Source organism: Pantoea sp. EKM103V (assembly GCF_011800365.1).
In the GTDB taxonomy this organism is placed as follows: Bacteria; Pseudomonadota; Gammaproteobacteria; order Enterobacterales; family Enterobacteriaceae; genus Pantoea; species Pantoea anthophila.
This window is the reverse complement of the sequence record NZ_JAALFQ010000001.1, coordinates 497551-612893: the sequence shown is the minus strand read 5'-3', so window position 1 is coordinate 612893 and position 115343 is coordinate 497551. Positions and strand designations below refer to the sequence as shown.

Annotated in this window: 108 protein-coding genes and 5 tRNA genes (2 of these 113 only partly in view); 44 read left to right on the top strand and 69 right to left on the bottom strand. The window is 56.5% G+C overall.

Annotation, left to right across the window (positions count from 1 at the left end):
- The 16 genes from HFD97_RS03035 to HFD97_RS02960 form a co-directional block, all read right to left on the bottom strand.
- Positions 1–446, bottom strand: the 5' end (the start) of a protein-coding gene (locus HFD97_RS03035) for an MMPL family transporter (protein ID WP_150029686.1). The gene continues 1861 nt to the left of window position 1, outside the view; the window shows 446 of its 2307 coding nt (coding positions 1–446); it begins with the start codon at positions 444–446; its stop codon lies beyond the left edge, outside the window.
- Complete coding sequence (locus tag HFD97_RS03030; protein ID WP_150043746.1) at positions 433–1041, bottom strand: outer membrane lipoprotein carrier protein LolA; 609 nt, start codon at positions 1039–1041, stop codon at positions 433–435. The genes HFD97_RS03035 and HFD97_RS03030 overlap by 14 nt, the downstream gene beginning before the upstream one ends.
- Positions 1035–1448 (bottom strand): thioesterase family protein, encoded by a 414-nt coding sequence (locus tag HFD97_RS03025; protein ID WP_009090934.1) that lies wholly within the window; start codon positions 1446–1448, stop codon positions 1035–1037. The genes HFD97_RS03030 and HFD97_RS03025 overlap by 7 nt, the downstream gene beginning before the upstream one ends.
- Positions 1441–3150 (bottom strand): glycosyltransferase, encoded by a 1710-nt coding sequence (locus tag HFD97_RS03020; RefSeq protein WP_058957990.1) that lies wholly within the window; start codon positions 3148–3150, stop codon positions 1441–1443. The genes HFD97_RS03025 and HFD97_RS03020 overlap by 8 nt, the downstream gene beginning before the upstream one ends.
- Positions 3144–3491 (bottom strand): 3-hydroxyacyl-ACP dehydratase FabZ family protein, encoded by a 348-nt coding sequence (locus HFD97_RS03015; protein ID WP_009090938.1) that lies wholly within the window; start codon positions 3489–3491, stop codon positions 3144–3146. Before HFD97_RS03015 ends, HFD97_RS03020 begins: the two co-directional genes overlap by 7 nt.
- On the bottom strand, positions 3478–4797 hold the full coding sequence (locus tag HFD97_RS03010) for an AMP-binding protein (protein ID WP_150029688.1): 1320 nt from the start codon (positions 4795–4797) through the stop codon (positions 3478–3480). The genes HFD97_RS03015 and HFD97_RS03010 overlap by 14 nt, the downstream gene beginning before the upstream one ends.
- Positions 4794–5357, bottom strand: a complete 564-nt coding sequence (locus tag HFD97_RS03005) for a hypothetical protein (RefSeq protein ID WP_046101575.1) — start codon at positions 5355–5357, stop codon at positions 4794–4796. The genes HFD97_RS03010 and HFD97_RS03005 overlap by 4 nt, the downstream gene beginning before the upstream one ends.
- A 7-nt stretch (positions 5358–5364) precedes the next feature.
- Positions 5365–5619 (bottom strand): acyl carrier protein, encoded by a 255-nt coding sequence (locus HFD97_RS03000; RefSeq protein WP_009090944.1) that lies wholly within the window; start codon positions 5617–5619, stop codon positions 5365–5367.
- Positions 5620–5635: 16 nt separating this feature from the next.
- The gene (locus HFD97_RS02995) at positions 5636–5893 is read right to left on the bottom strand and encodes a phosphopantetheine-binding protein (RefSeq protein WP_009090946.1); all 258 of its coding nucleotides are present in this window, start codon (positions 5891–5893) and stop codon (positions 5636–5638) included.
- 13 nt (positions 5894–5906) lie between these two features.
- Complete coding sequence (locus tag HFD97_RS02990; RefSeq protein WP_009090948.1) at positions 5907–6707, bottom strand: 1-acyl-sn-glycerol-3-phosphate acyltransferase; 801 nt, start codon at positions 6705–6707, stop codon at positions 5907–5909.
- A complete protein-coding gene (locus HFD97_RS02985) occupies positions 6700–7431 on the bottom strand; it encodes a beta-ketoacyl synthase chain length factor (protein WP_167431021.1) in 732 nt (243 codons plus the stop codon). The genes HFD97_RS02990 and HFD97_RS02985 overlap by 8 nt, the downstream gene beginning before the upstream one ends.
- Before the next feature lie 228 nt (positions 7432–7659).
- Entirely contained in the window at positions 7660–8046 is a 387-nt protein-coding gene (locus HFD97_RS02980) for a hypothetical protein (RefSeq protein WP_009090952.1), read from the bottom strand.
- Between the two features lie 266 nt (positions 8047–8312).
- Positions 8313–9695, bottom strand: coding sequence for an efflux transporter outer membrane subunit (locus HFD97_RS02975; RefSeq protein ID WP_167431022.1), 1383 nt, complete (start codon positions 9693–9695; stop codon positions 8313–8315).
- Positions 9692–10786: an HlyD family secretion protein gene (locus tag HFD97_RS02970; RefSeq protein ID WP_150029693.1), complete on the bottom strand. Its 1095-nt coding sequence runs from the start codon at positions 10784–10786 to the stop codon at positions 9692–9694. The genes HFD97_RS02975 and HFD97_RS02970 overlap by 4 nt, the downstream gene beginning before the upstream one ends.
- Positions 10783–12468 carry an MFS transporter gene (locus tag HFD97_RS02965; RefSeq protein WP_033736341.1) on the bottom strand — a complete coding sequence of 562 codons (1686 nt, stop codon included), beginning with the start codon at positions 12466–12468 and terminating at the stop codon, positions 10783–10785. The genes HFD97_RS02970 and HFD97_RS02965 overlap by 4 nt, the downstream gene beginning before the upstream one ends.
- 2 nt (positions 12469–12470) lie before the next feature.
- Entirely contained in the window at positions 12471–12902 is a 432-nt protein-coding gene (locus HFD97_RS02960) for a MarR family winged helix-turn-helix transcriptional regulator (protein WP_009090959.1), read from the bottom strand.
- A 145-nt stretch (positions 12903–13047) separates the two neighbouring features.
- On the opposite strand from HFD97_RS02960, the gene HFD97_RS02955 reads away from it, so the two are divergent.
- From HFD97_RS02955 to HFD97_RS02940, 4 genes are all read left to right on the top strand, one after another.
- Positions 13048–13896: an AraC family transcriptional regulator gene (locus HFD97_RS02955; RefSeq protein ID WP_150029694.1), complete on the top strand. Its 849-nt coding sequence runs from the start codon at positions 13048–13050 to the stop codon at positions 13894–13896.
- A 41-nt stretch (positions 13897–13937) separates the two neighbouring features.
- On the top strand, positions 13938–14345 hold the full coding sequence (locus HFD97_RS02950; protein ID WP_167431023.1) for a DUF2000 domain-containing protein: 408 nt from the start codon (positions 13938–13940) through the stop codon (positions 14343–14345).
- 390 nt (positions 14346–14735) lie between these two features.
- A complete protein-coding gene (locus HFD97_RS02945; protein ID WP_033736573.1) occupies positions 14736–14990 on the top strand; it encodes a biofilm/acid-resistance regulator YmgB/AriR in 255 nt (84 codons plus the stop codon).
- Positions 14991–15135: 145 nt separating this feature from the next.
- Positions 15136–16641, top strand: a complete 1506-nt coding sequence (locus HFD97_RS02940; protein WP_167431024.1) for a SulP family inorganic anion transporter — start codon at positions 15136–15138, stop codon at positions 16639–16641.
- 38 nt (positions 16642–16679) lie between these two features.
- Here the strand turns inward: HFD97_RS02940 and HFD97_RS02935 are convergent, their stop codons facing one another.
- Entirely contained in the window at positions 16680–16877 is a 198-nt protein-coding gene (locus HFD97_RS02935) for a DUF6404 family protein (protein ID WP_150029696.1), read from the bottom strand.
- A gap of 181 nt (positions 16878–17058) precedes the next feature.
- Between HFD97_RS02935 and HFD97_RS02930 the strand changes: the two genes are divergently transcribed.
- Both HFD97_RS02930 and HFD97_RS02925 read left to right on the top strand, forming a co-directional pair.
- Entirely contained in the window at positions 17059–17256 is a 198-nt protein-coding gene (locus tag HFD97_RS02930) for a hypothetical protein (protein ID WP_009090971.1), read from the top strand.
- Between the two features lie 257 nt (positions 17257–17513).
- The gene (locus HFD97_RS02925) at positions 17514–17750 is read left to right on the top strand and encodes a hypothetical protein (RefSeq protein ID WP_223812746.1); all 237 of its coding nucleotides are present in this window, start codon (positions 17514–17516) and stop codon (positions 17748–17750) included.
- Between the two features lie 111 nt (positions 17751–17861).
- Here HFD97_RS02925 and HFD97_RS02920 read toward each other — a convergent pair.
- The 6 genes from HFD97_RS02920 to uvrY all read right to left on the bottom strand — a co-directional run bounded on the left by HFD97_RS02920 (position 17862) and on the right by uvrY (position 21403).
- A tRNA-Leu gene (locus HFD97_RS02920) sits at positions 17862–17948 on the bottom strand.
- Positions 17949–17958: 10 nt separating this feature from the next.
- Positions 17959–18032 (bottom strand) — tRNA-Cys (locus HFD97_RS02915).
- Between the two features lie 40 nt (positions 18033–18072).
- Positions 18073–18148 (bottom strand) — tRNA-Gly (locus tag HFD97_RS02910).
- A gap of 152 nt (positions 18149–18300) precedes the next feature.
- The gene (pgsA, locus tag HFD97_RS02905; RefSeq protein ID WP_009090977.1) at positions 18301–18849 is read right to left on the bottom strand and encodes a CDP-diacylglycerol--glycerol-3-phosphate 3-phosphatidyltransferase; all 549 of its coding nucleotides are present in this window, start codon (positions 18847–18849) and stop codon (positions 18301–18303) included.
- 69 nt (positions 18850–18918) lie between these two features.
- A complete protein-coding gene (uvrC, locus tag HFD97_RS02900; RefSeq protein ID WP_111208065.1) occupies positions 18919–20751 on the bottom strand; it encodes an excinuclease ABC subunit UvrC in 1833 nt (610 codons plus the stop codon).
- On the bottom strand, positions 20744–21403 hold the full coding sequence (gene uvrY, locus HFD97_RS02895) for a UvrY/SirA/GacA family response regulator transcription factor (protein WP_009090981.1): 660 nt from the start codon (positions 21401–21403) through the stop codon (positions 20744–20746). Before uvrY ends, uvrC begins: the two co-directional genes overlap by 8 nt.
- A gap of 430 nt (positions 21404–21833) precedes the next feature.
- On the opposite strand from uvrY, the gene HFD97_RS02890 reads away from it, so the two are divergent.
- Entirely contained in the window at positions 21834–22058 is a 225-nt protein-coding gene (locus HFD97_RS02890; protein WP_003849983.1) for a DUF2594 family protein, read from the top strand.
- A 37-nt stretch (positions 22059–22095) separates the two neighbouring features.
- Here the strand turns inward: HFD97_RS02890 and HFD97_RS02885 are convergent, their stop codons facing one another.
- The 3 genes from HFD97_RS02885 to HFD97_RS02875 form a co-directional block, all read right to left on the bottom strand.
- Positions 22096–22707: an acyl-homoserine-lactone synthase gene (locus HFD97_RS02885; protein WP_033736343.1), complete on the bottom strand. Its 612-nt coding sequence runs from the start codon at positions 22705–22707 to the stop codon at positions 22096–22098.
- Positions 22708–22826: 119 nt separating this feature from the next.
- Positions 22827–23549 carry a transcriptional regulator SdiA gene (sdiA, locus tag HFD97_RS02880; RefSeq protein WP_009090985.1) on the bottom strand — a complete coding sequence of 241 codons (723 nt, stop codon included), beginning with the start codon at positions 23547–23549 and terminating at the stop codon, positions 22827–22829.
- Positions 23550–24715: 1166 nt separating this feature from the next.
- The gene (locus tag HFD97_RS02875) at positions 24716–25411 is read right to left on the bottom strand and encodes an extensin family protein (RefSeq protein WP_154927877.1); all 696 of its coding nucleotides are present in this window, start codon (positions 25409–25411) and stop codon (positions 24716–24718) included.
- Positions 25412–25698: 287 nt separating this feature from the next.
- Between HFD97_RS02875 and cycA the strand changes: the two genes are divergently transcribed.
- On the top strand, positions 25699–27099 hold the full coding sequence (gene cycA / locus HFD97_RS02870) for a D-serine/D-alanine/glycine transporter (RefSeq protein ID WP_046101562.1): 1401 nt from the start codon (positions 25699–25701) through the stop codon (positions 27097–27099).
- A gap of 44 nt (positions 27100–27143) precedes the next feature.
- On the opposite strand, the gene HFD97_RS02865 is transcribed toward cycA, so the two are convergent.
- Both HFD97_RS02865 and rutR read right to left on the bottom strand, forming a co-directional pair.
- A complete protein-coding gene (locus HFD97_RS02865; protein ID WP_167431025.1) occupies positions 27144–28118 on the bottom strand; it encodes a metal-dependent hydrolase in 975 nt (324 codons plus the stop codon).
- Between the two features lie 38 nt (positions 28119–28156).
- Entirely contained in the window at positions 28157–28792 is a 636-nt protein-coding gene (gene rutR, locus HFD97_RS02860; protein WP_009090993.1) for an HTH-type transcriptional regulator RutR, read from the bottom strand.
- A 306-nt stretch (positions 28793–29098) separates the two neighbouring features.
- Between rutR and rutA the strand changes: the two genes are divergently transcribed.
- Genes rutA through rutG form a run of 6 tightly spaced genes read left to right on the top strand, consistent with a single transcriptional unit; the run spans position 29099 to position 34028 of the window.
- Complete coding sequence (rutA, locus tag HFD97_RS02855) at positions 29099–30190, top strand: pyrimidine utilization protein A (RefSeq protein WP_167431026.1); 1092 nt, start codon at positions 29099–29101, stop codon at positions 30188–30190.
- Entirely contained in the window at positions 30190–30903 is a 714-nt protein-coding gene (rutB, locus tag HFD97_RS02850; protein WP_167431229.1) for a pyrimidine utilization protein B, read from the top strand. The genes rutA and rutB overlap by 1 nt, the downstream gene beginning before the upstream one ends.
- Positions 30904–30920: 17 nt before the next feature.
- Complete coding sequence (rutC, locus tag HFD97_RS02845) at positions 30921–31316, top strand: pyrimidine utilization protein C (RefSeq protein WP_009090999.1); 396 nt, start codon at positions 30921–30923, stop codon at positions 31314–31316.
- Entirely contained in the window at positions 31316–32122 is an 807-nt protein-coding gene (gene rutD, locus HFD97_RS02840) for a pyrimidine utilization protein D (RefSeq protein WP_167431027.1), read from the top strand. Before rutC ends, rutD begins: the two co-directional genes overlap by 1 nt.
- A gap of 18 nt (positions 32123–32140) precedes the next feature.
- Positions 32141–32653: an NADH-dependent FMN reductase RutF gene (gene rutF / locus HFD97_RS02835; protein WP_167431028.1), complete on the top strand. Its 513-nt coding sequence runs from the start codon at positions 32141–32143 to the stop codon at positions 32651–32653.
- A 49-nt stretch (positions 32654–32702) separates the two neighbouring features.
- Entirely contained in the window at positions 32703–34028 is a 1326-nt protein-coding gene (gene rutG / locus HFD97_RS02830; protein WP_058958004.1) for a pyrimidine utilization transport protein G, read from the top strand.
- Here rutG and HFD97_RS02825 read toward each other — a convergent pair whose 3' ends face one another.
- Together HFD97_RS02825 and HFD97_RS02820 are read right to left on the bottom strand one after the other, a co-directional pair.
- Positions 34029–34943: a DMT family transporter gene (locus tag HFD97_RS02825; protein WP_167431029.1), complete on the bottom strand. Its 915-nt coding sequence runs from the start codon at positions 34941–34943 to the stop codon at positions 34029–34031.
- Between the two features lie 98 nt (positions 34944–35041).
- On the bottom strand, positions 35042–35215 hold the full coding sequence (locus tag HFD97_RS02820; protein WP_009091008.1) for a general stress protein: 174 nt from the start codon (positions 35213–35215) through the stop codon (positions 35042–35044).
- Between the two features lie 301 nt (positions 35216–35516).
- On the opposite strand from HFD97_RS02820, the gene wrbA reads away from it, so the two are divergent.
- From wrbA to HFD97_RS02805, 3 genes are read left to right on the top strand one after another with little or no spacing between them, the layout of a single operon-like run.
- Complete coding sequence (gene wrbA / locus HFD97_RS02815; RefSeq protein WP_167431030.1) at positions 35517–36116, top strand: NAD(P)H:quinone oxidoreductase; 600 nt, start codon at positions 35517–35519, stop codon at positions 36114–36116.
- Between the two features lie 20 nt (positions 36117–36136).
- Positions 36137–36367 carry a YccJ family protein gene (locus HFD97_RS02810; protein WP_009091011.1) on the top strand — a complete coding sequence of 77 codons (231 nt, stop codon included), beginning with the start codon at positions 36137–36139 and terminating at the stop codon, positions 36365–36367.
- Positions 36368–36421: 54 nt separating this feature from the next.
- The gene (locus HFD97_RS02805; RefSeq protein ID WP_167431031.1) at positions 36422–37795 is read left to right on the top strand and encodes an NAD-dependent succinate-semialdehyde dehydrogenase; all 1374 of its coding nucleotides are present in this window, start codon (positions 36422–36424) and stop codon (positions 37793–37795) included.
- Positions 37796–37859: 64 nt separating this feature from the next.
- Here the strand turns inward: HFD97_RS02805 and agp are convergent, their stop codons facing one another.
- The 3 genes from agp to HFD97_RS02790 form a co-directional block, all read right to left on the bottom strand.
- Positions 37860–39590, bottom strand: a complete 1731-nt coding sequence (agp, locus tag HFD97_RS02800; RefSeq protein ID WP_150029705.1) for a bifunctional glucose-1-phosphatase/inositol phosphatase — start codon at positions 39588–39590, stop codon at positions 37860–37862.
- Between the two features lie 265 nt (positions 39591–39855).
- Positions 39856–39943 (bottom strand) — tRNA-Ser (locus tag HFD97_RS02795).
- A gap of 73 nt (positions 39944–40016) precedes the next feature.
- Positions 40017–40104 (bottom strand) — tRNA-Ser (locus HFD97_RS02790).
- A gap of 220 nt (positions 40105–40324) precedes the next feature.
- On the opposite strand from HFD97_RS02790, the gene yccA reads away from it, so the two are divergent.
- A complete protein-coding gene (yccA, locus tag HFD97_RS02785; protein WP_009091017.1) occupies positions 40325–40978 on the top strand; it encodes an FtsH protease modulator YccA in 654 nt (217 codons plus the stop codon).
- Between the two features lie 104 nt (positions 40979–41082).
- On the top strand, positions 41083–41409 hold the full coding sequence (locus tag HFD97_RS02780) for a TusE/DsrC/DsvC family sulfur relay protein (protein WP_009091019.1): 327 nt from the start codon (positions 41083–41085) through the stop codon (positions 41407–41409).
- On the opposite strand, the gene yccX is transcribed toward HFD97_RS02780, so the two are convergent.
- Complete coding sequence (gene yccX / locus HFD97_RS02775) at positions 41410–41688, bottom strand: acylphosphatase (RefSeq protein WP_167431032.1); 279 nt, start codon at positions 41686–41688, stop codon at positions 41410–41412.
- Between the two features lie 85 nt (positions 41689–41773).
- Between yccX and rlmI the strand changes: the two genes are divergently transcribed.
- Complete coding sequence (gene rlmI, locus HFD97_RS02770; protein WP_009091023.1) at positions 41774–42964, top strand: 23S rRNA (cytosine(1962)-C(5))-methyltransferase RlmI; 1191 nt, start codon at positions 41774–41776, stop codon at positions 42962–42964.
- A gap of 58 nt (positions 42965–43022) precedes the next feature.
- Positions 43023–43340 carry a heat shock protein HspQ gene (gene hspQ / locus HFD97_RS02765; protein WP_009091024.1) on the top strand — a complete coding sequence of 106 codons (318 nt, stop codon included), beginning with the start codon at positions 43023–43025 and terminating at the stop codon, positions 43338–43340.
- Positions 43341–43376: 36 nt separating this feature from the next.
- Here the strand turns inward: hspQ and HFD97_RS02760 are convergent, their stop codons facing one another.
- Positions 43377–43790, bottom strand: a complete 414-nt coding sequence (locus tag HFD97_RS02760; protein WP_009091026.1) for a CoA-binding protein — start codon at positions 43788–43790, stop codon at positions 43377–43379.
- 176 nt (positions 43791–43966) lie between these two features.
- Between HFD97_RS02760 and HFD97_RS02755 the strand changes: the two genes are divergently transcribed.
- Complete coding sequence (locus tag HFD97_RS02755) at positions 43967–44608, top strand: DUF2057 family protein (RefSeq protein WP_167431033.1); 642 nt, start codon at positions 43967–43969, stop codon at positions 44606–44608.
- 68 nt (positions 44609–44676) lie between these two features.
- Entirely contained in the window at positions 44677–45135 is a 459-nt protein-coding gene (mgsA, locus tag HFD97_RS02750) for a methylglyoxal synthase (protein WP_009091029.1), read from the top strand.
- A gap of 1 nt (position 45136) precedes the next feature.
- On the opposite strand, the gene helD is transcribed toward mgsA, so the two are convergent.
- Complete coding sequence (gene helD / locus HFD97_RS02745; RefSeq protein WP_167431034.1) at positions 45137–47191, bottom strand: DNA helicase IV; 2055 nt, start codon at positions 47189–47191, stop codon at positions 45137–45139.
- Positions 47192–47314: 123 nt separating this feature from the next.
- On the opposite strand from helD, the gene HFD97_RS02740 reads away from it, so the two are divergent.
- Positions 47315–47755, top strand: a complete 441-nt coding sequence (locus tag HFD97_RS02740; protein WP_009091033.1) for a YccF domain-containing protein — start codon at positions 47315–47317, stop codon at positions 47753–47755.
- A gap of 1 nt (position 47756) precedes the next feature.
- The gene (gene yccS, locus HFD97_RS02735; RefSeq protein WP_370528393.1) at positions 47757–49898 is read left to right on the top strand and encodes a YccS family putative transporter; all 2142 of its coding nucleotides are present in this window, start codon (positions 47757–47759) and stop codon (positions 49896–49898) included.
- Here the strand turns inward: yccS and HFD97_RS02730 are convergent.
- The gene (locus tag HFD97_RS02730) at positions 49895–50524 is read right to left on the bottom strand and encodes a TfoX/Sxy family DNA transformation protein (protein WP_167431035.1); all 630 of its coding nucleotides are present in this window, start codon (positions 50522–50524) and stop codon (positions 49895–49897) included. The two genes, yccS and HFD97_RS02730, sit on opposite strands and share 4 nt — an antisense overlap.
- A gap of 210 nt (positions 50525–50734) precedes the next feature.
- Here HFD97_RS02730 and sulA point away from each other — a divergent pair, with 210 nt between their 5' ends.
- Complete coding sequence (gene sulA, locus HFD97_RS02725; protein WP_167431036.1) at positions 50735–51226, top strand: SOS-induced cell division inhibitor SulA; 492 nt, start codon at positions 50735–50737, stop codon at positions 51224–51226.
- A 351-nt stretch (positions 51227–51577) separates the two neighbouring features.
- Positions 51578–52648: a porin OmpA gene (gene ompA, locus HFD97_RS02720; RefSeq protein WP_046101549.1), complete on the top strand. Its 1071-nt coding sequence runs from the start codon at positions 51578–51580 to the stop codon at positions 52646–52648.
- Positions 52649–52743: 95 nt separating this feature from the next.
- On the opposite strand, the gene matP is transcribed toward ompA, so the two are convergent.
- Entirely contained in the window at positions 52744–53211 is a 468-nt protein-coding gene (gene matP, locus HFD97_RS02715) for a macrodomain Ter protein MatP (protein ID WP_009091043.1), read from the bottom strand.
- Positions 53212–53264: 53 nt separating this feature from the next.
- On the opposite strand from matP, the gene HFD97_RS02710 reads away from it, so the two are divergent.
- Together HFD97_RS02710 and fabA are read left to right on the top strand one after the other, a co-directional pair.
- Positions 53265–55133 (top strand): Lon protease family protein, encoded by a 1869-nt coding sequence (locus tag HFD97_RS02710; protein ID WP_167431037.1) that lies wholly within the window; start codon positions 53265–53267, stop codon positions 55131–55133.
- 68 nt (positions 55134–55201) lie between these two features.
- Positions 55202–55720: a bifunctional 3-hydroxydecanoyl-ACP dehydratase/trans-2-decenoyl-ACP isomerase gene (gene fabA / locus HFD97_RS02705; RefSeq protein ID WP_009091047.1), complete on the top strand. Its 519-nt coding sequence runs from the start codon at positions 55202–55204 to the stop codon at positions 55718–55720.
- Between the two features lie 68 nt (positions 55721–55788).
- Here fabA and rmf read toward each other — a convergent pair whose 3' ends face one another.
- From rmf to rlmKL, 6 genes are all read right to left on the bottom strand, one after another.
- Positions 55789–55956 (bottom strand): ribosome modulation factor, encoded by a 168-nt coding sequence (gene rmf / locus HFD97_RS02700; protein ID WP_008925875.1) that lies wholly within the window; start codon positions 55954–55956, stop codon positions 55789–55791.
- 278 nt (positions 55957–56234) lie between these two features.
- Complete coding sequence (pqiC, locus tag HFD97_RS02695) at positions 56235–56804, bottom strand: membrane integrity-associated transporter subunit PqiC (RefSeq protein ID WP_167431038.1); 570 nt, start codon at positions 56802–56804, stop codon at positions 56235–56237.
- Positions 56801–58444, bottom strand: coding sequence for an intermembrane transport protein PqiB (gene pqiB, locus HFD97_RS02690; RefSeq protein ID WP_009091050.1), 1644 nt, complete (start codon positions 58442–58444; stop codon positions 56801–56803). The genes pqiC and pqiB overlap by 4 nt, the downstream gene beginning before the upstream one ends.
- Positions 58431–59699, bottom strand: a complete 1269-nt coding sequence (gene pqiA / locus HFD97_RS02685; RefSeq protein ID WP_167431039.1) for a membrane integrity-associated transporter subunit PqiA — start codon at positions 59697–59699, stop codon at positions 58431–58433. Before pqiA ends, pqiB begins: the two co-directional genes overlap by 14 nt.
- A 14-nt stretch (positions 59700–59713) precedes the next feature.
- Positions 59714–61630 (bottom strand): ABC transporter ATP-binding protein, encoded by a 1917-nt coding sequence (locus tag HFD97_RS02680; RefSeq protein ID WP_058957434.1) that lies wholly within the window; start codon positions 61628–61630, stop codon positions 59714–59716.
- 6 nt (positions 61631–61636) lie between these two features.
- Positions 61637–63751, bottom strand: coding sequence for a bifunctional 23S rRNA (guanine(2069)-N(7))-methyltransferase RlmK/23S rRNA (guanine(2445)-N(2))-methyltransferase RlmL (rlmKL, locus tag HFD97_RS02675; protein ID WP_009091055.1), 2115 nt, complete (start codon positions 63749–63751; stop codon positions 61637–61639).
- A 111-nt stretch (positions 63752–63862) separates the two neighbouring features.
- On the opposite strand from rlmKL, the gene HFD97_RS02670 reads away from it, so the two are divergent.
- Positions 63863–64972 (top strand): YcbX family protein, encoded by a 1110-nt coding sequence (locus HFD97_RS02670; RefSeq protein WP_167431040.1) that lies wholly within the window; start codon positions 63863–63865, stop codon positions 64970–64972.
- Here HFD97_RS02670 and HFD97_RS02665 read toward each other — a convergent pair whose 3' ends face one another.
- The 4 genes from HFD97_RS02665 to HFD97_RS02650 all read right to left on the bottom strand — a co-directional run bounded on the left by HFD97_RS02665 (position 64973) and on the right by HFD97_RS02650 (position 69198).
- Positions 64973–65515 (bottom strand): cell division protein ZapC, encoded by a 543-nt coding sequence (locus HFD97_RS02665; protein ID WP_009091060.1) that lies wholly within the window; start codon positions 65513–65515, stop codon positions 64973–64975. It abuts the gene before it with no gap.
- Positions 65516–65668: 153 nt separating this feature from the next.
- On the bottom strand, positions 65669–66679 hold the full coding sequence (gene pyrD, locus HFD97_RS02660) for a quinone-dependent dihydroorotate dehydrogenase (protein WP_111208088.1): 1011 nt from the start codon (positions 66677–66679) through the stop codon (positions 65669–65671).
- 134 nt (positions 66680–66813) lie between these two features.
- Positions 66814–68115: a flippase gene (locus HFD97_RS02655; RefSeq protein WP_167431041.1), complete on the bottom strand. Its 1302-nt coding sequence runs from the start codon at positions 68113–68115 to the stop codon at positions 66814–66816.
- A 102-nt stretch (positions 68116–68217) separates the two neighbouring features.
- On the bottom strand, positions 68218–69198 hold the full coding sequence (locus HFD97_RS02650) for a glycosyltransferase family 2 protein (protein ID WP_140028306.1): 981 nt from the start codon (positions 69196–69198) through the stop codon (positions 68218–68220).
- A 738-nt stretch (positions 69199–69936) separates the two neighbouring features.
- Here HFD97_RS02650 and ssuE point away from each other — a divergent pair.
- From ssuE to ssuB, 5 genes are read left to right on the top strand one after another with little or no spacing between them, the layout of a single operon-like run.
- Positions 69937–70488: an NADPH-dependent FMN reductase gene (gene ssuE / locus HFD97_RS02645; RefSeq protein WP_167431231.1), complete on the top strand. Its 552-nt coding sequence runs from the start codon at positions 69937–69939 to the stop codon at positions 70486–70488.
- Between the two features lie 10 nt (positions 70489–70498).
- Entirely contained in the window at positions 70499–71452 is a 954-nt protein-coding gene (locus HFD97_RS02640; RefSeq protein ID WP_009091067.1) for a sulfonate ABC transporter substrate-binding protein, read from the top strand.
- A gap of 9 nt (positions 71453–71461) precedes the next feature.
- A complete protein-coding gene (ssuD, locus tag HFD97_RS02635; RefSeq protein WP_111209024.1) occupies positions 71462–72610 on the top strand; it encodes an FMNH2-dependent alkanesulfonate monooxygenase in 1149 nt (382 codons plus the stop codon).
- Between the two features lie 10 nt (positions 72611–72620).
- Positions 72621–73412, top strand: coding sequence for an aliphatic sulfonate ABC transporter permease SsuC (gene ssuC, locus HFD97_RS02630; protein WP_058957440.1), 792 nt, complete (start codon positions 72621–72623; stop codon positions 73410–73412).
- The gene (gene ssuB / locus HFD97_RS02625; protein WP_167431042.1) at positions 73409–74197 is read left to right on the top strand and encodes an aliphatic sulfonates ABC transporter ATP-binding protein; all 789 of its coding nucleotides are present in this window, start codon (positions 73409–73411) and stop codon (positions 74195–74197) included. Before ssuC ends, ssuB begins: the two co-directional genes overlap by 4 nt.
- Before the next feature lie 41 nt (positions 74198–74238).
- Here ssuB and pepN read toward each other — a convergent pair whose 3' ends face one another.
- Entirely contained in the window at positions 74239–76854 is a 2616-nt protein-coding gene (pepN, locus tag HFD97_RS02620) for an aminopeptidase N (protein WP_167431043.1), read from the bottom strand.
- A 243-nt stretch (positions 76855–77097) separates the two neighbouring features.
- Between pepN and pncB the strand changes: the two genes are divergently transcribed.
- The 4 genes from pncB to HFD97_RS02600 all read left to right on the top strand — a co-directional run bounded on the left by pncB (position 77098) and on the right by HFD97_RS02600 (position 82763).
- The gene (gene pncB, locus HFD97_RS02615) at positions 77098–78303 is read left to right on the top strand and encodes a nicotinate phosphoribosyltransferase (protein WP_167431044.1); all 1206 of its coding nucleotides are present in this window, start codon (positions 77098–77100) and stop codon (positions 78301–78303) included.
- Between the two features lie 158 nt (positions 78304–78461).
- Positions 78462–79862 carry an asparagine--tRNA ligase gene (gene asnS / locus HFD97_RS02610; protein ID WP_009091079.1) on the top strand — a complete coding sequence of 467 codons (1401 nt, stop codon included), beginning with the start codon at positions 78462–78464 and terminating at the stop codon, positions 79860–79862.
- Positions 79863–80162: 300 nt separating this feature from the next.
- Complete coding sequence (gene ompC / locus HFD97_RS02605; protein ID WP_280116905.1) at positions 80163–81338, top strand: porin OmpC; 1176 nt, start codon at positions 80163–80165, stop codon at positions 81336–81338.
- A 234-nt stretch (positions 81339–81572) separates the two neighbouring features.
- Entirely contained in the window at positions 81573–82763 is a 1191-nt protein-coding gene (locus HFD97_RS02600; RefSeq protein WP_167431045.1) for an amino acid aminotransferase, read from the top strand.
- A 61-nt stretch (positions 82764–82824) separates the two neighbouring features.
- On the opposite strand, the gene HFD97_RS02595 is transcribed toward HFD97_RS02600, so the two are convergent.
- From HFD97_RS02595 to cmoM, 7 genes are all read right to left on the bottom strand, one after another.
- Positions 82825–83454 (bottom strand): MBL fold metallo-hydrolase, encoded by a 630-nt coding sequence (locus HFD97_RS02595; RefSeq protein ID WP_167431046.1) that lies wholly within the window; start codon positions 83452–83454, stop codon positions 82825–82827.
- A 39-nt stretch (positions 83455–83493) separates the two neighbouring features.
- Positions 83494–84042 (bottom strand): YcbK family protein, encoded by a 549-nt coding sequence (locus tag HFD97_RS02590; protein WP_009091085.1) that lies wholly within the window; start codon positions 84040–84042, stop codon positions 83494–83496.
- A gap of 185 nt (positions 84043–84227) precedes the next feature.
- On the bottom strand, positions 84228–86039 hold the full coding sequence (gene ldtD / locus HFD97_RS02585) for a L,D-transpeptidase (RefSeq protein WP_154927899.1): 1812 nt from the start codon (positions 86037–86039) through the stop codon (positions 84228–84230).
- A gap of 149 nt (positions 86040–86188) precedes the next feature.
- On the bottom strand, positions 86189–90676 hold the full coding sequence (gene mukB, locus HFD97_RS02580; RefSeq protein ID WP_009091089.1) for a chromosome partition protein MukB: 4488 nt from the start codon (positions 90674–90676) through the stop codon (positions 86189–86191).
- Entirely contained in the window at positions 90673–91398 is a 726-nt protein-coding gene (gene mukE, locus HFD97_RS02575; protein ID WP_009091092.1) for a chromosome partition protein MukE, read from the bottom strand. The genes mukB and mukE overlap by 4 nt, the downstream gene beginning before the upstream one ends.
- A complete protein-coding gene (gene mukF / locus HFD97_RS02570) occupies positions 91379–92701 on the bottom strand; it encodes a chromosome partition protein MukF (protein WP_167431047.1) in 1323 nt (440 codons plus the stop codon). The genes mukE and mukF overlap by 20 nt, the downstream gene beginning before the upstream one ends.
- Positions 92698–93483 (bottom strand): tRNA uridine 5-oxyacetic acid(34) methyltransferase CmoM, encoded by a 786-nt coding sequence (cmoM, locus tag HFD97_RS02565; RefSeq protein ID WP_058957450.1) that lies wholly within the window; start codon positions 93481–93483, stop codon positions 92698–92700. Before cmoM ends, mukF begins: the two co-directional genes overlap by 4 nt.
- A 125-nt stretch (positions 93484–93608) precedes the next feature.
- Between cmoM and elyC the strand changes: the two genes are divergently transcribed.
- Entirely contained in the window at positions 93609–94394 is a 786-nt protein-coding gene (gene elyC / locus HFD97_RS02560) for an envelope biogenesis factor ElyC (protein ID WP_167431233.1), read from the top strand.
- Here the strand turns inward: elyC and HFD97_RS02555 are convergent.
- From HFD97_RS02555 to serC, 12 genes are all read right to left on the bottom strand, one after another.
- The gene (locus tag HFD97_RS02555; protein ID WP_167431048.1) at positions 94374–95267 is read right to left on the bottom strand and encodes a phosphotransferase; all 894 of its coding nucleotides are present in this window, start codon (positions 95265–95267) and stop codon (positions 94374–94376) included. The genes elyC and HFD97_RS02555 overlap by 21 nt on opposite strands.
- A 111-nt stretch (positions 95268–95378) precedes the next feature.
- Positions 95379–96128: a 3-deoxy-manno-octulosonate cytidylyltransferase gene (gene kdsB, locus HFD97_RS02550; protein WP_167431049.1), complete on the bottom strand. Its 750-nt coding sequence runs from the start codon at positions 96126–96128 to the stop codon at positions 95379–95381.
- A complete protein-coding gene (locus HFD97_RS02545; protein WP_009091101.1) occupies positions 96125–96307 on the bottom strand; it encodes a Trm112 family protein in 183 nt (60 codons plus the stop codon). Before HFD97_RS02545 ends, kdsB begins: the two co-directional genes overlap by 4 nt.
- 104 nt (positions 96308–96411) lie before the next feature.
- Positions 96412–97626: a winged helix-turn-helix domain-containing protein gene (locus HFD97_RS02540; protein ID WP_167431050.1), complete on the bottom strand. Its 1215-nt coding sequence runs from the start codon at positions 97624–97626 to the stop codon at positions 96412–96414.
- A gap of 41 nt (positions 97627–97667) precedes the next feature.
- Entirely contained in the window at positions 97668–98654 is a 987-nt protein-coding gene (gene lpxK, locus HFD97_RS02535) for a tetraacyldisaccharide 4'-kinase (RefSeq protein WP_167431051.1), read from the bottom strand.
- Entirely contained in the window at positions 98651–100399 is a 1749-nt protein-coding gene (gene msbA / locus HFD97_RS02530; RefSeq protein WP_046101523.1) for a lipid A ABC transporter ATP-binding protein/permease MsbA, read from the bottom strand. The genes lpxK and msbA overlap by 4 nt, the downstream gene beginning before the upstream one ends.
- A 34-nt stretch (positions 100400–100433) precedes the next feature.
- Positions 100434–102689: a DNA internalization-related competence protein ComEC/Rec2 gene (locus HFD97_RS02525; protein WP_167431052.1), complete on the bottom strand. Its 2256-nt coding sequence runs from the start codon at positions 102687–102689 to the stop codon at positions 100434–100436.
- 204 nt (positions 102690–102893) lie between these two features.
- Positions 102894–103178, bottom strand: coding sequence for an integration host factor subunit beta (ihfB, locus tag HFD97_RS02520; RefSeq protein ID WP_003849360.1), 285 nt, complete (start codon positions 103176–103178; stop codon positions 102894–102896).
- Positions 103179–103260: 82 nt separating this feature from the next.
- Complete coding sequence (gene rpsA / locus HFD97_RS02515) at positions 103261–104934, bottom strand: 30S ribosomal protein S1 (RefSeq protein WP_009091109.1); 1674 nt, start codon at positions 104932–104934, stop codon at positions 103261–103263.
- Between the two features lie 108 nt (positions 104935–105042).
- A complete protein-coding gene (gene cmk / locus HFD97_RS02510) occupies positions 105043–105729 on the bottom strand; it encodes a (d)CMP kinase (protein WP_009091111.1) in 687 nt (228 codons plus the stop codon).
- Between the two features lie 198 nt (positions 105730–105927).
- Positions 105928–107214, bottom strand: coding sequence for a 3-phosphoshikimate 1-carboxyvinyltransferase (aroA, locus tag HFD97_RS02505; RefSeq protein ID WP_167431053.1), 1287 nt, complete (start codon positions 107212–107214; stop codon positions 105928–105930).
- Between the two features lie 82 nt (positions 107215–107296).
- The gene (gene serC, locus HFD97_RS02500) at positions 107297–108382 is read right to left on the bottom strand and encodes a 3-phosphoserine/phosphohydroxythreonine transaminase (protein ID WP_009091114.1); all 1086 of its coding nucleotides are present in this window, start codon (positions 108380–108382) and stop codon (positions 107297–107299) included.
- A 314-nt stretch (positions 108383–108696) separates the two neighbouring features.
- On the opposite strand from serC, the gene ycaO reads away from it, so the two are divergent.
- The 4 genes from ycaO to pflA all read left to right on the top strand — a co-directional run bounded on the left by ycaO (position 108697) and on the right by pflA (position 114953).
- Entirely contained in the window at positions 108697–110460 is a 1764-nt protein-coding gene (gene ycaO / locus HFD97_RS02495; RefSeq protein WP_009091116.1) for a 30S ribosomal protein S12 methylthiotransferase accessory factor YcaO, read from the top strand.
- A gap of 372 nt (positions 110461–110832) precedes the next feature.
- Positions 110833–111693, top strand: a complete 861-nt coding sequence (focA, locus tag HFD97_RS02490; RefSeq protein ID WP_167431054.1) for a formate transporter FocA — start codon at positions 110833–110835, stop codon at positions 111691–111693.
- 72 nt (positions 111694–111765) lie between these two features.
- Positions 111766–114048, top strand: a complete 2283-nt coding sequence (pflB, locus tag HFD97_RS02485; RefSeq protein ID WP_009091120.1) for a formate C-acetyltransferase — start codon at positions 111766–111768, stop codon at positions 114046–114048.
- A gap of 164 nt (positions 114049–114212) precedes the next feature.
- Positions 114213–114953, top strand: coding sequence for a pyruvate formate lyase 1-activating protein (gene pflA / locus HFD97_RS02480; protein WP_009091122.1), 741 nt, complete (start codon positions 114213–114215; stop codon positions 114951–114953).
- A gap of 53 nt (positions 114954–115006) precedes the next feature.
- On the opposite strand, the gene HFD97_RS02475 is transcribed toward pflA, so the two are convergent.
- Positions 115007–115343, bottom strand: partial view of an MFS transporter gene (locus HFD97_RS02475; protein ID WP_058957478.1) — the 3' end only. The gene runs 815 nt beyond the window's last position; 337 of the gene's 1152 nt are visible here — the last part of the coding sequence; the start codon falls outside the window, past its right edge; the stop codon is at positions 115007–115009.

Genomic DNA, 115343 nt, shown 5'->3' with positions numbered 1-115343 from the left:
CCCGAAAATGCCGAGAAGAGCTGCGCCAGCAGCCACTCCGCCTGCGCCCCGCCGCCGTTCTGCAAGCGGCTGCGCGTCGCCTCGTCGATCAGGCCATTACGGTGTTGCCAGGCAAACCGGCCCCACGCCTCCTGCTGACCGGCATCGAGATCGCCCTGCACCTGCCTGAGGTCAGGCAGCGCGCGCAGCTGCGCCTGCCACCAGGCCGCGATGCCAGGATCGTCCTCTTCACCGGGTGAAACCAGCCACACCAGCTGGCGATCCAGCCGCTGCATAAAGGCCTGCTGCAGCGCGGGCGGCGCAGCCCCCAGATTCTGCTGCGGCAGCAGTGCCAGTACGCTGCTGTTGAGCTGGCTGCGCGGCAGCAGAAAAGAGAGCGCCGCCGCCAGCAGCAGGCAGATGGCGAGCCAGAGGATGGCAAGCCGTCGATCGTTACGGCCCGGCAAAACGCGCCTGCTCCTCGTCGCTCAGCTGCGGCGGTTCAGTACGGGTATTGCTGAGCTGAATCAGCGTTTTATCACCCTGCTTATCGTCCAGCCGGATGCTGTCCAGAAACGCATTGCCCGCCAGCGAGATACGGTTAAAGATTTTGTTAAGCGGCGCCGCTTTCGGGGTCAGCTCCAGCGCCCAGGCACCGTTGCCGCGATCGCTGAAGGCCACCGTGAAGTTCTGATTCAGCACCTTCTGATCGGCCTGGAACAGCGCCCGCAGCAGATGGTTGAACTGGAACATCTGCGGGTTACTGTCGGCAGTGATCACCTGCGGCTTCTGCCCGCTCAGGCTCTGCACCATGCGCTTATCATCCAGCAGCAGCGTCATCACAAAGGGGGTCTGCTGATGCCACCACAGTCCCTGCTGACGCGCGATCAGCATCTGCCCGTGTGACACCAGCGGCTGGCGCATCCCGGCAATGGTGCGCGTCTGGGTAAAGTCTGCCCGGATCACCGGCTGGCTGGCAAAACGCTGCTGCAGCTGATCCAGCGTGACCGCGCTGGCGGCACTGGCCCACAGCAGCAGGCCGGTTAGCATGATTTTCAGCATCCTTTCACTCCTAAACGTTCCAGTAAGATATCGGGTGAAACAAAGCACATGGCCTGACTCTCCTGCTCCACCGCCACCTGCAGGGTGTGTGCCTTAGTGGTGATCTGACCGGCGGCGTTTCGCACCTCATAGTCGATGCGCAGGCGGTTCTCAAACTCCGTGATTCGGGCGCTGACGCGAATCGTCTCTTCACAGCGCAGCGGATGACGGTATTTGACCCGGGTGTCGACCACCGGCCAGACGTAGCCGCTGGCCGCCATTTCGGCATAGCTGTAGTTGATGCTGCGCAGCAGGGCTTCGCGCGCGACTTCAAAGAAGCGGAAGTAGTTGCCGTGCCAGACCACCCCCATGGGATCGCAGTCGTGAAACGAGACGGTCAGGACGACGTCAGCCTGATGTTCAGTCATGGTCAGACTCCTTGTGGTGCGCCTGCGGATCAGGCAGCGTCCAGAAATCGAAAAAGTTAAACCAGTCGAGCGGTGCCAGCAGCGCGTAATGGGCCAGCCGCGCCGCATAGCGATCCACCGCCTCCTGCAGCGCCTGCTGACGTTGCGCACGCGGCAACAGCAGCGGATCGGCGAAGCGCTCACAGTGAATGCGCAGTTTACCCTGTTGCTGCAGGGCAAACATCAGCAGCACCGGACAGCGCAGCGCGGCCGCCAGCACAAAGGGCCCCTGCGGAAAGGGGGCGGGACGGCCGAGAAAGTCGCTCCAGATCACCCGTCGCTCGCCGCCACGCTGCGGATTGACCGCTGTGCGATCCCCGACGATCGCGACCCATTCGCCCGCATCCAGTTTCTGTTGCAGCAGGATCGCCGTCTCCGGCCCGATGTCGCTGACCGGCATCAGATTCACCCCGGCCTGCGGGGCAATGGTCTCCAGCACCGCGCGGAAACGGCGGGCGTTGTCGGTAAAGACCAGCGCGTTAATCACCAGACCGCTGACCTGCTGCGCCATGGCGCGGCAGGCTTCGATATCCCCCAGGTGGGAGGCCAGAATCAGCTTCCCCTGCGGTGCGGGCGTGCGGATCACCGCTTCCGCACCCGGGGCAAAATCGATATCACGCCCCCAGCGCAGATCGCCACGCCAGCTGGCCACTTTATCCAGCATCGCGCCGCCAAACCGCAGGAAATGGCGATAGCTGTTAAGCCGGGCCGGCAGCGCAATCTGCCGCTGCTGCGCGGCGTGGCTGACCTGCGCCAGCCACTGCCTGGAGGCGCTGCGCGCACGCTGGCCACTCAGCCAGTAAACCGCCACCACCGGCCAGAGCAGCAGGGTAAAAGGCAGGCGTCCACCGTAGCGATAGACGGCCAGCATAAAGCGCAATCCCCACTGCCCGCGCCGTTCCGTTTCCACAGACCAGTGCGTCTGCGGTCTGCGCATCGCCAGCAGGCGGGGGATGCGCGGCAGCATGCCGAAAAAGAGCCGGGTGTGCATCCAGGAGATGCGCAGGTTGTCATAGAGGGCATCGAAGTGCGACAGCCCGCTGACCGGATAGGTGACGCGGGTCGGGATAAAGCGACTGCGGGTGCCCTGCCAGTAGAGCCGCACCATGATTTCAGTGTCGAAATCCATGCGCTGTCCGACAGGCCGGCGGTCACACAGTGCCAGCGTGGCGGCCAGCGGATAGACGCGGAAGCCGCACATGCTGTCGCGGATCGACAGCGACAGCGTCTCAATCCAGACCCAGAAATGGGTAATGTAGCGGCCATACAGGCGCGATTTGGGGATGGAGTCATCGTAGAGCGGCTGACCGGAGATCAGCGCATCGGGATAACGCGCCGCTTCCGCCAGCATTAACGGCAGATCTTCCGCCTGATGCTGACCGTCCGCGTCGAGCTGAACCGCGTGGGTGAAACCGCGCGCCGCCGCGGCCCGCAGGCCGTGGATCACCGCCGCCCCTTTGCCCTGATTGGTATCGAGCCTTAGCAGGCTGAGCTGCGGGGCGTGCAGCGTCGCCAGCTGCAGCTGGGTCGCCGCATCGCTGCCATCATCCACTACGATGATCGGCAGGTTAAAGGGTGCCAGCCGCGCCAGCACCGACGCCATCATCGCGCCGTGGTTGTAGCAGGGGATCACCACGCAGGGTGAGAACGCAGTCGTTAACACAGCGCGATCTTCCCGCTGCTGGCACTCTGCTCGCCTGCTTCACTCAGCAGGCTGTAGCGAAAACTCAGGCGCGATTTTTCGGCGTGCCACTCAAGGTGCAGCTGCAACAGCGCGCCGGGGGGCACCGGCTGCTGGAATTTGATGTTATCGATGGCCGCAAACTGCCTGCCGGGAGCAAGCAGCAGCAGACCATAGTGCATCACCCAATCCAGCTGTGCCACGCCGGGCAGAATGGGCAGGGTCGGGAAGTGACCCTGAAACCAGAACAGTTCCGGCTCTACCTCTAACGTCAGCGTGACACTGTTCGCCTGTAACGTTCGGCTGCGTTCAATCGGCAACATGAAAAAGTTCCTCTATTTGCGGCCAGGCGCGTTTGCTCTGGGCGGTGACCGGAATGGTGGCCACAACCCGCCAGTAGCGTGGCATGGCCAGCGGCTCCAGCCAGCGTTGCAGCTGCTGTTTCCACTGCTGACGGCGCTGATGCAGCGCCGCCTCATCCAGCGGTCGGGTGGGCGAAAGCACGACGCCTATCGCCTGCCGTTCATGGCGGGTCACCACCAGTGCCACGGCATCCTCTATCTCCGGCAGATCCCGCAGACGGCGCTCAATCTCACTGAGAGAGATGCGCTTGTCCGCGATTTTGACAATGCGGTCATGGCGGCCTGCCAGCTGAAAACCGCCATCCGGCTGTTTGTGCAGGCGATCGTCCAGCGGGATGCCGTCCGCTGCGGCAATCAGCGGCGACCAGACCTGCCAGCGATCGGGCCTCACCTCCTCCAGCCGGACGCCGGGGAAACAGCGCCACGCCTCCCCGGGCCGCTCCCACTGACGCCAGGCCAGGGTGCCGGTTTCGGTGCTGCCATAGATCTCACTGACCCGACAGCCAAAGCGCTGCCAGACCTGCTCAGCATCCGATGCGCGCAGCGCGCCACCGGCGGAGACAATCAGTTCACAGGCGGGCGTCTGCAGCGACCTGTCAAGCCGCGATAAAAAAGCGGGACTGCTGATAAAGGCATAGCGCCAGTGGCGCGGAAGCTGAGCCAGCTGTTCGCCGTAAAACAGCGGCTGGGCGGCGAACGGGCGCGCCAGCGTCATCGGCAGGAAGATCCGGAACGATAAACCGTACAGGTGCTGATGGCTGACCGAAGCAATCACCCGGCACGCCCGAAGCTGTTCACCCCACAGGGCGCAGAGCCAGCGGCTCTCCTGCTCCATCACCGCCAGGGACTTTACCACCTGACGTGGCGTGCCGGTTGAACCCGATGTGAACAGCACCAGCTCAGCCCTCTCCGGCAGCGGCGGCAGCGCGCCCTGCGCTTCGGCCTCATCCCACGCCAGCCGAGGCAGGCTGACCGCCAGCGGCATGTCGCACAGCACGCCATCCAGCCGATCCTGCATCTCATCGAGCAGTGCGGCGCGGGTATGACCCGGCATCACCGGCGTTTTGCCGGCATACCAGCTCGCCAGCAGCGCCACGCAGAAGCGGTAGCTGTCGTCAAAACAGAGCGCCCAGTGTGTGCCCGCCTCTGCCGCTAAGCGCTGGCTGAGCGCCAGCACCTGACGGCGCATGGTGCTGAGCATCAGCGTCTGATCGCCCCGCCAGGCGACTTCCCGGTCGGCGCCCGTCAGCCAGTCGGCCACCCTCATGCTTTGCGCCTCACGCGCTGACGGACGCACCACTCCGCGCCCATCAGCGCGGCGATAAGCAGATAGCTGATCGCGCCGTTCCACAATGTCCAGAGTCGCAGATTCCCCAGCAGGCAGGTGAAGAGCGCCATGCTGCCATTGCCGATAAAGAACAGGCACCAGATTTGGGTGACGCGGCGGGTGTAGCGCACCGCAGCAGGCGGAAGCACGGGCTCACGCAGTCGGGCAATACGTTCCACCAGCGGCATCGCGCTCCAGAGCGAGGCGCCAAACAGCAGCAGCATCGCCAGATTGACCGCCACCGGATACCACAGCAGCAGATGCTGCGAGCGCAGCAGCTGGCTGCTGATACAGAGCAGCGCGCCGAGCAGGGCCAGCCAGCCCATCACAGCCCCCATGGCCGTATGCTGACGACGCAGCTGGAGCCAGCGCAGCCCAAACAGCAGCGCCAGCAGCCAGAAAAGTCCCTGCCAGCGCGGCTGGGTGAGCGCCAGCCAGACCAGCAACGGCCAGGCCAGCAGCGTCAGCAGATTGAGCAGGCGAAGAGTGGCAGCAGGCACGGCGGGATCAGGCGTCTTCGCGCATCAGTTGTTCGACCGCATCGACCACGTCCTGCACGGTTCGCACCGCGCGGAAGGTTTCCGGTTTGATTTTACGACCGGTGCGTTTCTGCAGGTGAACCACCATATCGACGGCATCGATGCTGTCGAGTTCGAGATCTTCATACAGGCGGGCCTCAGGATGGATATCCTCCGGCGCAATTTCAAACAGGCTGGTCAGCAGGGCCGACACTTCCTGATAAATCTCTTCTTTGTTCATCATAAAATGGTCTCCGCGTTCAGCTGCGCTGTTGGTTGACGAACGCTGCCAGCGTCGCAACAGAGAAGAAGTGGGCACGCAGGGTTTCACTCTCCGCAGAGAGCGTTACGCCATAGCGATTTTTCACCGCCAGGCCAAGCTCCAGCGCGTCAATTGAGTCCAGGCCGAGGCCGTCGCCAAACAGCGCATCTTCGGTCTCAATATCCTCGGGGCTGAGATCTTCAAGGTTCAGCGTGTCGATAATCATCTGTTTGATATCGTTGATTAATACATCCATACCGGTTTTCGTCTTACCTGTTCTGGGGGACCAGCGCCTGTTGTAAATGGCGGGTCAGGCGACGCGCGGCCAGCGGCTGCGCATCGGGATTGCTTTCACAAAACGACTGACTGTCGATTCGCGGTTGTACACGCACAGTAAACAGCGGTTTAACTGGCGGAATCTGATACCAGCGGCTCTGCTTATCGAGCATGCGCTGGCTGCAGGTGATGTGGACGACGCGCAGATCGCAGCCGGCGCGCACGGCGATATTGGCGGCGCCCCGCTGCAGGGAGAGCGGCTGACCGTAGCGGGTGCGGGTGCCTTCCGGAAAGATCAGAATATTGTCGCCGCGCGCCAGGCGCTGCTGACTGTCGGGCAGCAGCGTCTCCGCTTCACTGTTGATCAGATAGTCGGCCGCGCGGATCACCCCACGCATAAAAGGATTTTTCTGCAGATCGGCTTTCACCAGACAATCCATCTCCGGCAGCACCGAGGCGATCATCACGTAATCGATCAGCGAGGGATGGTTGGCCACGATCAGGCAGCCGCGATCCTGCTGCAGCAGCTCAGCGCCTTCGATACGGTAGTCGTAGACCCCGGTCAGCCGGCAGAACCGCAGAAAGCAGCGGAAGCTGAACGCGATAGCGCGTCGGGCCAGCAGACGGCGGCGCAGCGAATCACGCTGAACCAGCAGCAGCAGATTAAAGCCCACCAGCGACAGCAGCAGTCCACCCAGGCCAAACAGCGTGAAACTCAGCGCGGTCATCACCAGACGCCAGCAGTAGTTCAGGCGGCTGCCCGCGCAGAGTGCCGGTTGTGAACAGTCAGCCATGTTCTCTCTCCCAGTGCCATGTCAGGCGTTCACCCGGCAGGCTGAACGCGGGCGACGCCGCCAGCCACTGCTGCAGAAAACGCAGGCTCTGCGGCCACAGCGGCGCGTGGGTCTGCGCCGGTTCAGGGCGACCGCTGCAGCGCAATGCCTCGCCTTTACCCAGCAGCAGCGCCACCGCATAAGGCACATTCATGCCCTGCTCCGGCAGCCAGTGTTGATAATAATCGGGCACGCAGCCGTCGAAATCGACCAGCAGCACCTGCTGATAACCCGCCTGATGCAGGGCGCTGACTTCAATCAATCCCTGCTGGAAAGAGTCGATGCCGGCGGCGATGGAGGTGGAGACCAGCGGCGCTTTGGCCGCAATAGTCAGGCTGCCCACCGCCGAGTTGTGAACCGACATGGCAAAATCAGTGGGTGACATCATCTGCTGATCGGCCAGCGTGGTGAGGATGCGCAGGTTACGCTCCAGTTCGCCGTGACGGCTGGTGAAGACGATCGCGTCCACCCGCTGCCGGGCCAGCAGTGCCAGCCCGCACTCAACCGCCGCACGACTGCCGCCGCTCAGACGACGCGCGGTCATCATCGGTAAAAACTGCGGTTTCGCCATCTCTCCTGCGGGATCGATAGCGGTGCCCTGTCGCGCCCAGTTCTGCCAGGCCTCGTGCCCCTGTAATCCTGGAGCCATGGCCTGCCAGTCGAGCAGTGAGTAAGCGAGTCTCATCTCAACATTCTTTCGTCAAACGTGTGGTGTCAGCAATTATCAGGACGTTACGCCTGCCCGGTGCAGAAAAGTGCATTGCTGAACGCCTCTGCCGATCGCGCCAGGGGCGTTCACGGTAGAGGTTTAGGCTGAGGTTCAGCAATAGCAGCTCATCTGATTTGTCGGCCGGGTGGAGCCAATCTTTATACTCAGGTCCTCTGACGGGACGTTATTACGACGGGAGACGCCTTATTGCGCCGCCAGCGCCGACAGGCGTAACTGAATGTCCTGATCCAGATTGGCGATCCAGCGGTTGTAGTTACTGTGGATCTGCCCCTGCCCTGCTTTCAGGTTTTCACTGCTGACATAATCAATGCGGTAGTTCTGGCTGGTGTAGGTGATGCGAATGGTCGCCGCGAAACCACGCTGGGCCAGGCGGCCAGTGATCACGCCTGGCGAAACGGGGGTCATCACCCATTTACGGCCAATGCCGGCTTCAATGATCGCCGTTTTCATCTGGTTATCGCTGTAGCGTTGCGTCAGGCTCTGATTCACATTGTGAATCGGTGCGGTGCGGGCACAACCGGTCAATAACGCAGCAACCACGGCCAGCGTGAAAATCGTCTTCTTATTCATCAGGAATCCCTTCTTTTATGATATTTATCAGTAATATAAACGGATAATTCGCCGTGCGCAGCCTGCGCTTTTCGTGCGCTTTTCCGTCTGGCTGGTGTAAAACCCGCGCATGATACCATCGAATGTAAAGACAGGTAAGCAGAAGTATGCATGGCTTTATAGCGGATATTCGGGGGATTGCGGCGGAGGAAACAGGCTCTCCTGCTGTCGTCAGGGGGCCGATCCGCGCCGTAAAACTCTGGCGACGGCTGGATCGGCCAGGACGATTATGGCGTTGCGGCGGGCGTCCAGCCTCCCCCCAGCGCACGATAGAGATCGATCTGCGCCAGCAGGAGGTTATTTTTGACGGTGACCCGATTAAGCTGGGTGGAAAACAGGGTGCGCTGCGCATCCAGCTCATCCAGATAAGAGGCATAACCGTTCTGATAGCGGTTGCGGGCAATGCGCAGCGCCTCGGTCACGTAGGCCTCCTGCTTTTGCAGTTCCTGAAGCTGGGCCTCTCGCTGCCTGATGGCGTCAACCGCATCGTTGACTTCCGAGAAGGCGTTGCGCACCACTTTTTCATAGCTGTAAAGCGCCTGGTTCCGCGTGGCCATTGAAACATCGACCTGCGCCGTCAGCGCTTCACGGTTCAGCAAGGGCGCCAGAATGCTGCCGCCCACGCTCCAGAGCCGGAACGGATTATCCGCTAACTGATGCAGCACCGAACTCTGCAGGGTGCCGCTGGCGGTGAGGTTAAGCGACGGCAGCAGCTTCGCCTGTGACGACGCCAGGCTGGCATCGGCCGCCAGCAGCTGACGCTGCGCCTGCACGATGTCGGGACGGCGGTTGAGTAGCGCAGAAGGCAGCAGCGACGGCATCTGCTGCGGCAGAATCTGGTCAAACTGCTGACGCCGGGCAAGGGTACGCGGGTTCATTCCCACCAGAATGCTCAGCGCATTCTCCTGCTGGGCGATCTGATGCTGCAGCTGCGGTATCTGCGCTTTGGCCGACTGATATTCTGAGGCCGCCTGCATCCACTCCAGCCGGGAGGTGTAGCCGGTTTCAAACTGACGCCGGGCCAGCTTCAGCGAATTATTGCGGGTGGCCAGCGTCGCCTCGGTGACCCGCAGTTGCTCATCCAGCGCACACAGGTTGAGGTAACCCGACGCGACCGAGCTGGCGATGGTCAGCTCAGCGGCAGACGCCGCCGCCTGCTGCGCCGCTAAGGTCGCCTGCGCTGCCGTGATGCTGCTGCTGCGCGCGCCCCACAGATCAACCTCGTAGCTGCCCTGTAACAGTCCCTGAAACACATCGGTCTCATAAGGCTGCCCCGTCACTGACGAGAGCGTGCGTTCACGGGTCGCGGCCACACCGGCGCTGACGGTGGGGAAGTTATCACCCTGCGTGGCGCGCAGCTGGGCGCGATACTGATCGACCCGGGATCGCGCCGTAAGAATATCGGGATTGTTGCGCAGCGCCTGGCTGACCAGCCGGTTGAGATACTCATCATGAAAGGCACGCCACCACTCGGCCTCCGGCGCGGCGCCGGGGCCGACACTCTCCCGCCAGGCCGCCGGGATCGGCAGCGAGGCCGGTGCCTTTTCAACCTGTGTGGCGCAGCCTGACAGCAGCAGTGACAGGGCAGCGATCGCTACGCGGCCCCTCATGGCGCAGCCTCACCGGCGGGCCGGGCGGCCGTATCGATGCTGACCTCCACGGACATGCCGGGACGCAGCTGTGCCATATCCTGCTCCTTCAGGCGGATGCGAACCGGAATGCGCTGTGCGATTTTGACAAAGTTGCCGGTGGCGTTGTCGGGTGAAATGGCACTGAACTCTGAGCCTGCAGCCGGGGAGATAAACTCCACCTCGCCGTTAAAGCGCTTGCCGTCCAGCGCATCGACCCGAATCGTCACCGGCAGGCCGGGACGAATATGGGCCAGCTGGGTCTCTTTCAGATTGGCGATAATCCATTTGTGATTGGGCACCACCGACGTCAGGCGGGTTCCGGCAGTGACATAGGCGCCGGTGCGGACCGACAGCTGACCGAGCTGGCCGTCATCCGGTGCGGTAATCCGGGTATTCGCCAGGTCGATCTCCGCCAGTTCCAGAGCGGCACGCGCGCTGGCGACATCCCCCTCCAGCGCATCACGGTTTACAATGACCGTTTGCAGATTCTGCTGTGCCACGGCAATCTGTGCCGCCGCCTGACGCACCTGCGCCTGCGCCTGGGCGCTGGCGGCACGGGCGGCATCACGCTCACGTACCGACAGCGATCCATCCGCCGCAAGGTTCTCAACCCGCTTCAGATCGAAGCCGCTTTTTAACGCCTGGGCTTTGGCATTCTCCAGTGCCGCTTTGTTGCTCTGAATCGTCGCTTCTGCGCTGCGACGCTGCTGCAGGTTATTGTTCAGCGCCGCCTGCTTCATCTCCAGCTGCGCCTGCGCCTGATGCACCCGCTGACGATAGATCCGATCGTCAATCGTCATCAGTAACTGCCCTTTTTTCACCGGCTGCAGATCGATCACCTCCACCGAGGTGAGATAGCCACTGACCTGCGGGCTGATAAAGGTCACCTGACCGCGCACATAGGCATTTTCGGTGCTCTGCACCGCGCTGGTAAAGGGCCAGAGTTGCCAGGCGTAGAGAATAACCAGCACGCCCAGCACCACAATGCCGCTACCCACGGCGACAGAAAGAATACGGCGGCGATTAACACGTTCGCGTTCTGCAGCCTGAAGCTCATCCTGCTGACTCATTGTTTCTCCCTTAAATCCTGTAATGCGGCCAGCTGTTGCTGCTCACGCAGGTTAAATCGCGCCTGACGCCACTCCAGATAACGGCGACGGGTTAAACGCCAGATTACCCACATCAGCGTCGCCAGCGCCAGCGCGGCGGTGAGCAGATAGGTGTCGTTATAGGCGAGCACGTTCGCCTGCAGTGTGGCGACCGTCTGAAGCTGGCTGGTGCTCTGCGCACCGCGCAGCACGCTGTCACCCACCAGCGGGTTAAACAGCGCATTATACTGGCTGAGCCGCTCGGTGACATTGGGATCGAGCAGGGAAAGCTGATCGCCCAGCAGGCTGGAGTGATATTTTTCGCGCCAGACCTGAAAGGTGCCCAGAATGGCAGAACCGATCAGACCGCCGAGGTTCTGGCTCATGCCAAACAGCACCACAAAACTGACCAGATTCTTCGGCTGGGTCACGACGCTGCCAATCCCCATCAGCATGGCGGGCGCCATAAAAAAAGCGCTGCTGAAACCCAGCAGGAACTGGCTGAAATACATTTCGGGACCCCGGGTCAGCGGGCTGGATTGCGAATCCATCAGTGAAGCGATAATCATCACCACCAGCGAGGCGACAATAGGCCAGTTCAGATGAGTGGGTTTAATGGTCAGCGCGCTGGCAGCAATGCCGACAATGACCCCGGCGATAATGGCCAGCGCCAGACCACGCATCTGATCGTTCTGAAGGCCAAGCTGCTGTAAGAAGCCGACCGCGCCGGTGTTCTGTTCGGCCAGGACGATACGGATCATGATCATCACGATGCCCAGCCGCACCATGTTGCCGCTGCTGAGCCAGCGGGTATTGATCAGCGGATTGCGCCGGTTATGTTCGATCACCATCGCCGCGACAATCAGCGTCAGCGCTATCGCGGTACAGATACCGAGCCAGGGCGTGGTGAACCACCACTCAATCCGCCCCAGCGACAGCACGCCGCACAGCAGCGCCATGCCGGGTGCCAACAGAATGAAAGTAACGAAATCCATTTTCTCAAAAGTTTTGATGCGGTCACCCGGCGGCAGTTTCACCATCAGCACCCCGCCCAGCGCAATCATCGCCAGACCGAGTTCAAACAGATAGAGACCGCGCCACTCGTTGAGCTGCAGCAGTTCAGAGGAGAAGAGTCGGGCCAGCGGAATGGCGAGCTGCGACACCGTCAGGCCGATAACCAGCGCTTTCAGGCGATGTTTTGCGGGCCAGGCCTGCACCTGATAGTAGATGCCGAGTGAGCTGAGGGCGGCCGCCACCATGCCGTGCGCGGTGCGCACAATAATTGCGGAACTGAGGTCGTTGGCAAACAGATGAAAGAACGCCACCAGCACATAGAGCACCAGGAACGCCTCGGTAAAGACCCGCAGTCCAAACTGCTGGCGGAACTTCACCAGCAGCAGGTTGATCGAGATATTGCCCATCACATAGACCGCAGGCAGCCAGGCAATTTCATTCGACCAGGCACCAAAGGTGCCCTGCAGATTGACCAGATTTGCTGTGACCAGCGCGTTACTCAGCGCACCGGTCAGGGAAATTAGCAGACCGATCAGGCCAAACGCCAGGCGTTTGGGCATCGGGTGCAGCGGGGTCGAGGGCGAGCCCGGCAGCATGGGTTTTTCGTGCGGTAACCACTCGCGTGCAGCGTAGGGATTTCGCTTTGCCACTGCTACATACTTCCCATACGACTCAACAGTTGTTGCAGCACACGTTCGGTGACGGCCAGATCCTGCGGGTCGATGTCAGCCAGCATCTCGGTGCGCAACGCATCGGCCTCGGTTTTCACGCGGGCAAACGCCTCGTTGCCTTTTTCGGTCAGCACCAGGTGGCGCTTGCGGCGATCTTCCGGCGGCTGCACCCGCGTCAGCAGTGACTGTTTGACCAGCCGATCCACCAGCGGAACCATGCTGGCATCTTCCAGCCCCAGCAATTGCGCCAGTTCGGTTTGCGTCATGCGTTCCGGTTCGCTGGCGATGAGGCCAATAGCCATCCAGCTGCTCATACTTAAGCCGCTGTCTCTGAGATGACGATCTACCGCCAGGCGCCAGGCATGTGCGGTCAGGTGCAGTAAATGGGTGAAGGTACGGGTATGCTGAGACAAATGTTAGCAGCCTAATGGTTAGGATTCTGATTAAATAGAAGGGTTATTATACGCAAAGCAAAACGGGATTGAAAAGCGCCCGTTCTGTTAAAAACTAGTGGATCGCGGCAGAATGTCCAGAGTCCGCTATCGGGAGCCCGATAATATGAAACAGCCAGCAGCAAACTGGGTGGATCTCCGCCGTGACGCCATCAGCGGTATTGAGGCGCTGCGCGCTCATTTTACCGGTCACGCCTATGATCCGCACTGGCATGACAGCTATCTGATCGGTGTGACTGAGCAGGGAGTACAGCAGTTTCACTCGCGGCGCAGACAGCACCGGAGCCGACCCGGCACGGTGTTTATGCTGGAACCGGAAGAGCTGCATGATGGAGATGCCATCAACGAACAGGGTTTCACCTACCGTATGCTCTACCTTTCTCCACAACAGATTGCACAGCACCTCAACCCGGCCGGGCGTGACGCGCCGCCCTCCCCCGCATTACAGTTTGCTGCAACGCTGCGCGACGATCGGTCGCTGGCCTATGCCGTCTGGCATGCGTTCGAGGCGCTGTGGCACAACCATCCCGCCCTGATCAAAGAGGCGGTTCTGGATCGGCTATTCTCTCAGCTTACGCCGCACCAGCAGATCTTCCTGCCCGATCGCCACCCGGATAAAGATACGGTGCTGGCATTGCAGGCGCGTGACTGGCTGATCGCCCATCATGCGGAAAATCCTGGCCTGGCGCAGATGGCACAGCAGCTGCAGGTGGACCGCTTCCGGTTATCACGCCTGTTTCAGGCGCACTGGGGCCTGCCGCCTCACGCCTGGCTGGTGCAGTGGCGGCTGAGCCAGGCGCGCCGGCAGCTGGCGCAGGGCCAGCCGGTTGCCGACGTGGCCGCCGCGCTGGGTTTTGCCGATCAAAGTCATCTGGGGCGCTGGTTTAAACGCGCCTGCCAGCTCACGCCGTCACGCTATCAACACGCCTGCACAAATCTTCCAGACCCGAACTGACACCGTTGCCACAATGCGTTTTTTGAGTGAGGAGAAACGCAATGCAGGACTTACGATGTGTGATGATACTGAATGCCGCGCTGCCAGCCGGTAAAGCCACCAACGCCGCTGCCGTGCTGGCATTAACGCTGGGGCAGCGTCATCCGGAGCTGGTTGGCGACGCGCTGGAAGATGCGGAGCGCCATCCCTCCCCCGGTCTGATCAGCACCGGTATTCCCGTGCTGGCGGCCACCGATGAGCAGCTTCGGGCACTCCTGCTGCAGGCCGAAGAGGCCGGATACGATCGGGTGCTGTTTCCCGAAGAGGGACAGACCACCACCGATTATCAGGCGCTCAGCATCGCCCTGCGCCAGCAATCGCGGCGGCAGTGGCGGCTGCTGGGTCTCGCCATCGTCGGTGATAAAAAAGCGCTGCGTAAGCTGACGGCAAAGCTGGTGTTATTCAGCTAATCATCCGGTAACAGGCAGATTTTGGTGCTGCGCGTCTTCTGGCCCGCTTTAATAGCGACTTGTTGTATAGGTTATTTGTACAGATTTTTGTTCAGAATAATCCTTATAACGCTTTGATAAGGCGTAAATAGCACGTTTAATCAAAGAATACCATTGTACAAGTTGATCTTTATTGTATAACTTTATCGCCACGAGTTGTCATGCGACTCTGTAACGAATGATGCACTTGCGTCGCCTCTGAAGGTGTCAGTGGATTTCCACCTTCAGAGGTTATTTTTTATCTGCGTTATGTTCACGCTGGCACCATCGCATCTGTCCATGCGATGGTTTTTTTGATTGATTTTGTCCTGACATCCGAACCGGAATCGGGCTGTTATGAAGGGCTTACACATGCAAAATACACTTCCCCGGACTGACCAGGAAATTGCCGACTATTTCAATCCTGCAGCGAATAAACCCGCCAGCGAGATGGAAATGCTGGGTGTCCTGATCGCAGAAATCCTGCAATCGGGTATGCCTGTCAGTAATAAGGCCATTATTTCAAAGCTGATCCACCGACTGGAACTGGAAAGCGACAGGGATTCGCTGGATATCTACCGTCAGCTGCTTGACCTGGTGGTCCACAAAACCCCGGATGACTTTTAACTGTAGTCGCGATTCCAGGGAGGGAATCCACCGCCTTTTTCTGGTATCTTCGTCGATCCCCCGGTAGTATCTGCCTCTCACTGTTTATCCCATTCTTTCCGCCTTCCGCGCGGGAGCAAAATAACTAAAGAGCCTGCAATCCTTTATGACCCAGACTAATGATGTTACCGCAACTGACGTTGTGGCGGGCGATATCAGCACGGGGCGCGTACTGCGTTCGCCTGCGCTGCTGACCCGCGAATGCCTGGCCGGTGTGATTACCGCGCTGGCCCTGATCCCCGAAGTGATCTCCTTTTCCGTGATTGCCGGTGTCGACCCGAAAGTCAGCCTGGTGGCTTCGGTGGTACTCTGTCTGACCCTGTCGATTCTGGGCGGTCGCCCGGCAATGGTCACAGCTGCCGCCGGTTCCGTGGCGCTGGTCATCGGGCCGATGGTGCATCTGCATGGCGTGGAATATATTCTGCCCGCCGTTGTGCTGGGCGGCATCATCCAGATTCTGTTTGGCCTGGCCGGTCTGGCGCGCATGATGCGTTACATTCCCCGCTCGGTAATGCTGGGGTTCGTGAATGCGCTTGGGGTCCTGATTTTCTTTGCGCAGGTGCCGCACGTCTGGGGTCAGTCACCCCTGGTGTGGATCTTCTTTGCCGTCACCCTGGCTATTGTGCTGCTGCTGCCGCGCCTGATAAAAAGTGTGCCCTCCCCGCTGGTCGCCATCGTGGTGGTGACGGCGGTGGCACTGCTGATGGGCTATCGCATGCCGAACGTGGGTGACGAGGGGCCGATGAGCCCTGGCCTGCCCGGGTTGAATACGCTGCTGGTGCCCCTGAACCTGCAGACGCTGCAGATTATCTGGCCCACGGCACTGAGTATCGCGTTTGTCGGGCTGATGGAGTCGCTGCTGACCGCCAAACTGGTCGATGATCTGACGGATACCCCCTCCAGTAAGCGCCGTGAATCCTGGGGCCTGGGCGTGGCGAACATTCTGGCGGGCTTCTATGGCGGTATTGCGGGCTGTGCGATGATCGGTCAGACCATCGTCAATGTGGAACTGGGTCGGGCACGCAGCCGGGTCTCTACCGTCGCGGCCGGCCTGGTGCTGCTGTTACTGGTGACCGGACTGAGCCAGATTATGGCGCAGATCCCGATGGTGGTTCTGGCGGGCATCATGATGGTCGTCGCGGTGAAAACCGTTAACTGGCATAGCCTGCAGCCCGCCACCCTGAAGCGTATGCCGTGGTCAGAAACGCTGATTATGGTGCTGACGGTGGCGGTCACGGTCTGGACGGGCAATCTGGCGCTGGGTGTGCTTGCGGGGGTGATCCTTGCCATGCTGCTCTTTGCCCGCCGCATTGCGCATGTTATCCATGCAGAGCGTCACCTGAGCGATGATGGTCAGTCTGTGCGCTATGTCGTGCGCGGCCCGCTCTTCTTCGCCAGCAGCAACGACATGTTTGAGCATTTCGATTACGCTCACGATCCCAAAAAGGTCACGATCGATTTAACCCACGCGCAGATCTGGGATGCGTCCAGCGTCGCGGCGCTGGATGGCATTGAGTATCGCTATCAAAGATATGGTGCCGAAGTGACGATTGAGGGGCTGGATTCACGCAGTACCGACTTCCATCAACGTCTGACCGGTAACTTCGGTTAAGGTGCGCGGTTCTGCTGCCTCTGCGGCAGCAGAACCTGTTATGCCTGCTGACGCCGCGAACGGTAGCGGCCGACCATCGTCATGAGAGCCTGATAGATTAATCCCGCATAGAGACTCATCAGAATTGCCAGACCCGGCGCTTTGCCCTGCTCCTGCCATGACATAAACCACATGAACACGCCCCACAAGAGAGAAAAGACCAGCCAGCCGCGGACGAACTTCATTATGCCATTCATAACCACTCCTCTTAATTGATGCGCTACCTTAGCGATCTCTGGTCTGAAACGCATGGTTACCGTGCACAAGTTGCGAAGCATCTCAAATAATCGACAATAACATTGCCGTCTGCTTCACGTCAGGCGTTTTGACGGCGCTTATCTATACTTAACGCTCCGCTTAACCGATCAGGGAATTACGATGAAACGTACTGCTTATCTGTTATCGACGCTGACCATCCTTGCTACGCTGACCGCCTGCGCACCGACCCCACCGCCCCGACATGCCCCGCCTCCTCCGCCGCCAGGCAAAGATGCCCCGCCACCGCCGCCGCCGGGTGGACAGGCACCGGTGGGCGCACCCGGTGGCGTCGGTCCGGCAGGTCAGCCTCAGGCCTGATATTAATCAGCCATTCTGCCGGGAGGCAGCGACGCTATTCCCCCATCCTGCTCCTGTTCACGCTCATTACCCGACGACTGACCCGGCAGCGAAAGCGTTACCTGCTGTCAGCCAGGGTCGCAGAGAGCAAAAACCGTCAAGCCGGACTTTCGGGACAGGGTTATTCAGCTACCCTTAAGTTTCAGGCAGCCTGTTCCGGCGGCACGTAATGGTCAGATTATGCAGAGGTCAACACTATGCCTTCAGGACAATTCTACGTGGTTGATCAACCCGAGCTGAGTTTTACGGCGAATTATCATCTTGATACGGTCAATGACCAACCCTTTCCCTCACGGCTGGTGCTGGAGATCCAGAAGTCGGTTCAGCCCACCGACGCCTTTGCGACTTTCAGCATCGGACATGAAGTGACGTTTGTGTCATCCAGTGGTGAGGCACAACGGATGGTGCTGATCAGTGACACGCCGGATGAACTGGTGTTCAGCTCGCGTGGCTGAGGGGATGCAGGCAGAAAACAGAATTTGTGCGGTATCACAGGTACAAAAAAACCGCCCTTATGAGGCGGTCATACGACACTGCTTATCATTGATTTTATTGGTAAATCGATATGGTGCCCGGGGCGGGACTTGAACCCGCACGACCTTACGATCGAGGGATTTTAAATCCCTTGTGTCTACCGATTTCACCACCCGGGCAGGGTGTAACTGGAGGCGCGTCCCGGAGTCGAACCGAGGTACACGGATTTGCAATCCGCTGCATAGCCACTCTGCCAACGCGCCTTAAACTGATGTGCCGCCAGGTTAACCTGACCTGCGAATCTGGAGCGGGAAACGAGACTCGAACTCGCGACCCCGACCTTGGCAAGGTCGTGCTCTACCAACTGAGCTATTCCCGCAATTTTCAGCAATTTCGTCGAACCTGCTGATTTTACTTATCTTCTGACAGACACGCTGCCTTTCGATGCGTTGCATTCTACTGACCTGACGCGATGAGTCAATAAAATTATCCTCACCGCCTGTCCGTTTGCTGCTTTTTAAATCGTATCGATCACGGTTCGAGCAGATCGCCGCGCGCCGCGCTTAAATACTGGAACATTGACCAGAAAGTCAGCACCGCAGCCACATACAACGCGACGACACCCACCGCCACAATGGTGGCATCCGGACGCCACAGCAAGGCAAACAGTGAGAACATCTGAGCCGTGGTTTTGACTTTACCAATCCAGGACACAGATACGCTGCTGCGTTTGCCAATCTCTGCCATCCACTCACGCAGCGCAGAGATGATGATCTCGCGCGCAATCATGGTTGCGGCAGGAAGAGTAATCCACCAGGCGTGGAAATATTCTGCGACCAGCACCAGCGCAATCGCGACCATGACTTTGTCCGCCACCGGATCGAGAAAAGCCCCGAAACGCGTCGTCTGCTTCCAGCGGCGCGCCAGGAAGCCATCAAACCAGTCGGTGATGGCTGCAAAGACAAAAATCAATGCGGTAGCAAGCGGTGCCCAGGTGAACGGCAGATAGAAAGCCAGCACAAAGAACGGGATGAGCACGACTCGAAACAGGGTGAGACACGTCGGAATGTTTAATTGCATATGCCGGTAACTGTCTGGATATAGGTAGAATTTAGCCTATGTTCCTACATTGCCCCCCCCGTTTCAATGCTAGTGTTTCAGTGAGTAGTATATTTTTTCTGCCAGCGCATGAGAGATACCCGGCACATTGGCGATCTCCTCCACCGACGCATTCATCAGCGGTTGCAGGCCCCCCATGTACTTGAGCAGTTGCTGACGTCGTTTTGGCCCCACCCCTTCGATGCTCTCCAGTGCACTGGTGTTCTTTACTTTCGCCCGTTTTTTACGGTGGCCCGAAATCGCATGATTGTGAGCGTCGTCACGAATGTGCTGGATCACATGCAGCGCGGGCGAATCAGGCGGCAGCGAAACGCCCTCACCTTCTGCCTCAAAGAAGAGCGTCTCCAGTCCGGCTTTACGATCGCTGCCTTTAGCCACGCCGAGCAGAATCGGCCGCGTCTTATCCCAAGGCACGTCCAGTTCCGCAAAGACCTGTATCGCCTGCGCCAGCTGCCCCTTGCCGCCATCAATCAGAATGACATCCGGGATCTTCTCTTCTTCAATGGCTTTGCCATAGCGGCGACGCAGCACCTGGTTCATGGCGGCGTAGTCATCACCCGGCGTAATGCCACTGATGTTGTAGCGACGATAATCGGCCCGAAGCGGACCGTTCTGGTCAAAGACCACGCAGGAGGCGATGGTCTGCTCCCCCATGGTGTGACTGATATCGAAACACTCCATGCGCGTGATCCGGTCAAGCTCAAGGAACTCCGCCAGTGCCATCAGGCGTTGATGAATGGTGGAGTGCTGAGAAAGACGCGTGGTTAACGCGGTCGCGGCATTGGTGCGCGCCAGCTTCAGGTAACGGGCGCGATCGCCGCGCGGCTTGCTCTGAATGTTAACCCGGCGTCCTGCCAGTTCACTCAGAGACTCAGCCAGCAGCTCGCGCTCTGGCAGGGTAAAGTCCAGCAGGATGTCACCTGGCAGGGTGCGAGCCTCGCTGCCCTGCAGATAGAACTGCCCGACAAAGGTCTGCACCACCTCGGCCAGATCGGTATCCACCGGGACTTTCGGGAAGTAGCTGCGGCTACCCAACACTTTACCCTGCCGAATAAAGAGCACGTGAAGACAGGCCATACCGGCGTCGTAGGCCACGCCCATGACATCGAGGTCATCACCCTGATTTGAGACAAACTGCTTTTCAGTAATCCGCCGCACGGCCTGAATCTGGTCGCGCAGTCGTGCAGCCTCTTCAAAACGCAACCCGGTACTCGCCTCTTCCATGCGTCTGACCAGCTGATTGAGCACCTGATCGTCTTTACCGGCCAGGAACAGGCGCACATAGTCGGTCTGCTGCGCATACTCCTCTTCACTGACCAGCCCGGCCACACAGGGACCCAGGCAGCGGCCTATCTGATATTGCAGACAGGGCCGGGAGCGATTGCGGTAGACGCTGTTTTCGCACTGGCGGATAGGGAACACTTTTTGCAGCAGGCCCAGGGTTTCACGCACCGCGTAGCCATTCGGAAACGGGCCGAAGTATTCGCCTTTGGCATGTTTTGCGCCACGGTGCATCGCCAGACGTGGATGAGTATCGCTGCTGAGGAATATGTAGGGATACGATTTATCATCGCGCAGCAGGACGTTATAGCGCGGCTGATAGAGCTTGATGTAGTTATGCTCAAGCAGCAGCGCTTCGGTTTCGGTATGGGTTACGGTGACATCGATGTGCTGGATATTGCTGACCAGCGCTTCGGTTTTGCGGCTGCCGACCTGCGTGCGGAAGTAGCTGGTCAAACGCTTCTTCAGGTCTTTGGCTTTGCCCACATAGATGACGGTGCCTGAGGCGTCATACATGCGGTAAACACCGGGCTTGCTGGTTACCGTACTCAGAAAAGCTCTGGAATCAAAAACGTCATTCACTACTGATTAACGGCTCCGCATTGTAGAGGCCATGTCGAATGGCCAGATGCGTTAACTCGACGTCGCCACTGATATTCAGTTTGCTGAACATCCGATAGCGGTAACTGTTAACGGTTTTAGGACTGAGATTTAACTGCTCGGAAATTTCCGTCACCTTTTGTCCTCGGGTGATCATCAGCATAATCTGCAATTCCCTTTCCGACAAACAGCTGAAGGGAGATTCCGCTTTTTGTGGTTCAATCTGGCTCAGAGCCATCTGCTGGGCGATGTCTGACGCGATGTAGCGCTGGCCGGCATTGACCGAACGAATCGCGTTGATAACTTCCTGCGGCGCGGCCCCTTTACTGAGGTAACCCGCAGCCCCCGCCTGCATGACTTTGGCAGGCAGCGGATTTTCGGTATGGATAGTCAGCATGATAATTTTGATATCAGGGTTGTAGCGCACGATTTTTCGCGTCGCTTCCAGCCCGCCAATACCCGGCATATTCATGTCCATCAGAATGACATCCACCTGATTGGACCGGCACCATTTGGCCGCATCCTCGCCGCAGTTAACCTCTCCGACCACGGCCAGCCCTTTAACATCCTCCAGGATACGACGGATCCCGGCACGGACAAGTTCATGGTCATCAACAAGAAGCACACTGATCAACGGGGAAACTCCAGAGGCTAAAAAGAGGAAGCAATCAGGTAATGTGAGCGGTAATCATACCCGCTTTTGCCCCAAAAGCACATCAACAAAGCAAAACAGTGGACGCATTGCATCATTACCCTCAGCCGGGCGTGGCGCGTCGCATCAGACTTTTCTGCTCATCATCAGCATCGTTGCATATTGATTAAATGCTCTGTATTTCAGAAGATTAACAACCGCGTTCGGTAATCCTGTCTACAACGCATTGCTGTCCGCTCCGGGCCAGTCAATCGTGTGATTACTTTCAGCGATTGATTAGTTGTGCTGGACGAAACAGCCTTTAAAGGCAAAGCGGACCGGCACCATCAGCAACTTACCTCCCCTGTGGTATACTCACGCACTGCTGTACGGACAGATTGCCGACACATTGTCATTCACCAAGGAGAAACTCATGAGCGATGAAGATTTTGCAACTTCCCAGGAAGCCCGGAAATTAGCGGATGAAATCGCGGGGCTGAAGATGATGATCACCCTGATTCTGAAAGGGATGGGTCAGGCTGATGCGGGAAAAGTGATTATTAACATGGAACGCTATGTACAGACGCTGGGCGACAAACCGCAGGCGGAAGTGTTCAGCAATACCATCAAGCAGATTAAAACCGCCTACCGTCAGTAAGCGTGTTGTGTTGCCCCCAGCCGCGGGGGCAATTGACCTAATTATGCGACTGCCAGTTGACCGACACACCCAGCGTCGGCAGCACCTCTTCCGGGCTGAAGCGTCGGGTGCCCCGATACTTCTCTGCCAGCGCAGGCTGAGTCACCGGAATACGGATCGCAAACAGATTATCTTCTGACAGAATCAGGCCGGGTGTGAGCGGCTCATAGACCACCTGATGCTGCTCAAACATCTTCTCCAGCATTGGCGTTGCCGAACTGATGATGTACTCCATGCCGTGCAGTTCCGCCAGCTGTACCGCGTGCCAGAGTATGTTCAGCGGCAGTTCAGCATCCACATCCAGGCGTGCAGAGAAGCGCGACATTTCCCAGACTTTCTCATGGCTGAAGGGCAGCACGATGCCTTCACTCTGCTCAGGCTCAAACCAGGGCATCAGGCGGGCACAGCCGCAGATCCCTGCACGGGCATTCCATGCGATCAGCCAGGTCACATCTGAACGATCGTAGCGATCATACTCCTGTCCTGGCGTGCTCAGGCGCGGCGGAATAGACCACCCTTCGCCGCGCGCAAAGACGCTGTAACGGTAGCTGCCCAGTTCAGCGAGCAAAGAGGATGGCATATCCTTTAACTGCGTTTGCACTATTTTCATCATGCGCCTCTGACATCCCCATGTTGCAATGATTTTTTGCGCCAGCCTGGCAAAGTTCCGGCGCAGGGTAGACAACTGACCCGTACAAAGAAACTGCCAAAGGTGGCAGTTGTTGATGTTCAAATCAGTCCGATTGCGGCTGCATAACAGGCAATCTGCGTTTTATTGGAAACATTGAAACGCTTTTGCATATTTTTTTGATGAAAGTTAACGGTATGTTCAGAGATGGATAAAATAAGTGAAATCTCGACCGCCGTTTTTCCTTCGGCTGTCCATTTCAGAATTTCCAGCTCGCGCTGACTTAACGCATTTTTCAGTACCATCATCGCATCATCGCTAAAGCGTTCCAGCGTATCCAGGCTTAGTTCCGCTAAAAGGTGGAGTTTCACCTCCAGCTCAGCATGGCAGAGCTGGACAGAAATGGGCTGTTGGGACGATATAGATAATATACCAATGACGCGATTTGGTGCCATTGCAGAGCAAGAAAAACCGCTCTGAAGCCCATATTCCCGCGACTCCCGCCACAGGTTGCCTGCGTCAGCAAACTGCGCCTCCGTCCATGCCATCCCCCTCCCTGGTCGCTGACACAAGCTGAGCACCGGGTCTACCGCGTAATAATTCTGCTTCTCATAGCGCTTAACCCATAATGTGGGATAGGTGCTGTATAAATGAATGCGCGGTCGGGTAAATGGCACCGGGTGCTGAATCAAAAAAGCAAAATAATCGAAGCCTAATGATTCCGTAAAATGTTGCAATAACGCCTTCAATTCAGATGAGGTCGTTAATGCCTGAAATTGTTCTTTCACACTGCTTCGCCAGGCGAAATAATTTTCACTACTCATATTGCCTCAGCATTATTTTCACCCGCCCTTCCGATGCTATTCAATCAGACTCATCAGAGAGTTTAAATTTTTCAGAAAAAATGAATATATCGTCAGAGATGAATCCGTTGCCTGATGAAGCGCCTTTTACCTTTCATCGTCATGGCGGAGTGAAAACGTGTCCCTGCCCGGGCAATGTGAGGTTGGTCACGCCATTTTCAATCACACCCTAAGAATAAGATTTTTCTTATAGGATTTCAATGCCTGTCACCTGGTGACACTTTATCGCAAATTTGCAAATGAAGCGGAAATAATAAATAGCGCTACTGCTTATTGAGTAAATAATGAGTAAACAAGACGTTAATTCAATTCGATTAACGCTGCCTCCCCAAGAACCGCCAACATATTTCTCATCAGGAAATAAGATCTCCGTTTTTAAACCTCTCCGGCATGCAGCTGGCTGCCGGATCATCCAGCCGCCGGGAAACGCGGCGAGGCAGGCGGAGAGGCTCGCTGGCCTACCGCTGCGGGCTCAGGAGCGCAAATGTTGTGCTGCGTTTTTCTGCAGACCTGCGCCGGTTCTGTTGCTTAAGTTAACCCGTGGCCCCTGACCACCCTCTATTTTTCTTCTGCCATCCGGCGGCTTTTTGCTGTTTATCATCCTGACAGCCTGCAAAAGAAAAGGTCAGGCAAAAACCGCTTCCTGATAAGCCTCACTTATCTCTTCAGCCTGATTTCGATCCCGTTAAAAGCGAAGCGGCTGCTTCAATAGCAGGCTCGCCCTTTATCGTAGTTTAGTCAGCAGAATGACATTAAAGGTAGTCACCGGGTTAAACTATCTGAAAAATAATCCTGCCTGTAAAAAAACAGAGATAACGCCCCAGCGCATTTGTTAATTTTCCCTTCTCATTTCACTTAATTCGGCTGTCTGCATGGTGAAATATTTTCATTCTGCCGCTCAGTGACGAGAATTTGATGAGAGAAGAGAAAAAAGGGAACAGCGCATTTATTCGACGGACAGTTTTACTCTTTAAATAGATGGCACTAAAATCAAATGCCTTAATGTTGTTCTGTCAGCGAATGAATGATTTCCGGCTGATGCCAGATTCCAGCAGATAACTGGACTGAATTTTTACAGATAGCTGATCAATTATTAATCAAAGATGGTATTAGTCCTGACTGATGATTTACCGGCAATAGCCCGCGCCCCGCATCCCCAGATGAAAATGTGAAGCGTGTGCCGTGTTGTAATCCGGGCCCAGCGCATTGCCAAACACCTCACATCCCCCCCGCCACAAGGTATGCAGCATGGCCGCTTTTTGCCCGGGCTGCTGCCAGTGACGACTGACCTCAAGCCGCTGACCATCTGCCAGCTGGAAGCCGGTCACATCCCAGGCATCGGCGGTGGCATGTTCACTCAATCGCCCCTGCGCGCGATGATAAATGTTACGGCAGGCGTAGCTGCCAACATGCGTAATCCGTACCAGTGGACTCTGCATATCCCTGGCGGTCTGTTGGCGACTGCGCAGGGCATACATCGTACTGGCAACCGCCATCGGACAGCTCGCCAGAAAGCTGCTGCTGAGGCTCACCGGACCAAATCGCTGAATGCGCAGCGGGTCGCTGAGGGGACAGTTGCCCGTCACTGCCGGTCGTTCGCTGAACGTCACCCACCCGGCCTGCTGAGCGCGGCGCATCACGGCGAGGCAGGCGTCAGGATCGCTGGCCAGCCGTTTCATCTTAAGCTGCGTCATCCAGCCCGGAGGATCGGTAACGGCGAGCGGGGTAAAGGGATTAAACTGCGGTGGCAGATGCTGCTTCAGCCATGGCAGACTCATCCAGCCCAGCGCGATTAACAGCAAAAACAGGATAAGCGTGCGCATAACCCCTCTCGCAGCATGATGATTAGCAAACAAAAAGTGTAGAAGCCAGATTCACGCTGCGCTGTGCAACTGACATAACGTGATGAATCCTTACCCTGGCTGACGCAGGATTAACCAGAATGCGCAACGATTGCTCTGGCTGACCATGGCCGGTGTCACATCAGGTAAAAAACTGTTACCGGCTTTGGGGTGACTTCCTCTATCTTATGCCGACCAGCCCTTCGGGTAAGGCTATTCATTATCAGCCAGCAGAGCTGACACAACATCAAGACAGGAAAGAGTATTCTATGGTCGATCAATCTAAAGATGCCCCCTTGACGCAGGAAGGCCCCGACAAGCTACGGCGCAACCTGCACAACCGACACATTCAGCTGATCGCCATCGGCGGCGCGATCGGAACCGGCCTGTTTATGGGCTCAGGTAAAACCATCAGCCTGGCCGGCCCCTCGATCATTTTCGTCTATATGATCATCGGCTTTATGCTGTTCTTTGTCATGCGCGCGATGGGAGAACTGCTGCTCTCCAATCTGGAGTATAAATCGTTCAGCGACTTTGCCGCGGATCTGCTCGGCCCCTGGGCAGGCTACTTTACCGGCTGGACCTACTGGTTCTGTTGGGTGGTCACCGGCATCGCTGACGTGGTGGCCATCAGCGCCTATTTCCAGCTCTGGTTTCCGGGCTTCTCGATCTGGATGAGCGCCCTGCTCTGCGTGGTGGTCTTTCTGGCGCTTAACATTGCGACCGTCAAGCTGTTCGGCGAGATGGAGTTCTGGTTTGCAATTATTAAAATCGTCGCCATTGTCGCGCTGATCGTGACGGGCATTGTGCTGGTCTCCATCCACTACCCCTCTCCGGGCGGCGGTACGGCGGCACTGAGCAACATCTGGGATCATGGCGGACTGTTCCCGAAAGGGCTCAGCGGCTTCTTTGCCGGATTCCAGATTGCGGTGTTCGCCTTTGTCGGGATTGAACTGGTTGGCACGGCGGCGGCAGAGACTCACGATCCGCATAAAGTCCTGCCACGCGCGATTAATGCCATCCCGCTGCGGGTCATTATGTTTTATGTGCTGGCGCTGATGGTCATTATGGCGGTGACGCCATGGACCCAGGTGATGGCCGATCGCAGCCCGTTTGTTGAGATGTTTGTCCTGATTGGCCTGCCCGCTGCCGCGAGTATCGTCAACTTTGTGGTGCTGACCTCAGCTGCCTCCTCTGCGAACAGCGGCATCTTCTCCACCAGCCGGATGCTCTATGGTCTGTCACAGCAGGGGGTTGCCAGCCGCGCCTTTGGCCGTCTCTCAGCCCGCGCCGTCCCGACCACCGGTCTGTTTTTCTCCTGCTTCTGCCTGCTGGCGGGCGTGGCGTTAATCTACCTCATCCCGGATGTGATGACGGTCTTCACCCTGGTAACCACCGTCTCGGCGATTCTGTTTATGTTTGTCTGGACCATTATCCTGTGCAGCTATCTGGCCTATCGCAAAAAGCATCCGCAGCGTCATGCGGAATCCGGCTTTAAGATGCCGCTGGGCAAGCTGATGTGCTGGGTCTGCATGGCCTTCTTTGCCTTTGTGCTGGTGCTGCTGACCCTGCAGGATGATACGCGTCAGGCGCTGATGGTGACGCCACTCTGGTTCGCCCTGCTGGGGGTGGGCTGGTGGCTGCGTCATCGCGGCTCACGCAGTCGCTAATTCTGCCTGTCAGAGAGGAAGCCCGGTCGGATGACCGGGCTTTTTTACAGGCGTTCGCCCAGCGCAGAAAAGCTGGCGGACAACGACGGCCGTTCAGAAGGTAAGCGCTGCGGCCGGGGATCGGGCTGCTGAGGCGTGCCGAGACCAAAGGTAAAGGTATAGTTTTCCCCTTCGCCCATACGCAGGTCAGCTATCGTCGTCTGCCCATCCTGCTCACGCAGGGCATAAAAACCGTGGCTGAACCAGGCGACGCGTTCTGCATACCAGCTGCCACGAAACCCTTTGTAAAGTTCGGGATGACGCGGATACCACGTCACCTGTAGCGGACGCGAAGGCGACAGTAACGACCAGTAAGCTTCGCCATAGCGGTCGCCGGTCAGGATCACGCTGCGCCAGACCAGCGTATTGAACGCCGTTGGCGTCACCAGTACCTTATCGGTCGGAATCCCCTGCCCGGTCAGCGACTGCCGGATCTGCCAGCCTGCCATGCCCTGAATCACCACGCTCCAGACCAGATAAAGCGAGCTCAGCGTTAATCCCAGCCAGTTGCCGCGCAGTCCCCGTTCGCCGCCACGCCAGAGCGCCACAGCCAGCCCCACCAGCAGCGGTAGCGTATAGAGGGGATCGATAATGTAGATGCTGCCAATCGCATAGGGAAAGTCAGTGAGCGGCAGGCCAAGCTGGGTGCCATACACCGTCATCAGGTCGAGCAGCGGGTGCGTGATCAGTGCCAGCCAGATGGCAGGCCACCACGCCCGCCATGCCACCCGTTGACGACACAGCCCCGCCACCAGCCAGGCAACCAGCGGGGAGATCAGCGTGAGCCAGAGCAGCGCATGACTTTCGGTGCGATGCAGCGTCATGTTGCGTATTGCATCACCATGATCGATAAAGACATCCAGGTCGGGCAGGGTGCCGCAGACACCCCCAACCAGTGCCGCCTGCCAGATCGGAACCCGACGCCCCATCACCGCGACGCTGACGGAGGCGCCCAGTACCCACTGCGAAACAGAATCCATAGATTAACTCCGTTACCGAACCGTGAATCTGCGCGGAATCAGCGTACGCGGATGCCTTCAATGATCATGCGCTGAACGTTCTCAACAGTCTGCTCAAAGAACGCGGCGTCGCTGAGGGTCTGTCCGGTCACCGCCTCCACCTGCGTGGCGAAATCGGCATAGTGCTGCGTAGTGGCCCAGAGCATAAAGATCAGATGCTGCGGCTGGACGCCAGCCAGACGCCCTTCATCAATCCAGCGCTCAATTATCGCCGCCTTATCATCCACCAGTTGCTTGAGGTCGCCCGCCAGCTCCCCTTTCAGCAGCGGTGCGCCCTGCAGCATCTCCAGGCAGAACAGCCGGGAGGCCTGAGGATGATCGCGCGACACCTCCAGCTTCAGCCGGATATAGCGCCGGATGGCCATCAGCGGATCCTGATCGTGTGCCAGCGCGCGCAGCGGCGCCAGCCAGACATCCAGAATCTGTTTCAGCACCGCCACATAGAGCGCCTCTTTCGAGGGGAAATAGTAGAGCAGATTGGTTTTGGAAACGTCTGCCAGCTCGGCCACCTTATCGAGGCTGGTGCCATGAATACCAAACTGCGAGAACAGGGTCAGCGCCGCATCCAGTATCGCCGCTCGCTTTGCCGCCACCGCGCGTGAACGACGCGTTGGCTTTTTTTCATCGGTTTTCACTGCCTTACCTCATCCGTCAGGTGTCATCGCATCATAGCAAAGGGATCTCTGGCTGCCTAACCAGCGTGCTGCACCTTTTTTGCTCAGCCTGCATGGAAAACGTGCAGCGAATTTTGACCAAACGGTCTGAAATGGACCATCCACTCCACTTTTATTTTTGCTCTTCATTTTAACCCATTGTTATATAAACAATTAAAAATTGTGGCACAGGGTTTGCAGAATTGTGACTGAGCGCAGCCCACAGGGATGAGGCAGGATGCAGTGCCGCGCGTGAAACACCTTTCCCCCATCGCAACGAGGTTTCACATGAAGATAGGCGTCTTTATTCCGATTGGTAACAATGGCTGGCTGATCTCCTCCAATGCACCGCAGTACATGCCAACCTTCGAACTCAACAAGGCAATCGTACTGAAAGCAGAGCATTACCATTTCGACTTTGCGCTTTCGATGATCAAACTGCGCGGCTTCGGCGGAAAAACAGAATTCTGGGATCATAACCTGGAGTCATTCACCCTGATGGCTGGTCTGGCGGCCGTCACCTCACGTATTGAAATTTATGCCACTGCCGCCACCCTGACGCTACCACCCGCCATTGTGGCGCGCATGGCGTCCACCATTGACTCCATCTCTGGCGGTCGTTTCGGCGTCAACCTGGTCACCGGCTGGCAGAAACCGGAATATGAACAGATGGGCATGTGGCCAGGCGATGAGTACTTCAGCAGCCGCTACGCCTATCTGACCGAATACGTTACCGTGCTGCGCGACCTGTGGGGCACCGGAAAATCGGACTTTAAAGGTGAATTCTTCACCATGAACGACTGTCGCGTCAGTCCGCAGCCGCAGCGCCCGATGAAGGTCATCTGCGCCGGTCAGAGCGACGCCGGTATGGCCTTCTCCGCACAGTATGCCGATTACAACTTCTGCTTTGGCAAAGGGGTAAACACCCCTGCCGCGTTCAGCTCAACCTCGATTCGCATGAAACAGGCGGCGGAGAAAGCCGGTCGCGACGTCGGCTCCTACGTCCTGTTCATGATCATTGCCGCGGAAACCGATGAGGAAGCGCGGACGAAGTGGGAACACTACAAAGCCGGTGCCGATGAAGAGGCGCTCTCCTGGCTGACCACCCAGAGTCAGCAGGATACCAAATCGGGCAGCGACACCAACGTGCGCCAGATGGCCGACCCCACCTCTGCCGTTAACATCAACATGGGTACCCTGGTCGGCTCCTGGGCCAGCGTGGCGCGGATGCTGGATGAAGTGGCTCAGGTTGAAGGCACCCACGGCGTGCTGCTGACCTTTGATGATTTCCTGGAAGGGATCGAGAACTTCGGACAGCACATCCAGCCGCTGATGCGCTGTCGCAGCGCACTGCTGGATGCCCGGAAGGAGGTGGCATGATGAATACCGTTTACTGCGCTCACACGCCTGAGGTGACTCAGGTCGAACTGCCAGCCCGGCCGGAGCCGATTGCTTTTCCCCCCGCTCAGAGTGCGCTGATCGTGGTCGATATGCAGAACGCCTACGCCACTGAAGGGGGTTATCTTGACCTGGCGGGCTTTGATGTTTCCGCCACGCAACCGGTGATAGCGAAGATTCATCAGGCAGTGACGGCGGCGCGTGCCGCAGGCGTGCAGATTATCTGGTTCCAGAACGGCTGGGACAGTGACTATGTTGAAGCCGGTGATGCCGGCTCGCCCAACTTCCACAAATCAAATGCGCTGAAAACCATGCGCAAACGACCTGAACTGCAGGGCACGCTGCTTTCCAAAGGCGGCTGGGATTACGCACTGGTGGATGAACTGGTGCCGCAGCCCGGGGACATTGTGCTGCCCAAATCGCGCTACAGCGGCTTCTATAACACGCCGCTCGACAGCATGCTGCGCAGTCGCGGCATTCGTCACCTGATCTTTACCGGCATTGCCACCAACGTCTGTGTGGAATCGACGCTGCGCGACGGCTTCTTTCTGGAGTACTTCGGCGTGGTGCTGGAAGACGCAACCTACCAGGCAGGCCCGCCATTTGCCCAGCAGGCGGCGCTGTTCAATATCGAAACCTTTTTTGGCTGGGTATCGGATGTCGATACCTTCTGCGAAAGCCTGAAAGCCCCCTGATCATTGAGGATGACGCTATGCCAAAAAGTATCATTGTTCCACCGGGCACCACGACGCCCATCGCCCCGTTTGTCCCTGGCACGCTGGCAGATGGCGTGGTCTATGTTTCGGGCACGCTGCCGTTTGATGCTGACAACAATGTGGTGCACGTCGGGGATGCCGCCGCGCAGACCCGCCACGTGCTGGAAACCATTAAAAAGGTGATTGAAACCGCGGGTGGCACGATGGCGGATGTCACCTTCAACTCTATTTTTATCACCGACTGGGCAAACTATGGTGCGGTGAACCAGGTCTACGCCGACTACTTTCCCGGCGATAAACCCGCCCGATTCTGTATTCAGTGCGGGCTGGTCAAACCGGATGCGCTGATTGAGATCGCCAGCGTGGCCCACATTGGCAAGCCGGAGGTCTGATGCAGCTGGATATTCTGGGCCTGCAAAATCCCGATGCACCGACGCTGGTGCTCTCCTCCGGGCTGGGCGGCGTAGCCGGTTTCTGGCAGCCACAGCTGGCAGCGCTGACGACACGCTATCGGGTGGTCTGTTATGACCAGCGCGGCACCGGACGCAGCGCTGACACGCTGCCGGAGGGCTACAGCATGGCGATGATGGCGGCGGAGCTGGCCGATGCGCTGGCGCAGCACGGCATCCTGCGCTTCAGCCTGATTGGTCATGCGCTGGGTGGCCTGCTGGGGATGCAGCTGGCACTGGATTACCCGGAGCGAATCGAGCGGATCGTGGTCATTAACGGCTGGCTGTCGCTGCATCCCCATACCCGCCGCTGCTTTCAGGTGCGCCAGGATCTGCTGCTGAACGTCGGCGTGGAGGCCTTTGTCCGTGCTCAGCCGCTGTTTCTCTATCCGGCAGAATGGATGGCGCAGCATCAGACGCGGCTTGAGCAGGAGGACAGTCATCATGTCGCCCATTTTCAGGGCATGGAAAACCTGATGCGCCGGCTGCACGCCCTGATGAGCGCAGATTTCAGCGCCCGGGCAGCCGCGATCCCGCAACCGGTGCTGGTGATCGCCAGTGAAGATGACCTGCTGGTGCCGTGGAGCTGCTCATCCGTGCTGGCTGCCGCACTGCCCAACGCCACGGAGCAGAGAATGGCCTGGGGCGGACACGCCATGAGCGTCACCGACGCCGAAACCTTTAATGCCCGGCTGCTGCAGTGGCTGGATCAGACTGATGACGTGCAGCCCCTGCAGCGCGTCGTCTAAGCTTTTGCGGAGAAGATTATGAGCCTGAATACCCTTACCCCTGCCGTTGACAAAACGGCCTTTCGTCATGCGATGTCGCGCCTGGGCGCGGCGGTCAACATCATTACCACGGAAGGTCCTGCCGGACGCGCAGGCTTCACCGCCTCTGCGGTGTGCAGTGTCACGGATGCGCCCCCTACACTGCTGGTCTGCCTGAACCGTTCGGCCTCGGTTTATCCGGTGTTCCGCGAAAACATGCAGCTCTGCGTCAACACCCTGGCAGCGGGCCATGAAACGCTCTCCACGCTGTTTGGTGGTAAAACCCCGATGGCTGAGCGGTTTGTGGCTGCAGAGTGGTCGACGGCCGTTACCGGCTCGCCGGTGCTGAGCGGCGCGGTCGCCTCCTTTGACTGCCGGATCACTCAGATTGTCAGCGTCGGCACCCATGACACCCTGTTCTGTGAAGTCCTGGCCGTGGTGCGCAACGACGATTCTCACGGCCTGGCCTGGTTTGACCGGGGATACCATCCCCTGATGCGGCAGGAAGCCTGATAACCCTTCCCTGAAACCCACCGGCATTCATAACGCTCTGGAGTAGACGATGGCACGATCCTGGTTTCCGCAATGGCAAAAGAAGTCGGCTTTAACAGAAAACGGTATTATCGCCCCGGATGAGACACTGCCTGCGGGGCAGACGCTGGTGCTGGGTTTACAGCACGCGGTGGCGATGTTTGGCGCAACGGTGCTGATGCCGCTGCTGATGGGACTGGATCCCAATCTGGCGATTCTGGTCTCCGGGATAGGGACCCTGCTGTTCTTCTTTATTACCGGCGGTCGCGTGCCCAGCTATCTCGGGTCAAGCGCCGCGTTTGTGGGCGTTGTGATTGCGGTGACCGGTTTCAGCGGTCAGGGACTGAACCCTAACCTCAGTGTGGCGCTGGGTGGCGTCATCGCCTGCGGCCTGCTCTATACGCTGATAGGCGTGGTGGTAATGAAATCCGGCACCCGCTGGATTGAGAATCTGATGCCGCCCGTGGTGACCGGAGCCGTGGTGATGGCTATCGGGCTGAATCTGGCACCGATTGCGGTGCACAGCGTCTCTGCCTCCGCCTTCGACAGCTGGATCGCGGTGATGACCGTGTTATGTATTGGCCTAGTGGCCGTCTTTACCCGCGGAATGGTTCAGCGCCTGCTGATTCTGGTGGGGCTGATTCTGGCGTGGGCGATCTATGCCCTGCTGACTAACGTTCTGGGACTGGGCAAGCCGGTGGATTTTACGGCGCTGTCACAGGCGGCGTGGTTTGGTCTGCCGCATACCACCTCGCCGACCTTTGATCTGCATGCGATGGTATTAATCGCCCCCGTCGCCATTATCCTGGTGGCGGAGAACCTCGGCCACCTGAAAGCGGTAGCGGGCATGACCGGACGCAACCTCGACCCGTATATGGGACGCGCCTTTGTGGGCGATGGTCTTGCCACGATGCTCTCCGGTTCAATCGGCGGCAGCGGGGTGACCACCTATGCGGAAAACATCGGGGTGATGGCGGTGACCAAGGTCTACTCGACGCTGGCATTTGTTGCTGCGGCGGTCATCGCGATCCTGGCCGGTTTCTCGCCGAAGTTCGGTGCGCTGATCCACACCATTCCGGCGCCGGTGATCGGCGGTGCCTCGATTGTGGTCTTCGGACTGATTGCGGTAGCGGGCGCGCGCATCTGGGTTCAGAATCAGGTCGATTTAGGCCAGAACAGTAACCTGATCATGGTGGCGACGACGCTGGTCCTTGGCGCAGGTGACTTTGCGCTTAAAATCGGTTCATTCACGCTGGGCGGCATCGGCACGGCGACCTTTGGGGCGATTATCCTCAATGCCATTCTGCGCCGTAACCGCGCCATGCAGCAGGATAAGCTGGCGCGTCAGCAGGGTTAACTACTCCAGCGGTGTGGCAGCAGGCTGCACCGCTTTCTTTCGTTTCAGCCGTAGTTCACTGACAATCACGCCACAGACAATCAGGGCCCCACCCACCAGCGCCAGTGCAGGCAGCCGCTCACCGGCGATACGTCCGACCACGCCCGCCCAGACCGGCTCACCGGCGTAAATAACCGTGGCACGCGTGGGTGACACGCTGCGCTGCGCCCAGTTCATCGTGACCTGAATCAGCGCGCTGGCGGCGCCCAGTCCCAGCGCACTGAACAGCAGCGGCATGGAAATCACGGGCACCGTCTCCCCATTGGGGATCATCAGCGCAAAGGCGCACAGCGACGCCACCCCGAGCTGGATCAGCGTCACGCGACGCACATCGACCCGACTGGCAAAGCGGCTGATTAAGATAATCTCAGCGGCAATCGCCAGCGTACTGAACAGGGTGGCTATCTCCCCTGCATTCAGGCTGATACGGCCATCCTGCGGCCCGGCCACCAGCAGCAGACCGGTAAAGGCCAGCAGAATCCCCAGCCACGACATGATGCCCGGCGGACGACGTAAAAACAGCCATTGCAGCAGCGGCACCACCGGCACGTAGAGCGCAGTGAGAAACGCGGACTGACTGCTGGAGATGGTCTGCATTCCCCAGGTCTGCAGACCGTAACCGCCGGCAATCGACAGGCCAATCAGCGTCCCGGCTTTCACTTCCAGCCAGGTTATTCCTTTGAGATAGCGCCGGAAAAAGAGCGCCAGCAGCAGTGCGGCGGTGGCAAAACGCAGACCGACGAAAAAGAACGGTCCCGAGTGCTGCATCGCCCGATGCACCACCAGAAAGGTCCCGCCCCAGATCATAGTTATAAAGATTAACACCAGCTCCTGCCGCGTCAGGCGCAGGGATAAGCCGCGGAGAGTGTCCGACATAATTCACCTGATAAAAGATTCGGACAACATTGTGGAGGAGAGCGAGGGGGAAAAGCAACGACGTTAACCGCCGGATCTTACCGGCGGCTATCAGGGGGTTAAGCGTCCGTTTTCTTCGGACTGCTGCGTCCGCCCTTCTCGCCGGCACGCGCGGCACGCTGCGGATCGTTTTTAAAATTACCGCCGCTGTTTTTGCCCCCTTTACGTCCCGCCTCTGCGGCACGTTCACGGTTTTCAGCAAAATTACCTGAACCGCCACGATGTGTTGTCATGATGTCCTCCTGTCGCGTAGTGCGATAAATAAGAATGAGAAAGTTGAGAGCTGACGGCCCGGGGCCTGGATTCAACCCATGGTTAAAGAATAGCCAGATTCTGCTTTCATCCCCCGCACAGTCACATTTAGCAACAGACTATTCACCACCGATTTGAGTAAATAACGAACATTCCTCTGGCCTACAATCGATTAGCTACGGAATTATTACACAGCTAAACCCGCCCATTCCTTCCCTCCCCTGCGTAAAACGAAAGCTCTTCTATACTTTTTCTGGACGTCTAAACCACCTGGAGAGATCAATGGCTAAGATTCTGGTGCTTTATTACTCAATGTACGGACATATCGAAACGATGGCGAACGCGGTCGCTGAAGGCGCTCGTCGGGTTCCCGGCGCGGAAGTGGATATCCTGCGGGTGCCAGAAACGATGGAGGCCAGTCGCTTTGCGGAGGTGGGCGGCAAAACCGATCAGCTGGCGGCAGAGGCGACGCCGGATGTGCTGCCGCAGTATGACGCCATTATCGTCGGTACCCCGACTCGCTTCGGCAACATGTCCGGTCAGATGCGCACCTTCTGGGATCGCACCGGCGGCCTGTGGGCATCAGGTGCCCTGTTTGGCAAGGTCGCCAGCGTCTTCACCTCAACCGGCACCGGCGGCGGTCAGGAACAGACCATTACCTCGGTCTGGACCACCCTGGCGCATCACGGCATGGTGATCGTGCCCATCGGCTATGGCACCAAAGAGTTGTTTGATATCTCTCAGGTGCGCGGCGGAACACCTTATGGTGCGACAACCCTGGCAGGCGGGGATGGCTCCCGTCAGCCCTCGGAAGCGGAGCTGAACATCGCCCGTTTTCAGGGCGAACATGTTGCCAGCCTGACCACTAAACTGCAGGACTGATTTAATCAAAGGAGAAAAGTATGTCTACTGAACAATCAAAAGCACATCACGTTGGCGAATGGGCCAGTCTGCGTCATACCTCCCCTGAAATTGCTGAGGCCATTTTCGAAGTGGCTGATTACGATGAGAGACTGGCAGAAGAGATCTGGCGTCAGCAGGGCAGTGACGATGTACTGATTCGCGCCTTTGAAAAAACCGATAAAGATCTCCTGACCTGGGATGACAAACCCGTAGAACGTAAAAACGTCTGATTCAGGGGCGGGATCTTCCCGCCCTCAATTTTTTCGCTCACCAAGGAGAACGCTATGTCTTCCTATCAAAGCATTAATCCCGCCAACAACCAGTTGCTGAAGAGCTGGCCATCCCATGATGATGCCGCCGTCAGCCATGCCCTGGAGGTCGCTGACCAGCTGTTCCACTCCTCCTGGAGCAAAGGGGATATTCAGCCGCGCCTGCAGGTACTGAAAAAGCTGGCTGACCTGATTGATAGCCGTGCGGAAGAACTCGCTACCATCGCCAGTAAAGAGATGGGTAAACTGATTGGTCAGAGCCGGGGCGAAGTCAAAATCTGCTCGCAGATTGCCCGCTACTACGCTGAGAATGCTGAGCGCATCCTGCAGCCGCACACCTACCCCAGTGAGCTGGGCGAAGCCTGGGTTGAGTATCACCCGATTGGTGTTCTGGTGGCCGTTGAGCCGTGGAACTTCCCCTACTATCAGCTGATGCGCGTGCTGGCGCCTAACCTCGCGCTGGGTAACCCGGTGCTGGCAAAACATGCCAATATCGTGCCGCACTGTGCCGATGTCTTTGAAAAACTGGTTCGCGAAGCAGGTGCGCCTGAAGGAGCCTGGACGAACCTGTTTATCTCTACGGAACAGGTCGCGGATCTGATTGCTGACGATCGGGTTCAGGGGGTTGCCCTGACCGGTTCCGAGCGTGCCGGTAGTGCCGTGGCCGAACAGGCCGGTAAGCACCTTAAGAAATCGACGCTGGAGCTGGGCGGCAACGACGTCTTTGTCGTGCTGGATGATGCCGATCTTGATGAAGCCGTGCGTCAGGGTGTGCAGGCGCGCCTGAGCAACTGCGGTCAGGTCTGTACGGCGGCAAAACGGTTTATTCTGCATGAGAAAATTGCCGATCGCTTTATCAGCCAGTTCAGCGCGGCGCTGAGCGCGGCGAAGCTGGGCGATCCGCTGGATGAGAAGACCACGCTGGGTCCGCTTTCCTCGGCAGATGCGCGCGACCGTCTGGTTAAACAGGTTGATGAAGCTGTCGCCAGCGGCGCAAAACTGCTGACCGGCGGTAAAGCCGTTGAAGGCGTGGGCTGCTATTACCAGCCCACGATTCTGACCGGCATCACACCCGATAATCCGGCTTACTATCAGGAGTTCTTTGGCCCGGTGGCACAGGTCTATGTGGTGGCAGACGACCAGGCCGCGGTGGCGCTGGCCAACGACTCTCACTATGGTCTTGGCGGCTCCGTCTGGACGCGGGATATTGCCCGTGGCCGCAGGCTCGCTTCTGCCATTGAAACCGGCATGGTGTTTATCAACTTGCAGAGCGACACCTCCGCAGAGCTGCCTTTCGGCGGCGTGAAACGTTCCGGCTATGGTCGTGAACTTTCCGATCTGGGTATCAAAGAGTTTGCTAACCAGAAACTGGTTGTTGTGGCGGGATAGGCTGCCGCAGGTATAAAAAAACCCCGTCTCGACGGGGTTTTTTATTGTCAGCAGGATGGGGAAATTACGGTGTCGCTTCAGCCGCTGACTTTGTTTTATCGTTCTGCGCGCTGGCAGACGGTGTTGCAGTATCAGCCTTATCAGCCGGGGCGTTGTCACTGGCTGATTTCGCCGCTGCGTTATCCGCTTTGGCAGCAGCCGCGTTCTCCGCTTTGGCCTTCTCAGCCGCCGCTTTATCAGCGGCAGCTTTTTCCGCTTTAGCCTTCTCCGCTGCGGCTTTGTCAGCGGCAGCTTTCTCCGCTCGGGCCTTCTCTGCTGCGGCTTTATCGGCGGCAGCTTTCTCCGCTCTGGCCTTCTCCGCTGCGGCTTTGTCGACGGCGGCTTTATCTGCAGCAGTCTTATCCGCATCCGACTGCGCTTTGTCTGCGGTCGCCTTATCGGCTTCGGCTTTATCAGCGGCAGCATCCTGCGTCGCAGCAGCTTTCGCACTGTCGTCATCAGACGGCGTCGCGGCGGCTGGCTGTGGTGCAGCGGCTGGCTGCATTGGCGTGCCCTGCAGCGCCGCGTTCAGCGCCTGAGAGAACTGATCCCAGCTGCAATAGCCGTTAGCATCCGTCGGGCAGCCCGCCAGTTGCAGCGTCACACGTTTTGGCGGGTTTTTCAGACTCAGCACGTCCGCATTGCGCAGCTGATCGGCGCTCTGATAGACATATTCGACTTTGAGCAGGTCTTTGTCATTCTTTGCGTCGTGCCAGCGTTCAAAGACAACCTGACCGCCAATCGGCGTTTTTTCCCAGGTATCAGGCAGCTCATACGGCTTCACCTGCAACGCGCTCAGCAGCGAGGCAATGTTTGAATCGTGCCCCACCATCAGCGTAATAGCTGGTGCACTGGCTTTATCCTGATCGACCAGCTGACTGCGGATGTAATCCACCAGCGGGGCCGCCACTTCGCGCGAGATATCCGGACTGGTAAACAGCGCGTCCTGATACCCATTTTTAATGGCCGACAGCTCTTTCCACTGTTCAGGCGTCTTGATCTGTCCCCACGCCACCTGCTCCAGCGGGAAACCTTCATAATATTGCAGGGTGAACGCATCCATCAGCGAGTTACCCACTTTCAGCGGGCCACTGACATTCGGCTCTTTGCCATTTTCCGCGCTGAAGGTGTTCTGACCGCTGCTCAGATCGCACTGCTTTTTATTGTTACAGGCAGGCGAAGATTTATAGTCAACAATCTTCTCAAGACGCTGGAAAGCAGGCTTCAGCGAGAGTTTTTCATTTTCGGCAGCCATCGCGGCCAGCGCTTTCTTGTTGAAGGCTTCGCTGCCATCCGTGATGACCGGATTAAAGATAGGATCCATGGTGCCCATCGCATCCTGATGCGTGACCGCGATGTCACAGCCCGGGAAGGCGCCATTGACAAAGAACTGGGCGGTCGCAACGGTACGCTGCAGGCTGTTGGCATAGACAAAGACATTATGGCTGTCAGGACAGCTGCCGTTCTTCGCCAGCCCCTGCTGGGCCAGCCACTGACGGGTATAGTTACCCATGTAGATTTCCAGCACGCCACCTTTGGTGGTCAGCTGACCGCCAGGAACGTCCCACTGCGGCCAGCTTTTTTTAGTGGACTGCTCCAGCACGCTGCCGTTATCGGCCAGCGGCGCACGCAGATTGTGACGGCTTAGCATCAGGACCTGCTGCAGCTGCATATCACCTTCAGCCGCCAGCGCGACGGTTCCGACCGGCAATGCTGCGAGCACTGACAATGCGCAAAGACTCAGTTTCTTGATCATTGTGCCTATTCCATTCATTCAGTAAAGAAACACTCTGGCTATCAACCGATTAGCTCGCCTCAGAGCGACGTAATCCCTAGTGTAACTCAGCTCGCCTCAGAAAAGCGCCAGATGTTTGCAAAAACGGTGAGTAGACTATAGCAGAGAGGATAAAGAGAGATGAATGCAAAGCCGGATGCGGCTCAGTGCGCCTTTTCGGCATGGCAGAAGAACAGAGGAATGCAGAAACGAAACAGGCCAGCACTGAGTGCTGGCCTGTAAAATCTGGCGGAGGAGGAGAGATTCGAACTCTCGGATGGTTTCCCATCGGCGGTTTTCAAGACCGCTGCCTTAAGCCACTCGGCCACCCCTCCGTTTTGAAACAGTACTGCATTGGCAAAATAATCAGCTGACATTTTGCCACTTTATTGCCCGAGGCAGATAAAGTGGCGGAGGAGGAGAGATTCGAACTCTCGGATGGTTTCCCATCGGCGGTTTTCAAGACCGCTGCCTTAAGCCGCTCGGCCACCCCTCCGCAATGACGCGCACTATAAACATCCCGATTATCGATGTAAAGCCTGTATCTGACTGTTCGCATGAAAAACAGCCATTTCCTGTTTTTTCGCTGTCAAAATCACCACTCTGCTCAAACAATTAGCAGATTAGCGCGTAAAGAAGGGTAAAACGGCTTTTCCCTCTTTAATGGCCTGCGTATTCTCGGCTCATATTTAGTGTTCTGCTTAAAGGAGCGCAACATGGAAAGAATTGTCACCTCATCGCAGTCCTCACTGCTCTCAACGCACAAAGTTCTGCGCAATACCTATTTTCTGCTGGGATTAACCCTGGCTTTCTCAGCCGTGACGGCCACGGCCAGCACCCTGCTGGCGTTACCCGCTCCCGGTCTGATCCTGATGCTGGTCGGCTTCTATGGTCTGATGTTTTTAACCTACCGTCTGGCTAACAGCCCGATGGGCATCCTGGCCGCCTTTGCCTTCACCGGCTTCCTGGGTTACTGCCTGGGTCCGATCCTGAGCTCTTTCCTGACCGCAGGGATGGGGGATGTAATCGCACTGGCGCTGGGTGGAACGGCGCTGGTCTTCTTCTGCTGTTCCGCGTATGTGCTGACGACCCGCCGTGATATGTCCTTCCTTGGCGGAATGATGATGGCAGGCTTTGTGGTGCTGCTGGTCGCGGTAGTGGCCAATCTCTTCCTGCAGTTACCTGCTCTGCATCTGGCTATCAGCGCCCTGTTCATTCTGTTTTCAGCCGGCGCGATTTTGTGGGAAACCAGCAATATCATCCACGGCGGAGAAACAAACTATATCCGGGCCACGGTCAGCCTCTATGTTTCACTCTATAACATCTTTGTCAGCCTGCTGAGCCTGCTCGGTTTTGCCCGCAGCAACTGACAGACACGTGCATCAGCGTTGAAAACCCCGCTCCGGCGGGGTTTTTGCTTTTACTGTTACGCCAGTTTGCTACACTGCGCCGTCATTTACAGAGAGGAAGTCACGTGAATTTTAACGGTAACGAAATCGCCGTCGATGCCGAAGGCTATCTGAAAAATCCCAGCGACTGGAGTGCAGCGCTGGCTGAACATATTGCCGCGCAGGAAGGCCTTACGCTGACCGACGCCCACTGGGAGGTCGTCCATTTTGTACGCGCCTTCTATCTGGAATTTAACACTTCCCCCGCCGTACGAATGCTGGTGAAGGCGATGGCGAAGAAGTATGGAGAAGAGAAAGGCAACAGCCGCTATCTGTTTCGTCTTTTCCCTGACGGGCCGGCTAAGCAGGCGACGAAAATCGCAGGCCTGCCCAAACCGGCCAAATGTCTCTGACTATCCGGTCGTAAAGCCGCGTGGGGGCGATGACGGCTGCTGCGGCTCCACCCGTACACTGTCCACCCGCGCGCTGCGTGGCCCGCCCGCTTTAAGCCAGGCGATGAGGGCCTCGACCTTTTCCGCCTCGCCCCAGGCCAGCACTTCGACACTGCCATCCTCCAGGTTACGCGCATAGCCCAGCACATCCAGCGCGCGGGCTTCAGCCCGGGTGCTGTAACGGAATCCGACGCCCTGCACGCGGCCATAAACCCATGCTTTAAAACAGGCTGCTGACATACTGCCCTCCTGCTGCTGTTCGTTGCAATTTCCCGTTATCCACCGGACAATGGCACCTCATTTTTTCAGGTAAGCATAGCAAACTATGACAGTCAGATTGATTCTCGCAAAGGGACGTGAAAAGTCCCTGCTCCGTCGCCATCCCTGGGTCTTTTCAGGCGCTGTCGCGCGTCTGGAAGGTAAAGCGCAACTGGGTGAAACCATTGACGTGTGTGACAGTAACGGCAAATGGCTGGCGCGCGCCGCCTATTCTCCTCAGTCACAGATTCGCGCCCGTGTCTGGAGCTGGCAGGCCGATGAATCCATCGATATCGCCTTCTTTGTGCGCCGTTTTGAGCAGGCGCAGCAGTGGCGCACATGGCTGGCAGCGCGCGACGGTCTGGACAGCTATCGTCTGATCGCCGGTGAATCTGATGGTTTACCGGGCGTCACCATTGACCGCTTTGGCAATTTTTTTGTTCTGCAGCTGCTCTCCGCTGGAGCCGAATACCAGCGTGCGGCGATCATTACTGCCCTGCAGCAATGTTTCCCCGGCTGTGCTGTCTATGACCGCTCCGACGTCGCCGTGCGGAAGAAAGAGGGTCTGGAACTGACGCAGGGCACGATTACCGGCGAACTGCCGCCGCCTCTGCTGCCGATTACTGAGCATGGCATGAAGCTGCTGGTTGATATCCAGGGCGGCCATAAAACCGGCTACTACCTCGATCAGCGAGACAGCCGTCTCGCCACCCGCCGTTACGCTCAGGATGCCCGGGTACTTAACTGCTTCTCCTATACCGGTGGATTCGCCGTCTCGGCATTGATGGGCGGCTGTAAAGAGGTGATCAGCGTTGATACTTCGCAGGAAGCGCTGGATGTGGCACGTCAGAACGTCGAACTGAATGAACTCGACCTCTCCCGCGCGCGCTTTGAGCGTGATGATGTCTTCAAACTGCTGCGTCGCTATCGTGACAGTGGGGAGAAATTTGATCTGATCATTATGGATCCGCCGAAGTTCGTCGAAAACAAAAGTCAGCTGATGGGCGCCTGTCGCGGCTATAAAGATATCAACATGCTCGCCATTCAGTTGCTGAATCCCGGTGGCGTTCTGCTGACCTTCTCCTGTTCCGGTCTGATGGCCACCGAACTGTTCCAGAAGATCATTGCCGATGCCGCACTGGATGCCGGCCGCGAGGTGCAGTTTATTGAACAGTTCCGTCAGGCAGCGGATCATCCGGTGATCGCCAGTTACCCGGAGGGACTCTACCTGAAAGGTTTCGCCTGCCGCGTCATGTGACTTGAAAAATTGGCTCCTGCCCCCATATTGGAAAGAGAGCTTTTTTTCGGAGGTCACTATGATTGCCAGTAAATTTGGTATTGGTCAGCAGGTTCGTCATCGTTTGTCCGGCGTACTGGGCGTTATTGTCGATGTCGATCCTGAGTACTCGTTAGATGAGCCTAAAATTGAAGAGGTTGGCGCGGAAGAGAAGATGCGTTCGGCACCCTGGTATCATGTCGTGATGGAAGATGAAGAAGGCGATCAGGTGCATACCTATGTTGCTGAGATTCAGCTTTCGGGCGAAACCAGCGTTGAACACCCTGAGCAGCCCTCAATGGATGAACTGGCGGCCTCAGTGCGTCAGCAGCTTCAGGCGCCTCATCTGCGACATTAATCTGTGGCGGCACCCTCTGCCGCCACACATCTCTTCTCAGCGCGTGATCCCCAGCCGCGGAATTTCAATCTTCGGACAGCGATCCATAATCACCGTCATACCCGCATCCTGTGCCAGCACGGCCGCCTGCTCATTAATCACACCCAGCTGCAGCCACAGGGTTTTTGCGCCCACTGCAATCGCCTCCTGGGCGACGCCCCACGCGGCTTCAGAATTGCGAAATACATCCACCATATCAATATGGCCCGGAACATCTGCCAGGCTGGCATACGCCTGCTGCCCCAGCAGCGTCTTGCCCGCCAGCTTCGGGCTGACCGGAATCACGTCATACCCCTGATCAAGCAAATATTTCATCACGCCGTAGCTGGGACGCTCAGGGCGATCGCTTGCCCCGACTAAGGCGATGCGTTGGGTGCGGGTCAGCACCTCGCGAATTGTCTGGTCGTTCATCGTTATCTCCTTTCAGGCAAGAGTTGAGTGTAGATGGGCACACCCCCGAACGGTTAAGTCAGTGACGTAATTAATTGAGCCAGCGCACGATTAAATATGTTTAAATGTAAACTCACTGCCATAATGTAAGAATTTGCTACACATAATCCTGTGTGTCATCAGTTACCGGAGTTGAAATGAAGCTGTCGCTGGCTGTAATGGGGTGGGTCGCTCTCCTCGTTTCGGCGTCCTGTTCTGCCATCACGTTAAAGCTCGATCCGCAAATCGATCTGCTGGTGCTGGATGGCCGTAAGATTTCAGGCTCGCTCCTCAAGGGCGCAGACAGTTTAGAGCTGGACCGGGGTCAGCATCAGTTTCTGTTTCGGGTAGAGCAGCAACGAAAAGGTCAGAAAGATAGCACCCTCGCCTATCAATCGGTGCCGATGATCGTCACCTTCACTGCCGTGGCTAAAACCATTACCATCCGGCTGCCTGCGCTGGAGACAAAACGCGAGCGCTATCACTTCGATCGCAGCCTGAATTTTCTGCTGGTGGATGAGAAAGGGAACGAAATCACCAGCCTGCGCGATCGTCTGCCTGCCGCGCCCGCAGTCGACATGGAAAAAGCGATGGTGAACTACAATCGCACCGGTCAGATCGCCTCTGTGCCTCGTTTTGCCCATTCGGCCTCTGAGACGCCTTCTGCGGTCAGTCTTACCGCCGATCTCGACTGGACGATTGAGGCGGAGCATCCCTCACTTCACCGCTGGTTTCAGCGCTTTGACGAAGCGACGCGTCAGCAGTTTCTGACGCTGGTCAAAATGCTGCGCACCAGTTGATAGCGCTGAAAGCGCAGAGGTAAACTCGCACTATCGCTTTTTCCGCATGACCCTGAATGGAGACGTTTGTGGAGCAGACTACCCGTACCCTTGGCAAACAAAAACATATCGCACTGGTCGCCCATGACCATTGCAAAGCCGCTCTGCTTGAGTGGGTTAAACAGAATCAGCCTGCACTGGAATCCCATATCCTCTATGCGACCGGCACCACCGGGAATCTGATCAACCGTGACACCGGCCTGAATGTCACGGCCATGCTGAGCGGCCCAATGGGCGGCGACCAGCAGGTAGGCGCGCTGATTTCAGAAGGAAAGATAGATGCGCTGATCTTTTTCTGGGACCCGCTCAATGCGGTACCTCACGATCCCGATGTCAAAGCGCTGCTGCGTCTGGCAACCGTATGGAATATCCCGGTCGCCACCAATCGCTCCACCGCAGATTTTATTATTCAGTCGCCGCTGTTTGCACAAAGCAGCGAGATCATGATCCCTGACTATGCGCGCTATCTGGCTGGACGGCTGAAGTAACTCAGGCTTTACGCAACACCGGTACACCCAGCTCACGGAAGTGCCCGACAAAAGGTGACGGCGCGCTTTTATCAAACAGCAGAAAAACCTGCTGGCGCGCCCGTGTCAGGGCGACGTAGGCCAGGCGGCGCTCTTCTGCATCCGGGAACGCTTCCGGCTGCGGTAACAGGCCCTGTTCGATAATCGATTCGCGCACGTTCGCCGGAAAGCCCTCTTTGCCCTGCTGCAACCCCAGCAGAATGACGTAGTCCGCCTGCTGGCCTTTACTGGCATGGATGGTCATAAATTCCAGATTGAGTTTCGGCCAGCGGGTTCTGGCTTTGTCCAGCACATCCGGTCGCAGGTAGTGATAGCGCGCCAGCAGCAGGATGCGCTCATCAGGCTTTACATAGCCGCTGAGTTTATTCAGCAACGGTTCCAGCTGATCGTCCGCCAGCAGTGAAATCGACTTTTTATTCCCTTTGGTGATGCTGTTAAGCGGCTTCGCCAGCTGCTGCGGATTCTGCTGGATAAAACGGTTCGCGATGTCGCCGATGCGATCGTTAAAGCGGTAAGTGGTATCCAGCACACAACGGTCACCCTCACCAAAGTAGTGATGAAACGCCGTCGTCAGCGTCATCTCTGCACCGCTGAAGCGGTAGATGGCCTGCCAGTCATCGCCAACGGCAAACAGGGCGGTGCGCCTGTTCTGCTGGCGTAAAGCGCTGAGCAAGGCGGCGCGCTGCGGTGAGATATCCTGAAACTCATCCACGAGAATGTGTTTCCAGGGGCTGATAAAGCGCCCTTTTTCCAGCAGAGCAATCGCCTGATGAATCAGCCCCGAAAAATCGACCGCGCCCTCCTCTTTTAATGCACTCTTCCACGCTTTCAGCAGGGGAGCCATCAGCCTGATACGTTTGCTGAACAGATCGCGCACCTCTTCAGGCACCTCTGCGATCATCGCGGCCTGCGCGCCGCCATGCATACGCATCAGCCCCAGCCAGCGTTCGAGCCGGGACGCCAGGCGCTTAGCCAGTTTGTCATCCTCCCAGAATGGCCCCTCCGGCACCTCCCACTCCAGCTCGTCACGCAGCCATTGGCGCCAGCCGTTGGCCTGGGCCTTTTTTTCATGACACTGCTGCCGCCATTCCTGAATCAGCAGTGCACGACGCGCATCGGCATCGCTCTCCAGCTTGCTGATGACCGGCTGCTTGTTGCTGCCTTCACGAATAATATGCAGGGCCAGAGAATGGAAGGTTCGCGCCTGAATATCACTGGCTGACAGCCGCGACTGGATACGGGCGTTCATCTCTTCTGCAGCCTGTCGGCCAAAGGCCAGCAGCAGAATTTGATCGGCGCTGGCGAGATTGCGCTGCATTAACCAGCCCGCACGCGCCACCAGCACGGAGGTTTTACCGCTCCCGGCGCCCGCCAGTACCAGCAGTGAATCTTCGCCGTTGACTACCGCCTCGCATTGCGATTGATTGAGAGGCGTACTCTCAACCGTGTCGAAGAATGCCCGGTAGCGGGTCAGCATTGCGGCGGTCCAGTCACGGTTTCGCTGCCGCAGGGCCGCCTCGCCCTGCTCCAGCCAGCGCTGACAGAAAGCCTGGTTTTCACGACAGTCAGCAAAATCCTTCAGGCGGGAGAGCGGCAGCGGCAACGCATCGAACTGCTGAATAATGGTGTTTTTCAGCGCCTGCAGTTCATGCCGGTTCAGCCAGCGATCCTGCGCACTGAATGCCTCAATGTCATCACGCAGGGTCTGCAGCACGTCGCGGCATACCGCACTCATCTCCAGGCTCCAGCTCTGCCAGGCCTGCAGCAGGTAGTGATAAAAGCGCTGCGTTTCCTGCCATTCCGTGCCATGCAGCCGCACCACTTTTTCATCAGCCAGCAAAAATTCCAGTTCGCCCCACACCACGCCGCGTTTGCAGGCGATATCCAGCAACTGATTAAAAGGGATCAGGTACTCATGCTTATCGCCACTGACTTCGACGCCCGCTGCCATCAGACGGACACGATTATAGGGATGCCGGGCAAGTCGTTTGCCCATCGAAGTTGCTTTCAGTTCCACGCCGACACTCACGTCAGAGAATAGGATTCGGGGAAGTTTACCTGTCAGACCCTTGGCGCTCCAGCCTTAAAACAGGCTAAACTTGGCGTCACATCTTGCGGAATGCAAAAGGAAAAGAAGATTATGCGCACCGTCTTAAACGTTCTTAATTTTGTCCTGGGCGGTTTTTTCACCACCCTGAGCTGGCTCTTTGCCACCCTGATCAGCATCGTACTGATTTTTACCCTGCCGCTGACCCGCTCCTGCTGGGAAATTACCAAACTCTCGCTGCTGCCATTTGGTAACGAGGCGGTGCATGTGGATGTGCTTCGCCCTGAAAACAAAAGCCACATCATGAACACCGGCGGAACCTTTCTGAATATCTTCTGGCTGATTTTCTTCGGCTGGTGGCTCTGCCTTTCCCATATCTCTGTCGGGATTGTGCAGTGCATCAGCATCATCGGCATTCCGGTCGGGCTGGCTAACTTCAAGATCGCCGCGATAGCACTCTGGCCGGTCGGACGCCGGGTGGTGTCAGTGGAAGAGGCGCAGGCTGCGCGCGAAGCCAATGCCCGCCGCTATTAATATGATGTCAGCTACGCTGCCGGGCTGGCGCAAATATCTGTTTAACAGCGCCTGGCGCTATCTGCTGCGCATCCTGTTTGCGCTGAGCGGATGCGCCGCCATTCCCTGGTGGCTGCACCAGATTGAGTGGACCATCCCGCTGACGCTGGGTGTGGTAGCGGCGGCGCTGGCCGATCTCGATGATCGTCTGGCGGGCCGCCTGAAGAATCTGCTGATTACCCTGCTCTGCTTCTGCATCGCCTCGGTTTCCGTCGAGTTACTGTTTCCCTGGCCTCTGGCCTTTATCACTGGCCTCGCGATCTCAACCTGGGGTTTTATTCTGCTGGGTGCGCTGGGTCAGCGTTACGCGACGATCGCCTTTGGCGCGCTGCTGATTGCGGTCTACACCATGCTTGGCATCGGGCTGTTCAGTCAGTGGTATATGCAGCCGATCCTGCTGCTGGTCGGCGCGCTCTGGTACAACCTGCTGACACTGCTGGGTCACCTGATGTTCCCGGTGCGACCGGTGCAGGAGCAGCTGGCCGGCAGTTTTTCACAACTGGCGCGTTATCTGGATGCGAAAGCGAATCTGTTCGACCCGGATGCGGGTGAACAGGATGATGCCGCCTTTGTGGAGGCGGCAATGGTCAACAGCCAGTTAGTGGCCCAGCTCAACCTGACCAAAACCACGCTGCAGAGTCGTCTGCGCGGCGATCGCGGCTCACGCGGAACCCGCCGCAGCCTCCACTACTACTTTGTGGCGCAGGACATTCATGAACGGGCCAGCTCATCTCACCTGCAATATCACCTGCTGCGGGGTGACTGGCGCTATAACGAAATTCTGTTTCGCTTCCAGCGACTGCTGAATATGCAGGCTCAGGCGTGTCGGCAGCTGGCGCATTGCATCCTGATGCGCGAAAGATGGGTGCATGACAGCCGGTTTGAGCGCGCGTTTGAACGTCTGCAGAAAGCCATAGAGCGTCTGGAGCAGCGTGAACCGGAAGCCGCCCATACGCGTGCGCTCTTCTGGCTGCTGCGTAATCTGCGCGCCATCGACGCTCAACTCGCCTCGATTGAATCTGAACAGACCCTGTCAGGCGAAGACACTCAGCACAGCGACAATCTGCTGTCGCGAGAAGGGCTGAGTGGCTGGAGTGATATCCGGCTGCGCTTCAGCCGACATCTCACGCCCGCGTCGGCGCTGTTCCGGCATGCTGTCCGGATGTCTGTGGTGCTCTGTATCGGCTACGGTTTTATTCAGGTGACCGGACTGGAACGCGGTTACTGGATTCTGCTGACCAGTCTGTTTGTCTGTCAGCCTAACTACAATGCAACGCAGCGACGCCTGGCGTTGCGTATCGGCGGGACGCTGGCCGGTATTGCGATTGGACTGCCCGTTTTATGGCTGGTGCCCTCCATAGAAGGTCAGTTAATCCTGATCGTTATCTCCGGCGTGCTCTTTTTTGCCTTCAGACAGGTCCAGTATGCGCAGGCCACGCTGTTTATTACGCTGCTGGTGCTGCTCTGTTTTAACCTGTTAGGTGAAGGATTTGAGGTCGCCCTGCCACGGGTGGTGGATACCTTACTGGGCTGTGGGCTGGCCTGGCTGGCTGTGGCCTTTATCTGGCCTGACTGGCGGTTCCGTCAGTTACCGGCCGTGGCAGAACGGACTCTGCAGGCGAACTGTCGTTATCTTGACGCCATCATGGAGCAGTATCATCAGGGCAAAGACAACCGACTCGCCTATCGCATTGCGCGTCGTGATGCGCACAATGCCGATGCCGAGCTGGCGTCGGTGGTGTCAAATATGAGCAGTGAAAGTCGCACCAGCCAGAAACTGCGTGAATCCGCTTTTCAGCTGCTCTGTTCTAACCACTCGTTTCTGAGCTACATCTCAGCACTGGGTGCCCACCGCGATAAGATCAGCGATCCGGCACTGCTGACGCTGCTGGATGACACCGTCTGCTATGTGGAAGATGTGCTGCAGACGGAGGTGGTCAGTGATGAACAGGCAGAGGCGATGCGCCAGCCGTTAGCTCAGCGCATCAGCCAGCTGGCCGCGGATGCAGACACGCGTGCGCCACTGGTGCTCCAGCAACTTGGTCTGCTGGTGGCATTAATGCCTGAAATGGCTCGCCTGCGCCGCACGCTACTCGCCGACTAACCTTTGCTCCTTCCGGACGCTGTGTCAGACAACAGCATGCGCTGAAACCAGGCGTTCAGCTCGGCCCGGGTTGCCTGCGGCAGTGCAGCAGCATGATGACCGGTGATTGCGCCCTGCAGCGCCAGCAATGTCTGAAATCCGACGTGCTGGTTGATGGCTTTCAGCTTCAGCCAGCACTGTTTGGCCCCCATCTGGTAAAGATGGTTGACGCTCATGATACCCGCGTCATACAACATCATCTCCAGACGGACACTGAGGTTGGGCAGATCTTTGAGTCGCGGTGAACCCTGCCTGTCCTGCAGCTCCAGCTGCGCCGTTTCCAGTGAGGCGGCGGAGAGCGCCAGCAGGTGCTCAGGATCGTGCCATAACGTCTCATCGACGCGGTAGTAATTGAGACTGACCAGCTTCCCCCGCTTGCGAAACACCAGCGGCTGCAGAGGCCGCTCGGTGATGTACGCCTGCAGGGGTTCACTGGCGCGCAGGTAGAGCTCACCCTGATTAATTAACGCGAAAACCACACTCTCTACCGCCAGTGCATACCCGCCGAACTGGGTACGGGACTCAATGGCTCCCAGTGGGGCCAGATGCGCTCTGGAGCGCTCTACAACCGGATTCACCTTTTTCATTGCACCACCTCCATGTCAGAAACAGACCGTAAATTGCCTTGGGTATCAGGCAATTAGAAGATAGGAAAAAGCGTAAGCGGGTTCAACGAATAAATAGGGGTTCGCCTAATCTTGTCGCGTTTTTGCGAGGCGTTTTCAGAAATTTGGGTTGATCTTTATCCAGGATGACAGTACTGTATATTCATACAGTCAACTGCTGGTGATTAACTTATGCGAACCCAACATCCTGATAATGCACGCTATGCTCATCGTTATGCGGCCTCTTCTGTTCCGGCGGCTCAGCCTGGTGGAATTACAGAGTTACGTTACAGTGAGCAGCCCGGAATGATGCAGATGTTACTGCTACCGTTATTGCAGCAATTGAGTCAGCAGTCACGCTGGCAGCTGTGGTTAACCCCCGCGCATAAGCTGAATCGCGCCTGGCTACAGGAATCGGGATTACCGCTGAATAAAAGCATGCACATCGCCGATTCAGAACGACTGAATGCGGTTGAGGCGATGGTCAGGGCGTTACGCACAGGCAATTACAGCGTGGTACTGGCATGGATCCCCTACGAGCTGGATGAAGATGAGCGTCGTCAACTGGAAAATGCGGCAGCAGAGGGTGAAGCGCTGGGGCTGATTTTGCGTTCAGGCGGGACATCGGAAGCGCCTCTCAGACCACAAAACCCCATAAAAATTCAGTCGGATTTGTTTCATTAAGTAAAAATAAGAAGTTTCTCAAGCTATTTTTCTTATCTGTCGTCGCTAAACCACTGATTCTGTTAGTTCGAGCATTGACAATGGTTTAGCAGGTTTTTCAGGCTTGCTGCCGCGACAATACTACCAGGCTAATTGTTAGAAATTGTGTATAAATCGCTGTTTTTTTACAGAAGCGCCTCACATCATACTTGTAAGTTTCCAATCTCGTTGTAGACTTTATCTCGCCAGGGTGCTCAATAACCTCCGTTTTTTTGCGGTAGAGTCATAAGCGAGCGTTTTGACCCGGCGAAGGATTTAAACCAAGAGCAACCTTTTTGCTCATTGCCTATTTGGATGATAACGAGGCGCAAAATGAAAAAGACAGCTATCGCAATTGCAGTGGCACTGGCTGGCTTCGCTACCGTAGCGCAGGCCGCTCCTAAAGATGACACCTGGTACACCGGTGCTAAACTGGGCTGGTCTCAGTATCACGACACTGGTTACTACGGTAACGGTTATGAGAACAACAACGGTCCAACTCATGAAAGCCAGCTGGGCGCAGGTGCGTTCGTTGGTTATCAGGCAAACCCATACCTGGGTTTCGAGCTGGGCTATGACTGGCTGGGTCGCATGCCTAACAAAGGCACCGTGACTAACGGCGCATTCAAAGCACAGGGCGTTCAGCTGGCAGCTAAACTGAGCTACCCAATCTATGACGATCTGGACGTGTACACCCGTCTGGGTGGCATGGTATGGCGTGCAGATGCTACGCAGACTAACCCAACTACTGGCCGCATCAGCGACCACGACACCGGCGTATCTCCGCTGGCTGCTGTAGGTGTTGAATACGCACTGACCAAAAACTGGGCTACCCGCCTGGACTACCAGTGGGTTAACAACATCGGTGATGCACAGACCGTTGGTGCACGTCCAGACAACGGCATGCTGAGCGTAGGCGTTTCTTACCGCTTCGGTCAGGATGACGTCGCTGCACCAGCTCCGGCTCCGGCCCCAGCTCCAGCACCAGTTGTTGAAACCAAGCGTTTCACTCTGAAGTCTGACGTTCTGTTCACCTTCAACAAAGCGACCCTGAAGCCAGAAGGCCAGCAGGCTCTGGATCAGCTGTACAGCCAGCTGAGCTCAATGGATCCTAAAGATGGTTCCGTTGTCGTACTGGGCTTCACTGACCGTATCGGTTCAGAGCAGTACAACCAGAAACTGTCTGAGAAACGTGCTCAGTCAGTCGTAGATTACCTGGTTTCTAAAGGTATCCCTTCTAACAAGATCTCTGCACGTGGCATGGGTGAATCTAACCCAGTTACCGGCAACACCTGTGACAGCGTGAAAGGCCGTAACGCCCTGATCGACTGCCTGGCGCCGGACCGTCGCGTAGAAATCGACGTTAAAGGCATCAAAGACGTTGTAACTCAGCCACAGGCTTAAGTTAACACGTAATAAAAAACCCCGCTCAGGCGGGGTTTTTTATGCCAGTAATAAAGGGATGTTCGGAGCTGGCCACCCTGCTCCACCTGCCACGGCTAGTCGTTTTCTGAACCTGATTTACCCAGAATCGCCTGCAGGTCCTGCTTCAGACTCGACATCTGCGTAGCATATTTCTCTTTGCGTTCCGCATCCTCGATCAGCTGAACAATGGTCTCAGAGAGGGTACAGCCGCGCCGCTGTGCCAGTCCGGCCAGTCGCTGCCAGACCAGATACTCCAGGTCGATCGATTTTTTTCGGGTATGCTGATGTTCTGCATTAAAATGGCGTTTCCGCCGTGCGCGGATGGTCTGTTTCAGCCGGTTATCAAGATCGGCATGGATATGTTCAGCAATCCATTCATTCACCGTCACCGGATTATTTTCCATCGCCAGCAGTTTATCGACTGCCGCCTGCGCCGCACTCAATTCAAGGTGACGCGTGATCAGTTCACCTTCCCGATGTTTTTTCACCAGGTATTTCCACTTCCATCCACTTTCAAGATTTTCGAGTTGCTGGTATTTCATCGGAATCTCATCGTGATCACGTAACGAGCTAAGAATAACAGCTTTTTTCCCGGATGCAGCAACGAAAAACATGCTGTCAGCTTCACAACTTCACCAGGAAGTCTGCAGTGCTTAACCAGGGTGAATCCTGTATAATCTCGCTTTTCTTAAAACAGATAAATGCGATTATTTTGACCAGCACCCAACTTACGTGGCAGACCTTACAGCCGGATAGCGCACCATACCAATCCGTTTTCTCCCGAATTGCTGATGAAGAAACTGATGCTCTGGCAACGGTACAGCCCCGGTTGCTGAATGCGCTGGCGCATTTACATCATCAATCGCAGGGATTCCCGTTACTGCTGGTTCGAAGCCAGGAGAATCGCGATTATCTGACCTTCATTGCCCAGGCCGCGCAGCGGGTGATGCCCGACAGTACCACGCTGTACGGCGGTGATTACCATATCATGGGTGACACTATCACGCTCCTGCCGCCCTCCGATCCTCAGCGCCCGTTCACCAGTCAGGGTGGCATTCATTTTGCTGAATGGGTTGAAATGGAGCAGCTGTTTGGCTGCGTACGCCAGTATAAAGATCGCCTCCAGCCTGAACCGGGCCTGATCCATCGCGCCAATGGCGGTACGCTGGTGCTCTCACTGCGAAGCCTGATGACCCAGCCGATCCTCTGGTTGCGCCTGAAAAAAGCGATTGAGCAGGGCTACGTGGAGTGGACTTCCCAGGACGAGCGCCGGCCCCTGCCCGTCTCTGTTCCGCCTGTGCCGCTCAGGCTGAATCTGGTGCTGTGCGGAGATCGCGAGGTGCTGGCCGATTTTCAGGAGCTCGATCCTGAAGCGCATGAAATGGCGATTTATACCGAATTTGAAGAGAACATTCAGATTCTGGATGAAGATGACATGCTGGCCTGGTGTCGCTGGAACGAAGAGCTGGCGCGTCAGGCGGGTCTGCCGGTTCCGGAAGCGGACTTCTGGCCGGAACTGATTAAAGAGGGTGTCCGCTATAGCGGTGACCAGGAGACATTGCCTCTCTGTCCGCGCTGGCTGCAGCGCCAGATGCGCGAGTCAGCCCTGATGGGTGACACGCTCAATGCCGAAGCGCTTCGCGACGCACTGGAAGCCCGCTTATGGCGTGAGAACTATCTCAATGAGCGGATGCGGGATGAAATCCTGCTGCGACAGATTCTGATTGAAACCGAAGGCGAAGTGGTCGGTCAGATCAACGGCCTCTCGGTCGTTGAATATCCTGGCCATCCCCGCGCCTGGGGCGATCCGACACGGATTACCTGCGTCGTTCACCCCGGTGATGGGGAGTTCATGGATATTGAGCGTAAGGCGGAGCTAGGCGGCAATATCCACGCTAAGGGCATGATGATCATGCAGGCTTACCTGATTGCAGAGCTGGAGCTCGATCAGCAACTGCCCTTTTCAGCGTCAATGGTATTTGAGCAGTCATACTCTGAAGTTGATGGCGACAGCGCCTCTCTGGCCGAGCTCTGTGCATTGATCAGCGCGCTGGCTAACCAGCCAATCAATCAGCAGATTGCCGTCACCGGATCGGTTGATCAGTTCGGCAACGTCCAGCCGGTAGGCGGCCTGAATGAGAAGATTGAAGGTTTCTTCGAGATCTGCCATCAGCGTGAACTGACCGGCCAGCAGGGCGTCATTATCCCGGCCTGTAATGTGCGTCATCTCAGCCTCAGCCAGGCAGTGGTCAGCGCGGTAGAACAGGGCCGTTTCCACATCTGGGCTGTAGAACGTGCTGATGAGGCCCTGCCACTGCTGACCGGTAAAATATGGCGTACGGAGGATGGCGAGGGCGATTGCCTGCTGCACACCATCCAGGAACGCATCAGCCTGTTCAACCAGCCGGATGTCCCGCAACGTCCCTGGGCGCTGCGCTGGCTTAACTGGTTCAACCAGCGTTAATCCGATTTGCTCAGCGTACAACTGTTCGCTAATATTCGTGATTCACTAAAACAAGGCTTATTGAAAACATGGTAGATAAACGCGAATCCTATACCAAAGAAGATCTGATTCTGTCAGGTCGTGGTGAACTGTTTGGCGAAAATGGTCCGCCGCTTCCTTCCGGCAACATGCTGATGATGGACCGCGTGGTCAAAATGACCGAAGACGGCGGCAAATATGACAAAGGCTTTGTTGAAGCAGAACTGGATATCAATCCCGATCTCTGGTTCTTCGGCTGCCACTTTATCGGCGATCCGGTGATGCCAGGTTGCCTGGGTCTGGATGCCATGTGGCAGCTGGTAGGTTTCTATCTGGGCTGGCTGGGCGGCGAAGGTAAAGGTCGTGCGCTGGGCGTGGGTGAAGTGAAATTCACTGGACAGGTCCTGCCGGACGCGAAGAAAGTCACCTACCGCATTCACTTCAAACGCGTGATCAACCGCAAGCTGGTGATGGGCGTGGCAGATGGCGAAGTGCTGGTTGACGGTAACCTGATCTACACCGCCAGCGATCTCAAAGTGGGTCTGTTTAAAGACACCGCGGCATTCTGAGCATTCTGCACAGAAACAAAAACCTCCGCGCCAGGCGGAGGTTATTTTCCTTTTTCAGTGACATCCGGTTATGCTGCTACCGACCTGTCCTCCATGGCTTGTCGCCAACCTCCCAACCAGTGAGACTTAGCGTCAATCAACTGATACGGACACATCTCTTTTGAGCGTCCAGTAATGCCTGCCTGATAACCACGTGAATGGGCGCGTTCGAGGCGGTCTCGTTTCTGTCTCTTCATACTCCGTGTCCCTCATGTAAGGTCTGTGGAATCTGGTGGAAAGAAAAGTGGTGAATTAATGTTCAACCACTCTTACGTTCTACCCCCTGCGCACCTAAAGATCAATGCGCAATCTTCATGCCACTGTCATAAATGTGACCTTAATCGGAAAAGAAAGCGCGGTTTTGTGATGGAGACGGCAACACTATCGCCCTGATTGAGCTAATAAAAAGCCCCTGAATCATGCCGTTATATCGCGACATTTCATCAGGGGCTTAGCTTATTTATTCATAATATTCTTAATTTAGCGCAACCAGACTATTGGCGATCTGCTGCGCCGTCTGCTGCCAGCCGGTGGCCAGCGTTCTGACCATGGCATCGTAGCCATCTTCAGTCTGCGGCAGGACAATATTAAATGCCTGTTTGGTCAGACGGCCCTGATGCTCCAGCGTCCATTCACCGCTGATAATCGCCTTGCCGTCGTAGCGCCCCTGAAAGCCTGTAATAGTCACATTCAGCGTGTCGTGCTGCGCGCCCAGCGGCGATCCGGCTACCAGCCGCCCAGGCAGCGCCTTGCTCAGATTGGTGATCAGCGTCTGCTGCAGCTGCTGATCAAGCGGACTGGCCCAGAGGTTGTTGGCGGCAATGACATATTTGACGTCACTGGTCTGGTAGACCAGCCCGTTACCGGCCAGATAATCCGGCACCGTCACCTGCTGCACCCACAGCATCGGCTGAGCTTCGTTCATCTGGCTGCTGCTGACCTGCATGGAAGCCGCCCCGGAGGGCAGCTGATACCAGGTATTGTCAACGCTGCTGCTGCATGCGCTCATCACCAGCGCGGCACAAAGTATCAATCCTTTTTTCACTGTTTCGCCCTCTTCGGCTGGGGATCCTGTCCCGGTTTCGCCTCAAATACCAGCGCATTGCTCTTGGTGTTGAGTGTCCTCAGTACCGGCTGAAGTTCACGCAGCACCTGATCCAGTCGTTGCATATCCCCGACCAGCTTACTGTAAGCAGGCGAACCGGGCTGCAGTCCTTTCATGCTGCGATTCAGCTCACGCAGCGTCTGCTGCAGATCTTCCGGCAGGGTCTTCATTGCCGGACTGGCGGTCACTTTGTTGATATTGTCGATAGTGCGCTGCAGATCGCGCATCGTCTTCTGACTCTCTTTCAGCGTACCGGTCGCTTCATTGACCATGCCGTTCAGAGGCAGGCTGTTGATCTTATCCAGGGCCGCCATCAGTTTCTGCTGAATCTGGCTCAGTCCGCCGCTGACGGTTGGGATCACTTCATAGCCTGAGACTTTCTGCGGGCCTTTGTAGGCTGGCGCATTGTCATAGAAGTCGAGATCGACATAGAGCGCACCCGACAGCAGGTTGCCGGTTTTCAGCGTGGCACGCAGGCCACGTTTCTTCCCATCCTGCAGATGCTGCTCCAGATCGAAATTCTCGCCCAGTCGGCTGATAAAGCGATCCGGCTCAATGCGAATCAGCACCGGAACGCGGTAATCGTTGTTCAGTGCCTGATCCAGACCCGCTTTCATCAGCGGTGCCTGTGACACGGTACCGAGGCGAATGCCGCGGAATTCAACCGGTGCACCAGCCTGCAGACCGCGAATGGAGTCTGAGAAGAAGAGCACATAGTCGACGTGATTGGTGTAGAGCGAATCCTGAATGCTGCGCTGATCGTCAAACAGATGATAGTCGGCATGATTTGTCGCCGCTTCACCCAGATCCCAGCCATCCGGCACATCGAAACTGACGCCGCCACTGAACAGCGTGGTCAGCGATCCCATTTCGACCCGCATGCCTGACGCGGACATATCCACGGCGATGCCGCTGTCTTTCCAGAAACGCACGTTGGTGGTCACCAGGCGGTCGTAAGGCGCGGCAATAAACAACTGATAGGTCATCATGCGTTTATCGGTGTCAAACGAACTGGTTTCCACTGTACCGACCCGGTAGCCGCGGAACAGAACCGGATCGCCCGGATTAAGCTGACCGGCTTTTTTGCTGTCCAGTATGATGCGGATCCCTTTGGCATCCGGTGGCGCCAGCGGCGGAGCATCCAGCAGCTTGTACTGCTCAGGTGCCTGGTTTTTCGTGCCGGGCTGCAGTTCGATGTAGGCGCCTGACAACAGCGTGCCAAGGCCGCTGATACCTTCACGGCCCACCTGCGGTTTCACGACCCAGAACACGCTATCGCTGTGCAGCAGCTTGTCCATGCCCGCGTTGAGGCGCGCTTTAATTTCCACATGATGGAGATCGTCGCTTAGCACCGCGCTTTCCACCACACCGACATCCACGCTGCGGCTTTTAATGGTGGTTTTACCTGCCACAATGCCCTCAGCGTTTTCGGTAATTAATGTCACTTCCGGCCCCTGATGGCTGAAGTGATAGAAGAGGATCCATCCGCCGATAAGCAGCGTGACGATGGGGACAATCCAGACCGGCGACCAGCGCTTAATCTGTTCCACCTTTGCATGGCCGTGGTTAGTTTCCGTCAAGGCGCGACTCCTTCATTGTGTTTTCACGTGCACGATCCCAGAGTAATCGCGGGTCAAAGGTCATGGCAGCGATCATGGTGATGATCACCACCATCGCAAACAGAACTGCCCCCCACGCGGGATACACATTCATTAATTGCCCCATACGCACCAGCGCAGAGAGCACGGCAATCACAAACACGTCGATCATCGACCAGCGGCCAACAAACTCGACCACTTCATAAATCTTATGCATTTTGTGGCTGTCCCGTCGCCCGCGTCCGCTGGCATCCCAGCAGAGCCAGCCAATTGCCAGCATTTTCAGCGTCGGCACCATGATGCTGGCGATAAAGATCACCAGCGCCACCGGATAGGAGCCATCAGCCCACAGCACAATCACTCCCGCCATGATATTGGAGGGATAGGCGCTGCCCAGCGTCTCCGTGACCATAATCGGCATCAGGTTAGCCGGAATGTAGAGCAGCACTGAGGTGAGCAGCAGCGCCAGCGTCCATTGCAGGCTGTGCTTACGCCGGGCCTGTGCCTGGACGCCACAACGCGGACAGACGGGCTCATCCGCAGGCAGAATGGCGGTGCAGCAGGGACAGGATCGCAGGCCCTGTGCCAGGCCACTGACGCCCACCTCGGGCGCATGCGGCAGTGCGGGTCGGGGTGAGAGGCGATCCCACAGCGCACGCCGATCGACGCACTGAAAGGCACGCAACTGCAGCAGACAGAACAGAACCCAGGGCCAGAAGCTGGTTTCCAGTCCGATTTCACCATAGGCCATCAGCTTGACGAAGCTGACCAGCACGCCAGCCATGAAGATTTCTGACATGCCCCAGTTGCGCAGATGAAACAGGATTCGGGCGAGACCCACCCTGAGCGATGTGGGTAACGATATCGGATTGACCAGCAGAAGGATGGTTATCATGCAGAAGGCGGGAACCGCCTGCACGAACAGCAGAAACAAAGTGGCGAGGCTGCTGTAATCTTCCGACACCATCACTCTGGGTATCTGCATCAGAGTGATCTGACTGGTCAGCCCGGCCACCTTCATGGAGACGAATGGAAACAGGTTCGCCAGCACCAGCATAAACAGCGCTGCCAGCGCATAGCCCGTTGGTCGTTTACGCGGTTCATGCCAGTTCGCCGTCAGAGCAGTGTGGCAGCGCGGGCATGATGCCCGGCTGCCAACGGGAATGTCCGGCAGCCTGATCGTTAAATCGCACTGTGGACAGAGCATCCACGCGTTACTTTTCACTGCTGAACACATCCGCTAGCCCTGCCCTACGCGCCGTTTTTCAGTGACTCAAGCTCTTCCCAGCGCGCAAACGCGGTTTCCAGCTCCTGCTCGGCCTGAGCAAGATTATCCAGCACCGGTTGCGTCTGATCGTGTGGCTGACTGAAGAAGTCCGGATGACTCATCTTCGCCTGCAGTTCACCGATGCGCGCTTCAAGCTGCTCCAGTTTTTGCGGCAATTGTTCCAGCTCACGCGCCAGATTATAGCTGAGTTTATTCACGTTACGCTTCGCCTCGCTCTTCTCTGCGGCGGGCTTCGCGGTGCTGGTTGCCGCTCTGGCTGGGGCTGAGGCCTTATGCTGCCGGTAGGCTGCACGCTGCTGTTGTGCATCGTGGTAGCCGCCAACAAACGTGCCAATCTCGCCATTCCCTTCGAAAATCCAGCACTCGGTCACGGTATTATCGACGAACTGACGATCGTGGCTGACCAGCAGTACCGTGCCCTGATAGCCATCAATCAGCTCTTCCAGCAGTTCCAGCGTTTCGACGTCGAGGTCGTTAGTCGGTTCATCGAGAATCATCAGGTTGCTGGGACGCAGGAACAGACGCGCCAGCAGCAGGCGGTTACGTTCACCACCAGAGAGCGCGCGCACCGGGGTCATGGCCCGTTTCGGGTGGAACAGGAAGTCCTGCAGATAACCCAGAACGTGGCGCGGTTTGCCGTTAACCAGGACTTCCTGCTTGCCTTCGGCCAGGTTGTCCATCACGGTGCGATCCGGGTCCAGCTCCGCACGGTGCTGGTCAAAGTAGGCCACTTCCAGCTTGGTGCCAGAATGCACGCGGCCATGATCGGCCTTAAGCTGTTGCAGCATCAGGCGCAGCAGTGTGGTTTTACCGCAGCCGTTTGGCCCGATTAAAGCAATCTTATCGCCACGCTGTACCTGGGAAGAGAAGTCCTTCACCAGCACTTTGCCATCGACCGCGTAATCGACATTTTCCAGTTCAAAGACAATTTTGCCCGAGCGGGAGGCTTCGCCCACCTGCATGTTCGCTTTACCCATTACTTCACGGCGTTCAGAACGCTCGCGACGCAGGGCTTTCAGCGCACGCACGCGACCTTCATTGCGGGTACGACGGGCTTTGATGCCCTGACGGATCCACACCTCTTCCTGCGCCAGCTTGCGGTCAAACTCCGCGTTCTGCATCTCTTCGACGCGCAGCGCTTCCTCTTTACCCGCCAGATACTGATCGTAGTTGCCCGGCCAGGAGACCAGTTTGCCGCGGTCAAGGTCGACGATCCGCGTCGCCATGTTGCGGATAAACGAACGGTCATGGGAGATAAAGACGATGCTGCCGCTGAAATTCTTCAGGAAGGTTTCCAGCCAGTCGATGGTTTCAATATCTAGGTGGTTCGTCGGTTCATCTAGCATCAGAACGCGCGGATTGCTCACCAGCGCACGGCCCAGCGCCGCTTTACGCAGCCAGCCACCTGAAAGCGATGAAAGCTCGGTATCGGGCTTCAGGCCAATCTGCTCCAGCACATCATGGATGCGGCTTTCCAGCTGCCACAGATTCTGATGGTCGAGAATGCTCTGCAGACGCGCCATCTCATTGAGGTTTTTATCGCTTGGATCGTCCATTACCAGATGGGAAATGGCGTGATAGGCTTTCAGATGCTCTGCCTGCTCTTCAACGCCTTCAGCCACGAAGTCATAAACCGAACCGGTAATATTGCGTGGGGGGTCCTGTTGCAGACGCGCCACGACCAGGTCGGTTTCATAGATAATGCGACCATCATCCAGGGGCTGTTCACCATTGATGATCTTCATCAGGGTGGATTTACCTGCACCGTTACGGCCGACCAGACAGACGCGCTCGTTCTCTTCGATATGCAGTTCGGTGTTGTCTAACAGCGGCGCATCGCTGAAGGAGAGATAGGCGCCGTGGATACTGATTAATGACATGTAATCTTATTCCTTACCGGCGTGTGTGATCAGCCAGCAGTTGTGAATGTGTCGGTTGCGTGCAAAATCCTGCGACTGCGTTTTCTGGGTAATATCCTGCGCCTGCAGGCCCAGAGATTTCAGGCCATCCATGTCCATTTTGAAACCGCGTTTGTTGTTGGAGAACATGATGGTGCCGCCGCGACGCAGCAGGCGCTTCAGGTTACGCATCAGCATCATATGATCGCGCTGAACGTCGAAGCTCTCTTCCATACGCTTGGAGTTGGAGAAAGTTGGCGGATCGATAAAGATCAGGTCAAAATTCTCATCACTCTCATGCAGCCAGCTCAGGCAGTCCGCCTGCATCAGACGGTGCTGACGACCGGTCAGCCCGTTGAGACGCAGGTTACGTTCCGCCCACTCCAGATAGGTGCGTGACATATCGACCGTGGTGGTCGAGCGTGCGCCGCCCAGACCGGCATGCACACTGGCGGTGCCGGTGTAAGCAAAAAGATTCAGGAAATCTTTACCCTTGCTCATATTACCGAGCATTTTGCGGGCAATGCGGTGGTCGAGGAACAGACCGGTATCGAGATAGTCGGTCAGGTTCACCAGGAAACGCGCATTAAACTCTTTAACTTCGAAATAGTCGCCCTTCTCACTCAGCTTCTGATACTGCGCTTTGCCCTTCTGGCGTTCGCGGGTTTTCATAATCAGACGGTCTGCAGGCAACGCCAGTACGGTGAGCGTCGCACTGATCACATCGAACAGGCGCTGACGCGCTTTATTGGGATCGATGGTTTTCGGTGGCGCATACTCCTGGATAATCACCCAGTCAGCGTAGCGATCAACAGCCACGTTGTAGTCTGGCAGATCGGCATCGTAAATGCGGTAGCATTCAATGCCTTCCTGACGCGCCCACTTCTCCAGCTTCTTCACGTTTTTACGCAGACGGTTTGCGTAATCTTCCGCAATCTGCCCGGCGCTTTCGCTGCTGTTCACCGCGAGCTGATAGTTTTTCTGCACGCAATCCAGCGGGCCGTTTTTGGCTTTAAACTGACGGTCGGCGCGCAACTGCAGGCAGCTCAGCAGCTCCGGTGAGGCGCTGAACAGAGAAAGCTTCCAGCCGCCAAAATGCTGTTTCATCAGGCGTCCAAGCTGACTGTGCAGCGCGATCAGCGCCGGTTCGCTCTCCAGGCGCTCACCGTAAGGGGGGTTGCTCAGCACCGTGCCGTGAACCGCCGCATCCACCGGATTGGTCAGCTTCAGCAGATCCTGCTGTGCAAAGGTAAAGAGCTCTTCCACACCCGCACGGCGGGCATTCGCCTGCGCCCACTCCAGCACCCGGCCGTTCGTGTCATAGCCAAAGAAGCGCGCCTGCGTATTCTCCGTGCCGGTGCGGGCACGATTATGCGCCTCGTTTTTCACGTCCTGCCACAGCGCAGCATTAAACTGGCTCCAGGCCATAAAGCCCCAGTGGCGGCGCAGCAGGCCAGGCGCACGATCGCAGGCGATCAGCGCAGCTTCAATCAGCAGCGTACCTGAACCGCACATCGGATCGATCAGCGGGGTGGATGGCTCCCAGCCAGAACGCAGCACAATCGCCGCCGCCAGATTCTCTTTTAACGGTGCCTGACCGGTCTGCTGGCGATAGCCACGCTGATGCAATGAACTGCCGCTCAGATCCAGCGCGATGCTGGCGCGATCGTCATTCAGCCAGACGTTGATACGGATATCCGCCTGCTCACGATCGACATTGGGACGCTCCAGATTCTTACGGGTAAAGCTGTCCACAATGGCGTCTTTGACTTTCAGCGCACCAAACTGGCTGTTGCGAATCGAGTCATTGGTGCCGCTGAAATGGACGACAAAGGTTTTGTCGCTGCCGAACATGGACGGCCAGTCCACGCCCTGCACACCCAGATAGAGATCGAGGTCGCTGTAGACGCCAAACTCTCCCAGCGGCAACAGGATGCGTGATGCTAAACGGCTCCACATCAGGCTTTGGTACATGACGCGATCGTCGGCTTCGTAGTGAACGCCTCCCTGCACCACTTGCAAATCCTGCGCGCCCAGCGCGTCCAGCTCACTTTTTAACAGCTCTTCGAGCCCACGCGCCGTGCTGGCAAACAGAGAATTCATATCGTCACTTTTTAACTCTTGAGAAAATTGTCGCGCATTATAGCGAATCACAGACCTATGTCATAAAGTTAGCTTCTTTTGTCTTGCGCGTCGGGTTTCAAGGAGAACACCATGATCACGCTTTCCCGCTTATTTATTCATCCTGTGAAGTCGATGCGGGGGCTGGCGCTGTCACACGCCCGGGTTTCTGGCAGCGGGCTGGCTTTTGATCGTCTGTTTATGGTGACGGAACCTGACGGCACCTTTATTACCGCCCGGCAGCATCCGGAGATGGTGCGCTTTACACCCGCTATTTTACCTGAGGGGCTGTTACTGGAAGCGCCGGACGGCAGTCACATGCTTATCCGCTTCAGTGATTTCGGGGAACAGGAACACCCGACCGAGGTCTGGGGCAATCGCTTCAGCGCACGCATCGCCCCGCCCGCCATGAATCAGTGGCTGAGCCAGTTCTTTCCCCGTGACGTCCAGCTGCGCTGGGTCGGACCTGAACCCCGTCGCCGGGTCAAAGCATTTGACCATGTCCCGCTGAGTTTTGCCGATGGCTATCCGTTTTTGCTGGTGAACAGCGCCTCGCTGCATGACCTGCAACAGCGCTGCCCGGCCAGCGTACGTGCCGAACAGTTTCGTCCTAATCTGGTCGTGAGCGGCGCGGCTGCATGGGATGAAGACAGCTGGGCGGAGATCCAGATAGGTGAAGTCATCTTTGAAGTGCCGAAACCCTGCAGTCGCTGCGTGCTGACCACGGTCAGCCCCGAAACCGGACGCAAACATCCTGCCGGTCATCCGCTCGCCACTCTGCAGACGTTCCGCAGCGCCCAGGATGGCAGCGGGGATATCGATTTTGGCCTGAATCTGGTGGCCCGTAATCAGGGTATGGTACGTGCCGGTGACGAAATGGTGATCCTGAAGCGCCATGCTCCGCGCCTCTACGGTGCCGGAGAGGTCATTGAGACGCTGAAACCGCAGCCACAGGCCCCTGATGATGTGGCTATCACCTTTCAGGGACAGACCTTCCGCGGGGATAATCAGCAGGTGTTACTGGATCAGCTGGAAATGCAGGGATTTCGTATCCCCTACTCCTGTCGTGCGGGACTGTGCGGCAGCTGTAAGCTGAATCTGGTGTCGGGCGAAGTTAAAGCGCTGAAAAAAGGCGCCGTGCGTCAGGACGGAACGCTGCTGAGCTGCAGCTGTATTCCGGCAGGCGATGTCGAACTGAAGTAGTCAGACCGCGCGGGCATAGCGCGGCGCGACATCCTGATACCAGGGCTGCAGGCGGTCGTTCATCACCTTGATGGCATCGCCGAGCACCATATTTTTGCCGGCCAGCGTCAATGCAGGCTGAGCCAGCAGGCAGAGCGCCGCGTTACTGCCGCTTTCAACCACCAGCAGACGCGCCTGCGTTCCCTCTTCTGCCAGCGTAACCTGCACCATCTCACCGGGCCGCGGCTGCATAGCCGGGGCATACGCGGTGAAGTGCCAGCTTTTCGGCATCAGCGGTTTCAGGAAGCGCGCGGCGACCAGGGCATTCAGCACCAGTTCAGCGCGATGGCTGCCACTGAGTTTGCACTGACGGCAGGTCTCTTCAAAGGTGTAATAGAGGGCGGCATCATCAACACAGAAACCCGACTCTGAGAACGCATCGGGCGTGAGCATTTTGCGGGAATAGCGGGAGCGAAAAAGCATACCGTCTGCCAGGTCGAGCATCATTCGGTCGTGGCTGTTGTCAAAATACCAACGCCAGTTATCGTCGGGTTTAATGTTCATCGTCTGCCCTGTCTTTTACCGCTGCGCCATACGTCACGCAGAATTCAGCGAAAATAGAATATAAGGAAAAGCTGAAAAATCGTGCAACAGGACAAAATATAAACGAGCCGAGGGGATAAATAAACCCCCCGGCGAAGCATTGTGAGAATTGTCTTAGAGATGTGTGACGATATCTTTAATTAATCCTGGCCCCTGATAAATAAAGCCTGAATAGATCTGAACCAGCGTAGCCCCTGCCGCAATCTTTTCACGCGCAGCGGTCAGAGAATCAATGCCGCCTGCGCCGATAATCGGCAGGCGTCCCTGCAGTTCCTGTGAGAGGCGCTGAATGACCGCCGTGCTGCGCGACTGGACAGGCCGTCCGCTTAAGCCACCGGCTTCCTCAGCATGCTTAAGCCCCGTTACCAGGGAGCGATCGAGCGTGGTATTCGTCGCAATCACGCCATCAATCTGGTGACGTACTAAACTGTCCGCTACCTGAATTAACTCCTCTTCAGAGAGGTCCGGAGCAATTTTTACGGCCAGCGGAACATATTTGAGATGACGCTGTTCCAGCGCTTTTTGTTTCTGTTTAATGGCGGAAAGCAGATCATCCAGAGCCTCACCATATTGCAGTGAGCGCAGACCGGGAGTGTTAGGTGAGGAAATATTGATGGCGATATAACCGGCGTGGGCATACACCTTTTCCATGCAGATCAGGTAATCCTCTTTTCCCTGCTCAACCGGCGTATCTTTATTTTTGCCGATATTAATCCCCAGTACGCCGTTAAAACGCGCTTTTTTCACGTTTTCGACCAGGTGATCGACCCCCAGATTATTGAATCCCATGCGATTGATAATCCCGCCCGCTTCAACCAGTCGGAACATGCGCGGCTTATCATTGCCTGCCTGAGCGCGCGGCGTGACGGTGCCAACTTCAACAAACCCGAAGCCCATCGCCGCAAAGGCGTCAATGCACTCCGCGTTTTTATCCAGGCCCGCGGCCAGGCCAAGGGCATTTTTAAAGGTCAGTCCCATACAGGTGACCGGACGCGACGGCAGATTCTGGCGATAAAACCGTTCCAGCGGGGTGCCATTCATAAAGCGCAGTTGCTGAAAGGTGAGTTCGTGCGCGCGTTCGGGGTCGAGCTTAAACAGCGCCGGTCGGACGATAGGATAAAACATGCACTCTCCTGAAGGACGGAAGCAATCGTGAAAGTCGGTGCACGGGAAATTGTGCGCCAGAATGGTAAAGTGCTCTGGCGCAAAAGTAAATCGAAGGGCGGAAAGGCGGAAAATTAAGTGAGTTTGCTTTGATCTTACGCAGCGGAATCGTTTACGGGGCGATTTTCCACCTGAGAGGGAAAGAGATATTCCCGCAGGATACCGTGACGATGCATGATGCCAAAAATGCCGAGACAGACAAACGCTTCCGCACCCACCATCGACCATGCCGCGCCGATTGCGCCAAACTTCCAGGCCAGGAAACAGCAGAGCGGTACGTTAATCACCCCCGCCGCCATCATGACCCACATACGCTGGCGCGCCAGACCGTGTGGGATCAGGATCTGTAATCCGGCCGGATAGGCGATGTTGCCAAACAGGAAGCAGAGTACGAAGACGCGCAGCACATCCGCCGACGGAATAAAGTCTTTACCCAGTAAAATCGAGACGACCAGGTCAGCAAAAAACCAGGTAAAGATGACAATCGACAGACTCAGAGAGAATGAGAGCAGCAGACTTTTGCGTGTTGCGGCAATCGCGGCGCGTTTATCCCGGCCAAACAGGTGGCTGACGCGCGGAAAGAAGGCGCTCCCGATCTGCTCCGGCACGGAGTTTGCCGCTTTACGCAGGCGATCGGCACCGTTATAGATCCCCACTATATAGGTAGAGGTAAAGGTTGCCAGGATCACCACGTTGACGCTGTTAAACAGGTTGGCCCCGGCAATGGCAATAAAGACATCCATGCTGTCGGTGATGCGCTGTTTAATTTCACGCGGTTCAAAGCGGTAATGGCCAATGACTTTCATCTCCAGCACAAACTTCAGCGTTATCGCCGCACTGATCATGGAGACGACGCCAGGGATCAGCGCAGCCAGCCAGGTGTCCTGCGGAGATTTCACCAGCAAAAAGGTCAGCGGAATGGCGCAGAAGTTACCGAAGGTGGCGATAACTGCGGTTTTGCCCAGCTTCTCAAAGCCCTGCATCAGCCAGCCAAAGGAAAACAGCGAGCCAACCAGCGTCGTGCAGTTCGCCAGCACAATAAAGAACAGTGAGTGCCAGGCGGGATTAAACCAGGTGGCGGTGAGCAGCGTGCCACTGGTCAGCAGCAGCAGCATCAGCTTGGCGTTAAAAGTGGACCAGAAGAGCTGACTGACACGCTCCTTGTCGTCACGATGGTGAGCAATATCTTTAGTGGTAAAGACATTGAATCCCCAGTCGGAGATGGTACTGCAATAGAGCACGCAGGCGATCGCCAGCGCCAGCGTACCCATCTGTTCTACCCCCAGAACACGGGCCAGATAGGGCAGCGTAGCCAGCGGAAACAGAAACGACGCGCCGCGATACGCCAGCAGCGAAAAAATATTAATAATCAGACTTTTATCGAGTACTTTTGCCATGACGCAACAACCTTATACACATTGCATGTCTCACCTTCTCATTTCGCTAAGGCATAAACAATATCGCTTCAAATTTTTCAGAATCCGGCTGCTTTTGCAGGATCAGGCGGCACGACTGAGCTCTTTTTTAACCTTGTAATGCTGTAACGCAATAAAGAGTTCAGGGCGATTGAACAGTAGCCACTCCTTGACGTTTTCTGTTTTGACATTACGGCCCAGGAAGCGGATGGCATTCAGGACATATTCCGGCACGGGGGTGCCATTATAGAGTGACAGGTAGATCATCAGGCGAAACGAATGAACTAAATAGGCTTTCTCCAGCGAACTGCGCCAGGCGGATTTCGTGATCGAGCTGTTTAACGTACTGTAGGCGTGCATAAAAGCGTTATAACGCTGATAGAAAAACTCATTACTTTTGGTACTGTTGGTCAGCGAGCCATTACGGATACGCTGTTTATAATAAACCTGACGGCTGACCCAGGCCTGCTGGCTTTTTACAAACACGGAGAGCGTGAAGTTGTGATCTTCATGAACGCGTCCAACAAAGCGTAATTTATGCTGCTCAACAATTCGCTTACTGACGATATAACTCCAGGCCGCCGAGGTATATCTGCCGTTTCGCAGCAGATGCAAAAAGACCTCCTGCGATTTCTGCTGGCCAAAAATTTCGTGTCTGACTTTAGGTGAGGTGACATCAATCTGCCCATCCCGAAAAACGCAGGAGTTGAAACAGAACAGGTCGGTTTCCGGGTGCTGTTCCGCGACCGTCGCAAGTTCCGCCACCAGCCCATCAACCACGACATCATCCGGGTCGCAGAAAAAGAGGAACTGGCCTCTGGCCTGCTCAATGCCCACATCGCGAGCACGACCGGCGCCGCCGTTTTCCGTGGTAATTATTTTCACCTGGGAAAGATGCGCATAATTCTGTTCAAGTAAGGCCAGCGTTCCGTCGGTGGAGCCATCATTCACAATGAGAATTTCATTGGGAGATTTAACCTGGCGCAATAAGGAATCAACGCACTCGACAATATATTTCTCAACGTTGTAGGTTGGAATAATTACGGATAACAGGATGTCAGACATAGGTAATTCTCAGCTGTTAAAAATAACAAAACGATTCACCTGCCTGATGCAGGTCCTGACCAGAGGCGAAGCGATGAAAAGAGTGAGAGGCTGATATTCTGTTTCTTTGATTCAGCCCGATTATCTTAAACCGGCTTCGTAAAAAAAGACCAGTCGTAAAAAATATCTTAACGTTTCACAGGACTATCACTGTTAAAAGACGTGCATCAATATCCTGCTGCAATGTTAAAACCGTTGAGGATTGATTTAAAAATAGGTGATAAAGCAGACGTAACCAGATTCAGGAATCTGTAAGCGAACGTCTGAATCCGTGAAAAACGTCACCATTCCTTCATTTTTATTACACTCTGCCTTATGGCATAAATCCTAATAGCAGACGAAGGAAGCCCACCACCAGTCAGTTTCCGTGCTGCTTCTGACCCGGCCGCTGCGCTTAATGAGGTTATTGGTCACAATCAGAATGTTCAGGCAATCAGACGAGAGCGATTTTTTTCGGGCATCCCGCCTGTTTTTGCGATCTCGCATCACCCTCCTTAATGAATCGTTTCTCTGTTTGCCCTGAAATTAAGAATATTCGGAACGCTTACGGATGCGCGCCGGTTTCCGCCGCTTCTATTTGCAGTTTTTACGCTTACTTTGCCGGATAAATCATTTAAGCCCACTGCCCTGCTCTGACAGTATGAAGGCATAAGTTCTCAACATTTGATAATCAATAACTTTTAGTTATAAGGAGTGATGATGCGAGTTATTACGCTGGCAGGCAGCCCACGGTTCCCCTCCCGCTCAACTTCCCTGCTGACGTTGTGTCAGCACAAGCTGGAGGCGCGTGGCGTTGAAGTCATTCCCTGGAATATTCACAACTTTCAGCCTGACGATCTGATCAATGCGCGCTTTGATGCGCCTGCCCTGCTGGCATTACGCGAGGACCTGGCCTCAGCGGATGGGCTGATTGTGGCGACCCCGATCTATAAAGCCTCATTTTCGGGGGCGCTGAAGACCCTGCTTGACCTGCTGCCGGAACGCGCGCTGGAACATAAAGTGGTGCTGCCACTGGCCAGCGGCGGCAGTGCCGGTCATATGCTGGCGCTCGACTACGCCCTGAAGCCGGTTCTCAATGCCCTGAAGGCGCAGGAGATTCTGCACGGCGTTTATGCCGAGGATCATCAGGTGGTTCATTATGACCGGCAGCCTGAATTACAGGCCTCTCTGGCAGAGCGTCTGGATGAAGCGGTTTCCGCCTTCTGGCTGGCGCTGACCCGTCCCCACCACCCCGTTGCGCAAGCGGTTTAAGGAAAGAGCAATGAAGCAGAGATTAGGAAAGTGGCTGGTTGCGGGACTTCTGCTGGCGGGCCTTCAGGTTCAGGCCGCCGAATCCGATCCGGCTGAGATTCGTATCGGTTATCAGAAAGGCTCAGTCAGCATGGTGCTGGCAAAGTCGCATCAGTTACTGGAGAAGCGTTTTCCCCATACGCATATTAAGTGGGTCGAGTTCCCGGCGGGCCCTCAGATGCTGGAAGCGCTGAATGTGAACAGCATCGATCTCGGCAGCACCGGCGACCTTCCGCCACTGTTTGCGCAGGCCGCGGGCGCTGATCTGCTCTATGTAGGTTCTGAACCGCCGAAACCGAAATCAGAAGTGATTCTGGTGCCGAAAAACAGCCCCCTGAAACAGGTGGCGGATCTGAAAGGGAAAAAAGTCGCCTTCCAGAAAGGCTCCAGCTCGCACAATCTGCTGCTGCGCGCGCTGCAGCAGGCGGGACTCTCCTTTAACGATATTACGCCGGTCTATCTGACGCCCGCCGATGCCCGCGCCGCTTTCCAGCAGGGCAACGTTGATGCCTGGGCTATCTGGGACCCCTACTACTCCTCCGTGCTCCAGCAGGGTAACTCGCGCCTGCTGATCGACGGCAGCTCGCTCAACCTGACCGGCTCGTTCTATTTAGCGACCCGCAGCTATGCCGAAGCCCATGGCGCCTTTATTCAGCAGGTGCTCGACACGTTCAGTGCGGCCGATGCGCTCACCATCAGCCAGCGGCAGCAGAGTACAACCCTGCTGGCTCAGGCGATGGGCCTGCCCGAACCGGTTATCGCCAGCTATCTGGATCACCGGCCGCCGACCCGCATTTCACCGGTCAGTGCCGAAACGGCCGCCGCGCAGCAGCGCACCGCCGATCTCTTTTATGCCAATCATCTGTTGCCAGTCAAAGTGACGATTCAGGATCGTCTCTGGCATCCCCACACCGTCACGCAATAAGGAGCAACAATGAGCGTATCTGTTTTCTGGTTCCTGCCAACCCATGGCGACGGACACTATCTTGGCACGGCTGAAGGGGCGCGACCGGTTGATCATGCCTATCTGCAGCAGGTGGCGCAGGCCGCTGACCGTCTGGGCTTTGGCGGCGTCCTTATCCCGACCGGCCGCTCCTGTGAAGATGCCTGGCTGGTGGCCGCCTCGCTGATTCCGGTCACTCAGCGTCTGCGTTTTCTGGTGGCGCTGCGGCCGGGTGTGATTTCACCGACGCAGGCCGCCCGTCAGGCCGCCACCCTGGATCGCCTCTCTAACGGGCGGGCGCTGTTCAACCTGGTGACCGGCGGCGATCCGGAAGAGCTGGCGGGCGACGGGGTGTTCCTCGATCACCGCGAGCGTTACGCGGAGTCCGCCGAGTTTACCCGCGTCTGGCGTCGGGTCCTTGAGGGGGAAACCGTCGACTATGAAGGCAGGCATGTGCACGTTCGCGGGGCGCGACTGATGTTTAAACCGGTCCAGCAGCCTCGTCCGCCGCTCTGGTTTGGCGGCTCCTCAGAACCGGCGCAGGAGCTGGCCGCGGAGCAGGTTGATGTCTACCTCACCTGGGGCGAGCCGCCTGCGCAGGTCAAAGAGAAGATTGAGCAGGTGCGCGCGAAAGCGGCCGCTCAGGGCCGGACCGTGCGGTTCGGTATTCGTCTGCATGTGATTGTGCGAGAAACTAATGAAGAGGCCTGGCAGGCGGCTGACCGGCTGATTGCCAATGTGGATGACGCCACCATCGCCAAAGCGCAGGCGGCATTCCAGCGCGCCGATTCTGTCGGGCAGCGTCGCATGGCCGCGCTCCACGGGGGTCGCCGCGACAAGCTCGAAATCAGCCCGAACCTCTGGGCAGGTGTCGGTCTGGTGCGCAGCGGTGCCGGAACCGCGCTGGTGGGTGATGGCCCGACCGTTGCCGCCCGGATCAAAGAGTATGAAGCGCTGGGTATCGAGACCTTTATTCTGTCAGGCTACCCGCATCTGGAAGAGGCTTATCGCGTCGGGGAACTCCTGTTCCCGCATCTCGACCTGCAGGTGCCGCTGGTCCCGCAGCCTCGCGTCGTTCAGGCGCACGGTGAAGCGGTAGCCAACGATTTTACCCCTGAGAAAAAAGTCGCCCGGGGCTGAGGAGAGCAGAATGGCCAGAACCCGAAAACGTCTTGCCGATACGCTGGTGCCATGGCTGCTGCCTCTCCTGCTGATCGTGGTGTGGCAGATTGCCTCGCAAACCGGCTGGTTATCAACCCGCATTCTGCCCGCGCCGGAGAAAATCGTGACCACCTTCTGGCAGCTGACGGTCAGCGGCGAACTGTGGCAGCACCTGGCGATCAGCAGCTGGCGGGCGCTGGTCGGTTTCGCTATCGGCGGCTCCATCGGTCTGATACTTGGACTGATTACCGGCACCTCAAAAACCGGTGAGCGTCTGCTCGATACCTCGGTTCAGATGCTGCGCAACGTGCCGCATCTGGCCCTGATCCCGCTGGTGATCCTCTGGTTCGGTATTGATGAGTCGGCCAAGATTTTCCTGGTGGCGCTGGGCACGCTCTTCCCTATCTACCTCAACACCTATCACGGCATCCGCAATATTGACCGCGGGCTGGTTGAGATGGCCCGCAGCTACGGCCTCTCCGGCTGGAGTCTGTTTATCCAGGTGATCCTGCCCGGCGCGCTGCCGAATATCATGGTCGGCGTGCGTTTCGCCCTCGGCCTGATGTGGCTGACGCTGATCGTCGCGGAGACCATTTCCGCCAACGCCGGCATCGGCTATCTGGCGATGAATGCACGGGAATTTCTGCAGACGGATGTGGTGGTGGTCGCCATCATTCTCTACGCCCTGCTCGGTAAGCTGGCGGATGTCGCCGCGCTGCTGCTGGAGCGTGTCTGGCTGCGCTGGCATCCCGCTTATCAATTAAAGGAGGAGAACGCATGAGTTCGATTCTCTCACCGGCACGCCTCAACACCGGCACCCCGGTTGGCGTCAACGGCGTCAGCAAACAGTATGGCAACCGCACCATTCTCAATAAAATTGACCTGCATATCCCTTCCGGTCAGTTTGTGGCGGTCGTGGGCCGCAGCGGCTGTGGCAAAAGTACCCTGCTGCGCCTGCTGGCTGGACTGGAGCACTGCTCCAGCGGTGAGCTGCTGGCGGGCAATGCACCGTTGCAGTCGGCGCGCGACGATACCCGTCTGATGTTCCAGGATGCGCGACTGCTGCCGTGGAAAAAAGTGATCGATAACGTCGGCCTGGGGCTGCGCGGACGCGAATGGCGCAGCGCGGCGCGGGATGCGCTGGCGGCAGTCGGACTGGCCGATCGTGCTGATGAATGGCCTGCCGCGCTGTCGGGAGGCCAGAAACAGCGGGTTGCGCTGGCCCGGGCGCTGATCCATCGTCCCGGTCTGTTGCTGCTGGATGAGCCACTGGGGGCGCTGGATGCCCTGACCCGCATCGAAATGCAGGGACTGATTGAGTCGCTGTGGCAGCAGCATCACTTTACCGTGCTGCTGGTCACGCACGATGTCAGTGAGGCGGTTGTGATGGCGGATCGGGTGCTGTTGATTGAGGAGGGAGAGATCGGGCTGGATCTTCAGGTCGATTTGCCCAGGCCGCGACGCCGGGGATCGGCACGACTCGCCGAGCTGGAAGCGGAGGTGCTGGATCGGGTGATGCAGCGTACAGAGCGCACTCCACCGGTGCGACTGGCGCAGCAGCGCTAAAAAAAGGCGGAGGCCGTCTCAGACGCTCCGCCTTTTTATTATCAGGCGTTCAGCGCCCGGGTGATTTTCTCGTAGAGATCGCCAGAGAGTTTATCCAGCGTCAGCAGTTCTTCCAGCGCCTCGCGCATCATCGTCTGACGCGTTTCGTCATAGCGTTTCAGGCGAATCAGCGGCTCCACCATCCGTGCCGCCACCTGCGGATTACGGGTGTTGAGGTCAGTCAGCATCTCGACCAGAAACTTATAGCCGCTGCCATCTTTTGCATGGAAAGCAGCAGGGTTCGCGGAGGCAAAGGCACCCACCAGCGAGCGAACGCGGTTCGGGTTACTCATCGTGAAGGAGCGATGCGTCAGAAGCTGACGCACGTTGCGCATCACGTTGGCAGCCGGACTGGTCGCCTGCAGCACAAACCATTTGTCCATGACCAGACCATCCTGATGCCAGCGCTCATCATACGCCGCCAGCAGCGCATCGCGGCACGGCAGCTGCGCCGCCACAGCGGCAGAAAGAGCGGCCAGCGCATCAGTCATGTTGGTCGCCTGCTGATACTGCGCCTGCACCAGTTTGTCCGCCAGCTGCGCATCGCTGAAGGCGAGATAGGTCAGGCAGATATTTTTCAGGCTGCGCTGACCAATCGCCTCATGCTCCACGCGATACTCTGGCTGCTGATTGGCGTTGTAAATTGCAAAGAATTCATCGGCCAGTTCGCGCGCCAGCGTACGTTGCAACGCATCCCGCACCAGTGAGATGGCCTGCGGATCGATAACGTCAAACAGCTCGGCAATCTCATTTTCTGACGGCAGCGTCATGATCAGCGCGGTCAGTGCCGGGTCGCAGTCGGTATCAAGCAGCACTGCGCGGAATGCGTCGGCGACGTGCAGCGGCAGCGACAGATGCTGACCCTGCTGATAGCGGGCGACATTGAGGCGGATATAGGTAGCCAGCAGGCTCTGAGCCGCATCCCAGCGGGAGAAGTCGTTGCGGGCATGGCGCATCAGGAAGGTAAGCTGCGCGTCACTCCACTTATAGTCGAGCTTCACCGGCGCAGAGAATTCACGCAGCAGCGACGGCACTGGCTGGAAGTAGACGTTGTCGAAAATAAAGGTCTGGAACTCCTCGGTAACATTCAGCACATGATGTACCGGCTGACCATTATGCTGCAGCGGGATCACCTTGCCTTCACCATCATAGAGTTCGATATCCAGCGGAATGTGCAGCGGCAGCTTCTCTTTCTGGTCGGCGGTGGCTGGCGTGTGCTGGGTAACATGCAGAGTGTACTGTTCCAGCTCCGGATTATAGTCGTCACGGACCGTCAGGACCGGTGTACCCGACTGGCTGTACCAGCGGCGGAACTGCGACAGGTCGACGTTTGAAGCATCTTCCATCGCCTGAACAAAATCATCACAGGTTGCCGCGCTGCCGTCGTGGCGCTCAAAATAGAGCTGCATGCCTTTCTGGAAATTCTCCTCACCCAGCAGCGTGTGCATCATGCGGATCACTTCCGATCCCTTTTCATACACGGTCAGGGTGTAGAAGTTGTTCATTTCGATCACCTGATCCGGGCGGATCGGGTGCGCCATCGGGCTGGCATCTTCGGCGAACTGTGCACCACGAACGATGCGCACATTATCGATGCGGTTCACCGCGCGCGAGCCCAGATCGGAGCTGAACTCCTGATCGCGGAAGACCGTCAGCCCCTCTTTCAGGCTGAGCTGGAACCAGTCGCGGCAGGTCACACGGTTACCGGTCCAGTTATGGAAATATTCATGACCAATCACGGCTTCGATACCGAGATAATCTTTGTCGGTCGCGGTTTCAGCTTTGGCCAGCACATATTTGGCGTTAAAGACGTTGAGGCCTTTGTTTTCCATCGCCCCCATATTAAAGAAGTCCACTGCCACGATCATAAAGATGTCGAGGTCATACTCCAGACCGAAACGCTCCTCATCCCACTTCATACTGTTTTTCAGCGAGGTCATTGCCCAGTCAGCGCGGTCGAGATTGCCGCGGTCGACGAAGATCTCCAGCGCCACATCACGGCCTGAGCGGGTGGTAAAGCTGTCGCGCAGCACGTCGAAGTCGCCCGCCACCAGCGCAAAGAGATAGCAGGGTTTCGGGAACGGGTCCTGCCACTTCACCCAGTTGCGCCCCTGATCGTCCTGGCCGCCGTCGATCCGGTTACCGTTGGAGAGCAGGTAGGGATAGCGATTGCCGTCGGCATAAATGGTGGTAGTAAAACGCGCCAGCACATCCGGGCGATCGAGATACCAGGTAATATGACGGAAGCCTTCAGCTTCGCACTGGGTGCAGAGCGCCTCACCCGATTTGTACAGTCCTTCCAGCGCGGTGTTCTGATCCGGATGAATATCGTTGATGATTTTCAGGGTGAAGCTTTCCGGCAGCTGACTGATGACCAGCGCCCCCTCTTCTTCACGGAACGCCGTCCAGGGCTGCCCGTTGATTTCCAGCGCAATCAGCGTTAACGCCTCTCCGTCCAGGCGCAGCTCAGCCTGGCTGTCGCCCAGCCGTTTGACCTGGCTGATGGCCGTTACGCGGGTGGTCGACGCATCCAGTTCAAAGGTTAAATCGATGTCGGTGATGGTGTAATCAGGCGCACGATAGTCGTGGCGATACTTGATTTGGGGCTGTTGCGTCATATTCCGTCTCGCGTTGTTATAAGTTTACCGGCAAAGTCTAAGCTTGTTACAACAAGCTTGCCACGCACAATGCAGCTAAAGGGTGAAATGTCTACAGTTTGTTAACAAAGGCACAGATTGGCCTCGACCCGCCGGACTGAAATATGCTGTGATCGGCGTCAGATAGTGAATTATACTTTTGCGTCTTTATGACTGTGTACAACACCGGGCTCTGCGCCACCGAACAGGATGCTGAAACGCGCCATGACAGGACATGCTTCCCCGATACTGACCTCGCTGCTGGATACGGACGCCTATAAGCTCCATATGCAGCAGGCCGTTTTCCACCGCTACCACGACGTAACGGTGACGGCGGAGTTTCGCTGCCGCGGCGACGAACTGCTGGGTCTCTACGCTGACGAAATTCGTGACGCGATAACCGCAATGCAAAATCTGGCGCTGACTGAAGATGAAGCGACCTGGTTGTCTCATCTTCCCTTCTTTCGCGAAGATTACCTGAGCTGGCTTCGCCAGTTCCGCTACAAACCGGAGCAGGTTGAGGTGCGCAATCACCACGGCAAGCTGGACCTTCGTATTCAGGGGCCGTGGCGTGAAGTGATACTGTGGGAGGTGCCGCTGCTGGCGCTGATCAGCGAGATTGTGCATCGTAATCGCACACCGCAGGTCACCACTCTGCAGGCGATTGACCACCTGCATCATAAGCTCAGCGACTTTAACGCGCAGGTGGCCGACCTCGACATGTCACGCTTCCGCCTGATGGATTTCGGCACCCGCCGTCGCTATTCACAGGATGTGCAGCAGTCGATTGTCGCAACGCTGAAACAGGATTTCCCCTGGCTGATTGGTACCAGTAACTATGACCTGGCGCGCCGCCTGTCACTCACGCCAGTGGGAACCCAGGCGCACGAGTGGTTTCAGGCGTTCCAGCAGATTAGTCCCGTTCTGGCGAACAGCCAGCGGGCAGCACTTCAGGCGTGGCTGGATGAGTATGACGACCAGCTGGGTATTGCGCTGACCGACTGTATCGCCATGGATGCGTTCCTGCGCGACTTTGGCCCGGTGTTCGCCCGCCGTTATCAGGGTCTGCGCCACGATTCCGGCGATCCGGTTGAGTGGGGTGAGAAAGCGCTCGCCCACTATCAGAAGCTGGGTATCGATCCCTTAAGCAAAAATCTGGTCTTTTCTGACAATCTGAATCTCGACAAGGCGCTGGCGCTTTACCGCCATTTTGGTCAGCGAACGAATGTGGTTTTCGGTATCGGGACCCGCCTGACCTGCGATATTCCGGGCGTCACGCCACTGAATATCGTCATCAAACTGGTGCAGTGCAACGGTAAACCGGTGGCGAAACTCTCCGACAGCCCGGGTAAAACGATCTGTCAGGACAAAGCTTTTGTCAGAGCGCTGCGTAAAGCCTTTGACCTGCCGCTGGTGAAAAAAGCGAGTTAAATCCCCTCTTATCGGGGCGTCAATACGCCCCGCCTCTGCTGTAATAAATCTGTTTTCAGCCTGAATTTTGCTTGTTTCCTGAAGACTCGCAAGTAACATAGCAAAACCCCGGATGGGGCAACTTTTTTTACTCACTTCTTCTATATAGAGAGATATTTATGAGCGTAGTGCCTGTAGCGGACGTACTGCACGGTCGCGTCGCGGTTGACAGTGAAGTCACCGTACGTGGTTGGGTGCGTACCCGAAGAGATTCCAAAGCCGGTCTTTCCTTCATCGCCGTGTATGACGGCTCCTGCTTTAATCCCGTTCAGGCTGTCGTCAATAATTCTCTGAATAATTATCAGGATGAAGTGCTGCGTCTGACCACGGGCTGTTCGGTTATCGTCACCGGTAAAGTGGTGGCTTCGCCGGGCCAGGGCCAGGCGTTTGAGATTCAGGCGACCCATCTGGAAGTGGTGGGTTGGGTGGAAGATCCGGACAGCTACCCGATGGCGGCTAAGCGCCACAGCATTGAGTATCTGCGTGAAGTGGCTCACCTGCGTCCGCGCACCAACCTGATTGGCGCGGTTGCCCGCGTCCGCCATACTCTGGCGCAGGCGCTGCACCGTTTCTTCCATGAAAATGGCTATTTCTGGGTCTCCACCCCGCTGATCACGGCGTCAGACACCGAAGGCGCAGGCGAGATGTTCCGCGTTTCGACGCTGGATCTGGAAAACCTGCCGCGTGACGATCAGGGCAAAGTCGATTTCGCTGAAGATTTCTTTGGCAAAGAGGCGTTCCTGACCGTATCAGGTCAGCTGAACGGTGAAACCTATGCCAGCGCCCTGTCGAAGATTTACACCTTTGGTCCGACCTTCCGCGCCGAAAACTCTAACACCAGCCGTCACCTGGCGGAATTCTGGATGCTGGAGCCGGAAATTGCGTTTGCTTCGCTGGATGATGCCGCAGCACTGGCCGAAGCCATGCTGAAATATGTCTTTAACGCGGTGCTGGAAGAGCGCGCTGACGACATGGCCTTCTTTGCTGAGCGTGTCGATAAAGAGGCTGTTGAGCGCCTGCAGCGTTTCATCACCACCGATTTTGCTCAGGTCGACTACACCGATGCGATTGAAATCCTGAAGAACTGCGGTCAGACCTTCGAGAACCCGGTGTCCTGGGGTATCGACCTCTCCTCTGAACACGAGCGTTATCTGGCAGAGAAACACTTCAAAGCGCCAGTGGTCGTGAAAAACTATCCGAAAGATATTAAGGCGTTCTATATGCGCCTGAATGAAGATGGTAAAACCGTGGCGGCGATGGACGTTCTGGCGCCGGGCATTGGTGAGATCATCGGCGGTTCACAGCGTGAAGAGCGTCTGGATGTACTTGATGCGCGTCTGGAAGAGATGGGGCTGAATAAAGAGGATTACTGGTGGTATCGTGACCTGCGTCGCTATGGCACCGTTCCGCATTCTGGCTTTGGTCTTGGCTTTGAACGTTTAATCGCCTATGTCACCGGCGTACAAAATGTCAGGGACGTTATCCCCTTCCCACGCACCCCACGTAATGCGAGTTTCTGACATTCGGCATTAAATATAAGAAAATCATATATATAAAGAGGTCGGCACTGCCGGCCTTTTTTTATTTTTGTAAATTTTGAGTTCTCTCACAAAGTTCCGTCTTTTTTACATTTTGTAATACATATTTTCCTTTAGAAACCAGATTACGAGTTTAGTAGCATTTTCGCGCTAGAATTACGGCGGGGGGGATGGAAAGATGCGTGCAGACACAGGAAGACACCAAACTTCGTTGAGGGTTCTGTAAAGATTTCCTTACGGCAGTGGCAGGTGTACAAATAACTCCAATGAGGGTAATGAATAATGATGAAGCGCAATATTCTGGCAGTGGTTATCCCTGCTCTGTTAGCCGCCGGCGCAGCCAATGCTGCAGAAATCTATAACAAAGACGGCAACAAACTGGACCTGTACGGTAAAGCTGTTGGCCTGCATTACTTCTCTGATAATGATGCACCAAATGGCGATGGCAATAACGGCGACAAATCTTACGTTCGTTTTGGCTTTAAGGGCGAAACTCAGATTAATGACCAGCTGACCGGTTACGGCCAGTGGGAATACAACATTCAGGCGAACAACTCTGAAGGTTCTGACGCACAGAATGGCAACAAAACCCGTCTGGGCTTTGCTGGTCTGAAATTCGGCGATGCGGGTTCAATCGACTACGGCCGTAACTACGGTGTGGTTTATGATGCAATTGGCTGGACCGATATGCTGCCAGAATTCGGTGGCGACTCAGGATACTCAGATAACTTCATGAATGGTCGTAGCACCGGTCTGCTGACTTACCGCAACACCAACTTCTTTGGCCTGGTAGATGGCTGGGACTTCGCTGTTCAGTATCAGGGCAAAAACGAACGTGACTCAATTCGTCGTTCTAACGGCGACGGCTACGGTGTGTCAACCTCTTATACCTCACCAATCGGTCTGGGTATCGTTGGTGCATATAGCAGCAGTGACCGTACCAATGCTCAGGCAGCCGGTGCACAGACTACTGTCACTCCTTCCGAAGCGAATGGCGGCGGTGATGCAACGACCACTGTTACCGGTCAGGGCGCGGGTAAACGCGCTGAAAACTGGGCAACTGCTCTGAAGTACGATGCAAACAACATTTACCTGGCTGCAATGTACGGTGAGACACGTAACTCAACCCCAGTCACTGCTACCGGTACTCTGGCTAACGGTAACACCTTCTCCACAACTGGCTTCGTAAACAAAGCACAGAACATTGAACTGGTTGCACAGTATCAGTTCGACTTCGGTCTGCGTCCATCCATTGCCTACGTTCAGTCTAAAGGCAAGGACATCGAAGGCGTGGGCGATGCTGACCTGGTTAAATACATTGACGTCGGCGCAACTTATTACTTCAACAAAAACATGTCTACCTATGTGGACTATCAGATCAACCAGCTGGATGACAACAACCGTCTGGGTCTGAACTCTGATGACACTGTAGCAGTAGGCCTGGTTTACCAGTTCTAATCCTGCTTTAAACATGTTGAAAAACGGGGCCACGGCCCCGTTTTTTTATGGTTGTTAATTACAACCTCTGCACTTCTTAACCCCCCTTCCGCTCCGCGTTAACGTCTTTATCTCACCGTCGTGCAATCCGCACCGCAAAATAGAGGATTTTGATTCGCAAACGGTTGGCATTTGCCTGGCCGGACGTTAACCTGAGAGCCCTCTTGCAAACGTTCACGCTAATGGACCTGACACATGTTTGAATCGATCTCTGCTGCACCCGCCGATCCTATCCTCGGGCTCGCCGATCTGTTTCGTGCTGATGACCGCCCTGAAAAAATCAATCTGGGTATCGGCGTCTATAAAGACGAAACCGGCAAGACTCCGGTGCTGACCAGTGTTAAAAAGGCTGAGCAGTATCTGCTGGAAAACGAAACCACCAAAAACTATCTCAGGATTGATGGTCTGGCGGATTTCGCGCGCTGCACGCAGGCCCTGCTGTTCGGCAATGACAGCCCACTGATTAGCGCGCGCCGTGCACGTACGGCACAGACGCCAGGTGGCACAGGCGCGCTGCGCATTGCGGCAGATTTTCTGGCCACGCAGACGGCGGTAAAACGGGTCTGGATCAGCAATCCCAGCTGGCCGAATCATAAAAATGTGTTCAATGCTGCCGGTCTTGAGGTGTGTGAATATCACTATTATGACGCAGCAAACCATACGCTTGATTTTGAGGGAATGCTGGCGTCGCTGAGTCAGGTTCAGCCTGGCGATGTGGTGCTTTTCCACGGCTGCTGCCATAACCCGACCGGTATCGATCCGACAGCGGAGCAGTGGCAGAAGCTGGCAGAGATCTCACAGGCAAATGGCTGGCTACCGCTGTTCGACTTCGCTTACCAGGGCTTTGCCCGTGGTCTGGACGAAGATGCCGAAGGCCTGCGTATTTTCGCCGCGTCACATCAGGAGCTGATCGTCGCCAGCTCATACTCGAAGAATTTTGGTCTCTACAATGAGCGCGTGGGGGCCATCACGCTGGTAGCGGCCGACGCCGGCGTAGCAGAAACCGCATTCAGTCAGGTGAAATACACCATTCGTGCCAACTACTCCAATCCCCCGGCGCATGGTGCGGCCGTCGTCGCGACGATTCTGAGTAACGACGCGCTGCGGACCATCTGGGAGCAGGAGCTGTCGGACATGCGTCAGCGCATTCAGCGTATGCGTCAGCTGTTTGTTAACACGCTGGCAGAGAAAGGTGCGCAGCGTGACTTCAGCTTTATCATTAAGCAAAACGGCATGTTCTCATTCAGCGGCTTAACCAAAGAGCAGGTTATTCGCCTGCGTGAAGAGTTCGCTGTGTATGCCGTTAACTCTGGCCGCGTGAATGTGGCGGGCATGACGCCGGACAACATGTCGGCGCTGTGCGAAGCGATTGTCGCGGTGCTCTGAGGCAGGCGATAAACAAAAATGGGCCTGAGGGCCCATTTTTTATGGCAGCAAAAGGTCTGATTTACTGCAGGAAAGGATTGCTGATGCGTTCCTGTCCCAGTGTGGAGATCGGGCCGTGACCGGGCAGAAAAGTCACATCATCGCCTAGCGGCAGTAATTTAGTGTGAATCGCCTTAATTAACTGCTGATGATCGCCCTGCGGGAAGTCTGTTCGTCCCACGCCGCCATTAAAAATCACATCACCTGAAATCAGCAGCTTTCCGGGACGGTCAAAGAAAACCACATGACCAGGTGAATGGCCCGGGCAGTGCAGGACCTCCAGCGTAGTCAGCCCGACCTGCACACTCTCCCCCTCCTCCAGCCAGCGATCCGGCGTGAAAGGGGCGCACTCTTCCAGTCCGAACATCCGGCTCTGCGTGGGCAGCGCCTCCAGCCAGAAAGCATCCCGCTTTTGTGGCCCGACAATAGGGATCTGATAGTAAGCCGCCAGTTCGACCGCGCCTCCGACGTGATCGAGATGCCCATGGGTCAGCAGAATCTGAGCGGGTCTGAGTCTGAGCTGTTCCAGCGTTTGTTTGATCAGATCGGCATCGCCGCCTGGATCGACCAGAGCCGCTTCACGGGTGGTGTCGCACCAGATAACGGAACAGTTCTGGGCAAAGGCTGTAACAGGAATAATGTGGTAGTTCATAACGCTCCATGACCGGCTCACGCAGCGTCGCCGGTGTCGTTACCAGTGCCTGATCGGACCGGTATCAATATGTACAAAGTTACTGCGGGGATAATATCCTACACCACCCGCACGCAGAGATAACGCCGCTTTACGTACATTGGCTAATGAAACCCCTTCAATATGGAAATCCATCGCCTGGCCTTTGGTGTGATAGCTATGCTTCGCGACTCCCGGACCGCTCTCACGTAACATATTGTTGGTCGCCAGTGAACGGTAGCCCGAGACCAGCTGGACAGGTTTGCGCGTACCGAGCAGTGCCTGCAGGCGGAAAATCTGATCGAAGAGGTGCGGATCAATGCTTTTCACTTTATTGGCGCGGTAGTCACGGAAAAAGTGATTTAATCGTGTCAACTCATCCTTGTCGTAACTCTTACCATTAAAAAATTCAGTTTTAAGGGTTTCACCGGTGTGAAGATTGTTAAGCATCAATACACGCGGGCGAGATGTTGAAAGCGAAGCCCTTGCAGAAGCGGGCAATAATGCCAGTCCAGCGGCGGCACTACCGCAAAGCAGCAGGTTGCGACGAAAAGAATCAATAGTAGACATGTAGCGGTTTACCTGAGAGTGAAGCCATAGAAATGTGCAAAAAGCGCACAGGCCGAACCATAACTTTCTCTCAGGTAAGCGTCAACCCATCTGGGGCGTGTTTGAGAGGCGATTCCCGAAGGAATCGCCCTCAGAGGATATTTCTTACGGTGCCAGGTGCGCCGCTAACGATTTAAAATCAATCACTAGAGCAATAACTGTTTGGCCCGGCTCAGTGCCTGACTGCCCGAACGGGCGGTGTCATCATAATTGTAAATATCTGTTCGGAACTGCGGCTTGCCATCATCAGCAACCCAGGCCGTAAGGTAATAGAGATTGACCGGGATGCGATGGCGAATCGGCACATAACGGGTATCCCCCTCTTTCAGGGTGCTGGAAATACGGGAGTCGTTCCAGCCTGCATCCTGCAGTAACAACCCGGCCAGTTCTGATGCCTTATTCACACGCACGCAGCCTGAGCTGAGTGCACGAATATCACGCTGAAACAGGTTATGGTTTGGCGTGTCATGCAGATAGATGGCATCCGAACTAGGCATGTTGAATTTGTATCGGCCCAGCGCATTCGTCTGACCCGGAGCCTGAATCATCCGGTAAGGGAAGGATGCAGCGGAAACCATGCGCCAGTCGATCATGCTGGGATCGATCACTTCAGCATCAGCACTCCAGCCCGACAGCAGGGTATAACCGTGCTTGTAGAGATAGGTGGGGTCCTGTTTCACTTTAGGGATGATATCTTTGCGCACCAGCGTCGTCGGCACATTCCACGGCGGATTGAGCACCACATTATTGAGCGCGCTGCGCATCAGTGGTGTTTTACGATCGGGACGCCCGACAATGACCCGGGAAGAGAGGATCTTGTTGCCGTTGTTGTAATAGATCAGCGAGTAGTTGGCGATGTTGACCATAATGCCGTTGTGCATATCATCCGGCAGCAGGCGCAGTCGCTGAATATTCAGCGCCAGTAACGAAGCGCGCATCTGGGGTGAGACGTTCAGCCACTGCCGCGTTCTGGCACCGATAGCGCCATCGCCATCCAGTCCCTGCCACTGCTGAAAACGTTTGACCGCCGCCACCAGCGTCTCGTCATAGACATTGGCGGTGTTGCCTTCCAGCGTCTGGCTCTGAACGTTGCCGGGTGACTGCGGCGATGGCGCAGGCAGATCGTTGACCGGCGTAGCGGAAGGACTCACTGCCACCGGCTGATCGCTGTGGGTTACCGGTGAAGGAGCGACCGGCACGGCATCATCATCCGGAGCCGGTGCGTTGCTCTGTGCGGTCAGCATGCCGCTGCGCTGCAGAATTTCACGCAGTGCGGGGACATCGTCACTGACCTGCCCCGGACGCAGCGTTTCGCTGTTCTTCAGCTGCGGCCAGGGCTGTTTATCACTGAGCAGCGCTTTCAGCGCAGCGTGCATCGGCTGATACTGAGGATGCTGCGGCTGCAGGGAAGCAACAAACGTACTGCTCGCGCCCGCATTGACCGCATTCTGCCACTGATTTACCACGGCCACCGACGGCTGTGTCAGCCTGTAGGGAACATTACTGTAGAGCCAGGTTTCCCCCTGCGTCGGCACGTTAGAGACAAACTGCAGGTAGCCCAGCATGGCGTCGGAGAGGGTCACGTCACGGGCAAAGCCGGTGATAGCCGGGTTAGTCAGACGGTCAACCCAGCGCGTGAACTGCGGCTGGACGCCAGAGAGCGCCACCTCAGCCAGCTGCTGCTGAAACTTCTGAACCGCCTGCTCATCCTGCCAGAGCGGCTGCATGTGGCGGGACGCATACAGCGTCGCCAGCGGCGCAAGATAAAATGGCTGATCGGCGCTGGAAAACGCCTGGCGGATACGTTGCTGACTGTCGGAAACCGAAACTGACGCGTGCGCGGTGCCGGGCATCGCGGCGATAACAGCGGCCTGTGGTAGCGTAAATGGAACAACCGTTAGCGCCAGCGCTAACAATGATATAACACGATGATGATTAACCTTTTTTGCCAGCAACATCCCTGCCCCCTTATCTTCTTAACTGCGCAGCGTTCCCTGTATCCGCTGCGATCGGGCTGTGACTCATTATGTTGAGTATACAAACAAAAACGGCATTTGCCTCATGCGACAAATGCCGTTTCCAGATTAACCAATGGTTCGGTTTTTGACTACGTCTCAGCCTGAGATTTTTCAGTGGTCAGATCGGGCAGAGCGGCCTCCCCGCTCCCGGCGCGAGTGGGCACCGGATCGGCCGCAAATCCACGCAGGCCGACGACATGCACGTGCTCGGTGTTATTAAACACCTTACGCATCAGTTTGTAAGTCGTGCCTTTCTCCGGGCTGATGTTCTCCGGCGCAGCAATCACCAGCTGCATCTCCAGACGTTCACACAGCTCAAACAGCGTGGCGATAGAGCGGGCATCCAGACGGGCCGCTTCATCCAGGAACAGCAGGCGGCAAGGTGAGATATCCTTGCCACGCAGACGGCGTGACTCCTCTTCCCAGCTCTGCACGACCATCACCAGAATCGACATCCCGGTGCCGATCGCTTCACCGGTTGAGAGTGCGCCACTTTCTGCACGCAGCCAGCCATCCGAACCGCGGTTAACTTCCACCTCCATCTCCAGATAGTTGCGGTAGTCCAGCAGCTCCTCACCGATAGTCTGCGGCGTCCGCTGACCCATATCGATATGCGGGTTCAGACGCTGATAGAGCTTCGCCAGCGCCTCTGAGAAGGTCAGACGGTTACTGTTGAAGAGGTCCTGATGCTGTTCATGCTCTTCCGACAGCGTATCCAGCAGCATGGCATGGGTTTCGCGAACGTTAACGTTGAGACGTACGCTGCGCACCTGACCAAAGCTGACGGTCTGCAGGCCCTGATTCAGCTGACGGATACGGTTCTGTTCACGCTGGATGGTTTTACGGATGATGTTTGCCGCACTGCGAGAACTGATAGCCAGCATCTGCTCACGCGCGGTCAGCTCTTCCGTCAGGCGATTCAGCTCAATCTCCATCTGCTCAATCGCTTCCACCGGATCGTCAGTCCGGATAATGTCCTGACGAATACGCTCACGCAGATGCTGATAAACGGCGATAAAGAACTGAATTTTACGTTCCGGACGTTTCGGATCTTCCGACAGCCGCAGCACGTCGCGCAGATGCTCATTGTCCGCCACCGCCAGACGCAGCGCACCCAGCGCCTTATCCGACATCGAACGCAGTTCATCGCCACTCATGTAGGCGAGTTCACGACGATGCAGACGGCGCTCCACGCCATTCTCTTTGACCAGACGCAGCACCGTGCACCAGCCCGCTTTCGCGCTGACCACCTGTTCACGCACCTGATGATACTGGCGTTCCAGCTGGCGCAGTCGCTTCTGCAGATTATCCATCTCCGCTTCGCAGAAGGTCAGCTGTTTCTCCAGCTGATTCCGGCGTGCGCGGTTGTGGCTCAGTGCGGTATAAAGCTCATCGCGACGCGCCCGCGCCCGCGCTTCTGCGCTGCTGTCCGCATGGACGCCAATCGTCTGCATCTCCTGCTGCAGCTCTTTCAGCATGTCGCGCTTGGCATCCCAGGCGCTTTTCAGCGAGGCCAGCAGCTGAGCATATTGGGTCAGCTGTGCCTGATGTTCACGCAGACGTTCACGGCAACGACTGCGCTCGCCTTCAGCCTGCTCCAGGCGCTGACGCAGCTTGTCGCTGAGGTCATTGTTGCCACTGAGCATGCTGGCTGAATCGTCATAACTGAAGTGAGCACGACGCTGCACCACCTCGGTCAGGGCAAATGCCTGCTGACGGGCGTTGCGCTGCTGCTGCTGCGCCTGCTGATAGTCCGCCTGCAGCTGTTCGTGCTGTTCCGGGTCGCTCTGCAGAACCGCGATGATCGGTTCCAGTTTCGCCAGCTTAGCGCCATGCTGATGCAGGAAGCGCGCCGCATCCTGAGCGGCATCTACCTGCTCACGAATCTCTTCGCAGCGATCGGCCAGAGTGTCATCCAGCAGCAGATTAACGCGCGGCAGCAGGCGGTTTAACTGCGATACGCCCTCTTTCGCCAGCTCATACTGCTGACGCTGCTGCTGATTGTTACTTTCATGCTGATTGAGTGCCCGCTCCAGCTCCCCGCGACGCGCGCCCAGCTGACGAATCTGCGCTTCCGGGTCGGCATCAAAGGCGACGGCCAGATGACTGCCGATAAAGCGACTGAAGGACTGATGCAGACGCTGCGTTTTCTGCACATCGAACGACAGGGTCGCGTAGCGTTCCGCCAGCTTGTCGCGCTCCAGATGCAGCAGCTCAAGCTGATTTTCACGCGCCGCGCGGCCAAACAGCGGTATTTTCGGGAAGCGGGAGTAGCGCCACTGACGCTCAGCCACTTTTACCACGACCGCATTCTGCAGCTCATCAACACTGAAGACGCTGTCGTCGAATGACTGCGGATCGCCCTCGATCAGATAGAGATCTTCCGGGCACTCTTCCAGTCCGTCCAGCAACTCGCGCACCCGTGAAAGATCAGGTACAACGATCGCGTGACGTGACGGGCCATAGAGCGCCGAGAAGTACGGCGCATCGTCCAGGGTCACATCATCGTAAATCTCTGACAGCAGCACGCCGCCAAAACGTTCTGCCAGCTGGGTCAGACGCGCATCCTCAGCACCGCCCGGCTGACTGAGCCGTTCAATCTGCTGCTCGATGTCGCGTTTACGTGCTGCCACTTCGTCGCGCTCGACGGTAGTTTCACGCTCCTGTTCCAGCAACTGCTGCATGTACTCGGTGACATCCTGGCTGCTGTTCAGCGCCTGGCCGGTCTGTTCGCTGAGCTGCGTCAGGATCTCTTGGGCGGCGAGCCAGTGCGGCGCGCGCGCCGTCAGGCCTGTAATACGTTCACGCAGCTGTTCGAGCTCCTGGCGCATCTTCATGCGCTGCTCACCCGCGTCAGCCACGCTGCTGTTCAGCTGTTCGATCTGCGCTTCCAGCTCCTGCTGCAGGCCAGCCAGCGCATCCGCGTCGTAGTGCTGCCCCTGACGCTTGCAGAACTCGGCCAGCAGACGCTCAGCCTCATGCTGCTCGCGCAGCCGCTGTTCCAGTTCATTGAGACGCAGACGCAGCGAGGAGAGCTGTTCGGCGTGATGGCGCTGATTGCTGGCATCCCGCAGCAGTTCGCGGCCGGTTTGCCAGGCATCCTGACGACTCACCTCACCGGCGATGCTGGTCACCAGCGCCAGCGCCTGTTCAAACTGACTGTGCGCCGCTTCCGCCACGCTCAGCTTCTGCTCAAGACGCAGCAGGTGCTCTGTCGCCTCCTCCTCTTTAGCCTGGAAGCTCTCCTGCCATTCGGCTGCATTGTCGATGCTCAGGTCGGGCAACTGACAAAGGGTACGGGCGCGCTCCAGTGCCTGCAGTGCCTGCTGATACTGAATGGCGCGGGTTTGCTGCACGTCGAGCGCCTGCTGGAAATCGGCCAGCTGACTTTTCAGCTCATCCACTTCCAGCTCAGCCGCTTCAGCCCGCGCTTCGTTCTCTTCCTGAATCTCACGCGCTTCGGCCACCACTTCGGTCTGCTCTTCCAGCCGCAGCGTCAGGTCTTCGATATCGGCATCGTAGCGTTCAATCTTCTCCTGCTGACGCATCGCCGTCTGCACAAGGTTAAGGTGATCGCTGGCGGACTGATAATCGACTTCGAGATCGTTTTCGGCGCCGCTGTGCTCAGCCAGTTCGCGCGCCATTTCAACATGACGATACTGCTCGGTGGCGAGTTGCTTGCGGCTGCTGAACAGTTCATTGCGCAGCTGTAACGCGCTGTCGAGATGAACCCGACGCTCGTTAGCATGGCGCATGTAGTCAGCCGAAACGTAACTGGTCGCCTCAGAGATCAGGTGTTTAAACAGATCGCGATCGGACTGAGTTACGCGGATTGCCTCCAGCGTCATGCGGTTCTCGCGCAGTGCGGCTTCCATATCCTGGAAGGCTTTGCGCACGCCGCTGTTTTCAGGCAGCAGGTAATCACGCAGCGATCGGGTAATCGCACTGGAGATACCGCCGTAGAGCGAGGCTTCGATCAGGCGATAAAACTTGCTGCGATCGCTGGCGGAGCGCAGACGACGCGGCACCACACCCAGATCAAACATCATGGCGTGATAGTCAGTGACCGAGTTATAGGCGCGGAACTGTACCCCTTCCTGCGCCTCAACCCGCTCTTTCACCTCATTCAGCGGCAACACGCGCGCCTGACGGCTGTTCAGCACTTCAGTCAGCATGTCGGTCGGGTTGGTGTCGGCAGGCAGACCGTGGATGCTGAACGGCTTGATATCCACCTTTTTATCCCGGCCGGCGACCTGCTGCAGGCGAACACCCACCACCACACGCTGGTGGCGTGAGTTCACCACATCCAGCATGGAGTAGCAGACGCCGGCGCGCAGTTTGCCGTGCAGGCCTTTATCGCGCGACCCGGAGGTCGCACCCGCTTCGGTGGTATTACGGAAATGCAGCAGTGTCAGATCGGGGATCAGCGCGGTGACAAAAGCCGCCATCGTGGTGGACTTACCGGCCCCGTTACCGCCTGACAGCGTGGTAACTAATTCATCAAGATCAAAGGTGCGGGCAAAAAAGCCGTTCCAGTTGATCAGCGTAAGCGAACGAAACTTTCCGCGCTCAATCATGCCTGTTCTTCCTCTGCGTTCTCACTCGCGTCGCTCTCCTGCCCGTCACCTTCATCGGTGTCGACCGGTGCAGTGGCGTTTTCCAGTAGCATCGCTTCCCCGTCACGAATCAGACGAAGCTGCGCTTCACGGGCATCATCCCCGCCGCGCACGTCAGCGCCAAAGCGGAACACCGATTCCGTGATGCGGAATTTGCTGCTGTCGTTGCCGAAAAACCACACCATGCCGAGACGGCGCAGACGGCTCAGTGAGGCGCGCACTTTCTCCTGCAGCTTGGTGCGGTCCAGATCCGACCCGGTTGAACGCTGATTCACCAGCTTCAGCAGCCGGTTCTCGTCCGCCAGCGAGAGCAGTTCATCGTAGAGCTCCTGCTGGGTGAAAATCCCTTCATTGGCCAGCCGTTCCGGGCTGAGATAGAGATAGCAGAGAATTTTCCCGACCATCATATCCAGCTCAGAGAGTACCGAGCGCGGGATCAGCGTGGTTGAACGCGGACGCAGATAGAAGAAGCCTTCCGGCGCACGGATTAACTCCACGTGATAGCGGCTGTAAAACTCTTCGAGAAACGACTGGTAGTCCATCAGAAAAGCATGGTTATCCAGCTCTTCAATACCGATGTGGCGTCCCGCGCGTAACTGGCTGTCCAGCGCGGGGAAAATCGGGTTGGCCAGTGCCTGTGCCAGCTTAACCGGCATCACTTGTTCAATATTTGTCGATGACATGTGCCTGCACCTTGGCTCCGTAATCATTGATGGCTTGCCATTCCACAGGCAAACCGGCTAAATCGGCTTCCGCTACGCCAAGACGCACCGCCTGGTCCACCACAATGCGCGCCAGATCGAAATGACGGGCGCGGGGATACTGGGCCAGGTAGTCGCGCATTACTGACGCGAGGTTGAGCGGTTTTTGTTGCAACTTGTAGACCTGCAGCGCTTCTTCAATCATGGCTGCCAGCTGTTCGCGGATTTCGTTGATCTCTTCGTACTCCATCTCCGGCGGCAGTTCGCCCATGACTTCGTCGTTACGCAGCGTCAGGGCCTCATCGCGCATGTCATAGAGACGGTCGGCGTTGGCATAGGTCAGCGCCCACGGCGCGTCGAAGTAATTCTGAACCGATACCCGCAGACGCTGCGCAAAGACGCGGTTTTTATCCATGTCGATGGCAGTACGAATAAATTTATGGACGTGGCGGTCGTAGCCGATCCAGAGGTCAATCGCCTGCTGGCCCCAGTTGGTGATTCGGTCAAGTTTGCTCTGCAGATCAAACACCAGCTTGTCGACAAACCCGAGATCCGGGCTGTTCAGCGTGGCATCCTGAATGCGTAACAGGTTTTCCTGCAGCTTGTCACCCGCAGCTTCGAGCGTATCCTGCAGTTCGCGCAGGGTTCCCGAGGTCTCTGAAAGCAGCATTTCGCAGCTGGAGATAGCCGCGCGCCAGTCTTTGTTCAGCAGCTCGGCGATATCGTTTTTGACCGCCTGCTGCTGCTCATCCATCAGACGCTGGGTCATATCGATGCTGTCGAATATCTCTGCCACCGAATATTTCAGCGGCGCGAAAACATTACGGTGCCAGTGAAACTCATCGCCATTTTCCTGCGCGGCATCGGCGGCCCGCTTCAGCTCACTGGCCACAATGGAGAGCTGCATCGACAGGCGCAGGGTCGAAAACTCCCGCTGACGGATGTAGTAGTCGGTGATACCGATCGCCAGCGGCGTCAGGCGATAGATGGCGTTGCCTTCGGTGAGTTCGCTGGTAAAGCGGTTGAGCAGGCGCTGTCGCACCATGTCATTGATGGCGTTATTGGCGCGAACCAGCACGGTTTCATGGGTTTGTTCAAACGCTTTACTGACGTGACGGAAAGCATCAATCAGATCGCCTTCGCTCATTTCACCGTCCATCCGCTCCCCGTTGAGGGTGGCGATAGCCAGCAAAAAGGCCAGCCGTTCCACTGGCAGCGCAAGGGAAAAGTCATTTTTGCGCGCCCAGGATACCAGTTCAGGTACCGTCTGGGAAAATTCACTCATAATTCGTCCTTCTGCCCGGGTTTACGCGCGGTCACGTGGATGTAACGCCCTAAGCTTAAAAAGGGTTCCTGACGGCAGTAACGCCGCTCCATCTCAATAATTTCGTCGTCGCTTTTGGGCTCGCCCTTTGGCGGTTTCATGTAGTCGCTGAAAACCCGGATACCGGCACGCCGCTCAATCACAAAGCCACAGGCCTCCAGCCAGCGATAAACCTGATCGGGATCGCGGGGATAGTCAGGCGATAGCGTGCGCTTTTTGCGTTTGGTCAGGTTGGTGCGCAGATAGCCAAAGTTGCCCAGCGTTAAGGTGCGCAGTGTCAGGCCGTGCAGATTGTAAAACATCAGCGACATGACCCCACCCGGACGCAGCACATCATACAACGCTTTCAGCACCGCCTCCGGTTCGGCGACCCACTCAAGCACAGCGTGGAACAATACCAGATCCACCGGCTTATCCAAATGTTCACCCACCTGCTGGGCGCTAATTTGTCTGAATTGCATGTTGTGGCTCACACCCTGCGCCGTGGCATTTTCTTCCGCCCGGCGCAGCATCTCACCGGAGAGATCGCACAGCAGCACCTGATGGCCCTGTGCCGCCAGACCGCTGGAGACCTGGCCGATTCCGCCACCCGCATCCAGCACGGAGAGCGGATGTGGCGACAGGCCTGGCAGGATCATCGCCAGCTCATCATGGAGAATGGCCTGGCGTATCCGTCCTTTGGTGGTGCCGTAAATATTTTGCGAAAATTTATCCGCGAGATCGTCAAAGTTACGATCCTGCATGGCATGCGCTCCGGTATGCTGCGGTAAGACTTGTGCTATTTTGTCACAGGCACCAGAAGAATGAACCTTTCATCCCCATCTTCCCTTCCGGGTGCTCTATTTTCGGACAACAGGACGCGTTTTTGATGTTATTTACCCTGAAAAAAGTAACTGGCGGGCTGCTTTTACCCCTGCCGTTTCTGCTTTTGCTGATGGCATTGGGCATTTTACTGCTTTGGCTGACTGACTGGCAGAAAAGCGGTAAAACCGTGATCTCTGTCAGCTGGCTGTTACTGCTGCTTCTGAGTCTGCAACCGCTGGCCGATCGCCTGCTGTTGCCGCTGGATAGCCGTTATCCGACCTGGAACGGCAGCCGTGAGGTGGATTACATCGTCGTGCTGGGCGGAGGCTACACGTTCAATCCGGCGTGGGCGCCGAGTTCAAATCTGCTGAACAACAGCCTGCCGCGCGTGGCAGAAGGAGTGCGCCAGTGGCAACGCAATCCGCAATCGACCCTGATTTTCACCGGCGCCGCAGGCGGCACCAATCCGAAGAGCAGCGCCTGGGTCGCGGCACAGGTAGCCGAAAGTTTAGGGGTTCCCCCGGCACATATTCAGCTTCTCGATCAGCCGCGTGATACGGCGGATGAGGCGCAGGCGGTGAAAGGCGTGGTGGGTGAACATCCATTCCTGCTGGTCACATCCGCGAATCATATGCCGCGGGCAATACGTTTTTTCCACGCGGTCGGATTGCAGCCGATTGCCGCACCCGCCAACCAGCTGGCAATTACCTCACCGCTGAATGGATGGGAGCGAGCAATACCCTCCCCGATCTGGCTGAGTCACAGCGAACGGGCGGTGTATGAAACGCTTGGCGCACTATTGCAGAGGCTGAAAGGCGAGAAACCGGACTCAACCGAGCCAGGGAAGTAGCTGCGCGCAGGCATGGTCAAAACGGGGACGATTAAAGGTGCCGGTCTGGATCAGCTGGTCGACACAGTCCCACACCTGATAAACCCACCGACGCCAGACAAATCCTTCTGAAACCGGTGCCCGCTGCAGATAGCTGTGCAGCAGCGCGGTTTCAGCAGGAGAGTCATCCAGATGGATGAGATCAATCTCACGCGGTGCCCAGAGGAGCGGGCCGGGCTGGGTCATCGCGATTAGCTGATCGCTGCGGCTGTTTTTCAGCATGCTTTGCAGCCGGACGTTGCCATGCACCATTACGCAGGGATCGTCAAAGCCGCGGAACAGATGCGCCAGTCGCGCCCGGCAGCGAAACAGAATCTGGCGATCTTCGAGCGTCAAAGCCGGTGGTCGCAGATAATTCAGCGTCGCCCACAGCACCTCAACCCGCTGAGCATACCAGGCGGGCCAGCGATTCTGCTGAGTGCTATCCACCGTACCCACCAGCCCATGGCTGTCGAGCCGATGCCAGGCAAGCAGCCCCTCGACTACCTGCTCACAAAACTGCTGCCGGCGCTGAGCATCCCGCGCCGGGGCCTCCGCCGTCACGCCATTGAGTCGCGCCAGCAGAAGCATTTCATGAACCGGAGGACGCTGGCTCATCACCAGACCATACACGGCTGGCACCGCAATCCGTCCGGCCTGACCGAGCAACGTCAGCTTTTTCGCTTCTATCGCTGCCCGGCCCTGATGACGAAAATATTTTGCCACGACCGGCATAGGGAGGCCTTCCCGATCGTATAACGCATAAAGTCGGGTGGGCGGCTGTTCGCTGATGATTTCGAGGCGGCTGATCGTTTCCCCCAGCGCCAGCGTGAGTTCCGATTTAAGCTCTTCCATGCGGCATCCTCCTCAGATGAGTATCACAATATCCTGAAGGAAGTGTTGGCGATAAGTTTAGTGGCGGATCAATAAGGTTGTGCGGAAACGGGGAGACAGGCTCCCCGATAATCAGGCCTGCATGGCCTCGCGGACACGTTGCAGATCGTCTGGCGTGTCTACTCCCACGCTGGGAATAGTTTGCGCAACAGCAACATGAATTTTCTCGCCGTACCATAACACCCGCAGCTGTTCGAGCAGCTCAATCTGCTCCAGCGGACAAGGTGCCCAGGCAACATAGCGGCGGATAAAACCGGCACGATAGGCGTAAATACCAATGTGGCGCAGTAGCGTGTCACCAATCTGGTCGCGTGACACAGCATAGCGTTCACGATCCCAGGGGATAGTCGCCCGTGAAAAATAGAGCGCGTAACCCTGCGCATCCATAACCACTTTTACCGCATTGGGATTAAACGCTTCCTCCGCATCCGTGATGGGTACGGCCAGCGTCGCCATGCCCGCTGCCGACCCCGCCAGATTATTCGCCACCTGACGCACAATCTCTGCCGGAATCATCGGTTCGTCGCCCTGCACGTTGACGATGATTTCATCATCAGCAAACTGATACTTTTCGATCACTTCCGCCAGCCGCTCTGTGCCGGACTGATGATCGGCGCGCGTCATGCAGACTTCGCCGCCTGCCGCTTCCACGGCCTGCGCCACATCGGGATGATCGGTGGCCACAATGACCCGGCTGGCACCCGACTCGCGGGCGCGCTCCATCACATGCACCACCATCGGTTTACCATGAATATCGAGCAGCGGCTTGCCGGGTAAGCGGGTTGACGCATAACGTGCAGGAATGATGGCGGTGAAACTCATGGATGAATCTCTTCAACAGAGAGCGTACGGGCTTCTGTTTCCAGCAGTACCGGAATCCCCTCTCTGACCGGGAAGGCCAGGCCATCGGGTTTGCAGATCAGCTCCTGCTGAGCATTGTTAAAGTAGAGTTTGCCATTACAGACCGGGCAGGCAACGATTTCGAGTAAACGATGATCCATATGTCCTCCATCAGGGAGCAAATGCTTAAGGGGTAAAGCATACCATAGCCCGCTTCATGCGGGATGGGGTAAAACGTTCTCTGCGGCAGCTGCCGCAAAAGAGATTATGCCAGTGTCCACAGCGCAGGCCAGCAATCGCTAAGGGCCTCTGGCATGTTGAGGATGACGACGCTCTCTGCACCCTGCCATGCGGCGAAACGTTCGATCGCGCGCCGGATATCCACGACAAAGCGTGCCGTCACACGGGTCTTCTCTTCAAGCCAGATATTTTTAATTTCCAGCTGTTTAGCCTTGCGCAGCATGCGGGCATCCAGCCGGCCTTTCAGCTGACCGCGATGAAGTATGGGCAGCACAAAATAGCCAAATTTCCGCTTTTCCGCCGGGGTATAGCACTCGATACGATAGTCAAAGCTGAACAGCTCCAGCGCACGTTTGCGATCCCAGACCACCGGATCAAACGGCGACAACAGCGCGCTGTGCGTCGCCTGCAGCGGGGTCTCCAGTAACGGCAGCAGGTCCCGGTGAAGCCACATCGCCCCCAGCCCTTCCGTGTTGACGGCCACCAGTTCTCCGGCTGCCTGCGCCTCGGCGATAAACGCGTTCAGTGGTGCCCGTTTCAGACGATAGTAATCGGCCAGCCAGGCAGTGCGAAAGAGGCCCAGACTGCGGGCACTGTTCAGCAACATCTGGTGGATGGCTTCCGCTTCGCTGATGCCATGGATGGCATCCTGCCAGTCAGGCATCACGCGGCTGCGCAGGTCATAGACACGCTGAAAATTGCGGCGTTCGGTAACCATCAGTTCACCGGCGCTGAAGAGATTTTCCAGATGGCGCTTGTGCGGTTTCCATGCCCACCATCCCGATTTGGGGTTATCAGCATGGCTGAAGTCGGCGGCCCGTACCGGCCCCTTCTCCCTGATCTGCTGCAGGAGATCGGCTATCTCCTGCTGATGCTCAGCAACCCACTGCGCACTATATTTCCAGCCCAGCCGCTCCGGCGAGAGCATACGATGACGCAGAAGCCGGTAATCGGCGCGCGGAATAAAGCAGGCTTCGTGCGCCCAGTATTCAAACAGCTCACCCTCAGCCAGCGCCTGTTCCAGCCAGCGCTGTGGAAAGTCACCAAGACGGCTGAAAAGCACCAGATAAGGACTGCGCGCTACCACATGGATCGTATCAATCTGCAGCAGCGACATGCGGGAGATGCACGCGACCAGATCCTGATAGGCCGCGCGCTTTGCGGGGGCGCGCAGCAGGCCCTGGGCGGCAAGATGAAGGTGACGGGCCTGCTGTAACGAAAGTGAATGCGTGGTGTTCATTCTTTCCCTTATCAGGCCTCACCTGAATGCACATTGGGGGGTCAGGACGTGCGGCGGCTGAGTTGTTCGATATCGTCCAGTAAGGGCGTCACGGCCTGGCCGGATAACCGGGCATCTACCGGCAGATACCACCACGACGGCTGGGCAAACGGGCGGCATTTCACCGCATCTTTTTCGGTCATCAGCAGTTGCTGGCCCGGCTGCAGTAAGCGGGTCAGCTCATCTTCGCTGTAGGCGTGATGATCGGCAAAGGCGACTTCTGCCAGCGGCGTCATACCCTGCTGCTTTAGCGTGTTGAAAAAGCGGGGCGGATGACCAATACCGGCCATCGCCACCACTGCACCCAGCTGCTGCAACGGACAGGTTTCGCCGGTCAGCAGATTAGTGGCCAGGCCAGGCTGGAGATGCATGGCAATCTCGCCGGCCAGTGCATCGCCGCCGTTGATGATTACCGCATCAACCTGCTGCAGACGACTGGCTCGTTCGCGCATCGGACCGGCGGGCAACCACCAGCCATTACCGAAGCGACGCTGGCCGTCCACCACCACAATTTCCCGGTCGCGCTGCAGAGCGTAATGCTGCAGGCCATCATCCGTGATAATGACATCCAGCGGGCCCTGCTGCAGTAACGCCTCAATTGCCTGTCGACGCCGGGGGGCGACCGCGACCGGTGCCCCGGTGCGCTGGGCAATCAGGACCGGTTCATCCCCGGCCTGATCGGTGCCGGTCTGGGTGGTCACCCGCAGAGGATAGTGATCCGCCTTGCCGCCATATCCCCTGGAGACGACCCCCACACGCAGCCCGCGCTGCTGCAGCGCCTCAACCAGCCAGATCACCACCGGCGTTTTCCCATTGCCGCCAGCGGTTAAGTTACCCACCACCACAACCGGCAAGGGCGCACGCCAGCTTTTTCGCCAGCCCCGGCGGTAACTGAAACGTATCAGAGCCGTAATCGCCCCATACAGCAGGCTTAATGGCCAGAGCAGAAGCCACAGCGGTGAGCGACCACTCCAGATACGTTCAATCATTGGCCGAATTGCATTTTGTGCAGCTGGGCATAGGCACCACGTTCAGCCAGCAGCACCTGATGCGTTCCGCGTTCAACGATCTGACCATCTTCAATCACCACAATCTCATCCGCTTTCTCAATCGTGGAGAGTCGATGCGCAATCACCAGCGAGGTGCGGTTCTTCTGCAACTCATCCAGGGCTGACTGAATCGCACGTTCGGACTCGGTATCCAGAGCTGAGGTCGCTTCATCGAGGATCAGAATCGGACAATCGCGCAGCAGGGCACGGGCGATGGCAATACGCTGACGCTGGCCGCCAGACAGCAGCACGCCATTCTCACCAATGACCGTATCCAGGCCTTTATCCATTTTATTGATAAAGTCCATGGCGTGCGCCATGGTCGCTGCCCGTTCGATCTCTTCACGGCTGTATTGCTCACTGCGCGCATAGGCGATGTTATTGGCAATCGTGTCGTTGAAGAGATGCACATTCTGCGACACCAGCGCCACCTGATTACGCAGCGAACGCAGGGTGTACTCACGCAGGTCAAAACCGTCCAGCAGAATTTCACCCTGCTGGATGTCATAAAAGCGGGTCAGCAGGCTCGCCATCGTGGACTTACCGGAACCGGAACGGCCCACCAGCGCGACCGTTTTTCCGGCGGGCAGCGACAGATTGATATTGCGCAGTGCCGGGACTTCACGGCCCGGATAGGTAAAGGTCACGTCGCGGAACTCAATATCGCCTTTGGCGCGGGTAATTTCGCGGGTGCCATTGTCCACTTCCTGTTCACTGTCCAGAATGGAGAACAGGGTCTGACAGGCTGCCATGCCGCGCTGGAACTGAGCATTGACGTTGGTCAGAGACTTAAGCGGGCGCATCAGAGCAATCATCGAAGAGAAGACCACGGTGATGGTGCCGGCGGTCAGAGTGTCCATGACGCTCGGGAAACTGGCGGCGTAAAGAACAAAAGCCAGGGCCAGAGAGGCGATCAGCTGAATCACCGGATCGGAAATAGAGGAGGCTGAGACCAGCTTCATCCCCTGCTGACGCATACGGTTACTGACGCGGTTAAAGCGCTCTGACTCAATTTCCTGACCGCCAAAAATCAGTACCTCTTTATGTCCTTTCAGCATCTGCTCGGCGCTGGTGGTCACCTGCCCCATGGTGTTCTGCATACTTTTGCTGATTGAACGGAAGCGCTTAGAAACGGTGCGGATGGCAAAGGAGACGATAGGTGCGAGCACGATCAGGATTAACGACAGCTGCCAGCTGTAGTAGAACATCATGATGAACAGGCCAATAATCGATGCCCCTTCACGCACCACGGTGACCAGCGCACCGGAAGAGGAGGAGGCGACCTGTTCAGAGTCATAAGTGATACGCGACAGCAGGGTGCCGGTCGACTGCTGGTCAAAAAACGAAACCGGCATGCCCATCATATGGCTGAACAGGCGACGGCGAATATTCATCACGACATTGCCGGAGACCCAGGAGATGCAGTAGCTGGAGATATAGCTGGTTACGCCACGTACCAGCATCAGGCCGATCACCACCAACGGCATCCACAGCATCACTGACCGGTCGGCTTTACCAAAACCATCATCCAGTAACGGTTTCAACAGGGAGAGCATTAAGGCGTCGCCCGCAGCATTAATAATCAGGGCGACAGAGGCCACAATTAATCCCGCTTTATTTGGCGCGATCATCGGCCAGAGTCGGCGGAACGTCTGCCACGTAGAGAGATCTTTATCTTGATGCATTATTTATTCACGCTGTTGGAAATAGCCGGCCATTCTACCTGGAATCACGTTTGACGCCAAACCACTGATGATACCAACGGGGCATTAATTGATCCCGCAGGCTGAAAACCTGCACGCTGCCCTGCTCTATCCTGATGCTGATTTGCCCTGACTGCCCGGTATCCAGCCAGTGAAAACCGGCGGCGTGATAAGCTTCCACGACCCGTTTTGCAGGCATACGCCATGCATTGTAGCGCGCCAGAGAGGCGATGGCGGTGTGACCTGCCGCTTTGCGCAGCAGCAGTGAGGTGGACGAAGTGCGACTGCCGTGGTGCGGCACCTGCAGGATATCGACCTTCAATCCCTCCTTTTCCAGGGCCACCAGCTGACGCTCCGCCCTGGCTTCAATATCGCCGGTTAACATCAGCCGCACCTGACCATCATCAACAATCATCACGCAGGAGTCGTTGTTTCCACCGGGTAAAGGGGCCGTCAGCGGCCAGATGACCCGAAAAGTGAGCTGTCGCCAGCGCCACTGCGTGCCACGCACACAGGGTAAGTGCGTCCTGTCCGCCAGCGCACTTCTGATTTCCGCTGCGGGCCAGCGCTTTTTGATCGCATCCAGCCCGCCGGTATGATCAAGATGTTTATGGCTGAGGATCACCTGCTTCAGGCGCAGCTGCCTGCGCTCCAGCCACGGAATAATCACCCGACTGCCTGCATTATCGTTCTGCCAGCGTGGCCCGGTGTCATAGATCACCGCCTCGTCGCCCTGGCTGATCACCAGGCTCAGTCCGTGTCCGATATCCAGCATATCGATACGCCAGCCCCGTTCCTGATTGGGCTGGCGACTGAGTATCATCGCCAGGGCGATCGCGCTGCTGCTCACAGGAAAAGCGAAAAAGAGCTGCGCGCGCCAGAGGATCAGGCCGCCCCAGACCATGACCGTAAACCAGGTTGTGCCACTCAGTGGATACCAGCCCGACGGCAGCTGCTTCAGGCAGTAAAACAGCGCTCGCAGTGAAAGATCGGCCGCGCTCCAGAAGAAGCCGGAGAACTGTGTGACCGGCAACAGCATGGCGAGCGTCATCAGGGGCATGGTAATGAATGAGACAACCGGAATCGCGACGAAATTTGCCATCAGGGCCGTCAGGCTGATGCCGTTAAAAATCGCCACCTGCAGCGGTACCATTAACATCATCATGCCCGCCTGAAGATGCAGCAGCTGAAGCGGCAGCCAGCGTCGTTGATGCCGAAGCGCGGCAGGCAAGGGAAACCAGTGATACCAGACCAGCAGCATGCCGACAGCCAGTACCGAGAGCCAGAAACTGTCAGAGAGTACGGTTAAGGGTTCTGCCACCAGCAGCAGTGCAATACAGAATGTCCAGACCTGCCAGCTGTTCAGCTGAATACCGGCAGTCCGGGTTATTCCCCATAGCGTCAGGGCAAGCAACGAACGCTCTGCGGGCGGCTGCGCGCCTGAAAGCCAGGTATAGAGTGCGGCGAACAGCCAGCTCACGATGAGAGGAAAAAGATAGCCGACACAGCGGGCAGGCAAAAAGAACTGCACGCCGCGCGCAATCAGCCAGCCGGTGCTGGCCGCTAAGGCGATGTGCATACCGGAGATCGCCATCAGGTGCGCAGTGCCCGTCTCCCGCAGAAGCTGACGTGTCTGCTGGCTCATCTCATCACGAACGCCAAACGCCAGCGCTTCCAGCGTCGCCCGTGAAGCGAGGCCTCGGGTGCTCTCCCGATGCCCCAGAATAAACCGCCAGCGCGCGTCACAGCGCTCATCAATTGCGACCTGCTTCAGGATCCGACCCTGTAGCGGCGTATTGTTAGCGAGTGCAAAACGCTGGGCATCAAAATCGCCTTCGTTGAGACGGGCATGGACCGGTCGCAGACGCAGTTGCATCGTCCAGCGCTGTCCGGGACAGTAGAGCGCTGAGTCAGCATCGAAATAGATCCAGGCGAAGCGCGGCGGAAATATCCTCCTGCCCTCTTCTTCCAGCAGGCGAACCTGAATTTGCCTGCGCGCCTGGCGCAGTTCAGCGATCTGAATCGTGTAGCTCCTGTTACGTGCAGAGAAATGTTCAATGTCCCGCACCATCAGACGGGCGTCGTAGCACGCCCAGCTCAGAAGCAGCAGCGTGATACCGATCAGACGAACGGGCTGACAAGGAGAATGCAGCAGCGCCAGACCGGTAAGAAGACACATCAGTATCATCTGGCCTGAAGGCAGCCGGGCCATCAGCAGTAGCGGCAGTGTGGCCACAATCGTCAGTCGCGCCAGAACAGTCCATGTCAGCATAATCATATCCATCGGGTCAGTTCGGTAAGTCTGAACCCCTCAGGAGAAAGTAACAGGAGAGAATTGCGCTGGCCCGAGCGGGCTCGCAAAAAACTTGTGATGGATAGCGTCAGATAAGAACAGCGTGAATATCTGATCGCAGACAGGATAGCGGGCAAAAAAAAACGACATCCGGAGATGTCGTTTATCGGGTTCGGTATCGGCTTAGCCGTAAATATTTGCGCGATCGCGCAGCTCTTTACCTGGCTTAAAGTGGGGAACGTATTTACCTTCCAGATCCACTTTGTCACCCGTTTTCGGGTTACGCCCGGTGCGCGGAGCGCGATAGTGCAAAGAAAAGCTGCCGAATCCCCGGATTTCGATGCGCTCACCCTGTGCCAGCGTCGTGGCCATGTGCTCGAGCATCTCTTTTACTGCATCCTCAACGACTTTCGCCGGTATATGAGTATGCTGTCCCGCCAGTCTTTCAATCAGTTCTGACTTGGTCATGTAACCTCCGGTTTATCCCTCAGGGAAAGTATGACAGCTTTTACCGAAATCGGGTGGTTGCCCACCCGGTGCTTCAGGTCGATTACTCGCCTTTAGCCGCTTTGAACGCTTCAGCCATCGCGTTAGAGAAGTTGCCTTCTTCCTGTTTGGTGTTAACAGTGTTGATAGCTTCTTTCTCATCAGCCTGGTCTTTCGCACGGACAGACAGGCTTACGACACGGTTTTTACGATCAACGCCGGTGAACTTAGCTTCAACGTCGTCGCCAACGTTCAGAACCAGAGTGGCGTCTTCAATGCGGTCCAGTGAAGCTTCAGAAGCGCGCAGGTAACCCTCAACGCCGTCTGCTAATTCAACTGTAGCACCTTTAGCATCAACTGCAGTCACTTTACCGGTGACGATCGCACCTTTCTTGTTCAGAGTGATGTAGTTGTTGAACGGATCTTCTGCCAGCTGTTTAACGCCCAGAGAGATACGCTCGCGCTCTGCATCAACCTGCAGTACAACGGCAGCGATTTCGTCGCCTTTTTTGTACTCACGAACGGCTTCTTCGCCAGTCGCGTTCCAGGAGATGTCAGACAGGTGAACCAGACCGTCGATGCCGCCGTCCAGGCCGATGAAGATACCGAAGTCAGTGATTGACTTGATTTTACCTTCAACACGATCGCCTTTGTTGTGCGTCTCAGCGAACAGCTGCCATGGGTTAGATTTACACTGCTTCAGACCCAGGGAGATACGACGACGCTCTTCGTCGATGTCCAGAACCATAACTTCAACCACATCGCCTACGTTAACAACTTTAGACGGATGGATGTTTTTGTTGGTCCAGTCCATTTCAGAAACGTGTACCAGACCTTCAACGCCTTCTTCGATTTCCACGAAGCAGCCGTAGTCAGTCAGGTTGGTCACACGACCGGTCAGGCGGGTGCCTTCCGGATAGCGTTTAGCGATAGCAACCCATGGATCTTCGCCCAGCTGCTTCAGACCCAGAGAAACACGGGTACGCTCGCGGTCGAACTTCAGCACCTTAACGGTGATTTCATCGCCAACGTTAACGATTTCGCTTGGATGCTTAACGCGCTTCCACGCCATATCAGTGATGTGCAGCAGGCCGTCAACGCCGCCCAGATCAACGAATGCACCGTAGTCAGTGAGGTTCTTAACGATACCTTTAACTTCCATGCCTTCCTGCAGGTTTTCCAGCAGCTGATCGCGCTCTGCGCTGTTTTCAGATTCAATAACGGCACGACGTGAAACCACGACGTTGTTGCGTTTCTGATCCAGCTTGATTACTTTGAACTCAAGCTCTTTGCCTTCCAGGTGCAGCGTATCGCGCACCGGACGCACATCAACCAGTGAACCTGGCAGGAACGCACGGATACCGTTCAGCTCAACTGTGAAGCCGCCTTTAACTTTGCCGTTGATAACACCGGTAACAGTTTCAGCGTCTTCGTAAGCTTTCTCCAGCGTGATCCATGCTTCATGGCGCTTAGCTTTCTCACGGGACAGCAGGGTTTCACCGAAGCCGTCTTCCACTGCATCCAGAGCAACATCAACTTCGTCGCCAACCTGGATTTCCAGTTCGCCGGCTGCGTTCTTGAACTGCTCTGCAGGGATTGCAGATTCAGATTTCAGACCCGCATCAACCAGAACGACATCTTTGTCGATAGAAACGACGATGCCACGAACGATAGAACCCGGGCGGGTTTCGATTGTTTTTAAGGATTCTTCAAATAGTTGAGCAAAAGATTCAGTCATATTGATAATCTTCAGGATTCTTCAATTTAACGTCCATCTGACTTCATGTCGGATGGGGTTGTTTCACATGCCCTGCACCGGATCCGTGGTACAGGGTTATTAATTCAGTTAAGCCGGGATGCCCAGCTTTTCGCGGGCATAGTGTAGCGCTTTTTCAATGACCTGGTCGATAGACATCTCAGTCGAGTCTAATACCAGTGCATCGCCAGCGGCGACCAGAGGCGCAATTGCGCGGTTACGATCGCGGTCGTCGCGCTCTTTTATCTCGGCTAAAAGGCGGTCAAAGTTAACATTAAAGCCCTTTTCCTGCAACTGTAGCATACGGCGCCGGGCGCGCTCTTCCGGGCCGGCATCCAGGAAAATTTTCACTGGCGCATCAGGGAAAACTACGGTGCCCATGTCCCGGCCATCCGCAATCAGACCCGGCATCTCGCGGAAACCACGCTGGCGGCGCAGTAGTGCTTCGCGCACCCGGGGAAAGGCAGCGACACGGGAAGCGGTGTTGCTCACCTCCTGCGTGCGGATCTCGCCGGTGACATCCTCCCCTTCCAGTATGACCTGCATTTCACCCTTTTGAGAGACAAAGCGCACATCAAGGTGTGCAGCAATCGGCACTAACGCCTCTTCCGAATCGATATCCACCTGATGATGCAATGCGGCTAACGCCAGCACGCGATAAATAGCACCGGAGTCCAGCAGATGCCACTGCAGCGATTCTGCCATGGCTTTGCACAGGGTTCCTTTCCCCGCGCCACTTGGCCCATCGATAGTTATGACCGGGGCAGTTACTGTCATTATTCCCTCCTGTTGCTGCGTGCTTCATGGCCTGTCGGCCACCCTTAATGGTTAGCATTATACGCTGCATAGCCGTGCTTGGTTACCCTTTCGCACTGAGCGGCTGGGAAAATTTAGTCAAATAAGAGGATATCCGGGCGATTAAAGCCAGATTGAATCAGGGAAAATCCGGTGCGGGAACGCACCGGAGAAGGTCTGTCAGGCACGCAGGCTGATTTTCTCAAGCTGCACAAAATAGTCCGGGAAGGTTTTTGCCGTACAGCCTGGATCAAGAATGGTGACCGGCGTATCAGAGAGCGCCACCAGAGAAAAACACATCGCCATGCGGTGATCGTTATAGGTGCCAATATCCGCATGAATCAGTGTCGCTGGCGGCGTGATGCGGATGTAGTCATGGCCCTCTTCAACCTCTGCGCCCACTTTACGGAGTTCAGTGGCCATCGCGCTCAGCCGGTCGGTCTCTTTTACCCGCCAGTTATAAATATTACGTAACTGCGTTGTCCCTTCTGCAAACAGTGCCGTGGTCGCAATGGTCATCGCCGCATCCGGGATATGGTTCATATCCATGTCGATCGCCTGCAGTTTTCCGGCGGTGCAGGCAATATAGTCATCGCCCCACTCAATGCTCGCGCCCATCTTTTCCAGCACGTCAGCAAAACGGATGTCACCCTGCATACTCTTACGTCCGATACCGGTGACCCGAACTGTTCCGCCTTTAATCGCGGCGGCGGCCAGGAAATAGGAGGCGGAAGAGGCGTCGCCTTCGACCAGGTAATCCCCTGGCGACTGATACTGCTGCGCACCTTTGATCAGGAAGCGTTGATAGTGCTGATTTTCAACGTCGACGCCAAAGCACTGCATCAGATTGAGCGTGATGTCGATGTAGGGTTTCGATACCAGATCGCCTTTAATGGTGATGCAGGTGTCCTGCTGAGCCAGCGGCGCAGTCATCAGCAGTGCCGTCAGGAACTGACTGGAGACGCTGCCATCCACACTGACGTCACCGCCGGTAAACCCCCCGCGTAAACGCAGCGGCGGATAGTGTTCGTTTTCCAGATACTCAATGGTCGCCCCACCCTGACGAAGCGCATCCACCAGATGGCCGATTGGGCGCTCTTTCATGCGTGGTTCGCCGGTCAGTTCGACATCGTGCTGACCCAGGCAAAGCGCTGCTGCCAGCGGGCGCATTGCGGTTCCAGCATTACCCAGAAACAGCGACAGCGGTTGTGCGGCATGCAGCGGGCCGCCATTCCCCGTCACTTCACACACGGTGCGATCGTCTGAAAGCGTATAGCTGACACCCAGTGCGGTCAGCGCATTCAGCATGTGTTTTACATCATCGCTGTCGAGTAAATTGGTGAGTCGGGTGGTGCCTTTTGCGAGTGCAGCCAGCAGCAGTGCACGATTGGAAACGCTCTTGGAGCCAGGCAGATTTACCGTGCCGTCGACGCGCGCAATCGGTTGGAGAGTCAGGGAGTCCTGCATGTGAAACGAAATCCTCAAAAAATACAGAGACCTCGTCGCAGGACGAGGTCTGGCATCAGCATCAGCGCTGATATCTTATCGGTTAGCCGTGACGGCGTTCAAAATCGACCATGAAATCAGTCAGGGCCTTAACACCTTCCAGCGGCATCGCATTATAAATAGAGGCGCGCATACCACCTACTACACGATGTCCTTTAAGCGCATGTAATCCATTCTTAAATGACTCTTCCAGGAACAGCGCATCCAGTGAGGCATCGGCCAGCTGGAAAGGAATGTTCATCCGCGAGCGGTTTTCTGTCGCCACATCATTGCGATAGAAGTCGCTGCCATCAATCACACCGTAAAGCAGGTCAGATTTTGCCTGATTGATGCGATCAATTTCAGCTACACCGCCTTTCTCTTTCAGCCACTTAAACACCAGACCCGAAAGGTACCAGGCAAAAGTCGGTGGCGTGTTAAACATGGAGTCGTTATCGGCCAGAACTTTGTAATCGAGGATAGAGGGAACAGAGCTGTGTGCCTGACCCAGCAGATCTTCGCGTACGATGACCAGCGTCAAACCAGCCGGGCCCACATTCTTCTGCGCGCCGGCATAGATCACACCGTAACGGCTGACATCAATCGGACGTGAAAGAATGGTAGAGGAGAAGTCAGCGACAACGGTTTTGCTGCCAAAATCTGGCTGTTCATCAATAGCGATGCCGTCGATGGTCTCATTCGGACAGTAGTGCAGGTAAGCGGACGCTTCGCTGACGGCCCATTCGCGCATCGGCAGAATGGCACGTTTACCGTCACGGGTTGTTTTGACATCCAGCGTGCGCGGGGAGCAATACTTTTCCGCCTCTTTAATGGCACTGTGCGCCCAGTAACCGCCATCAACATAGTCGGCCGTTGTCGCTGAACCCAGCAGATTGCCCGGCACGGCAGCGAACTGCGCACGTGCGCCCCCATGACAGAATAAAACTTTGTAACCGGCCGGGATTTTTAGCAGATCACGGAAGTCCTGTTCGGCTTCCTCAGCCACCTGAATAAACTCTTTACTGCGGTGACTGATCTCCATTACAGAGGTACCCAGACCGCGCCAGTTCGTCAGTTCCTGTTCTGCACGACGGAGCACTTCTACCGGTAGCATCGCCGGGCCAGAGCTAAAATTATAAACCTGCGTCATTTCCCCTCACCACTGTCATATCGAACGGTTATGAATAATCATCCGGTTTTATCACTGCATTCTGATAGCTGCAATCATAAATCAGGAGGCGGTCACATTTTCTGACTCTGCCGCGCCGGATGTTATGTTACCAATGCAAACCTGCACGAAATTTTGTGAGGCGCCGTTCAGCACGATAAAAGTGCGTCTGGCCGGTAAAGCGAAGTAATGGAAAACTACGGCGGTAAATTTATCCCGCCCTGATAGCGGTCTTCAGGCAAAATCCGTATCATGGCGCGCTTTACGCACCCTATGACAACTGAGAGAGCGGCACTATGACGCAAACATTTATCCCGGGCAAAGATGCCGCACTGGAAGACTCCATTGCGCGTTTCCAGAATAAGCTGCAGGATCTTGGCTTTAATATTGAAGAAGCTTCCTGGCTGAATCCTGTTCCCCATGTCTGGTCTGTGCATATTCGCGACCGCGATTGCCCGCTCTGTTTTACCAACGGCAAAGGCGCCAGTAAAAAAGCGGCGCTGGCCTCCGCGCTGGGCGAATATTTTGAGCGTCTCTCAACGAACTATTTCTTTGCTGACTTCTGGCTTGGAAAAAAGATCGCGAACGGCGATTTTGTTCACTATCCCAATGAAAAATGGTTTGCTGTCCCTGAGGATGAATCCTTACCTGAGGGGATTCTGGACCCGCGTCTGCGCGCCTTTTACGATCCAGACCAGGCGCTGACGGCGTCCGGATTAATCGATCTGCAGTCCGGTAATGCTGAACGGGGCATCTGTGCCCTGCCGTTTACCCGCCAGTCCGACCAGCAAACCGTTTATATCCCGATGAATATCATTGGTAACCTCTATGTCTCTAACGGCATGTCGGCGGGTAACACGGCCAATGAAGCGCGTGTTCAGGGGCTCTCTGAGGTGTTTGAGCGCTACATCAAAAACCGCATTATTGCTGAAGCTATCAGCCTGCCGGCGATCCCGGATGAGGTGATGCAGCGCTACCCTGACGTGATCGAAGCGATTGCCCGTCTTGAAGCGGAAGGTTTCCCGATTTTCGCCTACGATGCCTCGCTTGGCGGTAAATATCCGGTGATCTGCGTGGTGCTGTTTAACCCGGCCAACGGGACCTGTTTTGCCTCCTTTGGGGCGCATCCCGATTTTGGCGTTGCGCTGGAGCGTACCGTCACCGAGCTGCTGCAGGGCCGGAGCCTGAAAGATCTGGATGTGTTTACCCCACCGACGTTCGACGATGAAGAAGTCGCCGAGCACGCCAACCTTGAAACCCATTTCATTGATTCAAGCGGCCTGATCTCCTGGGATCTGTTTAAAGAGACGGCGGATTATCCCTTTGTGGACTGGTCCTTCGCGGGCAGTACTGAAGAGGAGTTTGCCACACTGATGGCGATCTTTGCTTCAGAAGATCAGGAAGTCTATATCGCTGACTATGAGCATCTGGGTGTCTACGCCTGTCGCATCATCGTGCCTGGCATGTCTGATATCTATCCGGCAGAAGATCTCTTCCTGGCAAATAACAGCATGGGAGCGGGCATACGTGAAACCTTGCTGGCACTGCCTGACAGCAACTGGAATCCGGAAGAGTATCTCGATTTAATCGGGCAACTGGATGACGAAGGTTTCGATGACTTTACCCGCGTCCGCGAGCTGCTGGGTCTGGCCACCGGTAAAGATAACGGCTGGTCGACGCTGCGTATCGGTGAATTAAAGGCGATGCTGGCTCTGGCAGGTGGCGATCTCGAGCAGGCCCTGATCTGGACAGAGTGGACAATGGAATTTAACAGCTCTGTCTTTACGCCAGAGCGGGCAAATTACTACCGCTGCCTGCAGACCCTGCTGCTATTAGCGATGGAAGATGAGCGTGACCCGCTGCAATACCATCATGCCTTCACGCGGATGTATGGTGAAAGCGCAGTGGAAGCCGCCTCGGCCGCCATCAGTGGTGAACAGCCGTTTAACGGACTTCAGGCGGTTGATGATGAGCTGCTGGCATTCCCGGCTCATCAGTCTCTGCTTGCGGCTTACGAAAAACTGCAAACGGCCAAACGCCACTACTGGAAAAACGCGTAATTCCTGACGCGTCAGCGGGTCGACAGTCGATCCGGCATGGCACTGCATTTACCGGGTGCCATGTTATTTTCTTTTCATGAAAACATTAGCTGCATTAAATACCTTTCCTGCAACATCCCATTGTTTTATTTAACATACGGATGACCAATAAGTTACAAACGCCATTCCGGACAGGCAATCACAGACCTGACATTAAAATAATCCTGCATATTTTAAAAAATATTTAATTTAATAAATTCAATAATTTAAAACAAAATCATTCGTTTTTCCTGTGACAAAACGGTTACCGTTCCGGCAAACATGATCCACATCAATTACTTGCTACTACTCCTTTGTTACTATTTTTTCAGACAACTTCTGGAGTAAGTTAGTGTGAAAACTGACAACCCTTTTAATCTATTACTTCCGGCCGCAATGGCAAAAGTTGCTGAAGATGCCGGAATTTATAAAGCCACCAAACACCCCTTTACCACTTTCTTTCTGGCGTTAACCGCTGGCGTATTTATCTCAATCGCATTCGTTTTTTATATCACAGCCACCACCGGCAGCGGCACAATGCCCTATGGCATAGCCAAACTGATTGGGGGTATCTGCTTCTCACTTGGCCTGATGCTGGTCGTCGTGTGTGGTGCCGATCTCTTCACATCGACGGTCCTCATCGTTGTGGCCAAAGCCAGTGGACGTATTAGCTGGGGCCAGCTGGCACGTAACTGGATCAACGTTTATGTCGGTAACCTGGGCGGTGCCCTCTTCTTTGTCGCCCTGATGTGGTTTGCCGGACAACATATGGTTGCTAACGGTGCCTGGGGATTAAATGTGCTGCAGACCGCCGATCACAAAATGCACCACACCTTTATTGAAGCGGTCTGCCTGGGCACATTGGCTAATCTGCTGGTCTGCCTCGCGGTCTGGATGAGTTATTCCGGCCGTAGCCTGACCGATAAGCTGGTGGTGATGATTCTGCCCGTTTCGATGTTTGTAGCCAGTGGTTTCGAACACAGTATCGCCAACATGTTTCTGATCCCCTATGCCATTACTATCCGCGACTTTGCGACACCTGAGTTCTGGCAGGCGGCAGGGGCGACGGCAGCACAGTTTCACTCACTGACCGTCACTCACTTTATCCTCGACAACCTGATCCCCGTAACCCTGGGTAACATTATTGGCGGCGGCGTTCTGGTTGGTCTGACTTACTGGATGATCTATCTCCGTAAAGGTGACCCGGTACACTAAACGTATTTTTGATGGCACAGCCCATCCGCTGTGCCTGACCGTAACAGTCTCTTCATCTAAGGCAGGTATAGTATGACCGAACTTAATGCAAAACTGGCCACAGCATGGGAAGGATTTGCTGAAGGCGAATGGCAGAATAGCGTCAACGTGCGCGATTTCATTCAGAAGAACTACACCCCTTATGAAGGTGATGAGTCATTCCTGGCGGGTGCGACTGAAGCCACTACCAAATTGTGGGAAAGCGTGCTGGAAGGGATCAAAATTGAGAACCGCACCCACGCGCCTGTCGACTTTGACACCGATCTTGCTTCAACCATCACCTCACACGACGCTGGCTACATCATCAAGCCACTGGAAAAAATCGTAGGTCTGCAGACTGAAGCCCCTCTGAAGCGCGCCATTATTCCTTATGGCGGCATCAAAATGGTGGAAGGCTCATGCAAAGTTTATGGCCGTGAGCTTGATCCTTCACTGAAAAAAATCTTTACCGAATACCGTAAAACCCACAACCAGGGTGTGTTCGACGTCTATACACCCGACATCCTGCGCTGCCGTAAATCCGGTATTCTGACCGGTCTGCCGGACGCGTATGGTCGCGGACGTATCATCGGTGACTACCGTCGTGTCGCGCTCTACGGCATCGATTTCCTGATGGCGGATAAATTCGCGCAGTTTACCTCACTGCAGAACGATCTGGAGAATGGCGTAAATCTCGAAGCAACGATTCGTCTGCGTGAAGAGATTTCCGATCAGCACCGTGCGCTGGCGCAGATCAAAGAGATGGCGGCGAAATATGGCCACGACATTTCCGGCCCGGCCACCAACGCTGCCGAAGCGGTACAGTGGACTTACTACGGCTATCTGGCCGCCGTGAAATCACAGAATGGTGCTGCGATGTCCTTTGGTCGCGTATCCACCTTCCTGGATGTCTACATTGAGCGTGACCTTAAAGCCGGTAAGCTGACAGAAGAACAGGCCCAGGAGCTGATCGACCATCTGGTGATGAAACTGCGCATGGTCCGCTTCCTGCGTACACCTGAATATGATGAGCTGTTCTCAGGCGACCCAATCTGGGCCACTGAATCCCTGGCCGGTATGGGCGTTGATGGCCGTACACTGGTCTCAAAAAGCACGTTCCGCTTCCTGAACACCCTCTATACCATGGGACCGTCACCCGAGCCGAACATGACCATTCTGTGGTCAGAGAAACTGCCGATTAACTTTAAGAAATTTGCCGCTAAGGTCTCTATCGACACCTCATCCCTGCAGTATGAGAACGATGACCTGATGCGTCCGGATTTCAACAATGATGACTACGCCATTGCCTGCTGCGTCAGCCCGATGATTGTCGGCAAACAAATGCAGTTCTTTGGCGCGCGAGCCAACCTGGCGAAAACACTGCTCTATGCAATCAACGGCGGTGTTGATGAAAAACTGAAAATGCAGGTGGGCCCGAAAGGCGACAAAATCAGCGACGACGTGCTGAATTTCGACACCGTCATGGAGCGTATGGATCACTTCATGGACTGGCTGGCAAAACAGTATGTGACCTCGCTGAACATCATTCACTACATGCATGACAAGTACAGCTACGAAGCGGCACTGATGGCCTTACACGACCGGGACGTCTATCGCACCATGGCGTGCGGTATTGCGGGACTCTCTGTAGCGGCGGATTCACTTTCCGCGATTAAATATGCCAAAGTGAAACCTATCCGTGATGAAGACGGCCTGGCAATTGACTTCGATATCGAAGGTGAATATCCGCAGTTCGGTAACAACGATCCGCGGGTGGATGACCTGGCCTGCGATCTGGTTGAACGCTTCATGAAGAAAATCCAGAAGCTGACCACCTATCGCAATGCCGTGCCGACTCAGTCTGTACTGACCATTACGTCAAACGTGGTATATGGTAAGAAAACCGGTAACACCCCGGATGGACGCCGCGCTGGTGCACCGTTCGGACCAGGTGCTAACCCGATGCACGGTCGCGACCAGAAAGGTGCGGTAGCGTCACTAACCTCCGTTGCGAAACTGCCGTTTGCCTATGCGAAAGATGGTATCTCGTACACCTTCTCCATCGTGCCGAACGCGCTGGGTAAAGATGATAACGTACGGAAAACCAACCTTGCCGGTCTGATGGATGGTTACTTCCATCATGAAGCCAGCATCGAAGGCGGTCAGCATCTTAACGTCAACGTGATGAACCGTGAAATGCTGCTGGACGCGATGGAGCATCCTGAGAAGTATCCACAGCTGACCATCCGCGTTTCCGGTTATGCTGTTCGCTTTAACTCGCTGACTAAAGAACAGCAGCAGGATGTGATTACCCGTACCTTTACTCAGTCACTGTAATCACCGCCCTACCCGCTTAAAAAGGCTCCGCGCGGAGCCTTTTATTTAAAAGTCTGTTCTGGTGGTCGTCTCTGTGAAGGTGTCCACCAGAATCGATTTCCTGCCCTGAGCGCAACAGAGATTGCGCCGTCTGTTACGGCAGACTCACTGGAGAAAACATCGCAATGTCAGTTAACGGTCGTATCCACTCGTTTGAATCCTGCGGCACCGTCGATGGTCCCGGCATCCGCTTCATTACCTTCTTCCAGGGCTGCCTGATGCGCTGCCTTTACTGTCACAATCGAGATACCTGGGATACCCATGGTGGCAAAGAGATCAGCGTCGAGGCCCTGATGGCGGATGTGCTCTCCTATCGCCATTTCATGAACGCCTCTGGCGGTGGCGTCACCGCATCCGGAGGCGAAGCCATTCTTCAGGCTGAGTTTGTGCGCGACTGGTTTCGTGCCTGCAAGGCGGAAGGCATTCATACCTGTCTCGACACCAACGGTTTTGTCCGCCGTTATGATCCGGTGATCGATGAACTGCTCGACGTGACCGATCTGGTGATGCTCGACCTCAAGCAGATGAATGACGATATCCACCAGATTCTGGTGGGCGTGTCGAATCATCGCACGCTGGACTTTGCCCGCTACCTGCAGAAAAAAGGCAAACGCACCTGGATTCGTTTTGTCGTGGTGCCTGGCTATTCCGACGATGATGATACTGCGCACCGGCTGGGTGAATTCACTCGCGACATGGAAAATGTTGAGAAGATTGAGCTGCTGCCTTACCACGAACTGGGTAAGCACAAATGGATTGCGATGGGGGAAGAGTACAAGCTGGATGGCGTGAAGCCACCGAAGAAAGAGACAATGGAGCGGGTAAAAAATATTCTTGCCAGCTACGGACACGAAGTCATGTACTGAGCCATTTAATGCCAGAAAAGGGAGCCAATGGCTCCCTTTTTGTTATTCAGCGATCAGGCATGCGCCACTGGCGTGGCATGATGATTCGCTTTACGCAGCAGCATCACCAGATAGATCAGCGCCACCGTCGCAATCATGATAAACAGTGAGCGATCAGAGTAATTCTGCATCAGAACGGAGGTCATCGCCGGTCCCGCCAGACTGCCGACGGTATAACTCAGTAGCAGCGCCTGATTCATGGCAACCAGTTCATGGTGCGACACCGTCTCACAGGCCCAGGACATCGCCACCGGATAGAGTGTAAAGCCCGCGAGGCCGAGCACAAACAGCGATGGTGCCATTGCGGCATTAGCCAGCATCGCCATCGCCCCCAGGATAACCACAAAGACC

Coding starts and splice junctions, on each gene's coding strand:
- HFD97_RS03030 (WP_150043746.1), bottom strand. CDS start 1,041: ATGCTGAAAATCATGCTAACCGGCCTGCTGCTGTGGGCCAGTGCCGCC.
- HFD97_RS03025 (WP_009090934.1), bottom strand. CDS start 1,448: ATGACTGAACATCAGGCTGACGTCGTCCTGACCGTCTCGTTTCACGAC.
- HFD97_RS03015 (WP_009090938.1), bottom strand. CDS start 3,491: ATGTTGCCGATTGAACGCAGCCGAACGTTACAGGCGAACAGTGTCACG.
- HFD97_RS03010 (WP_150029688.1), bottom strand. CDS start 4,797: ATGAGGGTGGCCGACTGGCTGACGGGCGCCGACCGGGAAGTCGCCTGG.
- HFD97_RS03000 (WP_009090944.1), bottom strand. CDS start 5,619: ATGATGAACAAAGAAGAGATTTATCAGGAAGTGTCGGCCCTGCTGACC.
- HFD97_RS02995 (WP_009090946.1), bottom strand. CDS start 5,893: ATGGATGTATTAATCAACGATATCAAACAGATGATTATCGACACGCTG.
- HFD97_RS02990 (WP_009090948.1), bottom strand. CDS start 6,707: ATGGCTGACTGTTCACAACCGGCACTCTGCGCGGGCAGCCGCCTGAAC.
- HFD97_RS02985 (WP_167431021.1), bottom strand. CDS start 7,431: ATGAGACTCGCTTACTCACTGCTCGACTGGCAGGCCATGGCTCCAGGA.
- HFD97_RS02980 (WP_009090952.1), bottom strand. CDS start 8,046: ATGAATAAGAAGACGATTTTCACGCTGGCCGTGGTTGCTGCGTTATTG.
- HFD97_RS02975 (WP_167431022.1), bottom strand. CDS start 9,695: ATGAGGGGCCGCGTAGCGATCGCTGCCCTGTCACTGCTGCTGTCAGGC.
- HFD97_RS02970 (WP_150029693.1), bottom strand. CDS start 10,786: ATGAGTCAGCAGGATGAGCTTCAGGCTGCAGAACGCGAACGTGTTAAT.
- HFD97_RS02955 (WP_150029694.1), top strand. CDS start 13,048: ATGAAACAGCCAGCAGCAAACTGGGTGGATCTCCGCCGTGACGCCATC.
- HFD97_RS02950 (WP_167431023.1), top strand. CDS start 13,938: ATGCAGGACTTACGATGTGTGATGATACTGAATGCCGCGCTGCCAGCC.
- HFD97_RS02945 (WP_033736573.1), top strand. CDS start 14,736: ATGCAAAATACACTTCCCCGGACTGACCAGGAAATTGCCGACTATTTC.
- HFD97_RS02940 (WP_167431024.1), top strand. CDS start 15,136: ATGACCCAGACTAATGATGTTACCGCAACTGACGTTGTGGCGGGCGAT.
- HFD97_RS02935 (WP_150029696.1), bottom strand. CDS start 16,877: ATGAATGGCATAATGAAGTTCGTCCGCGGCTGGCTGGTCTTTTCTCTC.
- HFD97_RS02930 (WP_009090971.1), top strand. CDS start 17,059: ATGAAACGTACTGCTTATCTGTTATCGACGCTGACCATCCTTGCTACG.
- pgsA (WP_009090977.1), bottom strand. CDS start 18,849: ATGCAATTAAACATTCCGACGTGTCTCACCCTGTTTCGAGTCGTGCTC.
- HFD97_RS02890 (WP_003849983.1), top strand. CDS start 21,834: ATGAGCGATGAAGATTTTGCAACTTCCCAGGAAGCCCGGAAATTAGCG.
- HFD97_RS02885 (WP_033736343.1), bottom strand. CDS start 22,707: ATGAAAATAGTGCAAACGCAGTTAAAGGATATGCCATCCTCTTTGCTC.
- sdiA (WP_009090985.1), bottom strand. CDS start 23,549: ATGAGTAGTGAAAATTATTTCGCCTGGCGAAGCAGTGTGAAAGAACAA.
- HFD97_RS02875 (WP_154927877.1), bottom strand. CDS start 25,411: ATGCGCACGCTTATCCTGTTTTTGCTGTTAATCGCGCTGGGCTGGATG.
- cycA (WP_046101562.1), top strand. CDS start 25,699: ATGGTCGATCAATCTAAAGATGCCCCCTTGACGCAGGAAGGCCCCGAC.
- HFD97_RS02865 (WP_167431025.1), bottom strand. CDS start 28,118: ATGGATTCTGTTTCGCAGTGGGTACTGGGCGCCTCCGTCAGCGTCGCG.
- rutA (WP_167431026.1), top strand. CDS start 29,099: ATGAAGATAGGCGTCTTTATTCCGATTGGTAACAATGGCTGGCTGATC.
- rutB (WP_167431229.1), top strand. CDS start 30,190: ATGAATACCGTTTACTGCGCTCACACGCCTGAGGTGACTCAGGTCGAA.
- rutC (WP_009090999.1), top strand. CDS start 30,921: ATGCCAAAAAGTATCATTGTTCCACCGGGCACCACGACGCCCATCGCC.
- rutD (WP_167431027.1), top strand. CDS start 31,316: ATGCAGCTGGATATTCTGGGCCTGCAAAATCCCGATGCACCGACGCTG.
- rutF (WP_167431028.1), top strand. CDS start 32,141: ATGAGCCTGAATACCCTTACCCCTGCCGTTGACAAAACGGCCTTTCGT.
- rutG (WP_058958004.1), top strand. CDS start 32,703: ATGGCACGATCCTGGTTTCCGCAATGGCAAAAGAAGTCGGCTTTAACA.
- HFD97_RS02825 (WP_167431029.1), bottom strand. CDS start 34,943: ATGTCGGACACTCTCCGCGGCTTATCCCTGCGCCTGACGCGGCAGGAG.
- HFD97_RS02820 (WP_009091008.1), bottom strand. CDS start 35,215: ATGACAACACATCGTGGCGGTTCAGGTAATTTTGCTGAAAACCGTGAA.
- wrbA (WP_167431030.1), top strand. CDS start 35,517: ATGGCTAAGATTCTGGTGCTTTATTACTCAATGTACGGACATATCGAA.
- HFD97_RS02810 (WP_009091011.1), top strand. CDS start 36,137: ATGTCTACTGAACAATCAAAAGCACATCACGTTGGCGAATGGGCCAGT.
- HFD97_RS02805 (WP_167431031.1), top strand. CDS start 36,422: ATGTCTTCCTATCAAAGCATTAATCCCGCCAACAACCAGTTGCTGAAG.
- agp (WP_150029705.1), bottom strand. CDS start 39,590: ATGATCAAGAAACTGAGTCTTTGCGCATTGTCAGTGCTCGCAGCATTG.
- yccA (WP_009091017.1), top strand. CDS start 40,325: ATGGAAAGAATTGTCACCTCATCGCAGTCCTCACTGCTCTCAACGCAC.
- yccX (WP_167431032.1), bottom strand. CDS start 41,688: ATGTCAGCAGCCTGTTTTAAAGCATGGGTTTATGGCCGCGTGCAGGGC.
- rlmI (WP_009091023.1), top strand. CDS start 41,774: ATGACAGTCAGATTGATTCTCGCAAAGGGACGTGAAAAGTCCCTGCTC.
- hspQ (WP_009091024.1), top strand. CDS start 43,023: ATGATTGCCAGTAAATTTGGTATTGGTCAGCAGGTTCGTCATCGTTTG.
- HFD97_RS02760 (WP_009091026.1), bottom strand. CDS start 43,790: ATGAACGACCAGACAATTCGCGAGGTGCTGACCCGCACCCAACGCATC.
- HFD97_RS02755 (WP_167431033.1), top strand. CDS start 43,967: ATGAAGCTGTCGCTGGCTGTAATGGGGTGGGTCGCTCTCCTCGTTTCG.
- HFD97_RS02740 (WP_009091033.1), top strand. CDS start 47,315: ATGCGCACCGTCTTAAACGTTCTTAATTTTGTCCTGGGCGGTTTTTTC.
- yccS (WP_370528393.1), top strand. CDS start 47,757: ATGATGTCAGCTACGCTGCCGGGCTGGCGCAAATATCTGTTTAACAGC.
- HFD97_RS02730 (WP_167431035.1), bottom strand. CDS start 50,524: ATGAAAAAGGTGAATCCGGTTGTAGAGCGCTCCAGAGCGCATCTGGCC.
- sulA (WP_167431036.1), top strand. CDS start 50,735: ATGCGAACCCAACATCCTGATAATGCACGCTATGCTCATCGTTATGCG.
- ompA (WP_046101549.1), top strand. CDS start 51,578: ATGAAAAAGACAGCTATCGCAATTGCAGTGGCACTGGCTGGCTTCGCT.
- matP (WP_009091043.1), bottom strand. CDS start 53,211: ATGAAATACCAGCAACTCGAAAATCTTGAAAGTGGATGGAAGTGGAAA.
- HFD97_RS02710 (WP_167431037.1), top strand. CDS start 53,265: ATGCAGCAACGAAAAACATGCTGTCAGCTTCACAACTTCACCAGGAAG.
- fabA (WP_009091047.1), top strand. CDS start 55,202: ATGGTAGATAAACGCGAATCCTATACCAAAGAAGATCTGATTCTGTCA.
- rmf (WP_008925875.1), bottom strand. CDS start 55,956: ATGAAGAGACAGAAACGAGACCGCCTCGAACGCGCCCATTCACGTGGT.
- pqiA (WP_167431039.1), bottom strand. CDS start 59,699: ATGTGTTCAGCAGTGAAAAGTAACGCGTGGATGCTCTGTCCACAGTGC.
- HFD97_RS02680 (WP_058957434.1), bottom strand. CDS start 61,630: ATGTCATTAATCAGTATCCACGGCGCCTATCTCTCCTTCAGCGATGCG.
- rlmKL (WP_009091055.1), bottom strand. CDS start 63,751: ATGAATTCTCTGTTTGCCAGCACGGCGCGTGGGCTCGAAGAGCTGTTA.
- HFD97_RS02670 (WP_167431040.1), top strand. CDS start 63,863: ATGATCACGCTTTCCCGCTTATTTATTCATCCTGTGAAGTCGATGCGG.
- HFD97_RS02665 (WP_009091060.1), bottom strand. CDS start 65,515: ATGAACATTAAACCCGACGATAACTGGCGTTGGTATTTTGACAACAGC.
- pyrD (WP_111208088.1), bottom strand. CDS start 66,679: ATGTTTTATCCTATCGTCCGACCGGCGCTGTTTAAGCTCGACCCCGAA.
- HFD97_RS02655 (WP_167431041.1), bottom strand. CDS start 68,115: ATGGCAAAAGTACTCGATAAAAGTCTGATTATTAATATTTTTTCGCTG.
- HFD97_RS02650 (WP_140028306.1), bottom strand. CDS start 69,198: ATGTCTGACATCCTGTTATCCGTAATTATTCCAACCTACAACGTTGAG.
- ssuE (WP_167431231.1), top strand. CDS start 69,937: ATGCGAGTTATTACGCTGGCAGGCAGCCCACGGTTCCCCTCCCGCTCA.
- HFD97_RS02640 (WP_009091067.1), top strand. CDS start 70,499: ATGAAGCAGAGATTAGGAAAGTGGCTGGTTGCGGGACTTCTGCTGGCG.
- ssuD (WP_111209024.1), top strand. CDS start 71,462: ATGAGCGTATCTGTTTTCTGGTTCCTGCCAACCCATGGCGACGGACAC.
- ssuC (WP_058957440.1), top strand. CDS start 72,621: ATGGCCAGAACCCGAAAACGTCTTGCCGATACGCTGGTGCCATGGCTG.
- ssuB (WP_167431042.1), top strand. CDS start 73,409: ATGAGTTCGATTCTCTCACCGGCACGCCTCAACACCGGCACCCCGGTT.
- pepN (WP_167431043.1), bottom strand. CDS start 76,854: ATGACGCAACAGCCCCAAATCAAGTATCGCCACGACTATCGTGCGCCT.
- pncB (WP_167431044.1), top strand. CDS start 77,098: ATGACAGGACATGCTTCCCCGATACTGACCTCGCTGCTGGATACGGAC.
- asnS (WP_009091079.1), top strand. CDS start 78,462: ATGAGCGTAGTGCCTGTAGCGGACGTACTGCACGGTCGCGTCGCGGTT.
- ompC (WP_280116905.1), top strand. CDS start 80,163: ATGATGAAGCGCAATATTCTGGCAGTGGTTATCCCTGCTCTGTTAGCC.
- HFD97_RS02600 (WP_167431045.1), top strand. CDS start 81,573: ATGTTTGAATCGATCTCTGCTGCACCCGCCGATCCTATCCTCGGGCTC.
- HFD97_RS02595 (WP_167431046.1), bottom strand. CDS start 83,454: ATGAACTACCACATTATTCCTGTTACAGCCTTTGCCCAGAACTGTTCC.
- HFD97_RS02590 (WP_009091085.1), bottom strand. CDS start 84,042: ATGTCTACTATTGATTCTTTTCGTCGCAACCTGCTGCTTTGCGGTAGT.
- ldtD (WP_154927899.1), bottom strand. CDS start 86,039: ATGTTGCTGGCAAAAAAGGTTAATCATCATCGTGTTATATCATTGTTA.
- mukB (WP_009091089.1), bottom strand. CDS start 90,676: ATGATTGAGCGCGGAAAGTTTCGTTCGCTTACGCTGATCAACTGGAAC.
- mukE (WP_009091092.1), bottom strand. CDS start 91,398: ATGTCATCGACAAATATTGAACAAGTGATGCCGGTTAAGCTGGCACAG.
- mukF (WP_167431047.1), bottom strand. CDS start 92,701: ATGAGTGAATTTTCCCAGACGGTACCTGAACTGGTATCCTGGGCGCGC.
- cmoM (WP_058957450.1), bottom strand. CDS start 93,483: ATGCAGGATCGTAACTTTGACGATCTCGCGGATAAATTTTCGCAAAAT.
- elyC (WP_167431233.1), top strand. CDS start 93,609: ATGTTATTTACCCTGAAAAAAGTAACTGGCGGGCTGCTTTTACCCCTG.
- HFD97_RS02555 (WP_167431048.1), bottom strand. CDS start 95,267: ATGGAAGAGCTTAAATCGGAACTCACGCTGGCGCTGGGGGAAACGATC.
- kdsB (WP_167431049.1), bottom strand. CDS start 96,128: ATGAGTTTCACCGCCATCATTCCTGCACGTTATGCGTCAACCCGCTTA.
- HFD97_RS02545 (WP_009091101.1), bottom strand. CDS start 96,307: ATGGATCATCGTTTACTCGAAATCGTTGCCTGCCCGGTCTGTAATGGC.
- HFD97_RS02540 (WP_167431050.1), bottom strand. CDS start 97,626: ATGAACACCACGCATTCACTTTCGTTACAGCAGGCCCGTCACCTTCAT.
- lpxK (WP_167431051.1), bottom strand. CDS start 98,654: ATGATTGAACGTATCTGGAGTGGTCGCTCACCGCTGTGGCTTCTGCTC.
- msbA (WP_046101523.1), bottom strand. CDS start 100,399: ATGCATCAAGATAAAGATCTCTCTACGTGGCAGACGTTCCGCCGACTC.
- HFD97_RS02525 (WP_167431052.1), bottom strand. CDS start 102,689: ATGCTGACATGGACTGTTCTGGCGCGACTGACGATTGTGGCCACACTG.
- ihfB (WP_003849360.1), bottom strand. CDS start 103,178: ATGACCAAGTCAGAACTGATTGAAAGACTGGCGGGACAGCATACTCAT.
- rpsA (WP_009091109.1), bottom strand. CDS start 104,934: ATGACTGAATCTTTTGCTCAACTATTTGAAGAATCCTTAAAAACAATC.
- cmk (WP_009091111.1), bottom strand. CDS start 105,729: ATGACAGTAACTGCCCCGGTCATAACTATCGATGGGCCAAGTGGCGCG.
- aroA (WP_167431053.1), bottom strand. CDS start 107,214: ATGCAGGACTCCCTGACTCTCCAACCGATTGCGCGCGTCGACGGCACG.
- serC (WP_009091114.1), bottom strand. CDS start 108,382: ATGACGCAGGTTTATAATTTTAGCTCTGGCCCGGCGATGCTACCGGTA.
- ycaO (WP_009091116.1), top strand. CDS start 108,697: ATGACGCAAACATTTATCCCGGGCAAAGATGCCGCACTGGAAGACTCC.
- pflB (WP_009091120.1), top strand. CDS start 111,766: ATGACCGAACTTAATGCAAAACTGGCCACAGCATGGGAAGGATTTGCT.
- pflA (WP_009091122.1), top strand. CDS start 114,213: ATGTCAGTTAACGGTCGTATCCACTCGTTTGAATCCTGCGGCACCGTC.